Origin of the sequence: Desertimonas flava, from assembly GCF_003426815.1 — a bacterium.
GTDB lineage: Bacteria > Actinomycetota > Acidimicrobiia > Acidimicrobiales > Ilumatobacteraceae > Desertimonas > Desertimonas flava.
In genome coordinates this window covers 1-115,343 of the sequence record NZ_QKYK01000015.1, presented here as the reverse complement: position 1 = coordinate 115,343, position 115,343 = coordinate 1, and the positions used below count along the sequence as shown (strand labels likewise).

General features: G+C 69.8%; 100 protein-coding genes, 3 tRNA genes and 1 pseudogene (1 of these 104 running past the window's edge). 57 read left to right on the top strand and 47 right to left on the bottom strand.

Annotated elements, in window-relative coordinates:
* On the bottom strand, window positions 1-181 hold the 5' portion of the coding sequence (locus DN771_RS17450) for a YifB family Mg chelatase-like AAA ATPase (protein WP_162942070.1). 1,352 nt of this gene lie to the left of the window's left edge; the window shows 181 of its 1,533 coding nt (coding positions 1-181); it begins with the start codon at window positions 179-181; its stop codon lies off the left edge, out of view.
* Window positions 182-367: 186 nt separating this feature from the next.
* Between DN771_RS17450 and DN771_RS17445 the strand changes: the two genes are divergently transcribed.
* A complete protein-coding gene (locus DN771_RS17445; RefSeq protein ID WP_116998824.1) occupies window positions 368-844 on the top strand; it encodes a hypothetical protein in 477 nt (158 codons plus the stop codon).
* Window positions 845-890: 46 nt separating this feature from the next.
* Here the strand turns inward: DN771_RS17445 and DN771_RS17440 are convergent, their stop codons facing one another.
* Window positions 891-1,460, bottom strand: coding sequence for an ATP-dependent Clp protease proteolytic subunit (locus DN771_RS17440; protein ID WP_116998823.1), 570 nt, complete (start codon window positions 1,458-1,460; stop codon window positions 891-893).
* 138 nt (window positions 1,461-1,598) lie between these two features.
* Between DN771_RS17440 and DN771_RS17435 the strand changes: the two genes are divergently transcribed.
* The 6 genes from DN771_RS17435 (at window position 1,599) to DN771_RS17410 (ending at window position 9,193) form a co-directional block, all read left to right on the top strand.
* Window positions 1,599-2,912 (top strand): alpha/beta hydrolase, encoded by a 1,314-nt coding sequence (locus DN771_RS17435; RefSeq protein ID WP_116998846.1) that lies wholly within the window; start codon window positions 1,599-1,601, stop codon window positions 2,910-2,912.
* Between the two features lie 145 nt (window positions 2,913-3,057).
* Window positions 3,058-4,008 carry a hypothetical protein gene (locus DN771_RS17430; protein WP_116998822.1) on the top strand — a complete coding sequence of 317 codons (951 nt, stop codon included), beginning with the start codon at window positions 3,058-3,060 and terminating at the stop codon, window positions 4,006-4,008.
* Window position 4,009: 1 nt separating this feature from the next.
* Complete coding sequence (locus DN771_RS17425) at window positions 4,010-5,326, top strand: glycosyltransferase (RefSeq protein ID WP_116998821.1); 1,317 nt, start codon at window positions 4,010-4,012, stop codon at window positions 5,324-5,326.
* Window positions 5,327-5,386: 60 nt separating this feature from the next.
* The gene (locus DN771_RS17420; protein WP_116998820.1) at window positions 5,387-6,916 is read left to right on the top strand and encodes a pyridoxal-phosphate dependent enzyme; all 1,530 of its coding nucleotides are present in this window, start codon (window positions 5,387-5,389) and stop codon (window positions 6,914-6,916) included.
* A 297-nt stretch (window positions 6,917-7,213) separates the two neighbouring features.
* Window positions 7,214-7,876, top strand: coding sequence for a DUF2510 domain-containing protein (locus DN771_RS17415; protein ID WP_116998819.1), 663 nt, complete (start codon window positions 7,214-7,216; stop codon window positions 7,874-7,876).
* A gap of 30 nt (window positions 7,877-7,906) precedes the next feature.
* Window positions 7,907-9,193, top strand: a complete 1,287-nt coding sequence (locus DN771_RS17410; RefSeq protein WP_116998818.1) for a PLP-dependent lyase/thiolase — start codon at window positions 7,907-7,909, stop codon at window positions 9,191-9,193.
* A gap of 24 nt (window positions 9,194-9,217) precedes the next feature.
* On the opposite strand, the gene DN771_RS17405 is transcribed toward DN771_RS17410, so the two are convergent.
* Both DN771_RS17405 and DN771_RS17400 read right to left on the bottom strand, forming a co-directional pair.
* Window positions 9,218-10,342, bottom strand: a complete 1,125-nt coding sequence (locus tag DN771_RS17405) for an aminotransferase class V-fold PLP-dependent enzyme (RefSeq protein WP_162942069.1) — start codon at window positions 10,340-10,342, stop codon at window positions 9,218-9,220.
* Window positions 10,339-11,307 (bottom strand): helix-turn-helix transcriptional regulator, encoded by a 969-nt coding sequence (locus DN771_RS17400; RefSeq protein ID WP_116998817.1) that lies wholly within the window; start codon window positions 11,305-11,307, stop codon window positions 10,339-10,341. The genes DN771_RS17405 and DN771_RS17400 overlap by 4 nt, the downstream gene beginning before the upstream one ends.
* A 59-nt stretch (window positions 11,308-11,366) precedes the next feature.
* Here DN771_RS17400 and DN771_RS17395 point away from each other — a divergent pair, with 59 nt between their 5' ends.
* Window positions 11,367-12,032: a GNAT family N-acetyltransferase gene (locus DN771_RS17395; protein WP_162942068.1), complete on the top strand. Its 666-nt coding sequence runs from the start codon at window positions 11,367-11,369 to the stop codon at window positions 12,030-12,032.
* Complete coding sequence (locus tag DN771_RS17390) at window positions 12,029-12,454, top strand: VOC family protein (RefSeq protein ID WP_116998815.1); 426 nt, start codon at window positions 12,029-12,031, stop codon at window positions 12,452-12,454. Before DN771_RS17395 ends, DN771_RS17390 begins: the two co-directional genes overlap by 4 nt.
* Window positions 12,455-12,460: 6 nt before the next feature.
* Here the strand turns inward: DN771_RS17390 and DN771_RS17385 are convergent, their stop codons facing one another.
* Window positions 12,461-12,892, bottom strand: coding sequence for a YybH family protein (locus DN771_RS17385; protein WP_116998814.1), 432 nt, complete (start codon window positions 12,890-12,892; stop codon window positions 12,461-12,463).
* Window positions 12,893-12,962: 70 nt separating this feature from the next.
* Between DN771_RS17385 and DN771_RS17380 the strand changes: the two genes are divergently transcribed.
* Window positions 12,963-13,847, top strand: coding sequence for a LysR family transcriptional regulator (locus tag DN771_RS17380; RefSeq protein ID WP_116998813.1), 885 nt, complete (start codon window positions 12,963-12,965; stop codon window positions 13,845-13,847).
* Window positions 13,848-13,878: 31 nt separating this feature from the next.
* Here DN771_RS17380 and DN771_RS17375 read toward each other — a convergent pair whose 3' ends face one another.
* Complete coding sequence (locus DN771_RS17375) at window positions 13,879-14,892, bottom strand: L,D-transpeptidase family protein (RefSeq protein WP_116998812.1); 1,014 nt, start codon at window positions 14,890-14,892, stop codon at window positions 13,879-13,881.
* Window positions 14,893-15,167: 275 nt separating this feature from the next.
* Between DN771_RS17375 and DN771_RS17370 the strand changes: the two genes are divergently transcribed.
* A complete protein-coding gene (locus DN771_RS17370) occupies window positions 15,168-17,549 on the top strand; it encodes a helicase HerA-like domain-containing protein (RefSeq protein WP_116998811.1) in 2,382 nt (793 codons plus the stop codon).
* 403 nt (window positions 17,550-17,952) lie between these two features.
* Here the strand turns inward: DN771_RS17370 and DN771_RS17365 are convergent.
* Together DN771_RS17365 and DN771_RS30100 are read right to left on the bottom strand one after the other, a co-directional pair.
* Window positions 17,953-18,026, bottom strand: a tRNA-Leu gene (locus DN771_RS17365).
* Window positions 18,027-18,053: 27 nt separating this feature from the next.
* Window positions 18,054-19,907, bottom strand: coding sequence for a DUF2207 family protein (locus DN771_RS30100; RefSeq protein ID WP_193615381.1), 1,854 nt, complete (start codon window positions 19,905-19,907; stop codon window positions 18,054-18,056).
* Between the two features lie 93 nt (window positions 19,908-20,000).
* On the opposite strand from DN771_RS30100, the gene DN771_RS17355 reads away from it, so the two are divergent.
* Entirely contained in the window at window positions 20,001-20,969 is a 969-nt protein-coding gene (locus DN771_RS17355; RefSeq protein ID WP_116998810.1) for an endonuclease/exonuclease/phosphatase family protein, read from the top strand.
* Window positions 20,970-20,991: 22 nt separating this feature from the next.
* Here DN771_RS17355 and DN771_RS17350 read toward each other — a convergent pair whose 3' ends face one another.
* From DN771_RS17350 to DN771_RS17330, 5 genes are read right to left on the bottom strand one after another with little or no spacing between them, the layout of a single operon-like run.
* Complete coding sequence (locus DN771_RS17350; protein WP_116998809.1) at window positions 20,992-22,398, bottom strand: mycothione reductase; 1,407 nt, start codon at window positions 22,396-22,398, stop codon at window positions 20,992-20,994.
* Window positions 22,395-23,009 (bottom strand): RdgB/HAM1 family non-canonical purine NTP pyrophosphatase, encoded by a 615-nt coding sequence (gene rdgB, locus DN771_RS17345; protein WP_116998808.1) that lies wholly within the window; start codon window positions 23,007-23,009, stop codon window positions 22,395-22,397. The genes DN771_RS17350 and rdgB overlap by 4 nt, the downstream gene beginning before the upstream one ends.
* On the bottom strand, window positions 23,009-23,782 hold the full coding sequence (gene rph, locus DN771_RS17340) for a ribonuclease PH (RefSeq protein ID WP_116998807.1): 774 nt from the start codon (window positions 23,780-23,782) through the stop codon (window positions 23,009-23,011). The genes rdgB and rph overlap by 1 nt, the downstream gene beginning before the upstream one ends.
* A 30-nt stretch (window positions 23,783-23,812) precedes the next feature.
* A complete protein-coding gene (murI, locus tag DN771_RS17335) occupies window positions 23,813-24,631 on the bottom strand; it encodes a glutamate racemase (RefSeq protein ID WP_116998806.1) in 819 nt (272 codons plus the stop codon).
* Window positions 24,632-24,674: 43 nt separating this feature from the next.
* A complete protein-coding gene (locus tag DN771_RS17330; RefSeq protein ID WP_162942067.1) occupies window positions 24,675-25,409 on the bottom strand; it encodes a CPBP family intramembrane glutamic endopeptidase in 735 nt (244 codons plus the stop codon).
* Here DN771_RS17330 and DN771_RS17325 point away from each other — a divergent pair.
* Window positions 25,399-26,502 (top strand): acyltransferase family protein, encoded by a 1,104-nt coding sequence (locus DN771_RS17325; protein ID WP_205528641.1) that lies wholly within the window; start codon window positions 25,399-25,401, stop codon window positions 26,500-26,502. The genes DN771_RS17330 and DN771_RS17325 overlap by 11 nt on opposite strands.
* 15 nt (window positions 26,503-26,517) lie before the next feature.
* Here DN771_RS17325 and DN771_RS17320 read toward each other — a convergent pair whose 3' ends face one another.
* Window positions 26,518-27,861 carry a DEAD/DEAH box helicase gene (locus DN771_RS17320; protein WP_116998803.1) on the bottom strand — a complete coding sequence of 448 codons (1,344 nt, stop codon included), beginning with the start codon at window positions 27,859-27,861 and terminating at the stop codon, window positions 26,518-26,520.
* A gap of 217 nt (window positions 27,862-28,078) precedes the next feature.
* Between DN771_RS17320 and leuA the strand changes: the two genes are divergently transcribed.
* Window positions 28,079-29,791: a 2-isopropylmalate synthase gene (gene leuA / locus DN771_RS17315; protein WP_227462397.1), complete on the top strand. Its 1,713-nt coding sequence runs from the start codon at window positions 28,079-28,081 to the stop codon at window positions 29,789-29,791.
* 57 nt (window positions 29,792-29,848) lie between these two features.
* On the opposite strand, the gene DN771_RS17310 is transcribed toward leuA, so the two are convergent.
* A complete protein-coding gene (locus DN771_RS17310; protein WP_162942066.1) occupies window positions 29,849-31,768 on the bottom strand; it encodes an ATP-binding protein in 1,920 nt (639 codons plus the stop codon).
* 148 nt (window positions 31,769-31,916) lie between these two features.
* Between DN771_RS17310 and DN771_RS17305 the strand changes: the two genes are divergently transcribed.
* The 8 genes from DN771_RS17305 (at window position 31,917) to DN771_RS17275 (ending at window position 39,529) form a co-directional block, all read left to right on the top strand.
* A complete protein-coding gene (locus DN771_RS17305; RefSeq protein WP_162942065.1) occupies window positions 31,917-32,981 on the top strand; it encodes a response regulator in 1,065 nt (354 codons plus the stop codon).
* Window positions 32,974-33,984 (top strand): ATP-grasp domain-containing protein, encoded by a 1,011-nt coding sequence (locus DN771_RS17300; RefSeq protein ID WP_205528640.1) that lies wholly within the window; start codon window positions 32,974-32,976, stop codon window positions 33,982-33,984. Before DN771_RS17305 ends, DN771_RS17300 begins: the two co-directional genes overlap by 8 nt.
* Window positions 33,981-34,748: a PHP domain-containing protein gene (locus DN771_RS17295; RefSeq protein WP_116998799.1), complete on the top strand. Its 768-nt coding sequence runs from the start codon at window positions 33,981-33,983 to the stop codon at window positions 34,746-34,748. The genes DN771_RS17300 and DN771_RS17295 overlap by 4 nt, the downstream gene beginning before the upstream one ends.
* A complete protein-coding gene (locus DN771_RS17290) occupies window positions 34,745-36,229 on the top strand; it encodes a glycosyltransferase family 2 protein (protein ID WP_116998798.1) in 1,485 nt (494 codons plus the stop codon). Before DN771_RS17295 ends, DN771_RS17290 begins: the two co-directional genes overlap by 4 nt.
* Window positions 36,226-36,399 (top strand): hypothetical protein, encoded by a 174-nt coding sequence (locus DN771_RS29625; RefSeq protein WP_162942064.1) that lies wholly within the window; start codon window positions 36,226-36,228, stop codon window positions 36,397-36,399. Before DN771_RS17290 ends, DN771_RS29625 begins: the two co-directional genes overlap by 4 nt.
* Before the next feature lie 124 nt (window positions 36,400-36,523).
* Window positions 36,524-37,951 (top strand): aldehyde dehydrogenase family protein, encoded by a 1,428-nt coding sequence (locus tag DN771_RS17285; RefSeq protein WP_116998843.1) that lies wholly within the window; start codon window positions 36,524-36,526, stop codon window positions 37,949-37,951.
* Between the two features lie 81 nt (window positions 37,952-38,032).
* Window positions 38,033-39,028: a diadenylate cyclase gene (locus DN771_RS17280; RefSeq protein WP_162942063.1), complete on the top strand. Its 996-nt coding sequence runs from the start codon at window positions 38,033-38,035 to the stop codon at window positions 39,026-39,028.
* 87 nt (window positions 39,029-39,115) lie between these two features.
* Window positions 39,116-39,529 carry a pyridoxamine 5'-phosphate oxidase family protein gene (locus DN771_RS17275; protein ID WP_227462395.1) on the top strand — a complete coding sequence of 138 codons (414 nt, stop codon included), beginning with the start codon at window positions 39,116-39,118 and terminating at the stop codon, window positions 39,527-39,529.
* Window positions 39,530-39,545: 16 nt separating this feature from the next.
* Here DN771_RS17275 and DN771_RS17270 read toward each other — a convergent pair whose 3' ends face one another.
* Window positions 39,546-40,682: a helix-turn-helix domain-containing protein gene (locus tag DN771_RS17270; protein WP_116998796.1), complete on the bottom strand. Its 1,137-nt coding sequence runs from the start codon at window positions 40,680-40,682 to the stop codon at window positions 39,546-39,548.
* 109 nt (window positions 40,683-40,791) lie between these two features.
* Here DN771_RS17270 and DN771_RS17265 point away from each other — a divergent pair, with 109 nt between their 5' ends.
* The 3 genes from DN771_RS17265 to DN771_RS17255 are packed head-to-tail and all read left to right on the top strand — an operon-like array spanning window position 40,792 to window position 43,560.
* Window positions 40,792-41,457, top strand: a complete 666-nt coding sequence (locus DN771_RS17265) for a hemerythrin domain-containing protein (RefSeq protein WP_205528639.1) — start codon at window positions 40,792-40,794, stop codon at window positions 41,455-41,457.
* A 1-nt stretch (window position 41,458) separates the two neighbouring features.
* Window positions 41,459-42,280 carry a class I SAM-dependent methyltransferase gene (locus DN771_RS17260; RefSeq protein ID WP_116998841.1) on the top strand — a complete coding sequence of 274 codons (822 nt, stop codon included), beginning with the start codon at window positions 41,459-41,461 and terminating at the stop codon, window positions 42,278-42,280.
* Between the two features lie 56 nt (window positions 42,281-42,336).
* Window positions 42,337-43,560 carry an acyl-CoA dehydrogenase family protein gene (locus tag DN771_RS17255; RefSeq protein ID WP_116998794.1) on the top strand — a complete coding sequence of 408 codons (1,224 nt, stop codon included), beginning with the start codon at window positions 42,337-42,339 and terminating at the stop codon, window positions 43,558-43,560.
* A 19-nt stretch (window positions 43,561-43,579) separates the two neighbouring features.
* On the opposite strand, the gene DN771_RS17250 is transcribed toward DN771_RS17255, so the two are convergent.
* Window positions 43,580-44,539 carry a helix-turn-helix transcriptional regulator gene (locus DN771_RS17250; protein WP_116998793.1) on the bottom strand — a complete coding sequence of 320 codons (960 nt, stop codon included), beginning with the start codon at window positions 44,537-44,539 and terminating at the stop codon, window positions 43,580-43,582.
* 71 nt (window positions 44,540-44,610) lie between these two features.
* Here DN771_RS17250 and DN771_RS17245 point away from each other — a divergent pair, with 71 nt between their 5' ends.
* Genes DN771_RS17245 through DN771_RS17225 form a run of 5 tightly spaced genes read left to right on the top strand, consistent with a single transcriptional unit; the run spans window position 44,611 to window position 48,326 of the window.
* The gene (locus DN771_RS17245; RefSeq protein ID WP_116998792.1) at window positions 44,611-45,459 is read left to right on the top strand and encodes a DinB family protein; all 849 of its coding nucleotides are present in this window, start codon (window positions 44,611-44,613) and stop codon (window positions 45,457-45,459) included.
* Window position 45,460: 1 nt separating this feature from the next.
* Window positions 45,461-46,144 (top strand): alpha/beta fold hydrolase, encoded by a 684-nt coding sequence (locus DN771_RS17240; protein WP_116998791.1) that lies wholly within the window; start codon window positions 45,461-45,463, stop codon window positions 46,142-46,144.
* A gap of 12 nt (window positions 46,145-46,156) precedes the next feature.
* Entirely contained in the window at window positions 46,157-46,843 is a 687-nt protein-coding gene (locus DN771_RS17235; RefSeq protein WP_116998790.1) for a VOC family protein, read from the top strand.
* Between the two features lies 1 nt (window position 46,844).
* Window positions 46,845-47,498, top strand: coding sequence for a VOC family protein (locus DN771_RS17230; protein ID WP_116998789.1), 654 nt, complete (start codon window positions 46,845-46,847; stop codon window positions 47,496-47,498).
* Between the two features lie 42 nt (window positions 47,499-47,540).
* The gene (locus DN771_RS17225; protein ID WP_116998788.1) at window positions 47,541-48,326 is read left to right on the top strand and encodes an SDR family NAD(P)-dependent oxidoreductase; all 786 of its coding nucleotides are present in this window, start codon (window positions 47,541-47,543) and stop codon (window positions 48,324-48,326) included.
* Window positions 48,327-48,447: 121 nt separating this feature from the next.
* Here DN771_RS17225 and DN771_RS17220 read toward each other — a convergent pair whose 3' ends face one another.
* Window positions 48,448-48,660, bottom strand: coding sequence for a hypothetical protein (locus DN771_RS17220; RefSeq protein ID WP_162942060.1), 213 nt, complete (start codon window positions 48,658-48,660; stop codon window positions 48,448-48,450).
* Between the two features lie 187 nt (window positions 48,661-48,847).
* Here DN771_RS17220 and DN771_RS17215 point away from each other — a divergent pair, with 187 nt between their 5' ends.
* The 5 genes from DN771_RS17215 to DN771_RS17195 all read left to right on the top strand — a co-directional run bounded on the left by DN771_RS17215 (window position 48,848) and on the right by DN771_RS17195 (window position 53,800).
* Window positions 48,848-49,687: a DUF899 family protein gene (locus DN771_RS17215; protein WP_116998786.1), complete on the top strand. Its 840-nt coding sequence runs from the start codon at window positions 48,848-48,850 to the stop codon at window positions 49,685-49,687.
* A 136-nt stretch (window positions 49,688-49,823) separates the two neighbouring features.
* The gene (locus DN771_RS17210) at window positions 49,824-50,849 is read left to right on the top strand and encodes an ABC transporter permease (protein ID WP_116998785.1); all 1,026 of its coding nucleotides are present in this window, start codon (window positions 49,824-49,826) and stop codon (window positions 50,847-50,849) included.
* The gene (locus DN771_RS17205) at window positions 50,833-51,726 is read left to right on the top strand and encodes an ABC transporter permease (RefSeq protein WP_116998784.1); all 894 of its coding nucleotides are present in this window, start codon (window positions 50,833-50,835) and stop codon (window positions 51,724-51,726) included. Before DN771_RS17210 ends, DN771_RS17205 begins: the two co-directional genes overlap by 17 nt.
* Window positions 51,723-52,757, top strand: a complete 1,035-nt coding sequence (locus tag DN771_RS17200) for an ABC transporter ATP-binding protein (RefSeq protein WP_116998783.1) — start codon at window positions 51,723-51,725, stop codon at window positions 52,755-52,757. The genes DN771_RS17205 and DN771_RS17200 overlap by 4 nt, the downstream gene beginning before the upstream one ends.
* Entirely contained in the window at window positions 52,754-53,800 is a 1,047-nt protein-coding gene (locus DN771_RS17195; RefSeq protein WP_227462394.1) for an ABC transporter ATP-binding protein, read from the top strand. Before DN771_RS17200 ends, DN771_RS17195 begins: the two co-directional genes overlap by 4 nt.
* Here DN771_RS17195 and DN771_RS17190 read toward each other — a convergent pair.
* Window positions 53,770-54,411, bottom strand: coding sequence for a TetR family transcriptional regulator (locus DN771_RS17190; RefSeq protein ID WP_162942059.1), 642 nt, complete (start codon window positions 54,409-54,411; stop codon window positions 53,770-53,772). The two genes, DN771_RS17195 and DN771_RS17190, sit on opposite strands and share 31 nt — an antisense overlap.
* Before the next feature lie 95 nt (window positions 54,412-54,506).
* Window positions 54,507-56,129, bottom strand: a complete 1,623-nt coding sequence (locus DN771_RS17185) for an ABC transporter substrate-binding protein (RefSeq protein ID WP_162942058.1) — start codon at window positions 56,127-56,129, stop codon at window positions 54,507-54,509.
* Window positions 56,130-56,200: 71 nt separating this feature from the next.
* On the opposite strand from DN771_RS17185, the gene DN771_RS17180 reads away from it, so the two are divergent.
* Complete coding sequence (locus DN771_RS17180) at window positions 56,201-57,583, top strand: MmgE/PrpD family protein (protein WP_116998779.1); 1,383 nt, start codon at window positions 56,201-56,203, stop codon at window positions 57,581-57,583.
* A gap of 27 nt (window positions 57,584-57,610) precedes the next feature.
* Here the strand turns inward: DN771_RS17180 and DN771_RS17175 are convergent, their stop codons facing one another.
* Both DN771_RS17175 and DN771_RS17170 read right to left on the bottom strand, forming a co-directional pair.
* Window positions 57,611-58,993, bottom strand: a complete 1,383-nt coding sequence (locus DN771_RS17175; RefSeq protein WP_193615380.1) for an acyl-CoA synthetase — start codon at window positions 58,991-58,993, stop codon at window positions 57,611-57,613.
* Window positions 58,994-59,102: 109 nt separating this feature from the next.
* Window positions 59,103-60,425: a chloride channel protein gene (locus DN771_RS17170; protein WP_162942057.1), complete on the bottom strand. Its 1,323-nt coding sequence runs from the start codon at window positions 60,423-60,425 to the stop codon at window positions 59,103-59,105.
* Between the two features lie 306 nt (window positions 60,426-60,731).
* Here DN771_RS17170 and DN771_RS17165 point away from each other — a divergent pair, with 306 nt between their 5' ends.
* The 3 genes from DN771_RS17165 to DN771_RS17155 all read left to right on the top strand — a co-directional run bounded on the left by DN771_RS17165 (window position 60,732) and on the right by DN771_RS17155 (window position 62,571).
* On the top strand, window positions 60,732-61,712 hold the full coding sequence (locus DN771_RS17165) for a hypothetical protein (protein ID WP_205528638.1): 981 nt from the start codon (window positions 60,732-60,734) through the stop codon (window positions 61,710-61,712).
* 296 nt (window positions 61,713-62,008) lie between these two features.
* Window positions 62,009-62,254, top strand: coding sequence for a ribbon-helix-helix protein, CopG family (locus DN771_RS17160; RefSeq protein WP_162942056.1), 246 nt, complete (start codon window positions 62,009-62,011; stop codon window positions 62,252-62,254).
* Window positions 62,248-62,571 carry a type II toxin-antitoxin system PemK/MazF family toxin gene (locus DN771_RS17155; RefSeq protein WP_116998776.1) on the top strand — a complete coding sequence of 108 codons (324 nt, stop codon included), beginning with the start codon at window positions 62,248-62,250 and terminating at the stop codon, window positions 62,569-62,571. Before DN771_RS17160 ends, DN771_RS17155 begins: the two co-directional genes overlap by 7 nt.
* 136 nt (window positions 62,572-62,707) lie before the next feature.
* Here DN771_RS17155 and DN771_RS17150 read toward each other — a convergent pair whose 3' ends face one another.
* Window positions 62,708-63,184: a Clp protease N-terminal domain-containing protein gene (locus DN771_RS17150; protein WP_116998775.1), complete on the bottom strand. Its 477-nt coding sequence runs from the start codon at window positions 63,182-63,184 to the stop codon at window positions 62,708-62,710.
* A 15-nt stretch (window positions 63,185-63,199) separates the two neighbouring features.
* Window positions 63,200-63,409, bottom strand: a complete 210-nt coding sequence (locus DN771_RS30910) for a helix-turn-helix domain-containing protein (RefSeq protein WP_116998774.1) — start codon at window positions 63,407-63,409, stop codon at window positions 63,200-63,202.
* Window positions 63,410-64,046: 637 nt separating this feature from the next.
* On the opposite strand from DN771_RS30910, the pseudogene DN771_RS30905 reads away from it, so the two are divergent.
* Window positions 64,047-64,178: pseudogene (locus tag DN771_RS30905) on the top strand (IS3 family transposase); the annotation flags it as partial.
* Between the two features lie 363 nt (window positions 64,179-64,541).
* On the opposite strand, the gene DN771_RS17135 reads toward DN771_RS30905, so the two are convergent.
* A complete protein-coding gene (locus DN771_RS17135; RefSeq protein WP_162942055.1) occupies window positions 64,542-65,819 on the bottom strand; it encodes an AlbA family DNA-binding domain-containing protein in 1,278 nt (425 codons plus the stop codon).
* A gap of 337 nt (window positions 65,820-66,156) precedes the next feature.
* On the opposite strand from DN771_RS17135, the gene DN771_RS17130 reads away from it, so the two are divergent.
* The gene (locus DN771_RS17130; protein WP_162942054.1) at window positions 66,157-66,534 is read left to right on the top strand and encodes a tetratricopeptide repeat protein; all 378 of its coding nucleotides are present in this window, start codon (window positions 66,157-66,159) and stop codon (window positions 66,532-66,534) included.
* A gap of 4 nt (window positions 66,535-66,538) precedes the next feature.
* Here the strand turns inward: DN771_RS17130 and DN771_RS29620 are convergent, their stop codons facing one another.
* The gene (locus DN771_RS29620) at window positions 66,539-66,853 is read right to left on the bottom strand and encodes a hypothetical protein (RefSeq protein WP_162942053.1); all 315 of its coding nucleotides are present in this window, start codon (window positions 66,851-66,853) and stop codon (window positions 66,539-66,541) included.
* Window positions 66,854-67,702: 849 nt separating this feature from the next.
* Here DN771_RS29620 and DN771_RS17120 point away from each other — a divergent pair.
* From DN771_RS17120 to DN771_RS17095, 6 genes are all read left to right on the top strand, one after another.
* A complete protein-coding gene (locus DN771_RS17120; protein ID WP_321196063.1) occupies window positions 67,703-68,194 on the top strand; it encodes a very short patch repair endonuclease in 492 nt (163 codons plus the stop codon).
* Between the two features lie 37 nt (window positions 68,195-68,231).
* Entirely contained in the window at window positions 68,232-69,542 is a 1,311-nt protein-coding gene (locus DN771_RS17115) for a DNA cytosine methyltransferase (RefSeq protein WP_116998768.1), read from the top strand.
* A gap of 61 nt (window positions 69,543-69,603) precedes the next feature.
* Complete coding sequence (locus DN771_RS17110) at window positions 69,604-71,001, top strand: ATP-binding protein (RefSeq protein WP_116998767.1); 1,398 nt, start codon at window positions 69,604-69,606, stop codon at window positions 70,999-71,001.
* Window positions 71,002-71,004: 3 nt separating this feature from the next.
* On the top strand, window positions 71,005-71,895 hold the full coding sequence (locus DN771_RS17105) for an O-methyltransferase (protein ID WP_116998766.1): 891 nt from the start codon (window positions 71,005-71,007) through the stop codon (window positions 71,893-71,895).
* 695 nt (window positions 71,896-72,590) lie between these two features.
* Entirely contained in the window at window positions 72,591-73,574 is a 984-nt protein-coding gene (locus DN771_RS30900; RefSeq protein ID WP_227462392.1) for a beta-ribofuranosylaminobenzene 5'-phosphate synthase family protein, read from the top strand.
* Window positions 73,571-74,848, top strand: a complete 1,278-nt coding sequence (locus DN771_RS17095; protein WP_162942051.1) for a caspase family protein — start codon at window positions 73,571-73,573, stop codon at window positions 74,846-74,848. Before DN771_RS30900 ends, DN771_RS17095 begins: the two co-directional genes overlap by 4 nt.
* A 483-nt stretch (window positions 74,849-75,331) precedes the next feature.
* On the opposite strand, the gene mobF is transcribed toward DN771_RS17095, so the two are convergent.
* From mobF to DN771_RS30470, 3 genes are all read right to left on the bottom strand, one after another.
* On the bottom strand, window positions 75,332-77,920 hold the full coding sequence (mobF, locus tag DN771_RS17090) for a MobF family relaxase (protein WP_116998763.1): 2,589 nt from the start codon (window positions 77,918-77,920) through the stop codon (window positions 75,332-75,334).
* Window positions 77,921-78,010: 90 nt separating this feature from the next.
* On the bottom strand, window positions 78,011-78,373 hold the full coding sequence (locus DN771_RS17085; RefSeq protein ID WP_116998762.1) for a helix-turn-helix domain-containing protein: 363 nt from the start codon (window positions 78,371-78,373) through the stop codon (window positions 78,011-78,013).
* Between the two features lie 471 nt (window positions 78,374-78,844).
* On the bottom strand, window positions 78,845-79,054 hold the full coding sequence (locus DN771_RS30470; RefSeq protein ID WP_227462391.1) for a PIN domain-containing protein: 210 nt from the start codon (window positions 79,052-79,054) through the stop codon (window positions 78,845-78,847).
* Between the two features lie 217 nt (window positions 79,055-79,271).
* On the opposite strand from DN771_RS30470, the gene DN771_RS30465 reads away from it, so the two are divergent.
* Both DN771_RS30465 and DN771_RS29615 read left to right on the top strand, forming a co-directional pair.
* Window positions 79,272-79,586, top strand: a complete 315-nt coding sequence (locus tag DN771_RS30465) for a hypothetical protein (RefSeq protein WP_227462390.1) — start codon at window positions 79,272-79,274, stop codon at window positions 79,584-79,586.
* A gap of 770 nt (window positions 79,587-80,356) precedes the next feature.
* Window positions 80,357-81,400, top strand: coding sequence for a hypothetical protein (locus DN771_RS29615; protein ID WP_162942050.1), 1,044 nt, complete (start codon window positions 80,357-80,359; stop codon window positions 81,398-81,400).
* Window positions 81,401-81,558: 158 nt separating this feature from the next.
* On the opposite strand, the gene DN771_RS17065 is transcribed toward DN771_RS29615, so the two are convergent.
* From DN771_RS17065 to DN771_RS17055, 3 genes are all read right to left on the bottom strand, one after another.
* Window positions 81,559-82,710, bottom strand: coding sequence for a tyrosine-type recombinase/integrase (locus DN771_RS17065; RefSeq protein WP_162942049.1), 1,152 nt, complete (start codon window positions 82,708-82,710; stop codon window positions 81,559-81,561).
* Between the two features lie 111 nt (window positions 82,711-82,821).
* Window positions 82,822-82,894, bottom strand: a tRNA-Glu gene (locus DN771_RS17060).
* 53 nt (window positions 82,895-82,947) lie between these two features.
* Window positions 82,948-83,019 (bottom strand) — tRNA-Gln (locus tag DN771_RS17055).
* A 135-nt stretch (window positions 83,020-83,154) separates the two neighbouring features.
* Between DN771_RS17055 and pip the strand changes: the two genes are divergently transcribed.
* Together pip and DN771_RS17045 are read left to right on the top strand one after the other, a co-directional pair.
* Window positions 83,155-84,132, top strand: coding sequence for a prolyl aminopeptidase (gene pip / locus DN771_RS17050; RefSeq protein ID WP_116998758.1), 978 nt, complete (start codon window positions 83,155-83,157; stop codon window positions 84,130-84,132).
* Between the two features lie 193 nt (window positions 84,133-84,325).
* Window positions 84,326-84,694 (top strand): hypothetical protein, encoded by a 369-nt coding sequence (locus tag DN771_RS17045; protein WP_116998838.1) that lies wholly within the window; start codon window positions 84,326-84,328, stop codon window positions 84,692-84,694.
* A 24-nt stretch (window positions 84,695-84,718) separates the two neighbouring features.
* On the opposite strand, the gene DN771_RS17040 is transcribed toward DN771_RS17045, so the two are convergent.
* The 7 genes from DN771_RS17040 to DN771_RS17010 form a co-directional block, all read right to left on the bottom strand.
* Window positions 84,719-85,645, bottom strand: coding sequence for a YdcF family protein (locus DN771_RS17040; protein WP_116998757.1), 927 nt, complete (start codon window positions 85,643-85,645; stop codon window positions 84,719-84,721).
* Window positions 85,646-85,652: 7 nt separating this feature from the next.
* On the bottom strand, window positions 85,653-87,098 hold the full coding sequence (gltX, locus tag DN771_RS17035; protein WP_116998756.1) for a glutamate--tRNA ligase: 1,446 nt from the start codon (window positions 87,096-87,098) through the stop codon (window positions 85,653-85,655).
* A 75-nt stretch (window positions 87,099-87,173) separates the two neighbouring features.
* Window positions 87,174-91,946 carry an NAD-glutamate dehydrogenase gene (locus tag DN771_RS17030; protein WP_116998755.1) on the bottom strand — a complete coding sequence of 1,591 codons (4,773 nt, stop codon included), beginning with the start codon at window positions 91,944-91,946 and terminating at the stop codon, window positions 87,174-87,176.
* Window positions 91,947-92,062: 116 nt separating this feature from the next.
* Window positions 92,063-93,292, bottom strand: coding sequence for an alpha-hydroxy acid oxidase (locus DN771_RS17025; RefSeq protein ID WP_116998754.1), 1,230 nt, complete (start codon window positions 93,290-93,292; stop codon window positions 92,063-92,065).
* A 15-nt stretch (window positions 93,293-93,307) separates the two neighbouring features.
* On the bottom strand, window positions 93,308-94,438 hold the full coding sequence (locus DN771_RS17020) for a 5-(carboxyamino)imidazole ribonucleotide synthase (RefSeq protein WP_116998753.1): 1,131 nt from the start codon (window positions 94,436-94,438) through the stop codon (window positions 93,308-93,310).
* Between the two features lie 2 nt (window positions 94,439-94,440).
* Window positions 94,441-94,959, bottom strand: coding sequence for a 5-(carboxyamino)imidazole ribonucleotide mutase (purE, locus tag DN771_RS17015; RefSeq protein ID WP_420810932.1), 519 nt, complete (start codon window positions 94,957-94,959; stop codon window positions 94,441-94,443).
* Window positions 94,956-95,342, bottom strand: a complete 387-nt coding sequence (locus DN771_RS17010) for a pyridoxamine 5'-phosphate oxidase family protein (RefSeq protein ID WP_116998836.1) — start codon at window positions 95,340-95,342, stop codon at window positions 94,956-94,958. The genes purE and DN771_RS17010 overlap by 4 nt, the downstream gene beginning before the upstream one ends.
* A 40-nt stretch (window positions 95,343-95,382) precedes the next feature.
* Between DN771_RS17010 and DN771_RS17005 the strand changes: the two genes are divergently transcribed.
* The gene (locus DN771_RS17005) at window positions 95,383-95,763 is read left to right on the top strand and encodes a DUF2237 family protein (RefSeq protein ID WP_205528636.1); all 381 of its coding nucleotides are present in this window, start codon (window positions 95,383-95,385) and stop codon (window positions 95,761-95,763) included.
* Window positions 95,764-95,827: 64 nt separating this feature from the next.
* Here DN771_RS17005 and DN771_RS17000 read toward each other — a convergent pair whose 3' ends face one another.
* Window positions 95,828-101,266 (bottom strand): choice-of-anchor D domain-containing protein, encoded by a 5,439-nt coding sequence (locus DN771_RS17000; protein ID WP_116998751.1) that lies wholly within the window; start codon window positions 101,264-101,266, stop codon window positions 95,828-95,830.
* Between the two features lie 222 nt (window positions 101,267-101,488).
* A complete protein-coding gene (locus tag DN771_RS16995) occupies window positions 101,489-102,025 on the bottom strand; it encodes a hypothetical protein (protein ID WP_116998750.1) in 537 nt (178 codons plus the stop codon).
* Between the two features lie 132 nt (window positions 102,026-102,157).
* Here DN771_RS16995 and DN771_RS16990 point away from each other — a divergent pair, with 132 nt between their 5' ends.
* The gene (locus DN771_RS16990) at window positions 102,158-103,033 is read left to right on the top strand and encodes an enoyl-CoA hydratase-related protein (protein WP_116998749.1); all 876 of its coding nucleotides are present in this window, start codon (window positions 102,158-102,160) and stop codon (window positions 103,031-103,033) included.
* Window position 103,034: 1 nt separating this feature from the next.
* On the opposite strand, the gene cimA is transcribed toward DN771_RS16990, so the two are convergent.
* Window positions 103,035-104,639: a citramalate synthase gene (gene cimA, locus DN771_RS16985; RefSeq protein ID WP_116998748.1), complete on the bottom strand. Its 1,605-nt coding sequence runs from the start codon at window positions 104,637-104,639 to the stop codon at window positions 103,035-103,037.
* Between the two features lie 1,011 nt (window positions 104,640-105,650).
* Between cimA and DN771_RS16980 the strand changes: the two genes are divergently transcribed.
* Window positions 105,651-106,592 carry an LLM class flavin-dependent oxidoreductase gene (locus tag DN771_RS16980; protein ID WP_116998835.1) on the top strand — a complete coding sequence of 314 codons (942 nt, stop codon included), beginning with the start codon at window positions 105,651-105,653 and terminating at the stop codon, window positions 106,590-106,592.
* Window positions 106,593-106,596: 4 nt separating this feature from the next.
* On the opposite strand, the gene DN771_RS16975 is transcribed toward DN771_RS16980, so the two are convergent.
* The 4 genes from DN771_RS16975 to DN771_RS16960 form a co-directional block, all read right to left on the bottom strand.
* On the bottom strand, window positions 106,597-107,631 hold the full coding sequence (locus DN771_RS16975; RefSeq protein WP_116998747.1) for a zinc-binding dehydrogenase: 1,035 nt from the start codon (window positions 107,629-107,631) through the stop codon (window positions 106,597-106,599).
* Window positions 107,628-108,827, bottom strand: a complete 1,200-nt coding sequence (locus DN771_RS16970) for an LLM class flavin-dependent oxidoreductase (protein ID WP_116998746.1) — start codon at window positions 108,825-108,827, stop codon at window positions 107,628-107,630. The genes DN771_RS16975 and DN771_RS16970 overlap by 4 nt, the downstream gene beginning before the upstream one ends.
* A 124-nt stretch (window positions 108,828-108,951) precedes the next feature.
* Window positions 108,952-109,941 (bottom strand): alpha/beta fold hydrolase, encoded by a 990-nt coding sequence (locus DN771_RS16965; protein ID WP_116998745.1) that lies wholly within the window; start codon window positions 109,939-109,941, stop codon window positions 108,952-108,954.
* Window positions 109,938-111,422, bottom strand: coding sequence for an NAD(P)/FAD-dependent oxidoreductase (locus DN771_RS16960; RefSeq protein WP_116998744.1), 1,485 nt, complete (start codon window positions 111,420-111,422; stop codon window positions 109,938-109,940). The genes DN771_RS16965 and DN771_RS16960 overlap by 4 nt, the downstream gene beginning before the upstream one ends.
* A 113-nt stretch (window positions 111,423-111,535) precedes the next feature.
* Between DN771_RS16960 and DN771_RS16955 the strand changes: the two genes are divergently transcribed.
* The 3 genes from DN771_RS16955 (at window position 111,536) to DN771_RS16945 (ending at window position 114,159) form a co-directional block, all read left to right on the top strand.
* The gene (locus DN771_RS16955; protein ID WP_162942047.1) at window positions 111,536-112,177 is read left to right on the top strand and encodes a TetR/AcrR family transcriptional regulator; all 642 of its coding nucleotides are present in this window, start codon (window positions 111,536-111,538) and stop codon (window positions 112,175-112,177) included.
* 24 nt (window positions 112,178-112,201) lie between these two features.
* Window positions 112,202-113,131 carry an SDR family NAD(P)-dependent oxidoreductase gene (locus DN771_RS16950; protein WP_116998742.1) on the top strand — a complete coding sequence of 310 codons (930 nt, stop codon included), beginning with the start codon at window positions 112,202-112,204 and terminating at the stop codon, window positions 113,129-113,131.
* Between the two features lie 71 nt (window positions 113,132-113,202).
* A complete protein-coding gene (locus DN771_RS16945; RefSeq protein ID WP_116998741.1) occupies window positions 113,203-114,159 on the top strand; it encodes a GNAT family N-acetyltransferase in 957 nt (318 codons plus the stop codon).
* A 51-nt stretch (window positions 114,160-114,210) separates the two neighbouring features.
* Here the strand turns inward: DN771_RS16945 and DN771_RS16940 are convergent, their stop codons facing one another.
* A complete protein-coding gene (locus DN771_RS16940) occupies window positions 114,211-115,128 on the bottom strand; it encodes a branched-chain amino acid transaminase (RefSeq protein ID WP_116998740.1) in 918 nt (305 codons plus the stop codon).
* Window positions 115,129-115,343: the final 215 nt, after the last annotated feature.

Below are 115,343 nucleotides of genomic sequence, written 5' to 3'. Positions count from 1 at the left end.
CCGGCCACGCGAACCCGCTGATCTGCAGCGCGGCCCGGACGCGGTCGCGCGACTCGCGGCAGGTGGCGTCGGGCATCCCGACGATGCGGTACCCGGGGAAACCCTCACCGATGTAGACCTCGACAGCGACCTCGCTGCCGTTGATGCCGACGATGATGGCGGAAGGGATGGATGCGAGCACGGGGCCTCCTCGAACGGCGCCCCGATCCGGCACACGGACGGGGCGGTTGCTGTGAGGAAGGGCGGGCGGCCCGACAACGCTGGGGGTCACTGTAGCCAAGGGGTGTCACGGTCGGTGACGGGTGACCTGCGCCACGACGGCCGGCCGTGCCCCGAATCGCCGCGTCAGGGCTGGCAAACTCGCGCCGTGCCCCGAACGCCCCGGTCGAACCGGCTCGTCCTCGCGGCCGGCGCCGTGGTCCCCGTCGTCGGCAGCCTGCTGCTCGCGGCGTGCGGCGACGACGGCGACGACGGCGGCGGCACGGCGGAGTTCTGCGACGCCGTGGCGGCCAACCAGGACACCCTGTTCGGCTCGGCGATCAGCACCGTCGACGACGGCGACGCATTCGTCGCGCTCTACCGGGAGGTGGGCGATCTGGCCCCGCTGGCCATCGAGGACGAGTGGGACGCGATGACGGCGCTCTTCGAGACCGCCCTCGCCTTCGAGCCCGACACCACCGAGGTGACCGAGCAAGAGGTGCTGACCGAGGCCTACAGCTCCGAGCAGCCGGCCCTCGCGGTGCGCGACTGGCTGGCCGAGAACTGCCAGATCACGATCGTCGTCGGGACCGTCCCCCCGCCCGCGCTCAACGTCAGCGGATCGACGCCCGCGGCGACGGGATGACGCGACGGCCGGGCCGGGCGTCACGCCCGCCGGCCGCTCGGATGTCTCAGCGGATGTCGCCCTTGCCGACGATCACCTTGTCGCACAGGCCGTACTCCTTGGCCTCCTCGGCCGAGAACCACTTGTCACGGTCGGAGTCACGCTGGATCTCCTCGACGGTGCGTCCCGAGTGGTGAGCGATGAGCTCGGCCATGCGCTTCTTGGTGTACGAGAACTCCTGCGCCTGGATGGCGATGTCGGAGGCCTGCCCGCGCAGACCGGCGAGCGGCTGGTGCATGAGGATGCGGGCGTTGGGCAGCGAATAGCGCTTGCCGGCGGCGCCGGCGGTGAGCAGGAACTGGCCCATCGACGCGGCGAGGCCGATGCACACCGTGGCCACGTCACTGCTGACGTACTGCATGGTGTCGTAGATGGCCATGCCTGCCGTGACCGATCCGCCGGGGCTGTTGATGTACAGCCAGATGTCCTTGGAGTCGTCCTCGGCGTCGAGGTAGAGCAGCTGGGCGCAGAGCTGGTTGGCGATCTCGTCGTCGACGGCCGCGCCGAGCATCACGACCCGGCCCTTGAGCAGGCGGTTGAACACGTCGGCCTGCGGGTTGAAGCCACCTTCGAGCATGTGCGGAGTCACGATGGGCACGATATCGGGAGCCCGTGCCTGTGTCCGCCCGAGGGTCACCGCAGACCCCTCCGACGCTGGCGCGACGCGAAAGTCGGTTGACACCTCCCCCTCCGACTCGGAACGGTAGAGGCCGTGGTGTACGAGTTCTCCGGCTACGCGCTCGATTCGCGGCGCTACGAGCTGACGCACGACGGCGACCCGGTGCACGTCGAGCCGCAGGTCTTCGACGTGCTCGTGCACCTCATCGAACACCGCGACTCCGTGGTCAGCAAGCACGACCTGCTCGACTCGGTGTGGGGCGACCGGTTCGTCAGCGAGTCCGCCCTCACGAGCCGCCTCAAGGCGGCCCGTCGCGCCGTCGGCGACGACGGCACGGCGCAACGGGTGATCCGCACGGTGTTCGGTCGCGGCTACCAGTTCGTGGCCCCCGTCGTCGAGAGCGCCTCGCTGGGCGACCACGCTCCGGCGTCCGCCGGGATCGAGATCGAGCCGTCCGGGGACGCGGCGGACGCCACCGTCCCGTCGCCCGAGTTCATCCAGCGCCTCCGGTTCTGCACCGCCGACGACGGCACACGCCTCGCCTACGCGACGAGCGGCTCCGGACCGGTCCTCGTCAAGGCGGCCAACTGGATGACCCACATCGACCTCGACGTGGACAGTGCCGTATGGGGGCATTGGCTCCGCGACCTGTCGGCCGGGCACACGCTGATCCGCTACGACGAGCGCGGCTGCGGCCTGTCGGACTGGGACATCAAGGCGTTCTCGTTCGACGACTGGGTCGACGACCTCAAGATGGTGGTCGACGACGCCGGCCTCGATCGCTTTCCGCTGCTCGGGATCTCCCAGGGCGCCGCGGTCGCCGTGGCGTTCGCCGCCCGCTACCCCGAGCGGGTGAGCCGCCTCGTGCTGGTCAGCTCCTACGGCCGCGGCCGAATGGTGCGCGCCCGCAACGACGCCGAGCGACGCGTGGCCTTCCTCGACCTCGAACTGGCGCGAGTCGGCTGGCAGCGCGACGACCCGTCGTTCCGCCAGGTCTTCACCAGCCAGTTCTTCCCGGACGGTTCGCAGGAACAGTGGGAGTCCTTCAACGAGCTGCAGCGGCGCACGACGTCACCTGAGAACGCCGTCGAGTTCCTCACCACGTTCGGGTTGATCGACGTCACCGACCTGGCCCCGCTGGTGCGCTGCCCCACGCTGTTCGTCCACTCGCGCGGTGACCAGCGCCAGCCCCTCATCGATGCCAAGGCGCTGGCGGCGCTCATCGACGGCAGTGAGATGGTCGCGCTCCCGAGCCGCAACCACCTGCCGCTCGCCGACGAACCAGCATGGCCGCAGGCCCTCGCGGCGATCGAGGCCTTCCTCGCCGCGCCCGACGGCCGAGACGATGCGCCGCAGCTCGTCGGCCACGCCTGCGCGCCCGGCGACACCGCGTCGCGTCCGCTCGGCTGACGCGACGCGTCGCGTCGTCGCATCGGGTCGCCGTCAGCAGATCGCCACCTCGTCTCCAAGCGGCGGTCAGCACCGGTCCGTCACGGTGGGAGGCCCAGGCGGGACCACGTCCGCGCCCGGGCCAACCCAAGACCGGAGACTTCTCATGCGAACCCGACGTTCCTCCCTGCCGCTCACCCCACAGCCGGGAGCTCATCCCGGCGCCGACCACGACGCCCTCCGGCGCCGTCCCCCGACGGGTGACGGCGACACGCCGGGCCCGCGCACCCACCGATCGGGTCGTGCGCTCTTCGCCCTGGCATCGCTCGGCGTCCTCGTTCCCACCGCCGCTGCGGCGGCACCGGCGCATGGCGACCATGCCGATCGTCCGCAGATCACGCTCGAGGCGGGCAACGACGGGCTGACCGGTCCGGCCCAGGTGGCCGGAGGCTTCGTCGACTTCACGGTCACGACGGAGGCCAACGAGATCGGCCACAGCGTCTACATCGCCCGCATCGCAGACGGGTCGACCGCGGCCGACGTGGCCGCAGCAGGTCAAGAAGCACTCGTCACGATGCTGACGTTCGTCGGCGGCGTCGGCACGGTGCACGACGGCGCCACCGTCGGTCTCACGCTGGACCTCGAGCCGGGCAACTACATCGCCTTCGACAACGTCTTCCTGCCGGAGCCCACCGGCGTCCTCCCGTTCGTCGTCGGCGACCCTGCCACGGCTGAGTACGACGAGGCGCCGGAGGCCGAGGGCACCGTGCAGATCGGTCCTGGCATGCTCATCGCCCCGCCGCCGGACTTCGACGGCAGCGGGACGTGGCGCTTCGTCAACGGCGACGACACGCTGACCCACGAGGCGCTGATCGTGCGCCTGCCCGACGGTATCGGCGTGCCCGAGTTGGTGGCCTGGGGCGACGAGGGCCGACCGGAGCCCGCCCCCTTCGAGGCGGAGTTCGCCGGTGCCGGCCCGATCGGGCCCGGCGAGGAGCAGTGGCTCACCCTGCCCGAGCTCGAACCGGGCAACTACGCGCTGCTCTGCTACGTGCCGTTCGAGGACGGACTGCCCCACCTGTCCGACGGCATGATCGCCCCGTTCACGGTGTCGTGACATGGCCCGCTTCCTCTTCACCTCGGTGCCGGTCGAGGGCCACTCCGCCAGCCCGCTGGCGATCATGGCGGCGCTCACCGGCGCCGGCCACGACGTCACCTGGATCGCCGGCGCACGACACGCCGACCGGGCGCGGCGAGTGGGCGTGACCCACGTTCCGGTCCATCTGTCGACGGACTTCTCGCTGTACGACGACGTCTTCGACGTCCGCCCCGAGTTCCGGGCGCTGAGCGGGGTGCCGCTGCTGAAGGCGGTGTTCCGCAGCGTCTTCCTCGGCGACGCGGCCAATCAGGTGCGTGAGCTCGAGCAGGTGCTCGGCTCGTTCCCGGCCGACGTCGTGGTGTCGTCCGGGCCACAGTTCGGCCCGGCGGTCCTGGCCGAGCGGACCGGCATCCCCCACGCCGTCGTCGGCGACGGACCGTTCGCCGCACTCGACGAGCACGCCCCGCCGTTCGGCCCCGGCCTCCGCCCGTGGGCGGGACCGTTGGGGAGGACGAGGAACCAGCTGCTCAACGCAGTCGTGCGGCGCGTCTTCGCCGACGTCCAGCGCACGTGGGTGGACGTGCGGCGCGCCCACGGGCTCGGTGGGCCCGATCCCTGGGTCTTCGACGCCATGGGGCAAGGCGACGTCGTCCTCATGGGCTGCGTCCCGGGTTTCGAATACGACCGCCCGATGCCGCCGAACGTGCGCTTCGTCGGAGCGCTCCGCCCGCTTCCGCCCGAGAACTGGGAACCGCCGGAGTGGTGGTACGAGCTCGACACCGGCCGTCCGGTCGTGCACGTCACCCAGGGCACCATCCGTACCGATCCGGGCGAACTCGTCCGACCGGTGATCGACGCCCTCGCCGACGACGACGTGCTGGTGGTCGTCACCACCGGCCCGATCGATCCGGCATGCCTCGGCCCGCTCCCGGGCAACGTCCGCACGGCGCCGTTCGTCCCGTACGAGCGGCTGCTGGAGAAGGCGAGCCTGTTCGTCACGAACGGCGGCTACATCGGCACCAACCTGGCGCTGCACCACGGCGTGCCCGTGCTGCAGGTGGGCGACACCGAGGAGAAGGCCGAGATCGGGGCCCGGGTGGCCCACCTCGGACTCGGCGAGGCCTTCCGCAAGGCGCCGTCGGCACCCCGACTGCGCAAGGCCGTCCGCCGGCTCCTCGGTGACGCCGAGCTCCGGGCCCGAGTGGAGGCACTGGGACTCGTGTACCGCACCCACGACTCGCCCACGGAGGCCGCCCGGTTGCTCGTCGATCTCGCCCGACGCTCCCGACCGGCTGCGTCTGCGGCTGCGGCCGGCCACGACGCCCCCTGGGGCTGACGCCGAACGCGGTGAGCGGGTCCGAGCGGTAGGGCGGACGGCTTGACAGAATGTCAAGCCGTGAACGCATCGACGACCGCTCTCGAATCGGAACTCGAATCCACCTTCGGGCTTGCCGACCGCGTCGTCGACGACGCAGCCCTGGCCAACAGCGTCGGCCGGTTCGCCGAGCGCGGCATCACGCTGCCGACGTTCGCCGAACTGGCCGATCCGGCCACCATCGATCCGGCCCGCGTCGGCGACGCCGACCCCCAAGGCCGCGACGCCCGCAACCTCTGGCGCAACCACTGGTACAACGATCTGACCGGCGCCCGCGTCGGGGTGCCCGACCACGTGGTGATCCCGCCGTCGCTGTCGGGGGTGGAGAGCCCCATCATCGTCGTGTTCGGCGACCGCTTCCCGATGATCACGGCGCACAAGGTGCTCGCCGCCTACGCCTGTCTCGCGCCTCGCGTCGTCACGGGACAGTTCGACCCCACCCGCCATCGTGCGATCTGGCCGTCCACCGGCAACTACGCCCGCGGCGGCATCGCCATCAGCCGCATCATGGCCAGTCGCGGCGTCGCCATCCTGCCCGAGGGCATGAGCCAGGAGCGCTTCGACTGGCTCAACGCCTGGTGCGAGAATCCGGCCGACGACGTCATCCGCACTCCCGGCAGCGAGTCGAACGTCAAGGAGATCTACGACGCCTGCAACGAGTTGGCCAAGGACCCGACGAACTTCGTGCTCAACCAGTTCTGCGAGTTCGGCAACCACCTCGCCCACTACGAGGTCACCGGGCGATCGCTGGGCCACGTGTTCGAGCACGTCCGCGAGTCGGGTGACCGGCCCGACCTGCGTCTCGCCGCCTTCGTCAGCGCCACCGGCTCCGCCGGCACGATCGCGGCCGGGGACCGCCTCAAGGACACCTACGGGACGAAGATCGTCGCCGTCGAGGCGCTGGAATGCCCGACCCTCCTCGAGAACGGCTTCGGCGAGCACAACATCCAGGGCATCGGCGACAAGCACGTGCCGCTCATCCACAACGTGATGAACACCGACGTCGTGGTGGCGGTCAGCGACCGGGCGACCGATCAGCTTCAGGTGATGTTCAACAACGACGACGGGCTCGGTTACCTCGCCGATCGCCGGCTCGTGCCGCAGTCGGTGCTGGCGACGCTCGCCCACTTCGGCCTCTCGTCGATCTGCAACCTGCTCGCCGCCATCTCCACGTCCAAGCTCCTCGGGCTCGGGCCCGACGACGCGATCGTCACCGTGGCCACCGACGGGGCGGCGATGTACCCGAGCGAGCGCGAGAAGATCCTCGCTCGCGACTTCGGCGGCGGCTTCACGCAACTCGACGCCGCCGCGGTGTGGGGAGAGCACCTCGCCGACGTGCCGACGGCCCACGCGATCGAGTGCACCGAGCAGGTCCGCAACCGCATCTTCAACCTCGGCTACTACACGTGGGTGGAACAGCAGGGCACTCCCCTCGAACTCTTCGAGACTCGCCGGTCGCAGACCTTCTGGATCGGCCTGCGCCGGTACCTCGGCGTGTGGGATGCCATGATTCAAGAGTTCAACGACCGGGTCACCAGCACGAGAGAGTGAGCATGACGGGTTTGAGCGAGCGCAGCGGAGCGACCCGAAGTTCAGCGAGCACAGCAACCGTGCAGCGTGCAGCGAGCGCAGCGAGCGTCCCGAGGTCCGAGCGGGGAGGCCGGCGGAGCGCCAGCGGAGCCGGCCGGCGCGCGCGGCCTGCGTGGCCGGGGAACGCAACAAGCGTGCCCGGTTCAGCGAGCGCAGCGAGCGTCCCGAAGTCCGAGCGGAGAGGCCGGCGGAGCGCCAGCGGAGCCGGCCGGCGCGCGCGGCCTGCGTGGCCGGGGAACGCAATGAGAGGAGTCCACAATGCCTGATCCGGGATGGGTGCGAGATCCATCGGGTCGGTACCAGCAGCGCTACTTCGACGGTACTCGCTGGACCGAGCACGTCGCCGACGAGTACGGACGGCGCAGCACGGACCCCGTCGAGAACGCGCAGCGCCAGGCGTACGCGCCATCGGCCCCGGCGGCGCCTGCCGGCTACACCGGACCCGGTACGGCCGTGGCCCCGTACCAGCAGGCCGCGACGCCGCCGGCGCCGGCGTCGACCACCTCGGCCGAACCGGCACTCGAGCTGTCGCCGCGTTCCATCGTCGGTGCCGTGGGCGGCCTCATCGCCCTCTTCGCCATCGTGCTCTGCCCGTGGTTCGAGGACACCCGGATCGTCCAGCTCCTCGGCGTGTTCGACGGCGGGCTCTTGAAGGTCACCTACTTCGAGACCGGCTGGATCATCACCATCGTCGCCGTGTTCATCGCGGTCGGCGCGGCGATCCGCTCGACGCCGGTCTCCCCGCGCTGGTTGGCGTCGATCCCGGTCGGGGTGTGCACCGTGTGGGCGGTCGTCGGCACCCTCACCCTCAAGTCCGACCTCACCGGCATCTCGTTCGGCTTCGGCTTCTTCGTCGCCGTCGTCGGTCTCCTGGCCGCGACCGTCGCGCCGTTCCTGCCCGGCTCGTCAGCGCGTGGCTGAGGTTCGCGACGCAGCACCGCGAGCTGTTCCATGACGCACCCCACCGGGCCCGTCGTCGCCTGGCGCTGCGCGGTGTGTGCGGCGACCGTCGACATCGCCGTGCCCCACGCCTTCGTCTGCCCCAATGCGACGCCCACCGATCGGCACCACGTGCTCCATCCGGTCATCGCGACGGCCGGGGCCGGGCAACCCGGCGACGACCTCGGCGCTCCGAACCCGTTCGTCCGCTACGCGCCGCGGCTGGCGTGGTGGGCCTTCGCCGCCGCCAACGGGATGACGGAATCGGCCCGGCTCGCCCTCGCCGAGGACGTCGCGGCCGGCTTCGTGACGACGCCGTTCGCGCCCCACTCCCTCGAGCTCTTCCCCGAGGGCGCCACGGGCTGGCCGACGACGGTGTGGGTGAAGGACGAGACCGGCGCCGTCGGTGGGAGCCACAAGGCCCGCCACCTCGCAGGAATCCTCCTCCATCTCCGCGCCGCCGAGCTGCTCGGCCTGGCGCCCGGCGGCACCGGCGCGCGACCACCGCTGGCCATCGCGTCGTGCGGGAACGCGGCGATCGCCGCAGCCACCCTCGCCCAGCGGGTCGAGTGGCCGCTCCACGTGTTCGTCCCGACGTGGGCCTCCCCCGCCGTCCTCACGCTGCTCGCCGACCTCGGCGCGACGATCACCGAGTGTCCGCGGCGTGACGACGACCCACCCGGCGACCCGGCGGTGTTGCGGTTCCGTGAGGCGGTCACCGCCGGCGCCATTCCCTTCAGCGTCCAGGGCCCGGAGAACGGTCAGTGCCTCGACGCCGGCCGGACGCTCGGGTTCGAGCTCGCCGACGCCGTCGGCACCGCCGACGGGCCCGATCGGCTCGATCGCGTGGTGGTGCAGGTCGGCGGCGGGGCGCTGGCGGCGTGCGTGGGCTGGGGGCTCGGGCCGGACGTGCGACTCGACACGCTGCAGGCCCAGGGATGTGCACCGCTGGCCCGGGCGTGGTGGCGGGCCAAGGACGCAGGTGTCACCGGAGCCGGTCTCGCCGGACGTTGGTCGCAGCTGATGACCCCGTGGGTCGATCCGCACTCGTCGGCCGACGGCATCCTCGACGACGAGACCTACGACTGGCTCGCCGACATCTCCGTGATGCAGGCCAGTGGTGGCCGACCGCTCGTGGCCCCGGAGGAGGCGATCGAGCGGGCGACGGCGATCGCCGCGACGACGGGCATCCCGGTGAGTGCCACCGGCGCGGCCGGGCTGGCCGGACTCCTCGTCGCCGACGGTCGTCCGACTCGCGGCGAACGGGTCGCCGTCATCTTCTCCGGCGTCCGGCGCTGACCGCGACTCCCACCCGCCCCCGGTTCACAGCACGGCGAGCGCGGCGGCGAGGCGTTCGATGTCGGCCGGCGTCACGTCGACGTGAGGGCTGACGCGCAGCCACGGCTCGGTCAGCTCGAGCGGCGCCCGGGCGACGTCGCTCGCCGTGGTGACGATGCCGAACTCGTCGAGCAGGCGGCTCCGGGTGACGAACACGTCCTGGCCGGTGGTCGGTGCGATCGCCGAGATCGCGCCAGGCGTGTCGACCCGATCGACGACGCGCCACCCGGGTACGTCGGCCAGCCCTGACCTCACCGTCCGGCCCACCTCGTCGAGACGGTCCGTCAGCGCGGTCACCCCGATCGACAGGGTGTCGGCCACGCCGAGGGCGAGACCGATGCGTCCGGCGATGTTCGCCTCATGGGACTCCAGCCCGTCGAGCGGTCCGCCGATCGGCCGCGGGGCCGGTGCCCGCTCGAGGCGCAGCCGGTCCCGGTACTCGGGCGCGACGACGAGCAGCCCGACGCCGCGGGGTCCCGTCAACCACTTGCGGCTCGTGCCGTAGATGACGTCGGCACCAGAGGCGACGTCGCAGTGGCCGACGGCCTGCGCGGCGTCCACCCACACCGGGACGCCGTACTCGCGGCACACCGCCACCACCTCGGCGACGGGCTGCCGTCGAGCGCGGTGGGCCGCCTGCTGCACGACGTGGACGAAGGCCGGAGGGTCACTGGCGACGGACCGACGCAAGGCGTCGGTGTCGATCACCCCCTCCGCATCCACGTCGAGGAGACGCCGCACCAGGCCCGCCGAGGCGAAGCGCCGGAGGTTCGGTCCCCACTCCCCCGGCGCAACGGCGACCTCGTCGCCGGGGGCGATGGGAGCCACCTGGAGGGCCGCCGCCAAGGCTGCGCCGGCGCTCTCGACCAGCACGACGCCGTCGGGGTCGACGCCGGTGAGGTCGGAGAGCCCATCGCGCAGCGCGGCGATCCGGTCGGCGGCACGTTCCGCTGCCACATACGCGCCGTCGGTCGCCTCGGCCATCGCGTGGGCGGCGACCGCCTCCAGCACCGCCGTCGTCGACCGGCCGGCCGCTCCGGAGTCGAGGTGGCAGAGCCGGGGCGCCGGCCGGGCGGCCGCCCACGCGGCCCAGGGATCGTCGAGAGTCACGGCGTGACAGCCTGCCGCCGACCGACCCGGTTCGCACCGGTGAGGGCGGTCAGACGCCGGCTCAGCTCGGCCATGTGGTCGACGAGCACTGCCGGCCCGATCACCTCGAAGTCGATGCCGACGCGGAGCAGATGCCAGAGGATGACGTCGAGGCTGTCGCCGCCTGTGCTCACGAGCGTGGAGTCGTCGTCGACGGCGGTCAACACGGCGGCCTCGGCGGGGATCCTCTCCGCCATGACGCCGAGTGGAGCGGCGAACAGGACACGCGCCTGGTACCGGTACGGGTTGATGCTGAGCGCGGCCTGGACGAACCGGTGGGGATCCGGTGGGTCGGGTGGTGTCTCTCGATGCCCGGTGGCGACGATCGAGTCGATGCGGTCGAGGCGGAACGTGCGCCACTCGCTCCGGCCACGGTCGTAGGCGACGACGTACCAGCGGCCCACGGCGTGGACCAACCGGAGGGGCACCACGAGGCGCTCGCTCGGCGCACCGTCGCGAGACACGTAGTCGAGACGCAGCCGTTCGCCGTCGCGGCACGCCGTGGTGAGCGTGACGAGCATCGCCGGATCCACGGGCGGTCGCCCGTCGAGGCCGAGGGTCATGTCGCCGACCGCCGACATCTCTCGCCGCGCCGTCGGCGGGAGGAACTGCTCGAGCTTGGCGAGCGCCGATGAGCCGGCGGCGACGCCGGGCACGGCACGCAGGGCGGCGGCGATCGCCACCGCCTCGTCCCGCTCGAGCATGAGCGGGGGGATCGCCGCTCCGCCGGTGCCGAGTTGGTAGCCGCCGGTGGCGCCGGCATGGGTGAGCACCGGGTAGCCGAGCTGACGCAGTCGGTCGACGTCACGCCGGACGGTGCGGGCGGTCACGCCGAAGCGCTCGGCGAGCTCGGGACCCGACCAGATGCGCGGGGACGACTGCAGCGCTGCGAGCAGCCCGAGGAGACGCGCCGTGGTGTCGACCATCTCCCCAGTGTGACCCGAACGGACAGAAGCTGTCCTCATTCTCGCGTAGCGTGCGCGTCGTGACCACGGCCAGCGATGCACGCCCCGCGAGCGACGGGATCGAGATCGTGCCGATCACGCCCGACCGCATCGCGGATCTCGATGCGCTGTTGGCGCGGGGCGACCCCCGCACCTGCCAGTGCGCGTGGATGCGGCTCACCAACGCCGAGTTCGCTCGCCTCTCTCCCGACGAACGCCGGTCGGTGCACCACGGTGCGATCCGAGACGCCACCGCCGACGGGCGAGCCGCCGGGTTGCTCGCCTACCGGGACGACGTCGCCGTCGGCTGGGTGAGCTTCGGACCACGCGACGAGTTCGCTCGGGTGGCGGCGTCGGCGACAGGCCCGACCGACGACGTCCCCGCCTGGTCGGTCGTGTGCTTCGTCGTCGCCGCCCGGGCGCGGCGCCACGGCGTCGCCGGCCGCCTCCTCGACGCCGCCGTCGACTACGGCGAGCGCCACGGCGTGCCGGTCCTCGAGGGGTACCCGACCACCACCGGTAAGCGCTCCAACGACCTCTGGCGAGGGACCGTGGGCATGTTTGCGCGCGCGGGATTCATCCCCGTCGAAGTCCGGGCGCGGCGAGCCTCCCCCGAACGACCCGTCATGCGTCGTCGACTGCACCAACGTCGGCGATCGACACCCGACCAGCCGCCGACCCCCGAGCAACAAGGAGATCCCCGATGACGTCCCCGACCATCCAGATCGCCATCGATGCCGCCGACGCCTACGCCCTCGCCAACTTCTGGGCAGCGGTGACCGGCTACGAGATGGAAGATCATCACGACATGATCAACGAGCTGCTCGCCGCCGGCGTGGCCACAGAGGCCGACACGATCGAGATCGACGGCCGGCGGCACTGGGCCACCGCCAGTGCATGCCGCGATCCAGAGGGCAAGGGACCGAGACTGCTGTTCCAGCACGTCCCGGAACCGAAGACGATCAAGGACCGCATCCACCTCGACCTGCACGTCGGTCCGGAGCGCCGGGACGCCGAGGTGGAGCGGATCCTCGCCCTCGGGGCCACGAAGCTGTGGGACGGCAGCCAGGGGCCGCAGTCGTGGGTGACGCTCGCCGACCCCGAGGGCAACGAGTTCTGCGTGAGCTGACGCCCGTCAGCGGTCGCCGGGTGACACGAACTCGGGCTGATCGAGCACGCGCAACCAGCTCCCGTCGGGCTGCCGGCGCACCACCTGAGCCCTCGCTCCCGCTTCGTCGCGCGGCGGCGTGGAGGTGAGCGCCAGATCGCCCGTTCGCAGCGTGGGCAAGGGTGTCTCGGGTTCGAAGTGAGGTCGGCTCGCCAGAACCTCGGCCCAGAGCGCTTCGATCGCGTCCCGGCCCACCGTGGTACTCCCCGGCGGGTACGCGAGGACCGCGTCGGGCTCGTAGAGCGCGGCCACTCCGGTGGCGTCGCCGGCATTGGAGCGCTCGACGAACAGCCGCGTGATGTCCTCGGGCTCCAGCGCCTTGGGGTAGCCGGCGAACCGGTCGTGCGTCGGGGGGGACGGGCCGTCGGTCGTTTGTGTGCTGTTCGTGTCGTCGTTCATGCCATCCAGGCTGTCGGCACGTGCCCATCACTACAACAAATGACGTTGATCCTTGTGAGAACATCTGGTTATGGACCTTCGCCAGCTGGAGTACTTCGTCGCCGTCGTCGAGGAGGGGACCTTCACCCGGGCGGCCGCCCGGACGGGCGTGAGCCAGCCGGGCATCAGCGCCCAGGTCCGTCAGCTCGAACGGGAGCTCGGCGCCGAGTTGCTCGACCGTTCGGGGCGAACCGTTCGCCCCACCCCGGCCGGGGATGCGGCGCTCGAGCCTGCCCGGGGCGCCTTGGCGGCCGCCTCCGCGGTCCGCCAGGCGGTCGGTGACGTCGTCGGGGTGCTACGGGGCCGGCTCACCGTCGGCATGGTGACGGGCTGCACCGTGCAGCCGCTGTTCGCCGGGCTCGCCGGCTTCCACCGTGCTCACCCGGCGATCGACCTGACCCTGTTCGAGGACACGTCCGAGCGCCTCGTCGACGGGGTCCGGCAAGGCACGGTCGACCTCGCCCTCGTCGGCACCGCCGGCCGGCCGCGGGGTACGGCATGGCGTGCGGTGGCCAGCGAGCGGCTGGTGGTCCTCGCCCCACCCGACCACCCGTTGCACCGAGCGTCGCCGGTCACGCTCGAGCACGTCACCGCGCATCCGGTCGTGTGCATGCCGCGCGGCACCGGCATCCGCACGGTGCTCGACCGGGCGTGTGCGGCACGGGGCCTCGAGCCCGACATCGCCGTGGAGGCCAGTGCCGCCGAAGCGATCGCCGACCTGGCCGCGAGCGGCATCGGTGTGGCGGTCCTCAGCGAGTCGATGGCGCCGTCCGTCGCCGACCGCCTCTCGTCGCATCTGATCGCCGACGTGGCCGATCGCGCCGATCTCGGTCTGGCCTGGTCGTCAACGCCCGGGCCGGCACTCGTCCGGCTGGCCGAGCACGTGAACCGCGCGTTCGGACCGCCGCCGGAGTGACGGCGACGGGCGGGGCGGATCGGTCAGGCGATCAGATCACGACGACGGGGGTGCCGACGTCGGCGAAGGCCCAGAGGAAGGCGGCGTCGGGGTTGGCCTGGCGCTGGCAGCCGCTCGACAGCCGGGTGCCCAGCTCTTCCTCGGTCTGGTAGGCCGAGCCGTCCTCGACGTGGGTGGGGATGCCGTGGAAGCCGATGGCCCCGATCTCGGTCTTCAGCCAGCGGATCATGTAGGGCAGGATCGCCCGACCGTTCCACGCCGTCGACTGCTCCGACCGTGAATACACCTGATGGGTGCCGGGGAGCTCGTTGTTGTACTGGCTGCCCGACACGAGCCACGAGCGGATGACGACCTCGTTCTCGTCGACGGCCCACACGCGCTGGCTGATCCGCTCGTACACGACGCGGTATCCGGATCCGGAGTCCTCGGGCAGTGGCGGGGCGTTGCTGGTGATCGAGGTGACCGAGGAGACCGGGTAGCCCCACGAGTCCATCGTGCCGGCGGGCAGCGGGTCGGTGTGCTCGACGAACAGCTGCTCGTCGGGCCAGATCCCGAGCGTGAGGCCGGTGACGCGACCGACGACGCCGTCGACGAACAGGTCGTGCTCGGTCTGGAACGCCTCCACAGCCTGGGCCGTGGCGTAGTCGAACGTGCCGCTGACCTCGCCGTTGTAGAAGCCTTCGCGAACGAGCGCCTGCTGCAGGCACTGCACGTCGATGCCGGTGGCGTTGTAGCCGATCGACTTCGGCTCCACCTGACAGTCGGGGGTGAGCTCGGTGGACGGCTCGGCGATGGCGAGGTCGGGGACGGCCTCGCCGGCCGCGCCGGGAGCGGCGATGCCCGCCGCCGCGGCGACCGTGGTGGTGGGGGCAGCCGTCGTCGGTGCGGCGACGGTGGCGGGCGCCTCGGCGCCGCCGGCGGCCGCCGGCGAGTTGTCGCCACGGGCGGCGGCCACGAGGGCGATGCCGCCGATGCCGAACACCGTGCAGCCGACCACGATGGTGCGGGTCAGACGTTCGCGCTGGCGATGGCGGGGTTGGAGCACCCGCCGTTCACGGGGATCTGGCCTGTTCACGGTCCTCCGACGATTTGGGCCCGACTGGTCAACGCCCAACGCCCCGGGTGAGCCGGGTGCAGGGGCCGGCATGCTGGGGCTTCGTGACGCACTGAGCGATTGTAGGTCGAACCGAGGCTATCAGCAGCGGATCTTCGCCGACCCGCCCGGAGCACTCGGGCGACCCCGGCCAGCAGGCCGTCCCAGACGCCGGCGCCGCACCACTCGTCCTCCGCCGGCCGTCCGCGCCACTACCGTCGGCGCTCATGGCAGAGCTGTTCCTCGGCGGGATCGTCGACCCCGGTTCCCACGAACGCACGGGCGACGACGTGCGCATCGACACCGCCGACCTGACCACCCACGGGGTGATCGTCGGCATGACCGGTTCGGGGAAGACAGGTCTGGGCGTCGTCCTGATCGAGGAAGTGCTCAGCGCCGGCATCCCGGCCCTGCTCATCGACCCCAAGGGCGACCTGACCAACCTCTGCCTCACGTTCCCCCAGCTCGCCGCGTCGGACTTCCGGCCGTGGATCGACGAAGCGCAGGCCAAGGACGCCGGCCAGACCCCCGACGAGTTCGCCGCTGCGCAGGCCGCCACCTGGAGCAAGGGCCTCGAGGGTTGGGGCTACGGCCCCGACCAGATCGCCGCCCTCCGCGAACGGGTGGACTTCACGATCTACACGCCGGGCTCGCGATCGGGGACGGCGCTCAACATCGTCGGATCGCTCGATGCGCCGAGCACCACCGACGACGAGGCCATCGCCGACCAGATCGAGGGGTTCGTGTCGGGGCTGCTCGGCCTCGTCGGCGTGGATGCCGACCCGCTCTCCAGCCGGGAGCACATCCTGCTGTCGAACCTCATCCACCACGCCTGGACGAACGGCCGGTCGCTCGACCTGCCGGCGCTCGTCGGTCAGGTGCAACAGCCGCCGATCGCCAAGCTCGGGGTGTTCGAGCTCAGCGAGTTCTTCCCGGCCAAGGACCGCACGGCGTTCGCCGTGAAGCTCAACGGCCTGCTGGCATCGCCGTCGTTCGCCTCGTGGGGCGCAGGTGTCTCCCTCGACATCCAGTCGATGCTGTTCGGGTCCGACGGCACGGCCCGGTGCGCGATCGTCACCACGGCGCATCTGTCCGACGACGAGCGCCAGTTCGTCACCTCGCTCGTGCTCGGCAAGCTGATCACCTGGATGCGGGCGCAGTCGGGCACCACCGACCTCCGCGCCCTCCTGTACATGGACGAGGTCGCCGGCTACCTGCCACCGACCGCCATGCCGGCGACCAAGAAGCCGATCATGACGCTGATGAAGCAGGCCCGGGCGTTCGGCGTCGGCGTGGTGCTGTCCACGCAGAACCCGGTCGACATCGACTACAAGGCGATCTCCAACGCCGGCACCTGGATGGTCGGGCGGCTGCAGACCGAGCGGGACCGCGACCGCCTGCTCGACGGGATGAGCGCCGCCGACGGCGGCGTGGACATCAAGGCGGTCGGCGCCACCATCGGCGGCCTCGCCAAGCGCGAGTTCGTGCTGCGCCGCGCCGGCAAGGACGAGCCCGAGGTGCTCACCAGTCGCTGGGCGATGAGCTACCTCCGCGGTCCGATGACGAAGGATCAGATCGCCCAGCTGACCGAGGGCACGACGGCACCGGCTCCAGATCCGGCTCCCGCTGCGGCGCCGGAGACGCCGGCGGTGCCCGCGCAGGCGACACCCGCAGCGGCGGCGGGCGATGCCACCCCGGTGATGCCGACGGTCGCCGACGGGATCACGGTGCGGTGGCTCGACGCCTCGATCCCCGCCGTCACCGAGCTCGGTGGCGATCCCGCCGGCACGACCGCGGCGCCGATCGTCCTCGCCGAGGTGCAAGCGCGTTACGACGACACCAAGCTCGATCTCGTCACCGACGTGACGTACACGTTGGCGATCGCCCCGCTGGGCGAACGCCTCGACGCCGCCGCGGCCCGCGACGTCACCCTCGACCTGGCCGACCTCCTCGATGCGCCGGACAGCACCACCGCGTACCGGATCTCGAAGGCGCCGCTCGGCGACGCCGCCGCGTGGAAGCAATTGGGCCGCGATCTCGTCGACCACGTCGTGCGCACCCGCCCCCTGTCGGTGCAGGTGAACAAGCAGCTCGAGCTGGCCTCCCGTCCCGACGAGCAGGCCGTGGACTTCCAGGCCCGCTGCGCCGCGGCGGCCGAGTCCGCCATCGACGAGGCCAAGGCCAAGGTGACCGCCGCTCACGAAACCAAGGCGGCGCGCCTGCGGGACCAGCGCGACGCGGCCGCCGACCGCGCCGAGATGGTGTCGGAGCAGGCGGCCGAGCGCAAGCGGGGTACGTGGCTGCGCGCGGCCGGCGACGTCCTCGGCGGGCTCTTCGGGTCGAAGCGCAGTGCCGCAGGCAAGATCGGCCGCGCCGCCGAACGCCTCACCAGGAACTCCGACGGCAACCGGGTCGACGAGGCCCGCAACAAGGTCGGGCGCATCGAGGCGCAGCTCGCCGAGCTCGACGCCAAGCTCGCCGCCGACCTCACCGACGTCGAGGCCAAGTGGGCCACCATCGCCGCCGACATCACGACCGCCGACGTCCCCGCCGAGAAGACCGACGTCAAGGTCACCCAACTCATCCTCGCCTGGCTCCCCGTCTCCTGACCGAGCATCTCACGGGATGTGCCAGGGGGGCTTGGCAGATTGGGGTACGTCGTCGCCGTGACCGGAGGTGCCTGGCACATCCGTTCACGCGTCAGACCCGCGTGCCTCGAGGCGTGTGTCGACGATTGCGAAAATCGCAACGATCAGCACACACCTTCCCGACGTCGGGATGACGCCGCTCCCTGGGGACGACGAGCACCTCACCCACACTCCGTCGATCGCTGACCGCGCGGGCACAGCCCGTCAGCTTCCGAGATAGTGCCAGGCACTATCTCGGACATCACCACGACCAACGTCCCGCCGAGAAGGCCGACGTCAAGGTCGCCAATCTCATCCTCGCCTGGCTCCCCGTCTCCTGAGCGGTCTGACGGGATGTGCCAGGCACATCCCGTCAGTCGCGTCGTACCGGCGGTGGGACTCGAACCCACACTTGCGACTACCTAAAAGTCGTGCTTCTGCCAATTGAGCGACGCCGGCGGATGTCTGGTCCAGACTACGCGGCGTTCACCATGAACCGGAGCTGCCGCCGCCTCCGCCTCCCCCGACGCTGCCGCCGGAGAAGCCACCGCCCCCTCCCCCACCGCTGCCGCTGCTCGACGGCGGCACGCGGGTGGAGCCCATCGCCGCAGCGTGGTGATAGAGGAGGATCGGTGCGGCGTTGAACTCGGCCGGCGGCACGGTGGAGCCCCGCATGGCCGCCTCCCAGGCGTCGGCGGTGCCGAGGGCGACAGCCCACGCCGAGTACTCGCGCAGCATGCCGTGCTTCCACGCCCACTCGACGTGGCTGGCCTCGCTGGCGGCGAGAAAGCGGCGGAAGGACTCCGTTCGGATCGCCAACGCCGAGCCGGACACCGTGCGGGCCGGGAGTAGGCGCCGGTAGGCGAGCAACGCGGTGATGCCAGGTACGGCGACGGCGAGCAGCAGGGCGACCACCGGGCTGCCGAGCCCGGGGGCGGCGCGCAGGGCACCTCCCCCGAACAGCATCGCCGCCACGGCGCCGATGACGATCACGGTGGCGATGCCGGTGCTCCCCGCACCGCTCGACCCGCCGATCGGGCGCTTCCAGAACCCCGACGCGGCGACGAACTGCCGCTGGCGCTTGGCGATGTCGGACCATCCGGCGGCGAAGTTCTTCGAGTACTTGCCGAGCACGATCCGGTCGCCGCCGATCATCCGCTGGAGCGCGGCCTGCTCCTCGGGCGGAGCGCTGGCGAAGCGCGGCCCCTTGCCCAACTCCACCTTGTCGCCGTCGAGCTGCGTGACCGTGAGTACGTCACGCGCGGCGTGCGCCGAGACCCAGGCCGCCACGGTGTCGTTGTCGAAGCGTTCGTTGAGGAGGACACGTCCCAGCCACGGGTCGACGCCGGCCGGCGGGGCGAACTCGGTCGTCGCCAGTTCGGCGAGCTCGTCGTCGGTGACGAGCCGGACGCCGCCGGAAGCGGCCATCTGAGCGGCCCGTTCGGAGGCCCCCGACGGGACGGGCGCGTCGAGATCGGTCGCCACCGCGGTCCCGGCCGGAGGCGGGGGCAGGGGCACCGCCGAGAACCCGAACGCCACGTCGGCCGCCCCGCCCGCCACCACTTCGTTGCGGCCGCGGCGACGCGCCCAGGCGTACGTACCGGCGCCAGTGGCCAGGCCGAGGGCGCTCGTGGCGATCCCCAGCGGCACCCGGCGGTCGGCCGGCGCGTCGGGGAGGGCAGGCGGCTCGACGTCCACGACGTCGCGGCGGCCGACGATGCGACCGCCGATGGTGATGCCCTCGTGGGGTTCGAGCGGGGAGAACACGGCACGGTAGGTGGTGCCGTCGTCGACGAGCTCGCAACCGCCGACGTCGCCGAACCCGCCGACGTTGCAGGTGGGGTCTTCCAGCTCGAGCCCGGTGACCACCAACTCGAAGTGCTTCGTCTCGAGCGTCTCTTCGGTGCCGATGACGTCGAGGGCGAGCTGGCCACTCGACAGCCGGGCCGCGGGAAGGGTGTAGGCCAGCGTGTACCGGTGCTGGCCGGTCACGGTCACGTCCGGGTCGCCGATGCGGATGCGCGTCTCCCAGCCCACCGACTGCACGTCGAGGTCGTCGGGCGCGTCGGTCGACGTGGCCACCACGTCGGTCGGCGCGCCGAAGTCGTCGGGGATGATGCGCTGATAGCCGTGCCGCTCCTGTTCGCCGAAGTCCTGGTCGACGATCTCGGTGATCCGGAGGCCGTTCTCACCGTCGGGCGCCACGACGACCTGCTTGGCGTCGAAGCGCTCGGGACGGTGCTCACCGATCAAGCCGGTGAACGCACCGATCCCGATGGCGGCGGCCGATCCCCCGACCACCAGGTGCTGCCACGGCGAGAGTTTGGCGAGAGAGGCCATGCGCCCCATCCTGCCGTAGGCGGTCTCTCCGCGCCGACATGTTCGCCGGGCCGCGGTGGTGGACGGGGCGGTTGCTGCCACACTGCTCGGCCGATGTCCCTGCTCGCCGCCTCATCACGCATCGGCAGGGTTGTCGAGATCGCCGGCTGGGCGGCCGTCGCCGTGATGGTGGCGTTGGTCGTCACCCAGATCGTCGGATGGACCGGGCATCGGTACGTGGCCGCGTTGCAGTCACTCGTGCCGTACGTGCTCGGCCTCGCCTTTCCGCTCGCTGCCGCAGCCCTCGTCACGCAACGGTGGGCCCTCGCCGCTGTCGCCGGTGCGGTGGCCGTCGCCCTCGTCGTGATGGCGTGGCCGCTCTTGCGCCCGCCGGCCGAGCCGGCTGCCGCCCACGGAGCGACGCCACTGACGGTCTTCCACGCCAACCTGCTGTATCTCAACACGCGTCACGAGGAGACCGTGGACGCCGTGACGGCGGCGGATGCGGATGTCCTGGCCTTCACCGAGTACACGCCGGGCGCGGCCGCCGCGCTCCATGCCAGTCCGCTCGCCGACGAGTATCCGTACCGCATCGAGTACTCCCACCCGGTGGCGAGGGGCACCGCGCTGTGGAGTCGTTACCCGCTGAGCGAGTTCCGGCCGCCGGAGACGAAATCGGCCGCCGTCCTCGCTCGTGTCGAGTCCTCCGACCCGGTCGTCGTGCTGGCCGTCCACGTCACCAGCCCGCTGATCTCGACGGACGACTGGTCGAGCGAGCTGCGCAACCTCGACGTCGCTCCCCTGCGCGACGGCGAGCCGGTGGTGATCGTCGGTGACTTCAACGCCACGTTCTGGCACCCGCGCTTCCGTGCCTTGCTGAGCAACGGATGGCGCGACGCGCATCAGGCGCTCGGCCGCGGCTTCTCGACCTCATGGCCCGACGACATCCAGCCGATCCCCAACTTCGTCCGCATCGACCATGCGCTGCTCAACGAGCACGCCGTCGCGACGGCGGTGGAGGACGTCGGCGTTCCGGGCAGCGATCACGTCGCCTTCGTGGTGACGCTGGTCCCCGCCGCCTGAGGCCTGCCCCCGACAGGAATCGTCAGGGCCGCGGGACCTTGAGGAGGGCGTTCTCGACGACCTCGCTGAGCGCCGGGTGGATCCAGTACTGCCCGGTCGCCACGTCGTGGGCGGTCTGGCCGAAGGACATCGCATGGATCAGTGGCTGGATCACGGTGGCCGCTTCCGGACCGATGACATGGGCACCCAGCAGCAGCCCGCTGTTGGGATCGGCGAGCAGTTTGACGAACCCGGACCTGTCCTCGCGCGCCCACCCGGCGGCGATGCCGGCGTAGTCGTGCCGAACGGCGATGTAGTCGATGCCTCCGGACTGCGCCTGCGCCTCGGTCAGCCCGACCGCGGCGATCTGCGGTTCGGTGAAGACGGCCGACGGCACGTAGCGGTGGTCGGTACGGATCAGCGCCTCGGGGTGGGCGAGGTTGTGCTTGACGACACGCATCTCGTGATTGGCGACGTGCTTGAGCTCCCAGGGCGACGACACGTCGCCGAGGGCGAAGATGCCGTCGGCCGTGGTGCGCTGGTACGCGTCGACGACCACGTACCCGCGGGAGTCGACATCGACCCCGGTCAGGTGGGGATCGAGCCGGTCGCTGTTGGGCACTCGCCCCGTGGCGACGAGCACGAGGTCGACCGAGAGCGTGCGATCGCCGAGCACCAGGTCGACGCCGTCGTCGCCGGCGCGCACCTCGCTCGGCACGGTGTCGGTGAGCAGCGTCCATCGGGCGGCGGCCTCGTGGGCGAAGGCGGCGGCGACGTCGGCGTCATGAGAGCGCAGCAGCCGGTCGCCACGCACCAGCTGGGTCACGTCCACGCCGAACGCCGAGAAGACGTGGGCGAACTCGGCGGCGATGTAGCCGCCACCGATGATCGCCAGCGACCGTGGCAGGTCGTCGATGCGCATGATCGTGTCGGAGGTGTGGACGCGTGGGCCGAGGGCGAGACCCGGGATGTCGGGCACGACCGCCCGGCCACCGGCTGCGATCACCCAGCGGTCGGCCGTGATCGTGACGCCGTCGCCGCCGGTGTCAGAATCGCCTCTGTCGCCGGTGGCGACGTGCATCGTCTTGTCGCCGACGAAGCGTCCGTAGCCGGTGTAGACGGTGACGTTCGGATTGTCCGAGCTCTCCCGCCAGGCCTTGCCGCCCGTCGAGATCGGATCGATCCGCCCGAAGATGCGGTCCCGGAGGCTGCGCCAGTCGACAGAGTCGACGTGCATCTTCACGTCGAGGCGGGCGGCCCGGCGGGCACCGTCGGCGAGGTCGGCCGGGTGCACGTACATCTTCGTCGGGATGCACCCGACGTTGAGGCAGGTGCCTCCGTACGTGCCGCCTTCGACGATGGCGATGCTCAGGTGGTCGAACTCGGGGCCGGGGATCGAGTTGCCCGAACCGCTGCCGATGATGACCAGGTCGTGGTGAATGACGCTCATCGCTCTCCTTGGGGGTCGTCATCGTCAACGCCGCCGAGGGCGGCGAGCTTCCCGACGAGGGCGGAGAAGGCGCGGCCGCGGTGGCTCACGGCATCCTTCTCGTCCGCCGACATCTCGGCGAACGATCGGCCGTCGCCGCCGGCGGGGATGAAGACGCTGTCGTAACCGAAGCCGCGGCCGCCACGTGACGCCGGAGCGATCGTTCCCTCGCACGTCCCTTCGGCCCAGACCTCGTGGCCGTCCGGCCAAACGACCATCGCCACGGTCCGGAAGCGCGCCCGGCGATCGTCGGACCCCTCGAGCTCGGCGAGCAGCTTCGTCCAGTTCTGCTCGTCGGTCGCCCCCTCCCCCGCGAACGACGCCGTGTCGACGCCCGGCGCTCCACCGAGGGCGGCCACTTCGAGGCCGGTGTCATCGGCGATTGCCGGCCGACCGCTCGCCACGGCGACCGCCGTCGCCTTCAAGCGGGCGTTCCCCACGAGCGTCCCGGCATCCTCGACGACGGGTGGCACGGAATCGGGGCGCGGCAGCAGTTCGACGATCCCGTCGAGGATCGACTCCAGCTCGGCGACCTTGCCGGGGTTCGCGGTCGCGCAGACGAGCGTGATCATCAGCGTGCGGGACGTGGCGCCGGCGGGACCGACACCATCTCGGCCTGAAGGTCGACGATGCGGGCCAGGCCGCCCTCGGCCAGCTCCAAAAGCGAGTCCAGCTCGCTGCGACTGAACGACTGCCCCTCGGCGGTGCCCTGCACCTCGACGAAACTGGGCTCGCCACCGCCGACGGGACGCAGCATCACCACGTTCATGTCGACCTCGGCGCGGCTGTCCTCGACATACGGCAGGTCGAGGACCAGTCGTCCCCCGACGATGCCGACGCTGATCGCCGCGCAGAACGAGTGCAACGGGTGCCGGGCGATCGTCCCCGCGGCCACGAGCCGGCTGAGGGCGTCGTGCAACGCCAGGAACCCGCCACAGATGCTCGCCGTCCGCGTCCCGCCGTCGGCCTGAAGGACGTCGCAGTCCACCTGGACCTGCCGCTCGCCCAGCGCCCTCATGTCGCAGGCGGCACGGAGGCTGCGCCCGATGAGCCGCTGGATCTCGACGGTGCGGCCGCTCTGCTTTCCCTTGGCCGCCTCGCGGCCGACCCGCTCGGGCGACGAGCCGGGCAGCATCGAGTACTCGGCCGTGACCCATCCCTTGCCGGAGTTGCGCATCCAGCGCGGCACGTCCTCGTCGATGCTGGCCGTGCACAGCACCCGGGTCCGTCCGAAGCTCACCAGACACGATCCCGCCGCCATCTCGGTGAAGTCGCGCTCGAACGTGATCGGGCGCAGCTCGTCGGGCGTTCGGCCGTCGGGACGCGGTGTCGTGTCGGTGCTCATGTGGGGGTCCTTTCGTAGAGGTCGGGCGCGTCAGCGGGCCGGCCAGGGCAGGGCACTGTCGAGCTCGGGGCCGAGGAGGCGCGATCCGAGCTCGCGGAAGATCTCGACGTCGCCGCTCGACAGGAACGTCCGGCGACCGACGCGATCGGCCGACGAACGCAGCAGGCCGAGCTCGCGCAACAGGTCGGCGGCGGCGAACGCCGTCTCGTCGGCCGAGCTGACGAGCGTCACGCCGGTGCCGACGACGTCGGTGACGACACGGGCGAGATAGGGGTAGTGGGTGCAGCCGAACAGGAGGGCGTCGAGGTCGGCGGCGACGATCGGGGCCAGGAGGCGCTCGGCGAGCACCATCACCTCGTCGCCCGACGTCTGCCCGCGCTCGACGAACTCGACGAACCCGGGGCAGGCCGCCGACGTGAGCACGATGTCGTCGCGGCCGGCGGCTGCCGCGGCGGCCTCGACGGCGTGGACGTACGAGCCCGACGAGATCGTGCCCACCGTGCCGATGACGCCGACGCGGCCGCTGACCGTGGTGGTGATGAGAGAACGGGCACCGGGTTCGATCACGTCGATCACCGGCACGGGCAGATCGGCGCGGAGCTTGTCGAGACCGGCCGACGCCGCGGTGTTGCACGCCACGACGACAGCCTTGGCGCCGTAGTCGCTCACGAGGCTGGTGGCGATCTCGGTGGCGTGATCGCGGACCTCGTCGAGCGGCTTGTTGCCGTACGGGTAGCGGCCGGTGTCACCGATGTAGACCACGTCCTCGGCCGGCAGGAGGTCGATGAGGGCTCGGGCGACGGTGAGCCCGCCGAACCCCGAGTCGAACATCCCGATCGGCCGATCCATCGCAAGAAGGATAGGAAGTTTCGTCCTCGGCGACCCGGGCCGATCAGAGCCGGCCGATCGATCCCTGGATGCCGGCGCCGCCGATGAACCAGGCCATCGCGTAGGCGACCGAGTTGCTGGCGGTGTGGACGAGCACCGGCGCCAGCAGGCTCCCCGAGCGATGGCGGAGGAACGAGAGCCACAGACCGACGAGGAACGTGCCGACCACGGCGAAGACGACGCCGCCGATTTTGGCGGCGAGCCCCTCGCCGAGGATGTCGCCGAGCACCGGGTTGACCTCGCTGAGCGACAGCGACGGCAGCACGTGCCAGAAACCGAACAGCAGCGAGCTCACCACCACGGCCCGGACGGTCGACATGTGACGAGCGAGAACGGCAGGGAGCACACCCCGGAACGCAGTCTCCTCCAGGATGACCGTGCCGGACGGGATGCGGATGAAGACTTCGTACAACATCCGGCCGAGGTCGCCGTCGACCCGGGAGTCGTCGAACAGGCCCCGCGTCGGGGGCAGCAAGGAGGCCGTGAGGTACAGGGCCACGCCGGCAGCGACCACCGTTCCACCCCACACTGCACCGCGGCGCCACTGGGTCAGACCGACGTCCCGCGCGCCGACCTCGAACCGCGCGAGCAGAACGACCGTCGCAGTGACCAGGAGATTGGTCGGCACGTAGAACGCGGCCGGCACCACGCGATTGGACAGAATGTTGCCGATGACGAGCGCCCCGACGATGCCGACCGCGAACGCGGCGCGGGGGCGGGATTCGTACGTGGACTTCATCAGGGCGTTCAGTCTGCTGGTCGTCGTGGCCTGGCACTGGGTTTTCACGATCATCATCTGGCGTGACGACGGTCCCCACGCGAGCAACCCGATCGGCTTCACCAAGGGTCTGTGGATCTTCACGTGGACGCTGCAGATCATGCCGATGTTCTTCTACGTCGGCGGCTACGGCCACCTCCGCTCGTGGGAGAAGGCCCAGGCCGAGGGCCGTTCGATCTGGGAGCTGGTGGGTGCCCGGGCCAAGCGCCTCGCCATCCCGGCCGGTGCCCTCCTCGGTGTGTGGATCGTCATCGGCATCGTCCTCAGCCTCACGCTCGGCGGGCCGTGGGTGTGGCGAGCGGTCACGCTGGTGGTCAGCCCGCTCTGGTTCATGGCCGTCTACCTGATGCTCGTGTTGCTCCTGCCGATCGCCCTCTGGCTGCACCGGCGGTTCGACACGGTCGCTCTCGTCGTCATGGCGGGCGTCGCCGGGCTCATCGACGTGGCCCGGTTCCGCTACGACTGGGACTGGCTGGGCATCTTCAACATGGTGATCATCTGGGGCCTGTGCCATCAGTTCGGGTTCTTCTACGAGCGCATCGTCGCGGCCCGCCGCACCCTCGACTGGACGATGCTGTTCGGCGGCGGCTTCGCCCTCGCCGGACTCGTGGGGAGCGGGCTCTATCCCGGCTCGATGGTGGGGGTCCCCGGTGAGCGCTCGAACATGGCGCCGCCCACGATGTGCATCGTCGCCCTGCTCTTCCTCCAGGCCGGCATCGTCGAGATCATCCGCCCCGCGGTGAGCCGTCGCCTGGAGCGGCCCGGCTGGGCGACGGTCAACGACGTCATCAACCGCTTCTCGCTGCCGCTGTTCCTCTTCCACACCACCGGCATGGCCCTCAGCCGGGCGATCGGGTACGCCATCGACGGCGACAACTACGAGTCGACGCGGCCCACGCTCGGCTGGTGGCTGGGCCGCCCGTTCGCGGTGGTCGGCCCCCTGCTGTGCACGCTGCCGGTGATCTACCTCTTCGGCCGCAAGTGGGCCAAGGCCGACAAGCCCGCTGAGCGCGTCAGGGAGCCCGTTACGGTTGGTGCCAGGCACCAACCGTAACGGCCGATCCGCAGGTCAGCCGGCGGTGGGCACCGTGGAGTCGACCACGTCGTCGCCGAACCGGGAGAGGTCGCGGAGACGTTCGTCGTTGCTGAACACCTCGATCGGCGGCTTGAGCGGCAGCTGGAGCGTGCGCTGCAGGATGCGCATCTGCGTGTGCTGGTTGTACTCGACGAACGTGATCGCCCACCCGTCCCGTCCGGCTCGTGCCGTCCGCCCCGAGCGGTGCAGGTAGTCCTTGGAGTCCTTCGCCGGCTCGTAGTGGATCACCGCGCCGATGTCGTCGATGTCGATGCCGCGAGCGGCGACGTCGGTGGCGACGAGGATCGACAGCTTCCCCTCGGCGAAGCGACGCAACGCCCGCTCGCGGACGGGCTGGGCGAGGTCGCCGTGGATCGCCGCGACGTTCAAGCCGAGCTCCTCGAGTGCTGTGGCCACCCTGTCGCACAGGCGCTTCGTCGGGCAGAACACGAGGACCTTCTGGATGCTCTGGCCGATCGCCCCGACCACCCGGGACTTGTCCATGTGGTGGACGGCGAGGAAGAGATGGTGCATCGTGCCGACCGTGTCGGTGGCCGCATCGATCGCCACTTCGACCGGATCGGACAGATAGTGGCGGATGAGATGGCCGACGTCGCCGTCGAGCGTCGCCGAGAACAGCATCGTCTGCGTGCGGGCCCCACAGTGACGAAGGATCCACTCGACCTGGGGCGTGAAGCCGTCGTCGGCCATGCGGTCGGCCTCGTCGAGCACGACGACGTCGACGGCACCGAGATCGACTTCCTTCGACTTCAAGAGGTCGATCAGGCGCAGCGGCGTGGCGACCACGATCTCGACGCCCTGCTGGAGGCGGGTGACCTGGTACGGCCGGCTGGCCCCGCCGTACACCGGCAGGACGCTCATTCCGGCGTGGGAGGCGACCGGCTCGAGCACCTCGGCGACCTGGATGGCGAGCTCGCGCGTCGGAACGAGCACGAGGCCCAGCGGGCGAAGCGGTTCGGCCCGATCGACGATCCGCGAGAGCATCGGCACACCGAACGCGAGCGTCTTGCCCGAGCCGGTGCGGGCCCGGCCGCAGACGTCGTGTCCGGCCATCGCCACCGGGATCGCCTCGGTCTGGATCGCGAACGGTTGGGCGAACCCGGCCGCGGCCAGTCCGTCGTCGATACGCGGCGGCACGCCGAGGTCGGCGAACCCGGTCGGGGGCTCGACCGGAGGAAGGATGTTGGTGGAGGTGAGGGAACGGTTCGAGCCGGACGACTGGCCGTCGAGGCCAGGATCGGTACCGGTCTCCGAAGCCGATCGCCGGCGCGGTCGCCGGCGGCGGGGGGCACCCCGCCGAGGGGAGGCATCAGACATGGTGCAACTCAGCGTAATGGGAAGGTGGCCATTCGGCGTTGATGGCCACCCCTGGGCCGGTGTATGGTTGCTCCGATGACGCGCCGCGGCCTCCTCCTCCTTACGTAGGGCGAGCGCCACATATTCGCGTTCGCCCGCCCCCGCCCTCCCGGCCGGGGGCCTTTCGCTTTTTCGGCCGGGTTTCGTTCCTCCCCTTCTCCACCGAAAGCGACCTGCCATGCCCCCTGCCCCCGTGACCCCCAGGAAGATGCCCTTCGAGAAGTACCGCCCGTGGGTGCCGATCGTCCTCGAGGACCGCACCTGGCCCAACGTCGTGATCGACAAGGCACCACTGTGGTGCTCGGTCGACCTGCGCGACGGCAACCAGGCCCTCATCGAGCCGATGGACCCGGTCCGCAAGCGCAAGATGTTCGACGCCCTGGTGAAGATGGGCTTCAAGGAGATCGAGGTCGGCTTCCCGGCCGCCAGCCAGCCCGACTTCGACTTCATCCGTCAGTTGATCGAAGAGGATCTCATCCCCGACGATGTGACGATCCAGGTGCTGGTGCAGTGCCGCGAGGAGCTGATCCAGCGCACCTACGAGTGCCTCCAGGGTGCGCGCCGGGCCATCGTCCACTTCTACAACTCGACCAACCCGCTGCAGCGCGAGGTCGTGTTCGGCAGTGACAAGGCCGGCATCGTCGACATCGCCGTCAACGCCGCCCGCCTGTGCCGCAAGCTCGAAGACACCGTGCCGGGCACCGAGATCCGCTACGAGTACTCCCCCGAGAGCTTCACGCTCACCGAGCCCGAGTTCGCCGTCGAGATCTGCGAGGCGGTGATGGACGTCGTCGAGCCGACGCCCGATCGCAGGATCATCCTCAACCTGCCGGCCACGGTCGAGTGCTACACGGCCAACGTCTACGGCGACGTGATCGAGTGGTTCGGCCGCACGATCAAGCGGCGCGACTCGGTGATCATCAGCCTGCATCCACACAACGACCGCGGCACGGGCACGGCGGCGGCCGAGTTCGGGATCATGGCCGGCGCCGACCGGGTGGAGGGCACGCTGTTCGGCAACGGCGAGCGCACCGGCAACCTCGACGTCGTCAACGTGGCGATGAACCTGTTCATGAACGGCGTCGACCCCGAGCTGGACATCAGCGACATCGACGCGCTGCGTCGCGTCGCCGAGTACGCCAACCGCCTGCCCGTCGGTCCCCGTCACCCGTGGGCCGGTGATCTCGTGTACACGTCGTTCAGCGGCAGTCACCAGGACGCCATCAAGAAGGGCTTCGACGCGCTGCCCCCCGACTACGACACGTGGGGGGTTCCGTACCTGCCGATCGACCCCAAGCACGTCGGGCGCACGTACGACGCCGTGATCCGCGTGAACAGCCAGTCGGGCAAGGGCGGCGTCTCGTACATCATGCGCGAGGAGCACGGCTTCGACCTGCCCCGGCGCATGCAGATCGAGTTCTCCAAGACGATCCAGCACGTCAGCGAGGACACCGGCACCGAGATCACCCCGGCGGCGATGTGGGAGGCGTTCCGTGACGAGTACCTCCCCGAGTCGCCGCGGTTCACGCTGGTCGGCCACGAGCTGCACACCCGCACCGTCACGAGCGACGGCGGCGACAACGGCGAATCCCGCACCACCGTCACCGCGCAGGTGGTCGTCGACGGCGAGCATCGCACGGTCAGCGGCGAAGCCGGCGGGCCGATCTCGGCGTTCGTGAAGGGCCTGCGCGAGTCGTTCGGAGTCGACCTCGACGTCCGCGACTACGCCGAGCACTCCTTGCTCACCGGCGGCGCCGAGGCCAACGCCGCGGCGTACGTCGAGGTCGTCGGCGCAGACGGCGAGCCACGCTGGGGAATCGGCGTCGATCCCGACATCACCACCGCCGGGCTCAAGGCGGTCCTCGGCGCCGTGGAGCGCCTGCCGCACTGACGCAGCCGGACGCGGCGAGTCTGGCCGGCGCCTCCCGCCGGCCAGGCTCATCGCCCGTCAGATCGTCGCCCCCAGTCCGTCGAGGACGCGCCCGAGGCGCTCGAGGTCGATCGGCTTGGTGAGGTAGTCGGCGGCGCCCGCCTCGAGGAGCCGGCGGCGACCACCGTCGGTGGCGTCGGCCGAGAGCACGATCACCGGGACCTCCGCCGTCCGCGGGTCGTTCTTCAGCATGGCGAGCACCTCGTCGCCGTTGATGTCGGGCAGGTGCAGATCGAGGAGCACGGCCGCCGGCTGCAGTTCGCGAGCGAGCTCGACGGCCATGCCGCCCTGCATCGCCACCTCGAGGTGCTCGTCGCGACCGCGCATGAAGCGCTCGAGGACGCGCACGTTGGCGAGGTTGTCCTCCACGAGGAGCACGGTGGTGGCAGCCGGGTGATCCACGACCGATCGCGACTCCACCTCCGGAACCGCGTGGTCCGCGGCAGCGGGCGCCTCGGCTGCCTGGAACTCGACCCAGAACCGTGACCCGCGCCCCACCACGCTGTCGACACCGATCGATCCGCCCATCGCCTCGACGAGCGACTTCGACAGGGCCAGACCGACGCCGGTGCCCTCGATCGCACTCGTGGCCTCGAGCCGCTCGAACGGCAGGAACAGGCGGGCCTGCCCGTCACGGCTGATGCCCGGGCCACTGTCGGTCACGCTCACCACGACGGTGCCGGACGAGTCCTGGCGCTCGGCGGCGACCACGACGGTGCCGGGCGTCGAGTTGTACTTGATCGCGTTGGACACCAGGTTCAACAGAACCTGCCGGATGCGCTGATGATCGGCCGTCACGGCCAAGGCCGGGTCGACCGTCGACGACACCATCACCGACCGGTCCGCGGCCTGAGGAGCGAGCAGGGCGGCGACGCTCTCGACCACGTCGCCGACGACGACCGGTTCGAGCGACAGCGACAGGTGGCCGGTGGCGATCCGCGAGATGTCGAGCAGGTCGTTGATCAGCGCGAGCAGGTGACGGCCGGCCTTGACGATCTGATCGATCGCCTCCCGATCCTCCTGGTGCAGGCGCTCCTCGAGCTGGAGCAGCTGACCGAACCCCAAGATCGCGGTGAGCGGCGTCCGCAGCTCATGGCTCATCCGCGAGAGGAACTCGTCCTTCTCGCGGGTCGCCGCGAGGGCGGCGTCACGGCTGCGAGCGATGTCGTCGTTCGCCGAGATGAGCAGCTTCCCGGCGTCGACGAGCTCCGACGCGAGCACGCCGAGCTCGTCGCGCGACTCCGGCACGACGTCGCCGAGATCACCGCCGGCGACGACGTGGGCGGCGAGCTCCTTCATCTCCCGGATGCGCTTCACGAAGTTGCGCACGAAGACCATCAGGGCGATCGAGCTGAGGAGCAGCGAGGCGACCATGCCGGTGACCAGAGCGATCAGCACCGACCTGCTGGCGGCGTCGATGTCGGCTCGGGCCTGCTGGAGATCCCCCTCGAGCACGGCGATCAGATCACCCACTTCGCGGGCCACCTCGTCCGCCGCCACCCGTAGCTGCTGCAGGATCCGATCAGGGACCGGTGACGGTCCGCTGGCCGCATCACGGACCTCGGAGCTCGCCTCGATGTAGGTGTCCAGCCGTTCGGCGACCCGCTCGACCGCCGGTTGCAGGTCGTCGCCGAGACCCTCGTCGAGTTCCGCGATCGCGGCATCGTGCCCGGCGATCAGGCGGTCCAGGGATTCGAGGTCGGTGGCGTCCTCGGACAGCACGTACCGCAGGACGCCGATGTCGGACACGACGGTGTCGACCGCAAGATCGAACCCCTGGTCGCGAAGGCGTTGGATCTCGCGAGCATGCTCCCGTGTCGTCTCCTGACGATGGTTCAGCGCGATCGCGTAGGCCGCAGGAATCGCCATGGCCAGTGCCGGCACGATGACCAGTACGGAGACCTTCCGGCGGAGGGGGAGGTTCCACCACCAGCGCATCTTGCGGGCGGTACGCGGACGGGACGACGCTGGCGCGTCTGTTGAGGAGGGCGGCGGACCCATAGGTTCCTAGTCGATCAGATTTCTCGGCCGAATAGCGCGATGCGGCTGGAGAAGTAGTCGCTGTTGGCTATTGTTGACGTCTGTGGTGACCGACGGGGAGCATCCGCCGGTACGGCGGAATCCGCGGCATGTGCTGGTCGTCGAGGACGACGAGGCGACCGCGACGTATTTCGCACGGGCGCTCGAACGCGCCGAGTACCGGGTGACCACAGCAGGCTCGGCTCCCGACGCGATCGACGTCCTCGTCACCACGCCGATCGACGCCCTCCTCGTCGACATCGGCCTGCCGGGGCGGTCCGGTTTCGATCTCGTCACGGAGATCAAGGAACGGTGGCCGGCGATCCCGATCGCCCTGACGACGGCCGACGCGAGCATGGACGTCGCCGTCCGCGCCCTGCGCAGCCAGGTCGACGACTTCCTCGCCAAGCCGGTGGCTCCCGACCAGCTGGCCCGCCAGGTCGAGCGACTGCTGCAGGTGGCCGAGGCGCGGCGCAACGACGCGGCCGAACGGGTGCTGGCCATCGGCGCCCACCCCGACGACGTCGAGATCGGCGTCGGTGGCATCCTGCTCGCCCACCGCGACGCCGGCGACATCACCGCGGTGCTCACCATGAGTCGCGGGAGTCGGGGCGGAGATCAGGGCCGGCGCGCCGAGGAGTCGGCCCAGGCCGCCGCGATCCTCGGCGCCCGCCTCGTCCTCGAGGACCTGGAGGACACGCGCATTCCGGAGTCGGACCCGACGGTGGGCATCATCGAGCGGGTGATCGCCGAGTTCCAGCCGACGATCGTGTACACGCACACCGTCCATGACGTGCACCAGGATCACCGGAACGTCCACCGTGCCACGCTGGTCGCCGCGCGTGGTGTTCCCGGGGTCTACTGCTACGAGAGCCCATCGGCGACGGTCGACTTCCACCCGGCCCGCTTCGCGTCGATCGAGCCCCACATCGACGAGAAGCTCGACGTGATCGCCTCGTACCGCACGCAGACCGAGACGAGGGCCTACCTGGATCCCGAGCTGATCCGATCCACCGGCCGCTACTGGGGCCGCTTCGGCGACGCGAGGTACTGCGAGCCGCTGGAGGTGGTCCGTGACCGCTCGAGCAGCCGGCGCTTCGCCCGCCCGCAGAGGGCCACGGCCAGTGTCTGACGCCCCGTCGCCGACCGACCTCTCCGGCGTCCGGATCGCGGTCACCGGCGCCGGCGGCCCGGCGGCCGTGGCGTTCATGCAGTCGGTGCATCGCGCCGGCGCCGAGGTCTGGGCCGTCGACATCGATCCGTACGCGGCCGGGCTGTACCTCGTCGGCGCCGACCGACGAGCGCTCGTCCCTCGCGGTGACTCCGCCGAGTTCGTCGACGTCGTCGCCGAGCGGTGCGGCGAGTGGGGCATCGACGTGCTCGTGCCCACGGTCGACGTCGAACTGCTCCCCGTCGCCAGGGCGACGACTGAGTTCGAAGCCCGCGGCACCAAGGTGCTCGGATCGTCCGTGGAGACGCTCGAGCGTTGCCTCGACAAGTGGACGGTGCTCAGATCGTGCGCCGGGGTGGTCGAGGTGCCGGCAACCGCCGTGCTCGACGACGGGTTCGACGACACGACGTGGTCGTTTCCGGCGATCGCCAAGCCGCGGCTCGGCAGTGGCGGCCGCGGCGTCACCCTCGTCGAGACTGCGGGGGGGACGCGTTCACTGCCCCGGGACGGCTCGTACATCGTGCAGGAACTGCTGCCGGGACTGGAGCACTCCCTCGACGTCCTGGCCTACCGCGACGGCCACGTCGCCGCCGTCGTCCCCCGGTCGCGGCTGAAGGTCGACTCCGGGATCGCCGTCGCCGGCACGGTCGATCCGGACGAGGACCTCATCACCTACGGGCGGCGGGTGGCCCAGGCACTCGGGCTCACGTCGGTCGCCAACGTGCAGGTGAAACAGGCGGCGAACGGTGCCCCACGGCTGCTCGAGGTCAATCCCCGGTTCCCGGGCAGCATGCCGCTCACCATCGCCGCCGGCGCCGACATGCCGGTGCTCGCGGTCGCCGACGTGCTCGGTCGCGACGTCCCCGCCGACGTACCCATCCGGGCCCTGGCGATGGTGCGGACGTGGACCGAGACCTACTTCGATCCCAGCGAACTTCTCGACCGATCGGTGGTCGCCCGATGACGTTTCCCCGACTGGACCGCCATTCCGATCTCCACGTGCACTCCACGTTCTCCGACGGTGCGAGCACGATCGACGAGAACCTCGCGTCGGCGGCCGGGCACGGTCTGCACACGCTCGGCATGGTGGACCACGTCCGTCGTTCGACCGACTGGGTGCCGTCGTTCGTCGACGCGGTGCGCGCGCTCGACGGCCACTCGGGGCTGCGGGTGCTGTGCGGGGTCGAGGCCAAGATCCTCGACACCAGCGGGCTGATGGACATGCCGGCCGACATGCCGACGCTCGACTACGTGCTCGTCGCCGATCACCAGCTCCCCCGTCCCGACGGCCCGATGCATCCGCGCGACGCGGAGGCGCTGCTCGCCGAGCACGAGCTCTCGACCGACGAGGTGATCGCCGACCTCGTCGAGGCCACCGTCAACGCCCTCGGTTGCTACGACCGGGTCATCGTCGCTCACCTGTTCAGCATCCTGCCCAAGTGCGGCCTCCACGAGGACCAGGTGCCGGATGCGCTGGTGCGACGCATCGGTCAGGCGGTGGTACGCCACGGGGCCGTGGTCGAGGTGAACGAGAAGTGGTCGTGCCCGTCTCGCCGGGTCGTCGACCTGCTCGTGGGCGAGGGCGTGCCGATCACGATGAGCACCGACGCCCACCACGAGCAGCGGGTCGGCCGCTACGACTACGTGACGAGCACGCTCGCCCACCTGACCGCCGACGTGACTGCCGAACAGGCCGTCGACGAGACCGCCGCGGGCGCGCCTCCGTGAGCCGGACGGTCGAGTGGGCCCTGGTCGTCGTGGCCGTGATCGGGGCGCTCCCCTACGTCGTCGCTGTGATCCAGCTGCTCATCGTCGGAGGACACCGGTACCGCAGCCACCTCGACCGCAGCGCTCCGTACTTCCCCCGCACGGCGATCCTCGTCCCTGCGTGGAACGAGGCGCCGGTGCTCCGCGACACGATCGAGCGCCTCGTCGCCCTCGAGTACCCCATCGACCGGCTGCGCATCGTGGTCGTCGACGATGCGAGCACCGACGACACGCCGGCCGTCCTCGCCGCGATGATCGAGCGCTATCCGGACACGGTCGTCCACCTGCGCCGCGAGCACGGTGGCCAAGGCAAGGCCCACACGCTCAACCACGGGCTGGCCCATGTGCTGGCGGACGACTGGGCCGAAGCCGTGCTGATCATGGACGCCGACGTCGTGTTCACCCCGCCGTCGTTGCGTCGGCTGACCCGTCACCTCGCCGACCCCGAGGTCGGGGCCGTCACCGGCTACATCAAGGAAGGCAGCGGCGACAAGAACGGGATCCGTCTCACGATCGCCTTCGAGTACACCGTCGCCCAGGCGATCGCCCGGCGGGCGCAGAACGTCGGCGGGGCCCTCGCCTGCCTGGCCGGCGGAGCCCAGTTGCACAGCCGGGCCAACCTCGAGGCGATCGGCGGGGCGATCGACACCTCGACGCTGGCCGAAGACACGGTGACGACGTTTCTCACCCAGCTCGGGGGCCGCAAGGTCGTGTTCGATCCCAACGCCGTCGTCTGGGCCGAGGAGCCCGACACGGTCGATGGGGTGTGGAAGCAGCGCCTGCGCTGGGCCCGCGGCAACGTGCAAGTCACGCGCCGCTTCCACCGGGTGTTCTTCCGGCCGTCGCCGACGCATCGCCTCGGCGGCCTCCTGTTCGGACTCTGGTGGTACACGCTCATGGCACTGCCGATCCTGATGATCACCTCGTCGGCGGCGCTCGTCGGTCTCTGGGCGATGGAGTCCTCCCTCGAGAAGGATGCCTTCCGGTGGTTGTGGATCGCCAACGGTCTGAGCTTCCTGTTCCTCCTCGTCTTCACGTGGCTCGTGGACCCCGAGATCGGCTGGCGGGCGTGGCTGCGCGGGATCATGTTCCCGGGACTCGTGTCGGCGTTGATCATCGTCGGCAGCGTGTTCCCGCCGGTGAATGACGGCCTCCGCGACACGTTCTCCGATGTCACGGGTGTGTCCATCACCGACGGCATCGAGCGAGCGGTCGCCCTCGCCGCGTACCTCTGGGTGTCGCTCTGCATGGTCGCCGCGTACCTGGTGTGGCGGGTCGACCGGGCCGGCCACCATCGGCTCGCCGGAGCGCTCCTGTGGATCGTCGGCTACGGACCGCTGCAGTGCGCGATCACGTTCACCGGCTTCGTCAAGGAAGCACGCCACGCTGAGCTGGTGTGGGACAAGACCGTGAAGTCGGGCGGGGTCGCGGCGCGCTCATGAGTGATCCAACCGGTCCGTCGCTCCCGCCGAGCCTCCCCGGTGAGGTCTCCGAGTATCCCGACGACCTCGACGACAGCCGACGAGCCGAGCGCCACGTGATGTGGAAGGAGGCGGCCGCGCTCGCGGTCGTCGCCGCCGTGATCGTGGTCCGGCAGCTCTGGCTCTCCTGAGCGCCCCGTCGGCGGGACGGCGGTCCGATCGTGACCGCGATGTCGTGCTGTACTACACCTGCAGAGTGCGGGCACGCCCGAACGACCCGAAGGGAACGAGAACATGACACAGACAGAGAGCGCCGTGAAGGCATTCGACAAGCTGTTCATCGACGGCGCGTGGGTGGCGTCGTCGGGCACCGAGACGCTCGACGTGGTCGACTCGGTCACCGAGCAGGTGATGGCGACGATCCCGGCCGGCACGGCCGAGGACGTCGACCGGGCGGTCGCTGCGGCCCGCGCCGCGTTCGAGTCGTGGTCCTCCACTCCCGTCGAGGAGCGGGCCAAGTACCTGAGCCGCATCGGCGACGCGCTGGCCGCCCGCACCGACGAGATCGCCACGGCGATCTCCAAGGAGACGGGCATGGTCACGTGGCTCTCCAAGCTCGTGCAGGTCGGTCTGCCCATCAACAGCTTCAAGTCGGCCGCCGCGCTGGCCGAGAGCTACCAGTACGAGGAGACGGTCGGCAACTCGCTGGTGGTCCGCGAGCCCATCGGCGTCGTCGGCTGCATCACGCCGTGGAACTACCCGCTCCACCAGATCGCTGCCAAGGCCGCCTACGCCATCGCCGCCGGGTGCACCGTCGTGCTGAAGCCGAGCGAGGTCGCTCCGGTCGACGCGTTCATCCTCGCCGAGATCATCGCCGAGGTCGGGCTCCCCGCCGGCGTGTTCAACCTCGTGTCCGGTGTCGGCCCGGTGGTCGGCGAGGCGATCGCTCGCCACCCTGACGTCGACATGGTGTCGTTCACCGGCTCCACCCGCGCCGGCACCCGCGTAGCCCAGGTGGGCGCCGAAACCGTGAAGCGGGTCGCCCTCGAGCTCGGCGGCAAGTCCGCCAACGTGCTGCTCGACGACCTCGACACCGAGGGCTTCGCCAAGGCGGTGGGCGACGGGGTGCAGAAGGCGTTCCTCAACTCCGGCCAGACGTGCTCGGCCCTCACCCGCATGCTCGTGCCCCGGGACCGGCTCGCCGAGGCCGAGCAGGTCGCTGCGGCGGCCGTCGAGCGTGTCGTCGTGGGCGACCCGTTCGGAGAGGGCGTCCACCTCGGACCGCTCGCCTCGGCCGCCCAGCGCGACCGCGTGCAGGGGTACATCACCAAGGGCATCGACGAGGGCGCCACGCTGGTCGCCGGTGGTCCGGGAGCCCCCGAAGGGCTCGACACCGGCTACTACGTCCGGCCCACCGTGTTCTCCGGCGTCACGCCCGAGATGACGATCGCCCAGGAGGAGATCTTCGGGCCGGTGCTGTCGATCCTCCCCTACGACGACGAGGACGATGCCGTCCGCATCGCCAACGGCGTGGTGTACGGCCTGTCGGGAGGTGTGTGGTCGGCCGACAAGGACCGTGCCGTCGCCGTGGCCCGGCGCCTGCGCACCGGCCAGGTGGAGATCAACGGCGGGGCGTTCAACGCCAATGCGCCGTTCGGCGGCTACAAGCAGTCGGGCAACGGCCGGGAGTACGGCCGCCACGGGTTCGAGGAGTTCCTCGAGACGAAGTCCCTGCAACTCTGAGCAGCGCTCGCGATGAGCCTGGCCCGCACGATGAGCGGGTCAGGCTCATCGCGGCGCCGATTTCGGCGTTCAATGGGTCGCATGACGCACCCAGCTCCCGAGACGGCGGGCGAACGCCGGCGACGTCGACTGCGGCGCCTGCGCGAGGAACTGCTCGATGCCGACGTCCCGATCGACCTCGACGGTGCCTCCGGCGAGGCGCTCATCGAGGAACTCGACTACGCCCGCTTCCCCCACACCCACGAGGGCGTCTCCCCGGTCTTCGGGGCGCTCATCGTCCCCGACGAGGTGATCGATCCGGCGCGGCTGGGCTTCCCCGCCCTGGTCGAGATCACCGACATCGACCACGACGTCGTCCGGAGACTCGCCGACGGCCGCACGTCGTTCATCGCCCGGCACGATCACGGTGTGGTCGCCCTGGTGTCGTTCGACCGGACGATCGAGCACGAAGCGACCGCGGTGCAGGTGGCGACGAGCGCCGGCATCACCGTGGTCCAACGCCAGTACACCGGCTCGATCCGGGTGTTCGCGCCGAACGCCGTCATCACCTGGGACGGCGCCCGCTGGTGGTCCAAGCCCCTGGCGAGCCAGCTCGCCCGCACGATCAGGGCCGCCCGGCCCGAGCTGCTCTCGCCCGTCCTCGACGGGCTCACCGAGTTCTGTGTCCACTGGCTGAGCGCCGGCCGCGTCGGCGCGTTGCTCGTGTGGCAGACCGAAGGCACCGGCTCGCCGAGTCACCTGGGCGTCAGGGCCAGCGTCGCCATCCCGCCACTCGAGATGACCGAGCGGCAGCACTACGCGGCCCTGCGCAACGCCCTGGCCCAGACCGATCGGGCGGCGCTCGTGTCGCCCGGGGGGCGGGTCGACCGGATCGGTGTGGCGTTGCGGTGGAGCGAAGAGGCCGTCGCCGTCGTGCCCGCCTACAGGGGGACCAGGCACACGTCGGCCCGGCGTTTCTCTCGCGACGAACCGAGCGCCGTCGTCTTCGCCGTCTCGTCGGCCGGTCCGGTGTCGGTGCTGCACGGCGGCGAGATCATCAGCGTGGCGACGACGACCCCACCCGGCGACACCGACTGATCGGGCCGGCCCACGTCGGGACGTTCGGCACTACCGACCGGCGTGCCGCTCACCGACGATGGAGGCATGGACACCGATCATCTGGGCATGACCGTCTTGGACACGAGCGACTGCCTCGAACTCCTCCGGGGTGAGGCGGTCGGTCGGTTGGCGGTGTCGATCCGTGACCAGCCGGACATCTTCCCGATCAACCACATCGTCGATCACGGCACGATCGTCTTCCGGACGGCCGAGGGCACGAAGCTCGCCGCCTCGGTCCTCGGCCGGGGCGTCGCGTTCGAGGTGGACGGCTACGACGCCGAGGCCGGTGAGGCCTGGAGCGTCGTCGTGCACGGTCGGGCTGTCGAGATCGAACGCCTCGAGGAGATCCTCCAGGCGCTCGATCTGCCGCTGTTCCCCTGGCAGGCGGCGCCGAAGCACCGCTTCGTGCGCATCGAACCGTTCGAGATCACCGGCCGCCGGTTCCACGTGGTCGACAAGTCGCACTGGACCGACGGCTGACGCGACGCCGACCGCTTCAGGTGGAGTCGACGCGAACCACGTCGGGGGCGTGGGCCGACGCGTAGAAGTCCGTGTACAGCTTGGCGACGAGTTCCCCGCGGCTCGACACGCCAGTCTTGGCGAAGATCGCCTTGACGTGGTCGCGCACCGTGTGGGTGGAGAGGAAGAGCTCGTCGGCGATCTGGCCGGTGCCGACGCCGCGAGCGATCATCCCGATGATCTGCTGCTCTCGCTCGGAGAGATCGAACGCCTCGATCACGATCGGCGCGATCGCCGACGGCAGGGCCGGCTCGATGACGAGCGCCGTCTCCCCGATCGTGCCGTCCGGCCGACGGAGGCACGACGCGTGACAGGTGAGCCAGCGCCCGGCCCGTGTGCGCACTCGCGTGCGGGCCACGCCGTCACAGGCCCCGTGGCGCACGGCGCCGGCGCGGAAGACGGTGATCATCATCCACACCGGGACATCCACCCCGTGATCGGTGTCATGGCCCGGCTCGACAGGGAGCTCGGCGAGCCACATCCGCGCCTCGTCGTTGACGGAGACGACCTCGTGGTCGGCATCGAACAGCAGGAGTCCTGGGCGATCGCTCGTCGGGCGTTGCCCGAGGGCCTCGGACGGGCGGGCGTGCCGGCGGATCGAGTCGGCGAGCGGCTCCGACAGCTCGGCGACGATCGCGGTCTCCTCGGGAGTGAACGGCTCGCTCCCCCCGCGACGCCACAGCGTGAGCGTTCCCCACGGCGAACCGTCGACGCGCAGCACGGCGCGCAGCTCGTCGTCGAGCTCGAGCGATCGCATGAAGCGCCGGTAGCGACGGCTCCGTGCGGGAACGCCGACCGTGGCGCGCAGCGACGCGGCGGGAACGGAGGCCCGGCCGAGCTGCCGGAAGAGGTTGACGTCGTCGAGCAGCAACTCGTCCTGCCAATGTCCGGCGCACACCGATTGCGAGATCGCGTCCAGCCCCTCGATGCGCACCGGCGACGTCGGCAACCCGGTCCCCGGATCGGTACCCAGCCATGCCGCCGCGTCGAACGGGACGAGCCGGGCGAGACGGGCCGAGGCGCGGGCGAACACGTCGCCGGGTGAGGTACCCCGACGAGCCTGGGCGATCAGCTCGTCACGAATGCGACGCGTGTCGGCCTGCGAACGGGCCATGAACCCAGTCCATCATCGGGGCGCCTCCCTGCCAACCCCCGATTGAGGGATCTGCAGAACCCCCAGGTGAGGGATGGTCGCGCGGAACCGGAAGACGGATGGTGAAGGTGTGATTCCCGACGTACCAACCGCCAGTTTCGACCGCGACGTCGCCGGCGTGAGAGAGACCCGCGTCGTCCACGACGTACACCGGGTCGCCACGTCGCTGCTCGCCGACATCGTCACCAGTCGCGCCGACGGCGTGGCCGCCTTCCGCGACTTCGTGGTGGCGATGCTCGAGCATCACCACGCCGCCGAGGACGACGACCTGTGGGCGATGCTCGCCGCCCGATCGCCTGGCTTGACCGCCCAGCTCGACTGGCTGACGCACGAGCACGACGCCCTGCAACACGCTCTCGACGCACTGCGCGGGCTCCCGCTCGGCGACGGCGACGCGCCTGATGCGTCGCTGATCCAGGCCACCGCCATCCGCGATCTCGTCCACGAGCATCTCGCCCACGAAGAGCCCGTCCTGTTCCCCGCCCTCGAACACGTGCTCCCGGAGTACGAGTGGGAGGGGTTCTCGACACGAACGGTCGCCTCCGCACCACAGGAGGGCCTCCCGCTGCTGATCGCCCTCGTTCACGAGGTGGGCTGCCCGTCGGACGTCGACCTCGTCTTCCGGCACGTGCCGCCCGAGGGCAGAGCGACGATCCCCGACCGCCGCGCCGAAGGCGACCGGGCACTGCGCGAGCTGCGCGCCGCGGCACGGCCGGCACGTGGACGGCAACGGTGACATGAGCTCCGTGCCCAGGACCGGCTACGTGTTCCGCACCGCCGAGGACGCCGAGCGCGACCGGCTGGACGCCCACCGGGAGCTCTGGGACGCCTTCACGTTCCGGCGACTCGCCGCCACGGGCATCACCGCCGGCTGGCACTGCCTCGAGATCGGCGCCGGCACCGGCTCGGTGGCCATGTGGCTCGCCGACCGCGTGGGGACGACCGGCCTGGTCGTCGCCACCGATGTCGAGACCCGTTGGCTGGATGCGGGCGACTCGACGAACATCGTCGTCCGCCACCACAACGTGACCGCCGACCCGCTCGACGAGGAGGGCTTCGACCTGGTCCACGCCCGTTTGGTCCTCGAACACCTGCCCGACCGCCCTGCCGTGGTCGCCAAGCTCGTCGCCGCCCTCCGCCCCGGCGGCTTCCTCGTCGTCGAGGACTACGACGTGCGGCCGATGGCGCTGATCGATCGGCCCGACGACGACTGGGTCGACGTCCACGCGGCGGCCGTCGAGGTGCTGCGACGGCGCGGCACCGACCTGAGATGTGGCCAGGCGCTGCCGGCCCTGCTCCGGCACGCCGGGCTCGACGCCGTGACCGCCGAGGGACTCGTCCATCCGATGACGATCCCCGCGCTGGCACCGGTGTTCCGTCCGGCGCTCGAGCAGGTCGCCCCGCTCATCCTGCAGTCGGGCGCCGTCACGCAGGTGCAACTCGACCACGTGCTGTCGATGTTCGACGAGCTCGACCATCCGGCGGTCTCGTACACCCCGGCCCTCGTGTCGGTCACGGGGCGGCGACGAGTCGCATCGCCACTCCCAGCCGGGCCATGATCGCAGCGGCGTTCGACGCGCCGCCGCATTCCGACACCCGCCGAGGGGGGATTTCGATGACCGAGACCGTGAACGACCTTGCCGCTTTCGCTGGCAGCGTCCGATCGTGGCTCGACGACAACTGGGACCCGGGCATCCCTCGCCGGGACTGGATCGACCGCGTCATCGACGCCGGCTATGCCGTGCCGACGTGGCCGACGGAGTGGTTCGGCCTCGGTCTCGACGGTGCCCACGGCCGGGTCGTGGCCGACGAGTTCCGGCGGGTCGGCGCACCCGGCTCGCGCCAGGACGTCCACAACCTCTGGGCGAACACGCTCCTCGCCTACGGCACCGACCAGCTCAAGCACCAGCTGGTCCGGCCGCTTCTCCACGGCGACGTGGCGATGTGCCTGCTCTACTCGGAGCCCGGGGCCGGCTCCGACCTGGCCGGACTGCAGACACGCGCCGACCGCGACGGCGACGAGTTCGTCGTCACCGGTCAGAAGGTGTGGACGTCGGGGGCCAAGGAGGCCGAGTACGGGATGCTCGTGGCCCGCACCGACTGGGACGTGCCGAAGCACCGCGGCATCTCGTTCTTCTTCTTCCCCATGCGCCAGCCCGGCGTCGAGGTCCGGCCGATCCGCCAGATCACCGGCGAGTCGCACTTCAACGAGGTGTTCATCGACCGCGCACGGGTGCCGGCCGCCAACCTGCTCGGCGGCCTGGGCGACGGCTGGCGCGTGCTGCAGACCGCCCTCGCCTACGAACGGTCCGTGATGGGCGACATGGCCAGGGGGCCACGCAAGTCGCTCGACACGAAGTTCGCCAGCCCCGACGAGGGGTCGACGGCATCGTCGAGCGCCGAGGTCGATCTCGGCGCGCTCGCCCGCGAGGTCGGTCGCGCCGACGATCCGGTGCTCCGCCAGGCGATCGTCAGGGTCCACACCCTCCGCACGGTCAACAAGTGGAACGCGCAGCGCGCCAAGGCCCAACTCAAGCAGGGCGAGTCGTCGCCCATCCTGTCGCTCGGCAAGCTCGCCATGTCGCGGATCCTCCACGAGGGGGCCCACGTCCAGCGGCTGATCGTCGGCGCCGATGCCCTCCTCGACGGGCTCGAGAACCCCCGCGGTGACGCCGCCAACTTCCTGTCGCTCAACGCCTACTTCACGTCGATCGGCGGCGGCACCGACCAGATCCAGCGCAACATCATCGGCGAGCGGGTGCTCGGGCTGCCGAAGGAACCGGAAGTCGACCGCGACATCCCCTTCCGCGACGTCCAAAAGGCCACCGTCACCCGCTGAACCTCGCGGCGGCCGATGGTCACGGCCGGCAGGCGTTCGTGAGGCGGGCGGCCACCGCGGCGACCGCAGCGCGCAGCTCAGGGCCCTCCTCCACCCGGAACGAGAACGGCAGCTGGGCCAGCCATTCGCCGGCGTACATCTCGGGGTTCTGGGTACTCCCGACGAGGACGCACCCATCGCCATCCGGCTCGAGTCGTCCCATCGACGGGCCGACCCAGTGGGCCACGTCGTCGCGCGGCGCGTCGAACACCACGCGCGTGGGGAACGCCCAGCCGGTGCCGAGGTTCTCCTCGAGCACGGCGACGGCGTCGAGCCCGGCAGGCGGCGTGAAGCGGTAGGGCAGCACGGCGATCGAGCCGATGCGGTCGACGCGGTACGTGCGGATGGCGTCGGCACGATGTGAGTGACAGAGCAGGTACCACAGTCCGTAGCGCACGACCACCGCCCACGGGTCGACCTCCGTCACCCAGTGGTTGCCGGCCTGGCTGGAGTAGCTGATCTCGACACGCCGGTGATCGGCGACCGCTGCGACGAGCGAGCTGGTCACGCTGGGGTCGGGCCGCACCGAACGGTCATCGGGCGCTCCCGCCGCGTGCTGCCGCAGGGCTGCCGCCTGCCGGCCGACTTTCTCGGGGAGCACGCGGATGACCTTCTCCAGCGCCGCGCCGACCCCGTCGTCGTGATCCCCGGCCGCGGCCGGATGGCTCTCGAGCACCGCCATCACGAGCTCGAGCGCCTCGTCCTCGGTGAAGACCACGGGCGGGAGCCCGCTCCCCCGCTGCAGCCGGTAGCCGCCGTAGCGACCGCGCACGGACTCGACGGCGATGCCGGCTTCGCGCAGGATCTCGACGTAGCGCCGAGCCGCCCGCTCGGTGACGCCGAGACGGTCGGCGAGGTCGTTGGCGGTGGCACCGGGGCGGGCGTGGAGCAGGTCGAGCGCCCGGAGTGCCCGCGCCGTCGGGCTGAGGGCGGTCGTCACGTCGTCGACCCTACGAGAAATTCTCTGATACCGGAAGAGGATCGTCCGGATTGCGTTTTACCGTGCCCGGCATGGCGACATTCACCGACGACGACCTCAGCGGGTCGAGCTTCGAACGAGTCCTGCTCAACGGCGCGACGTTCACCCGGACACGGTTCCTCGACGCCACGTTCCGCACCGTGAACTTCTCCGGCGCCACCATCCGGGGCGCCGCCCTCCAGGGCGTACGGATGTCAGGGGTCGAGCTGTTCGACGTCGTGATCGACGGCGACCTCCACAACACGGTCGTGAACGGCGTCGACATCGCACCGCTCGTGGAGGCCGAGCTCGATCGACGGATGCCCGATCGCACCCTCCTCAAGCCCACCGACGCCCGCGGGTACGTCACGGCGTGGGACATGCTGGAACGACGCTGGGCCGAGACGCTCGAGCACGCCCGCACGCTCCCCGAGAGCGAGCTGCATCGCAGCGTCGCCGGCGAGTGGTCGTTCATCCAGACGCTGCGCCACCTCAACTTCGCCAGCGCAGCATGGATCGGACGCATGGTCCTCGGTATCGAGTCGCCGTTCCACCCGCTCGACCTGCCGTGGGACGAGGCCCCCCTCACGGTGGAGATCCCCGGGGACCGCGACGCCACGCCATCGCTCGACGAGGTGCTCGCCATCCGCGCCGAGCGCCAGGCGATGGTGCGCGGGGTCATCGAGGCGTTGACCGACGAGCAGCTGGACTCCACCGTGAGCCGGACGGGGCCGGGCTGGCCCCAGGAGGAGAACTTCCCCATCAGGGAGTGCCTGCACATCGTGCTGTTCGAGGAGTGGGAGCATCGGCTGTTCGCCGAGCGGGACCTCGCTGCCCTGCAGGCCGAACCGGCGGAGGCGCTCGAGCCGGCAGCGCTCGAACCGGCAGCGGAGGCGAGCTGACATGGACATCGTGCTGGCCGGCGGCCTCTGGCTCGACGGTACCGCGTGGGACCAGGTGGTCCCCGAACTCCGGGCGCTCGGTCACCGCGGCATCCCCGTGCTGCTGCCGGGTCAGGGCGACGGTGCGAACGGCGCCACGCTGGCCGATCAGGCTGCCGCCGTGGTCGAGGCGATCGACACCGCCACCGCCCCCGTGGCCGTGGTGGGGCATTCGGCGGCGTGCACGCTGGCGTGGATCGGCGCCGATCGCCGCCCCGACGCGGTGTCGCGGGTGATCCTCATCGGGGGCTTCCCGAAAGCCGACGGCGACACCTACGCCGACTACTTCGAGATCGTCGACGGCGCGATGCCGTTTCCCGGCTGGGAGCCGTTCGACGGACCCGACACGGCGGACTTCGACGACGCCCTGCGCGATCGCGTCGCCGCCGCAGCCGTGCCGGTTCCCGAAGGGGTGAGCCGGGGAACGGTGGAGCTGTCCGACGACCGCCGGTTCGATGTGCCGGTCACCATCGTCTGCCCCGAGTTCGGTCCCGACGACGCCCGGGGCTGGGTGGCCGGCGGCGACGTGCCCGAGCTGTCGAAGGCGCGCTCGGTGGAGTACGTGGACATCGACACCGGGCACTGGCCGATGTTCACGGCGCCCGCGCTGCTGGCCCGAGTGCTCGCCGACGCTGTGTCGCGCTGACTGCGACGACCGATGACCCCACGGGAACACGACGCCCACGGGCGCCTGCCCGGCGACCCGATCAGCGCCAAGCAGTTCCACGACGCGCCGGGCACAGAGGGCTGGCACGTGCTGTACGAGGGTGCCCAGGCACTGTTCCCGACCCGCTCGCACGCCGAGGCGTCGGAGTTCGTCGTCCGGGTGGTGGCGGCGGCCACCGAGCTCGGTAGCGAGCCCGACATCGACCTGCGACCCGAGAGCGTCACCGTGCGCACGGCCTCGGGTCCCGGCCGGCGACTCTTCGCCGTCGACATCGAGGTCGCCCGGCAGGTGTCGGCGATCGCTCGGCACATGGACCTGTCCCCCGACCCGTCGGCGCTGCGGCCGATCCAGATCGCCGTCGCCGAGGGCCCCGGCGTGGAGACCGCACCGTTCTGGCTCGCCGTCCTCGGCTACGTGCGCCGGGGCGGTCTCGTCGTCGATCCGCTGCGGCGCTCACCCCGGCTGTGGTTCGACGAGATCGGCACGATCGGCCGCGGACGTACGCATGTCGACGTCTCCGTTCCCAACCACCAGGCCGACGCGACGGTCGCCGCGATGTTGGCCGCCGGCGGACGCCTCGCCGACGACTCGCATGCACCCGACTGGTGGACGCTGGCCTCACCCGACAACCACGGCATCGACATCGCCGCGTGGGGCGACGTCCACGAGGAGGCGTGAGGTGGACGATCCCGAGATCCTGACGCCCGCCGCCTTCCATGCGGCCCCCGGCGTCAGCGAATGGCGGGTGCTCTTCACCGGAGCCCATGCCCACTGGCGGACGACGTCGCTGGAGCAGGGCGCCGCCCTCGTCGCGGCCATCGCCGGCACGGTGGCCGAACTGGACCGCGCCCCGGACGTCGACCTGCGGCCACGTGGCGTGGTCGTCCGCACCTCGCGACCGGACCACCGCCTCGACGCCACCGACGTGGCAGTCGCCCAGCGGGTGTCGGCGGCGGCATCGGCACTCGGGCTCGAGCCCGACCCGTCGGTGCTGCAGGTGATCCAGCTCGCCGTCGCACAGGGGCCCGGCGTCGACGTCCGGCCCTTCTGGAACGCTGCCCTCGGCTACGTCGACCACGGCCCCGAGGACTCGGGCGATCCCCACCGGCGCGGCCCATGGCTGTGGTTCCACGACATCGAGCCGGCCGTCAACGGCCGCGGTCGGACCCACATCGACGTGTCGGTCCCCGCCGACGTCGCCGCAGTACGAGTCCAGGCGGCGTTGGCGGCGGGCGGCCGCCTCGTCGACGACTCGCACGCCCCCCGGTGGTGGACGCTCGCCTCCCCCGACAACCACGGCGTCGACATCGCCGCGTGGCCCGACCTCGGCTGAGCCGCTACGTGACGGCGCCCTCCCACCGGCCAAGCTGGCGGCATGGATCTCCAGCTCACCGACCGCGTCGCCATCGTCACCGGCGGGAGCAAGGGCATCGGCAAGGCCTGCGCCCGCACGCTCGCCACCGAGGGATGCCGCGTCGTCGTGGCGTCACGCACCGCCGCCGACCTCGAGGCGACGGCCGCCGAGCTGGGTGACCGGGTCGAGGCGATCACCGTCGACACGAGCGACGGCGACTCGATCAAGCGGCTCGTCGCCACCACGGTCGAACGCCACGGACGCATCGACATCCTCGTCAACTCGGCCGCCAAGCCGATGGGGCAGGCGGCCCCACCGAAGCTGGCCGAGATCACCGAGTCGCTCTTCTGGGACGACATGAACGTCAAGGTGCTCGGCTATCTCCGCTGCGCGCAGGAGGTGTCGCCCCACATGATCGCCGCCGGCTGGGGCCGGATCATCAACATCTCCGGTCTCGGCGCCCGCTCCACCGGGTCGGCGATCGGGTCGATGCGCAACGTCGCCGTGGCCGCGATGACGAAGAACCTCGCCGACGAGCTCGGCCCCCACGGCATCAACGTCACGGTCGTGCACCCGGGTCTCACCCGCACCGAGGCGACGCCCGGGGTGATCGCCCGCGTCGCCGCCGGCCGCGGCATCAGCGCCGAGGAGGCCGAGACAAGCCTGGTGCGCAACTCGACCCGGCACTTCGTCGACGCCACCGAGGTGGCCGACGTCGTCGCCTTCCTGGCGTCGCCCCGCTCGGTGTCGATCACCGGCGACGCCATCGCCTGCGGCGGCGGCCAGCCCGGCGCGATCTACTACTGACCGCAGCCCGCGACGACCATCAGCGCGATGAGCGATGAGGCCGGCAGGCAGCCTCATCGCTCATCGCGCGTGTCGCGTCGACCGCGCGGCGTGTCGTTCCAGCCTCCACGCTCCTCTGCCGTCAGCCCTCGTCGTCGTCGTCCTGCTCCCGCGCCACCCTCGTAGCGAGATCGTCCTCCAGGTCGTACACGGAGCCCTGGTCGTCGACCACGTACGGCCGATCGGGCGGATAGTCCTCCTCCGCGGCCGTGTCCTCGATCCGCTCGCCGTCGGTCGTGCTCTCGGACAACACCTCGTCGTCGAGCTGCTCGGCCCAGTTCTGCTCGTCGGTCATGACCGCGTCGTACCCGCTCGCCCGGCGCGGCCATGCCTCGACGGTCCACCACACCAGCATCTGGTGTTCGGGCCGGTTGGACGCCCGACAGGGGCGCCCGGCACTCGGAGGGCGTCGTGGCTACGTTGCTTGTGTCCCCCGGGCGACATGGGCAGTCCAGTCCACCCGGAGACGAAGGGAGGACCCGATGTCCGACGACGGAAGCACCGCGACACCGGACGTGGTCGATCGCGCGACGTTCGAGGAACAGGTCGAGGCCCTGCGCACCAGGGAGAAGGCCCACACGCGCGAGAGCGACGCCATCGCCGCGGCCCGACGCCGCCTGCCCATGGTCGAGGTCCCGGCCGACAGCCCGCTGCTCGGGCCGCGCGCCGGATTCACCCTCCTCGACGCCTTCGAGGGTCGCAGACAGCTCATCGCCTACTACTTCATGTGGTGGCCGGGCCGGCCGGCATCAGACCAGTGCGAGGGCTGCACGTGGGTGATCAGCCACGTCGGGGAACTGGCCTACCTGCACTCGCGCGACATCACCTTCGCCGTGCTCTGCCAGGGCCGCAACACCGCCTACGGACCCGGCGACGCGGCCACGTCGTACGACGAGAGCCTGCGCTACCGCGACTTCATGGGTTGGCACATGCCCTGGTACTCGGCGCAGCCGTCACTCGACACGCTGCTCGTCGGGCGCGAACACGGCCTGTTCCACCTGGTCTGCTACCTGCGCGACGGCGATCGCGTCTTCGAGACCTACTGGACGAAGCGTCGGGGAGCCGAGGCTGTGGACTACAGCTACGCCCTGATGGACCTCACGGTTTTCGGGCGTCAGGAGGAGTGGGAGGACTCGCCGCGGGACTGGCCGCCCCTCGGACAGGCGACCAGAACGCGCGGCGGCGCGCCCGACTGGCCGACGCTGTGGGACGAGTCGGGGGGACGCCCGACGTCGCAGTGGCCGCGGCTCGACGCCGGCCACTCCGACGACCTCGGTTCCGCAGGGTTCGATTCCGGCTCGCCGCCCGGGCACTGCCACTGACGCACGGCCGCGATGCGGCCGATGGCGGGCCGCGGGACATCCGCGCGCGCCAGGTTGACCGCGCGCCCTCTCACCGATAACGTATCGGCCAAATGGGGGAGACGATGCGGGTCGGAGGGGTGGCGAGGGGACCGGGATGAGCCTCGCCCCGGCCCATGCCCCCGCTCCGTCAGCCGCCACGCCACGGCAGCGTCACGTGCTCAGCCCTGGGGCCCGACGGCTTCTCACACGCCTCCCGCGCCTCGTCGGCACGCTGTTGGCCGTCTCCTTCCTGACGTTCATGCTGACGTCCCTGCTGCCGGGCGATCCCGCGCTCACGATCCTCGGCGAGAACGCCTCCGACGAGCAGATCGCCGCGCTGCGCGACGACCTCGGCCTCGACGACCCGCTCCCCGAGCGTTACGTCGTCTGGCTCGGCGACGCCCTGCAGGGCGACCTCGGAGTCTCCTACCGCACCGGCCAGGATGTGACCGAGGCGATCCGCGAACGGCTGCCCGTGACGATCGAGCTCGGGCTCGTGTCGCTGGCGATGTCGCTCCTCGTCTCGATCCCCCTCGCCATCTGGTCGGCGTACCGGGCGGGAGGAGCACTGGATCGCGTGCTCACGACGACCTCGTTCGGACTGATGTCGATGCCGAGCTTCATGCTGGCGATGTTCCTCATCATCGTGTTCGCCGTCGAGCTGGGCTGGCTGCCGTCGACCGGCTGGGTCCCGCTCTCCGAGGACCCGGCCGGCAACATCCAGTCGGTGATCCTCCCGGCCATCGCCCTCGGCGCCAACGAGATCGCCATCTTCATGCGCATCCTGCGCTCGGACCTGATCACCACGCTGCGGCAGGACTCGATCGCGATGGCGAGATCGAAGGGTCTCTCCACGTCGCGGATCATGCTCTTCCACGCCCTGCGGCCCAGTTCGCTGTCGCTCCTCACCGTGGTCGGGGTGCAGATCGGCGCGATCGTGGGCGGCTCGGTCATCATCGAGACGATGTTCGCCCTGCCCGGGGTGGGCCGGCTGCTCGTCGACTCGATCGCCGAGCGTGACCTCATCACCGTTCAAGGGTTGGCGCTCGTCATCGGAGCCTCCGTCGTGATCGTCAACTTCCTGACCGACGCCATCTACTCGTTGGTCGACCCGAGGATCCGCGATGGCCGCGACCGCTGACGCGCTGCTCGACGGGACGACATCGGGCGCCGCCGACGACGTCGATGCCGCCGGCGCGCCCCGCCAGCGCGGTCGGGTCACGTTCGTCCTCGCCTGCGGATGGATGGCGTTGGTCCTCGTCGCCGCCGTCGGCGCCCGACTCCTCCCGCTGCCCGATCCGAACGAGATCGATCCCCGCAACGCACTCCTGCCGCCGGGCACCGATCACCTGCTGGGCACCGACGGACTCGGCCGCGACCAACTGAGCCGCATCGTGCACGGCGCGCAGGTGTCGATGATCGTCAGCGTCACCGCCGTGCTCGTCGGAGCGGTGATCGGCGGGTTGCTGGGTATGGTCGCCGGCTACCTGCGCGGACGCACCGAAGGCGTCGTGCTCGCGATCAGCGACGTCGTCTTGGCCTTTCCCGGCCTCGTCCTGCTCCTCGTCCTGCTCGCCTACGTCGGCCGCAGCCTGGTCGCCATCTCCCTGATCATCGGCCTGCTCTCGGTTCCGCTCTACGCCCGGGTCGCCCGCGCCAACACCATGTCGGTGACCGAGCGCGATTACGTCCGCGCCGCCGGCGTGCTCGGTGCGACCCGTGTCCGAATCGTGCTCCGGGAGATCCTTCCCAACATCGTGCTGCCGCTGACGGCGTACGCCTTCGTCGCCCTCGGCCGGGTCATCGTCCTCGAGGGCTCTCTCGCCTTCCTCGGCCTCAGTGTCAAGCCGCCCGACGCCACGTGGGGCCAGATGATCGCCGACAGCAAGCGGCACCTCGACGAGACGTTGTGGCCGGTGATCGTGCCCTGCAGCGTGATGTTCCTCACGGTGCTCAGCCTGAGCCTGATCGGCGACCGGCTGCGGGGACGGATCGACGTCCGGGGCGAGGCGCAATGAGTACCGACACGTTGCTCGAGGTCGACGACCTGCGGACGACGTTCGCCACTCCGCTCGGCACCGTCGTCGCCGTCGACGGCGTCAGTCTCCGAGTCGCGCGTGGGCAGACCGTCGGCATCGTCGGCGAGTCCGGCTCGGGAAAGTCCGTCCTCTCCCGCTCGATCCTGCGTCTCGTCGACGCCCGCAACGCCACCGTCACCGGGCGGGTGTTGCTCGACGGCCGCGATCTCCAGTCGTCGACCGAGCGGCAGTTGCGCGCGGTCCGCGGACGCGAGGCGGCGATGATCTTCCAGGATCCGATGACCGCGCTCAACGGCACGATGCGCATCGGCCGACAGCTCACCGAATCGATGCGCGAGCATCTCGACCTCGATCGCCGGCAGCGCCGCCAAGCTGCGGCCGATCTACTCCGGTCGGTCGGGATCCCCGCACCCGAGCGGCACCTGCGCCGGTACCCGCACCAGCTGTCGGGAGGGATGCGACAGCGCGCGATGATCGCCATCGCGTTGGCGTGTGGTCCGCAGCTGCTGATCGCCGACGAGCCGACGACAGCGCTCGACGTGACGATGCAGCGACAGGTGCTCGACCTGCTCGACGCCGAGCGGGCCGAGCGCGGCATGGCGATGATCCTCATCACCCACGACCTCGGCGTCGTCGCCGGCCGCGCCGACGAGATCCTCGTGATGTACGCCGGCCGAGTCGTCGAGCGAGCACCGGCATCGAGGATCTTCACCGCACCGCGCCACCCGTACACCGCCGGACTGCTCGGCTCGATTCCCCGACTGTCCGACGAGCCCGGCCGCGAACTGGCGACGATCCCGGGCAGCCCTCCGGTCGTGATCGGCCGGCGTGTCGGTTGCGCGTTCGCGCCCCGCTGCCCGTATGCCCGGTCCGAGTGCACGTCGACGACTCCCCCACTGGTGGCAGCCGAGGGACGTCACGGCGGACCCGCCGAGGGCGGCGACCACGCCCACGCCTGTCTGTTCCCGCTCGCCGCTCCCACGCTCGCTCGCAATGGCGGGCGACCGTGACCGCAGCGAGTCGACCGTCGATGGACGGGCACGGCGATCAGCCGATCCTGGAGCTCTCCGACGTGGTCGTCGAGTACGGACGTGGCCGAGACCGCTTCCAGGCGGTCGCCGGGGTCAGCCTGACGATCGGCCGGGGCGAGGTCGTCTCGATCGTCGGCGAGTCCGGCTGCGGGAAGTCGACGCTGGCGCGCGCCATCGTCCACGCCCCGCCGCCCACCGCCGGCTCGGTGCGCTTCGAGGGCACGGATCTCGCCACCCTCGCCCCCGCAGAACTGCGGCGCCTGCGCCCTCGCCTGCAGATGATCTTCCAAGACCCGATCTCGTCGTTGAACCCACGCCGGACCGCTCGAGAGATCGTCGCCGAAGGACCGGCGATCTGGGACCGCGCCGCTGACGACGCCGGAGCCGTCGACGACATGTTGCGCAACGTCGGCATCGATCCGCTCCGCCTGGGTGACCGCCGCCCCCACCAGTTCTCCGGAGGCCAGTGCCAGCGGATCTCGATCGCCCGCGCCGTCATACTGCGGCCCGACGTGCTCATCTGCGACGAACCCGTTTCGGCGCTCGACGTCTCCGTCCAGGCGCAGGTGCTCAACCTGCTCCGTCGACTGAAGGCAGAGCTCGGGCTGACGATGATCTTCATCGCCCACGACCTCGCCGTGGTCAAGAACATCAGCGACCGCGTGGCGGTGATGTACCTCGGCAAGGTGTGCGAGGTCGGCGAGGTCCGGACCATCTTCGACTCGCCCGCCCACCACTACACCGCCGCCCTTCTCGCGTCGGTTCCCGAGGCCGTAGAGCTCGGCGGGCCGAAGGCTCCGGCGATCTCCGGCGAGGTGCCGTCGCCGGCGTCACCCCCGTCGGGTTGCCGCTTCCGGACACGATGCCCCCGCGCCGAGGAGCGATGCTCGCTCGAGGAGCCGGCACTCCGCTCGGCCGGCGATGGGACGAACCACTTCGTCGCGTGTCACTTTCCCCTCGACTCGTCGGTCGCCGTCGCGACCACGACCGCTCAACCAGCGGTCGAGGGTCGAGCGCGCTGACGCGCTGAGGCCGCGATCGCTCGGGCGACGTTCTCGTGGAACAGCTGCAGCACGGAGAGGATCTCGTCGAGATCGGGAAAGTCGCCGTCGAGATGGCCGAGAGCGATCGTTTCGTTGACGGCGAGCAGTCCCGCGGCGATCATCCTCAACCGACGGTGATCCTCGTCCGTGACGTTCGGCGCACCGAGGCCGACGAGCCACGCCGTGAGGTTGTCGCGGCTCTTGTCCTGCTGGATGCGGGCGTCCTCTCCGACGATGCTCGTCGGGTCGATCCGGCTGCGCAGGACCAACCGGAACACCGCCGGGTGGGCGATCAGGCCCTTCACGTGGGCGGTGAATCGAACCCGGTAGTACTCGTCGATCGCGTCGAGGCTGGCCGCCTCGCGAACCTGACGGTTGAGCTCTCTGCGAGCTTCCCACACCTCGTCGACGAGGTCTCGCAGCAGGTGGTCGATGGACTGGAAGTGGACGTAGAAGCTCGACTGCGCGAGCCCGGCGCGCTTGGTGACCTCCACCGTCGTCACGTCGTTGACATCGCCCTCGTCGAGGATCGACAGCGCGGCATCGAGCAGCCGCTGACGTGACCTCGCTTTGGCTTCGGCTCGGGCCACCGGCTTCCTCGTCATCATCGGGCGGCAGGTTCCGATGTCGCTCCCGCGTACGCTTCCCGACCCGATGTTAGGACGGGAAGCGCACGGTGGGGGGATCAATCGGAAGCGACCTGACCCCACATGACGGTACCGAGGTACACCGGGTAGGCACCGGCAGCGCCATCCGGCAGCACCCAGGTGTCCATGCCCGAGAGCTCGTCGGCGGCCGCCCACGTGGCCACAGTCGGCGCCCCGTACAGCTGCGGAACGGCCTCGGCGAGGATCACCGAGATCTGTCCGACGAGATCGACTCGGGTCGCCGGATCTGATGTGCTCCGCAGCTCGTCGAGCAACGCCGTCACCTCGGGGCTCGAGTAGCCGGTGAAGTTCTGCGACGACTCCTGTCCGAACGCGGCATCGAGCGCGCGGCCGGCGTCGAACTCCTTGCCCACCCGGTAGCACTGCGCTTGGTACTCCTTGCTCCGTGCTTGGGCCTGGAGCGTCGCCGACTCGACGGGGATGATCTCGACATCGACGCCGATGTCGTTCCACTCGCTCTGGTAGAACTGCGCGACGGCCATCGCGGCGGGCGACGAGTTGCAGTGCAGCGTGATCGAGAGCGAATCGCCGGGCTCGGCCCCGTCGGAGCGTTCCGGGTCGTCGAGATACCCCTGCAGCTCGGCCTGTGCCGCTTCGGGATCGTTGGAGAGCTCTTCAGCGATGGCTGCGGCGTCCTCGGAGTAGTACGGGCTGTCGACGCCGAACATCTGGTTCGCCTTGGCCGTGCCGTCGGCCTCCGACACGATCATCAGCTCCTCGGGATCGATGGCGGTCGACAGCGCCCGCCGCACGCGGACGTCGTCGAACGGCGGGGCCGTGTTGTTGAAGAGCACGGCGGCCGCGACGTTGCCGGGGCGCCGGGTCACGGTGACGCCGTCGAGTTCACCCACGGTCGACGAGCCGGTGAGCGACAGCATGGCGTCCACGTCGCCGGCCGCGAGCGCTTGTTCGCGGGTGTCGGTGTCGGGCATCGGGCGGAACGTGATGGCGGCGAGGCTGGGCTGGCCCTCCTGCCAGTAGTTCTCGTTGCGCACCACCGTGAGCTGGCTGTCGCGGGTCCACTCGTCGAACACGAACGGCCCGGTTCCCACCGGGTTCTCGCCGTTGGGGTCCTGCGCCGCGGCGGTCGGTGAGAAGGGGAAGCCGGCGTCGGTGGTGAGGATGTCGGGGAACACCGCATTCGGCGCCACGAGGCGATACTCGACGGTGAGCTCGTCGATCAGCGCCAGCTCCTCCACCTGCCCGAGCTGATCGTCGCCGGCCACCTCCGAGTCCTCGGCCATCAGATAGTCGGTGAAGTTGGCGACCAGCGCCTCGGCGTCGAGCGGCGTGTCGTCGTGGAACATGACGCCGTCGCGCAGCGTCACGGTCCAGACCGTGAAGTCCTCGTTGGGCTCGACCGACTCGGCGAGATACGGCTGGTACGAGCCGTCCGCGGCGCGGACGACCAGCGGGTCGTAGATCGAGTAGGCGACGTTGTACCCCGCGGCGGCGAAGCTGGCGCTGCCCGGTCGCCACGAGTTCGTCTCGGCGTCGAGCGCGACGACGATCGTCGCGTCGGAGTCCCCTCCTGGCGTGCTGGCGCCGGCGACACCGGCGGGTCCACTCCAGGCAACGACGCCGAGCGCCAGCGCGGTCAGTACGGCTGCGGTCGGTCCCGGCCGTGTTCGACGGATCATCAGCATCTCCCCCTCGTGTGCTCACCGTCGACTGATACCCTAACGGTGAATTGCCGATACTGTATCGGCCGATGACTCCGCAGGCAAGCAGCGACCGCCCGACCGTCACGGCTCAGCTGGCGAGCTACATCGCGGCGGCCGCCCACACGCCGATCCCCGACGACGTTGCTGCACTGACCCGCCTCCACCTGCTCGACACGGTGGCCGCGATCGTCGCCTGCCGCGACCTCCGAGCCGGCCAGGTCGCCCGGGCGTTCGCCTCCACCGCGGGCCGCGGGGATGTGCAGATCCTCGGCACGCCGGACCGTGCGGCGCTCGTCGACGCGACCTTCGCCTCGGCGGTCATCGCCCACGGGGCCGAGATCAACGACTTCTGCCCGTCCTCGTTCGTCCAGCCCGGGCCGGGCGTCGTGAGCACGGCCCTGTGCGTCGGGGTTGCGCGTGGGCGGACAGGAGCCGAGGTGCTTCGCTCGATCGCCGCCGGGTACGAGGTTGCGTGTCGGATGCCGAAGGCGATCGGCATCGAATCCCTCCGGCGCAGCGGCATGGCCTGCCACAGCATCGGGTCGCTCTTCGGTGTCGGCACCACCGCCGGTGCGCTGCTGCACCTCTCCGATCTCCAGGCCGTCGACCTCATCGCCTACTGCGCACAGCAGGCGAGCGGATCGTGGCAGTGGCTGCTCGACATCGAGCACTTCGAGAAGAGCTTCGTGTTCGGCGGGATGGCGGTGCACAACGGTCTCCATGCCGCGCTGCTGGTCGAGGCGGGGTTCAGCGGCGTCCCCGATGCCCTCGACGTCGACGGCGGCTGGCTCGCCGGAGGCCTGCTGGCCGGCGGCGATCGCGACGGGCTGGGCGCACTCGTCGACGGACTCGGTGCGGACTATCAGATCGACCTCGTCGGCTTCAAGCGGTACCCCGTCGGAGGCCCGGTGCAGCCGATCGTGCAGGCGATGCTCGAGCTGATGGCCGACGAGCGCGACGTGGACATCGTCCGCATTCACGTGTCGATGCCGGGTGCCGCCGACACCTTCGCCAACGCCCGGATGCCGGCGCTCAACGCCCGCTACCTCCTGGCCCTGATCGCCATCGAAGGCGGGCTCGACTTCGTATCGGCCCAGTCGCTGGAACGATTCCGCGGCGACGACGAGGTGCGGCAGCTGATGACGCGCATCACCGTCGAACACGACCCCACCCAGGAGACCGTGCCCCGCTCCGAGTCGGCAACCGTCACCATCGATTTCGCCGACGGCCGGACACGGTCGCGCCACGTCGACCATGTCACCGGCTACCCGACCCACCCGATGTCGGCGACCGAAGTCGTCGACAAGGCGCGGACACTGATGGCGCCCCACTTCACCGCCGACCGCGTCAGCCACATCGTCGACACCGTGCTGTCGATCGCCGATCTCGACAGCGTCGACCCGATCGTCGACGCCATCACCCGCCCGTGACCGCAGGGGAGCCTCGGGCAGGGACGTTCAGAGCAGCTTGGACTTCTGGACCTTGCCCATGGCGTTGCGAGGGAGCTCGCTGACCAAGCGGATCTCGCGGGGACGCTTGTGCGTCGTCAACAGTGCGCCGACATGCTCGTCGATCGCCGCCGCGCTGACGCCGTCGCTGACCACGAAGGCGACCACCCGTTGTCCGAACTCGTCGTCGGGAACCCCGACGACCGCGGCCTCGCTGATCCCGGGAACGGCGAGGATCGCCGCCTCGACCTCTCCCGCGCCGACCTTGTAGCCACCCGTCTTGATCACGTCCACCGACGTCCGGCCCACGATGCGGTGGAACCCCTCGCTGTCGACCACGGCCGAGTCGCCGGTGACGAACCAGCCGTCGGCGAAGTCGTCTGCTCGTCCTCCACTCACGTACCCGTCGAACATGGTCTCGCCGCGGATCTGGAGATGGCCGACGGTCTCGCCGTCGTGGACCACCGGATCGCCGTGATCGTCGACCAGACGCGACTGCACGCCCTCGATCGGCAGGCCCACCCAGCCGGGTCGACGCTCGCCGTCGGCGCGGGTGCTCACCGTGATGAGCGTCTCGGTCATCCCGTACCGCTCCACCGGCGCGTGGCCGGTGAGCTCCGACAGCCGGTCGAAGACCGGTACCGGCAACGGGGCGCTGCCCGACACGAGCAGCCGCGCCTGGCGCAACGCCTGCGCCGAGTCGGTGTCGGCACAGACGCGCGTCCACACCGTCGGAACCCCGAAGTACATCGTGCCCGCCGCCCCCGCATAGAGCTCCGGCGTCGGCCGCACCGTGTGGGTCAGGCGGGCGCCGACGCGCAATGGTCCGAGCACCCCGAGTACCAGGCCGTGGACGTGGAACAGCGGAAGGCCGTGCACGAGGTGGTCGTCGGGCGTCCAGCTCCACGCGTCGGCGAGTCCGTCGAGATCGGCGGCCACGGCCCGGCGCGACAGCACCGCTCCCTTGGGCAGCCCCGTGGTGCCCGACGTGTAGACGATCAGCGCCGCCGAGTCGGGCGCCGGCTCAGGCAGGGCCACCTCTCCCCCATCGCCGGGGTCGAGAGCGACGACCGGCAGGGCGGTCTCGAAGCTGGCGGAACCCACGACCGCTGTCGCTCCGCTGTCGCGAAGGATGTGTTCACGCTCGAGCGGCCCGGCGTCACCGGGAACGGTGGCGACCGGAACGCCGGCGGCGAGCGCGCCGGCGATGGCGATGACCGTGTCCAGCGTCGGGGTCGCTTCCACCACCACCGCGTGGTGGCCGGCGATGCGCCCGCCCACGGCCATCGCACGACCGCGCAGCCCCTCCCACGAGATCGAGTCGCCGCCCACGCGCACCGCGTCGGGGTGATCGCCGTAGCGGCCGTTCAGCGCAGGGAGCAAGTCCGACACGACGTCGCATCGTAGGGCGCGGCGGTGTGGCGACCGCGCGTCGAGCTACCGGCGTCGCGGAGTCCCGACGCCGGCGAGGACGCGGGCACGCATCACCAGTCCCGGTGGTTCAGCCGTCTTCCTCGTAGATGACGTCCGGCACGGGCGATGCGAAACGAGCGACCGCGAAGTCCACGCCCACGTCGACCAGCTTGGCCGCGAGCACGACGACGGCGATGAGGGGCAGGATCGTGTAGTCGCCGACGAGTTCGGGAACCAGCATGACGGCCAGCAACGGCGACCGCATGCCGACTGAGACACCGACCGCCATGGTCGAGACCATCACCCCCCATGCGATCGCCGGCTCGACGTCGACACCGAGCGCCTCCGCGCCGAACAGGGACAGCAGTCCGGTGCCGGCGGCAATGCCGATGGTCGGCGTGAGGGCGCCCCCCGGCGCCCCGGAACCAAGCGAGGCAGTCGTACCGACCAACTTGCCCACGCTCAGCGCGACGGCGATCGCAACCGTGGGGCCCGCGGCGGCTCCCCGCAAGGCCTCCATCCCGTTCCCGGCAGCGTACGGAAACGTCGCGACCGCGGCGCCGGCCACGAGCGCGAACACGGCCACGATCGACCACCACGGGACGCCGATCCGATCGGCGAGCGTCACAGCCTTGACACGTACACGAGCGATGCGGAAGAGCCGGGCGCCGAGCGCAGCGGGAACGAGCACCATCAGCGAGAGGGCGAGAATCCTCCACCGCGAGCCCTCCGGCGCCGGGAAGATCCCATGCCCGCCCATCGCCAGGACCGACACGAGATGACCTCCCACGGCGCCCGTCGTGGCGAACAAGAGCGCCCGCCGCGACCTGACGACGCTCAGATGCTCGTCCAGGTACAGCAGCGCAGCGATCGGAGCGTGGTAGGCGGAAGCGAACCCGGCGGCGATGCCTGCTGTCGCGAGCGCGTCACCACGGCCCCCGGCGCGCCGCCCGGCGACCGTGCCGAGAGCCCCACCCACTTCGATGATCGCCGACTCGCGGCCGATCGACGACAAGCCGGTCGAGGCGACCCACGTTGCAGCCGCCCGGGTGCCCGACGCCCGCAGAGAGATCCGGCGCGGCTCCCCGCGGGCCGAGGCAGCAACCGCTTCGATCCCGATCGCTGACCTCCGGCGGGCCTCGACGCGGCGACCGACGCAGGCGGCGACGAAGACCGACACCGACACGATGCCGAACAACAGCACCCACTTCTCCGATGTCGCCGCCGCCACCAGGTCGGGGTCATCGGAATACCACTCGACGAGCAGAGCGGACGTTTCGCGAAACAGGTGGGCAACCGCCGCGGCGCTCACGACCACGACGGTGAACAACACCATGGTCAGTGCGGGCGAGCGCGGCGGTGCCGCCTGGTACCCGCTCGTCTCCGGAGCGTTGTCCAGGTCGGCGGCCACCCAACTTCGCCAACTCACCCTGCGTCGCATCTGTCGGTCATCGGCGGCGCCAGCGGTCCCCTTCTCGGCCCGTGGCCACCTCGACGCTCCCGAGGTCCTCGCCCTCGCGGCGAGCGCGAGCGACGACGAACACTCTCTGCGGATCGTCAGGCGACATCGACGCCAGGCTACGGGGACTCAGTACCTCCGAGCCGACGTCGCGGACCCCCGGACCGCCCACGACTCCGTGGGCGTCCCGCCCGTCGTGGTCATCGCACAGCGCAGCGGCGGCCGCGGCGACTCGCGAGTGGTGCGATGATGCCGGGCATGCGATCGCAACATTCGTTGATGGCCTTCGGCGGGGTGTTCGCCATGGCGGCGAGCGGAACCGTGGCGGTCGGGGCGGGTGAGTCCGGTGGTTCGGTGGCCGGCGCGGAAGTGGCGGGGTGCTCGGTCCTGCCACCCGACGACATCTGGAACACTGCGGTCGACGGTCTGCCGGTCGACTCGTCGTCGGACGCGTACATCGCGACGATCGGCGCCGACGTCGGCCTTCACGCCGATTTCGGGTCAGGCGAGTACGAAGGAGGCCCGATCGGCATCCCCTTCGTCGTCGTCGCCGGAGATCAGCCACCGGTCGACGTGACGTTCCTGTACGCCGACGAGAGCGATCAGGTCCCGTACCCCATACCCGCCGATGCACCGATCGAAGGCGGACCCAACGGCACCGGCGACCGCCACGTCCTCGTTGTCGACAGCGACGCGTGCGTTCTGTACGAGCTGTTCAATGCCTTCCCCCAGGATGGTGGCAGCTGGCAGGCCGACTCCGGTGCGGTGTTCGACCTCGCCTCTTCAGCGCTGCGGCCTGAGACGTGGACCTCTGCCGACGCGGCAGGGCTGCCCATCCTGCCCGGCCTGGTGCGGTACGACGAGGTGGCCGCCGGGGAGATCCGCCACGCGATTCGGTTCACCACCTCCCAAACCCGCCAGGACTACGTCTGGCCGGCCCGACACTACGCGTCGGACGAGCAGGGCGCCGAGTACCCACCGATGGGTCAGCGGTTCCGCCTCCGCGCCGACTTCGACATCACTGGCTTCTCGCCCGATGTTCAAGTCATTCTGCGCGCTCTCCAGACCTACGGAATGATCCTCGCCGACAACGGCTCGCCATGGTTCCTCTCCGGCGCGCCCGACGATCGCTGGGACAACGACGTCCTACGCCAACTCAGCCGGATCGTCGGCGGCGACTTCGAGGCCGTCGACGTCTCCTCGATGATGGTCGACCCCGACTCCGGCCAGGCCGCCTGAGCGCAACACGACGCGCCGTCGGGCGAGCGCATAGAGGTGCGCGCGCAAAGCGAGGAACCGGCGACGCCACCCATCTTCGCACCTCACGTATCCGCTCGCCGGATCTCAGTGAGGCGTCGGAAGGCACCTCGCGAGTCTCGAGGGATGGTCGCCGCCCGCGTCCGCAAACGACGGTGGTCAGCGATCGCGTCGATCAGGCCGTCGAGATGACGCAAGTCGTCGGCGTTGCGGGTGCGGCACATGTGGCACCGGTGCCACATGGCCGGCTCCATGACCATATGGGATACCATATGGTCATGGCTCGACGTGAGGTGCTCGTACAACTCGACGACGACCTCGTCGAACAACTCGACAAACTGGCCGCCAGTCTCGGCACCAGTCGCTCCGAGCTGATGCGTCGCGGCGCGCAAGCGGTGCTCGACGCGGAGCGGCTCACTGGAGCCGACCGGCAGCTCCGAGCCGCGTATCGACGACAGCCCGCCGACCCTGCGCTCGTTCAGGCGGCTCGGCGACTCGCCGCCGAGACCGTTCCGGCGTGGTAGCGCGCAACGACATCTACTGGGCCGACCTCGGACCGCCCGCAGGCCGTCGGCCCGTCTGCGTGCTCACCCGCGACGCAGCGATCGAGGTCCTCACGGCAATCACCTGTGCACCGATCACCCGCACCATTCGGGGCATCCGATCAGAAGTCGAGCTCGGCCTCGAACACGGACTTCCCGAGGCGTGCGTCATCAGCTGCGACAACATCATCACCGTCCCGCTCGACGTTCTCGACGACGAACCGGTGGGCCGCCTCGGCGAGATCACTCGAGCTCGCCTCGATCAAGCCCTGCGCTACGCCCTGGACATCGTGTACTGATACCGGCCCGCGCCACGATGTCGAAGAGTCCCCCGAACCCATTGGTGCCCGACTCGTAGGGGTCGGTCGGGCAGCCGAAGCGATTTGCGTGTCCGAACGGCACCGACGGGGCCAGCTGCCACCATGTCGCTGTCCATCAGGCCGCTCGTGCGATTCGGCGGAGCTCCTCGGCATCGGTGCCGAGTTCAGCCAGCAGATCTGGCGTCGTGCCGACCTCAGCGCATGCAATGGCGATCAAGAGGTGGCGATTCGTGACACGTCGCGCATTCTCCTCGATCGCCACAACCAACGTCCGTTCGAGGGCGAGCTTGGCGGAGGGCGCGAACCGAGTCGCTCGCCCTCGACGCAGCCGGGAGGGCGGTGGGGGCGCCAAGCGCTCGGTCTCGATGCCGACGGAGGCGAGGGCTGCCTGAAACTCACGGTCCCTCGCGGCGCGGATCCTGTCGGCGGTGACGCCCGCCTCTTCGAGCGACCGGCCGACGGGGTCGCGTGCGGGATCGACGAGCGCGAGGAGAAGATGCTCTGACTGCACCATCGCCGCTCCCTCCGCTTCAGCGATCTCTGCAGCGCGGCGAACCGCTACTCGGGCCTCTCGTGCGAAGCGCTCGAACATGGCGTTTTCCTCAGTTCATTCACTCGGATGGATGCGATGACCGTGCTTCTTCTGGACCGCTTGGCGCGTGACATCCAGGGCCTCGGCGATCTGAGCCCAGGACCAACCGGCAGCCAGGGCCTGGACGACGTGCTCTGCCTCGAGGTCGTCAGCGAGGGCTCGAAGGGCCCGAACGGAACGAAAGCCGTCGTTATGGCTGAGGCCATCGACCACAGTTCGGCTCATCGCGCAACTTTAGTTGCTGCGTCTGCCCAGTTGCAACTTAGGTTGCATTGACCGCTCGGTAGCTGACGACACCGCGAACTGTCGGATCGGCCGGCGCACACCGAGAACACCAGCGGTCGACGTTCTGAAGCGATCCAAACGGCGGTGATCGCATCGCCGAATGTCCGATGCCGCGCGTCCGAGAACACGCGCCGCAGTGTGAGTCGGCGCGCCCACTGACCGCCGATCGCCGATGCTCGTTGATCACCGAGTCACGGCCGAGGTACGCGCGCAGCTCCCGCGAGCGGCCCACCGTCGCTCGATACCTTCATGGCGCTTTGCCGTCCGTACATCGACACGCCGTCGGCCACACGTGCGGAAACAGCAGAGGCCCTCCGAAGAGGGCCTTGAACTGATCTTCTTGGCAGCCCGTACGGGATTCGAACCCGTGCCGCCACCTTGAGAGAGTGAGCCGGCCCGTTCGCCCCGTGTTGTCCGATGACGCTCTGTGCTTCCTGAACAGGGCAAACGTTACACGGCGTGCCGACCTGGATCGCGCCATCACGACCCGTTCGCGCTCGATTCATTGGCAAATCCATTGGCAAGATCCGGTCACCACATACCCGAGGTGGCGGCATGCCCTACTCCCCGCCCGCCGGTATCCACGGTCCTCGACGTCGGATCGCGACGCCTCGTCGGCTACTCGACGGCCGACCACATGCGCACCGAGCTTGTTGCCGACGCCCTCACGGTGGCCGTCGGTTCTCCGCGGCGGCCAGGTGGTCCCATCAAGCTGGCGGGCGACAGAGTGGACCCGGCGCGAGCATGGAGCCGACTTCTCGAGGCTGAATCGTCAATTGGCAAGGTCGAGACCGCGAGTGAAGGAAGTCGCTTTCTCGTCATGAGGGCCAGGTACGGGCTCAACCCTGTCCGACTTCGCATCACGGTCCTGACAAGTCACGCGCCCGAGACGTCGCTGCTGGAGATTCAGGCTCGCGGGCAGGACGTCTGGGGTGTCGCGAGTAGGAGGATCAGTGATCGTCTCTGCGCCGCTCTCTGAAACGCCAGTCGCGTAGAACGATGGCGCGGACACCGCACAACTATGTGCTGCCGACCTCGGCGTCAGCAAAGGAGTCGATCGCTTCGCCATCGGCTACGTGTCGTGTGCCCATCGAGGAAGTGTCAACTGTGCGAGGTCGTGCTCGAAGTCGATCATTCCGAACTCGAAGAGGGGGACGTGCAGCCAGTCCTTGATGAGGGAGTCGAGCGCTGGAACGCTTGTGTTGTCGGGTACTCGCCCTGGGAGCGTCCAGTCGGGACGCGGTGCCGAACCGCTGTGGTGGTCAGTCGTACGTCCCGCGAGCGTGAGAGAGCCGCGATCGAAGATGTGCTTCAGTGCGGCGTCAAGCGCTGGCGGCTGCAGCGACGGTGCTGCGCCCATCGCGGTGATGCACGCTCGGCCCATGTTCGCTGCGACCCAGCAGGCCGCCAGGAGCACATCGTGCAGATCGGCGACCTGGGTGATGGCAACGGACGGCGCTCTAGGTTTGGGCATGAGGCGCACGGCGATCGTGGTCTCGAGGACCCGGTGTCGAAGGTAGACCCGCGCGCGGGCGTCGAGGTTGGGCCTCCAGTCGGGACCAGCCGTGCTCGACGTTGCGGCGAGATCGACACGGAGAGACGAAGTGTGCCGCCGTTGCCACCGACTCTGCCGCTGCTCGCGGTGGAAGGTGTGATCGGTCATCAAGCGCTCGGGCACCGGTGACCCACACAGGGCATCTTCGGCGGCTGCGATGGTCGCTGATCCCAGGAAGCCACGACTGGTGAAACGGAGCGGCAGGACGTAGCTTGCACGGGCCCGGAGCTCGGTGGCGGCTTGGACGTCGGCCGCGTCATCCCAGACGCGCACGTCCGAGAGTGTGCTTAACGAGGACACCAGTGACCTCGTCGTCAGACTGGAAGGACGGTTGCAGAGCGCGATGATCTCGTCCCGTCGTGCTCCGATCGAGGTGCCCGGAATCCGCTTATACACCTTGCCGTCGAGGACGACCGGGTGCACAGCCGAGTCGGCATCGATGCGCAGCACCAACAGCATCCGGTCTTCGGCATCAGGCAGCGCGACGGGGATAACTTCTGGCATGGCATCTGGGACACGGGCGCGCAGCGAGTTGACAATGACATCGTGGCGGGCCACGGGAAGACCAACCAGTGGCCTGGGAATCGACTCGTCGATGCCGACGATCACGACGCCGCCGTCCGTGTTGGCCATGGCCGCAACCGCTTTCGCGATATTGCCCTCCTCGTTCTGCTTCTTGAACTCGAGCACGAGACTCTCGGCTTGCAGGCGCTCGGCGATTGCGGTCGTCACCAAGGTCTCGACAGCGCCGAACGTGATCTCCGCCGGCGCGCAGGTGAAGAGGTCAGCAGTCATCAGCACATCATGCCGTGGCACACGCGAGCCTGCGGGCCGTCGAGCACCTCAAGCCGTGTCAGCGCAAGGTCACTCGGGCCGAGTACGGCAATGTCCCGCGTTGAACGCCTTCAGCAGCTTGGCATTTTGATTGAGTCGGCGCGCCTGCTGCCTGTCTACTGCTGACTGCCTGCGCTGCGCTTCTATCGGGTAGGCGCGCCGCGTTGAGTCCGGCGAACCAATGCGTCGGTGTGAGTCCACGCTTGGACACGCGAACCGCTGGAGGAACAAGGTTTCGCCCCGCTCCTGCGATGATCAATGATGTCGGTGTGGATGCGATACCGCCAGGATGGTGGGGATGAACGGCGGGGTCCATCGGTCGTTGGAGCGCCTACTGCTCGACGAGCCCGACAACCACGACCTACGACTGCACCTCGCAAGCCTGCTCCTCGACGACGGGCAGGCGGCCGCGGCGCTCGGGCACTGCGAAACTGTGTTGCGGTCCGAACCGACGTCGGAACCGGCTCGGGAGCTGGCGGCGCGGGCGCGGTCAGAGTTGCGAGTGCCGGCTACCGACGTTGACGGCGGCGAGCAGCGGACGGCATCCGTCTCGGTCGCCGACGTCGGAACCGACCGTGGCGAGATCGCCGCCTCGGACCTGTACGAGCTGGTGCGGCCCGAAGTGACCTTGGACGACGTCGCGGCTGCTTTCGCGGGCCGACGGCCACATGGCTGAGGCACTACGCATCGCTCCGAACAACCCCGGCGTGCTCGACACCGCCAGGGCTGTGCTCGAGCTGCAGGGCCGATGGTTCGTTGCGCTCGATCGTCGCGTCGCTGCCGCACGCCAGGATCTCCACCGGCAGCGACATCGACGCACTCGCCAACAGCGTGCGACGAAGGCTCGTCGTCGGCGAGCTGATCGTGGTCGCACTCGTCGCGTACGGGATGGCGGTCGGGGTCGAGGCGGGTGGGTCACTCGGTGTGCTGATCGCATTCGCCTCGCTGGCCGTCCCAGCGTCTTGGTGGGCCTGGGACCGGCGCCGCAGGTCCACCAGGATTCTCCCGAGGGGACTGCACGGCGAGCTCCACCGTGGTGCGCTCCTGTGGCTCGGTCCAACGGCCGCCGTTTTCGGCTCAGTGCCCTTTGTGGTCTACCTCATCAATTCGCCCTGACTCGGCGGGCCGGACGGGAACCTCGATCGCCGATGCCGTACGCCTCACTGAGGCGTCGAGCGAGCACGACCGCGAACCTTCGACCGCCCCCGCATGGCGCGTCCGAGAATCCGACCGGCGCCGTCGAGAGCATCGTCGTTGTGCCTAGAGCGAAATGCGTCCATCAACCCGCGATTCGTGCGAGACCGATCTCCGACACCAAGCGATCGACCCCATCGGGCGCGTCCGGAACGTGGCGGTAGCGAATGCTCCCGAACGCCATCACCAATCGACCCCGGGCTCTGAAGTCGAACCCGCAGACATCGCAATCTCGTGCGCACGACCGTGACCCCGGATCCGAGGCGACCTCGTACAAGGCGTAGCGGGATCTCCAGACCTCTGTCGCCATCGACCTCCGGGATCTCGATGACGACGCCTTGTCATCCGAGCCCGCTCTCTCCGCGTTGACGCTTGCGGATTGGCCGCGGGTCCTCACGCAAGCGACGATCCTGCCGAGCGGGACCGACGGCAAGATCGCGAGCAACCGGCGTCGACAGGCAGAGGTCGTCTTCGATCCGATGCCGTCCACACGGCGGCCGCTAGCGCCAATGGGCGTGCGTGCATGCCGCCGTCGCGGCCGGTCAAGACTCAGCCGCCGTTGACAAACCATTCACCCGGCAGGCCTCGGCCAGCGTCCTCTACCATGTGTGGATAGTGGCTAGGCGCGTCATCGGCATCGCAATCGGAGGGTGAGGAGGCACCTACACCCTCAACCGGTCGTGGATCCTAGAACGAAGAATTCGGCGGGCTCACCGAGCTCGACTTCGGCCGATGTGTCGGCACGAATGTCGCGCGTGCCCCGCCGGGACACCCTGCCGGAGCTCGCTGTTCGACGACGATTGCATAACCGGGGATTGCGGTATCGCGTCGACACGCGACCAGAGCCGTCGATTCGGCGCCGGGCGGACGTCGTGTTCCGGCGTGAACGCGTTGCTGTCTTCGTCGACGGCTGCTACTGGCACGGATGCCCCGAGCACTGCCGCCTGTCGGGAGCGAATCTTGCGTGGTGGAAGAGCAAGATCGCCGCGAATCAAGCGAGGGATCACGACACCGACGCCCGATTGGAGGCTGCCGGCTGGATCGTAATTCGAGCGTGGGCGCACGAAGCGCCCGAGGCTGTTGCGACGAGGGTTGAAGCGGCCGTGCGTGGTCGCCGCGGATCAATCGCAGTGGACGACTAGCCTGCTCGCAAGGGCTCACCGACGGAGCGGGAGGGACATGGCCAATCGACACGCACGCGGAGCGGTGGCGGCACCCCAACGCCCGGTGGCTGTTGACCTGTTCTCCGGTGCTGGCGGTATGTCGCTCGGTTTCGAGCAGGCTGGTTTTGACGTACTGGCTGCGGTCGACAACGACCCCGTCCATCTCGCCGTGCACGAGCGCAACTTTCCCCACTCCTTCGCGTTGTGTCACGACGTCGGAACCATAACCGCCGAAACGATCCACGCTGCGATTGGCAAAGGTTGGTCCTTGGCGCAGCGGGAGAGCGAGTGGGACGGTGTCGTGGACTGTCTTTTCGGAGGGCCAAGCTGTCAGGGATTCTCGGACATGGGTCGTCAGAATCCCGACGACGACCGAAACAATCTTGTCTTCGCATTCGCTCGCGTCGTCCGCGAACTCAAACCGCGCTCGTTCGTCATCGAGAATGTTCCAGGGCTGCTGTTTCCGAAGGTGCGACACCACCTTGAGCTTCTACAGGCGGAGCTGAAGGTGGCGGGCTACCGGCTGGCAGAAGAGCTGCCGATCGTACTCGACGCGTCGGGACACGGCGTGCCACAGCGCCGACGGCGAGTGTTCATCGTCGGCGTCGCGGACGGGGTCGATCTGCCGCGCCGTCCGGCGGCAACCAGGTCGCCGACTGTTGCAGAGGCACTCGACGACCTTCCCGCGATCGAAGGCCTCGACGCTCTGCTCACATCGGATCGCCTCACCATGACCGCTTCGATGGTGGAGCATATGGTCACGTCGTCGTCGGCGTACGCAAGGTCGCTCCGGACGCGTTCGGGTCTCGAGTACGAACGGCAGTGGCCAGAGGAGATCCTGACTGGAATCCAGCGGACCGTGCATCAGCCGTCCGTCGTCCAGCGGTTCCGGGCCCTAGAGCCAGGTGCAGCCGACACCATCAGCCGCACCCATCGCCTGGATGGCGGCGGATACTCACCGACACTTCGGGCAGGAACCGGACGAGATCACGGAAGCTTCACAGCCCCGCGGCCGATCCACCACCGCCTTCCACGAGTGATCACTGTTCGCGAGGCAGCGCGGCTTCACTCGTTCCCCGACTGGTTTTCGTTCAACACGGCCAAGTGGCACGCGCTTCGCGAGATTGGCAACGCCGTGCCGCCCCGACTCGCGGCAGCGGTAGCGGACACCGTCGTCGAGGCACTTCGAGCCAAGCGCATTCTGCCAACCCGAGTCGTCGAACTCGGTTCGGACGCTCTCTTGGAGCACTCGCTCGGAACCGCGGCCGACCACTTCGGCATCGACCGAGCATCCCTGACGCCGGACATCCGTCGAAGTCGGAGCTAACGTGCGCGGGTTAACCGCCGATATGTAGCACAGCGTCGGCGGGAACCGTAGGAGGGTACGGATGCCACGAAATCCACCAGCGAGCGACGATCTGACCGTCGAGGCCGAGCCCGAACGGGCGCTGTTCGTGGAGATGCTCACACGTGACATCGAGTTGATCCCGGCGATCATGGACCTGCTCGACAACAGCATAGACGGCGCACGAGCGCAGATCGACGACCACACGCCGGCCAGCGCGTTCAAGGTCGACCTCAAGGTCTCGGCTGACCAGTTCGAGATTCGCGACAACTGCGGTGGGATAGACCTCGACGTAGCGCGCCAGTACGCCTTTCGGTTCGGCCGACCACGCGCCTACAAGGGCACCAAGCGTTCCGTCGGGCAGTTTGGCGTGGGTATGAAGCGGGCGCTGTTCAAGCTGGGCAGGGTGTTCTCCATCGAGTCGCGGGCGGCAGACACCAGCTTCGAGATGACTATCGATGTCGACGAATGGATGGATGACACCGATCCTGTGTGGACCTTCAGAATGTCGAAGGCGATTCGCGATTACAACCCGAAGAAGCGGGGGCGCGGAACCACGATCACAGTGACACGGCTGCACGAGGCTGTGAGAGAAGACCTCGCTGACGGCGGATTCCTATCGCTCCTGAGAGAACAGATACGTTTCAGGCATCAGGGAGCACTCGCCGAGGGGATCACCGTCACGCTCAACGGCGAACGGCTCGAGCACTTCAGTAGGGAACTGCTCAGCGGCCCCGACTTCAAGCCGATCAACCGAACCTTCGTCGTGCCGTCGGAACACGGAGACGTGGCGGTCAGGATCATCGCCGGCATCACCAGACTCGAACGCCGGGACATGGGCAAGGACGACGGCGACGCCGAGAGTTTCCGTGCCGGAACCGATGCTGGCTGGTGGATCTTCTGCAACGACCGTTTGCTGTTGATGCGCGAGCGGACACGTCTGACGGGCTGGGGTGACTCGTTGCCGAACTACCACCCCCAATACCGCCAGTTCCGGGGCTACGCCTACCTGACGGCCGCTTCGACAGCAGCACTGCCTTGGAACACCACTAAAACGGGCGTCGACGAGGAGTCGCGCGTCTGGCGCCGGGTCCAAGCGCAACTCAAGGTAGCCGGGGCGCAGGTTGTCGCCGTGCTCAATCGCCTGAAGATCGAGGAACAAACCTCGATCAACGACGATGATCGTCCCACGGTCAACGCAGCGATGGCCGCCACGCTGGTACCCACGGACAAGTTGGAGGAGAACGAGGCTTTCGCGGCACCGCCGCCACGAAAACCCAAGAGCAAATCCACGCCTCGGAAGCCAAAGGTGCAGAAGATGCAGTTCGAAGTGCCAGTGGATCGGTTCGCCTCCGTGTCCGCACAGCTCGGCACCTCCGTCGTCGCCGAAGTTGGACGGAGAACGTTCGACTACTACTACGAGCGCGAGATCGAGGACTGAGTAATGGGAGTTGTCGACTACGCCGATCGGCAGTCGAAGCACATCTCGCGACGGATCTTCGTCGAGGTGCTTCGCCGACTACAGATGATCGACAAGATGTCTAACTACTCGTACATTGGTTTTGGCGCGTACCAGTTTCTCGACTTCGACCTCGTGCATCGCTCGCTCGGGATCGAGCGGATGATCAGCATCGAGAGCGACGACGGCCTGATCGACCGGTGCCGTTTCAACGCCCCCTATCGCGGCATCAACATTCTGGAGGGAACGGCCACTACCATTTTGCCAACGCTCGACTGGTCGAAGAAATGCATAGTTTGGCTCGACTACACACAACGGCTCCGCACGGACGAGATGGCCGACATCCAGAATGTCGCATTGCGCATGAAGCCCGGCAGCGTGCTCGCGATCACGCTCAACTGTTCCCCCGGAGCGGACGGCGCGCGGCGTAGTGAACTGGAGGCGGCCGTTGGGGCGGAGCACGTTCCGATCGGGATCAGCGATGCGAAGCTCGGTGACTGGGGCCTGGCCAAGACACAGCGCGAGTTGACTACGGCGCTGCTGCACCGGGCGTTCGCGGACCGGGGCGACGGAACCGGCTGGCAACAGCTCCTGAACATCCAGTACCGCGACGGAGCGCGCATGCAAATGCTCGCTGGCGTCGTCGACGACCCGCCACTGCACTCGGTGATCCAGGCGTGCCGGTTCGAAGATATGCCGGAGGTTTCTTTCGACGCAGAGGCCGTGGTGATCGAAGTCCCCAGCCTCACCGTTCGAGAACGTCAGGCACTCGGGAAGAAGCTGCCCGGACGGTCGTTCAAGGACTTCGCTGGACTGCCCGCCTCGGCTATCGAGTCATACGCGCGGTACTACCGTTGGCTGGATCCCGTTGGGTAGACCGGGCGGTTCCGGTGTGGCCGTCTCTGTCGGTGTGGTGCATCGGCCACCTACGAGCACGGCGAGGACGTGGGCGGCGAGCGGCGGGGGTACGGCGTTGCTGACCTGCTCGAACCCTTTCGAGCGCGACCCCGCGAGTGGGGTAGTCGGGCGGAAAGCTCCGGAGGATAAGTGCTTCGTGGAGGGTGATGCGCACCGCGTCGAGATGACCGACGCGCTGTCCAGCGGCGCCGTGGTGGTCGTGGAGCCTGGATCATGGTCGAGGTCGACCCGAAGCTCCCATGCGTCGCCCCGCTGTCGCATACACCTCCTTCACTAGCGTCTCTCCAGTCCATGTCAAGACCCGGTATCCGGGCGAAAGGCGACCCCGGTAGGTGGGCGACAGGTCGAACGCCCAGGCGGCGTTGATGTGAAGCGTCCGACCGGCATCTCACATACAAGTCGGCGCTTCAGCCACGTATCGGCCGTCCTGGGTGCGGGGGAGGTTGTTGCACTCGCTGATGCAACGCATCGCCGCAGCGCGAACAGCGCTTGGACCAGCGACGTCTAATGTCAGCGCTCGCACGCCTCGCACCGTCCGATAGCGACGCAGCCGCTCGTCGACTCACCGGCCGGTGAGCTGCCCGGCAGCCCCATGTAGCGGAAGATCTGGCTAAAGTGCTGAACGACGTATCGAGGCGCGGGGTGCATTGGTAGTGATTGAGACGAGGCCACTGGCGACTGTTGTTGCGCCAAGCCGACTCCATTTTGGGCTTTTCGTGGAGTCAGAGGGCTACGGGTTCGTGGATGGCGGGTCCGGCGTTGCACTCTCTACGCCGTCGCTCGAACTCACGGTTGAAGTTGCCGAGGGGGACTCGCTTCGTTGTATGGCCCTGACGCAACCGCGCAAGCCGCCTTGGTTGATCGAGCTCTCGCGAGGACTAGGTCTACCGGGCATCAGCGTGGACGTCCAGAAGCACCTACCGCGCCACGTAGGACTCGGCAGCGAAACCGCTCTGCGGATGGCAGTCGCTCGCGGCGCAGCCGCAGCTGCGGGCATCCCCGTCAACTCGCGCTCGTTGGCAGGATTCGTACAGCGCGGTGGAACGAGCGGAGTTGGGGTGTACGCCGGCGAGTTTGGCGGCTTCATAGTCGATGAGGGGCATTCTGCAGTCGAGAAGGTCAGCTTCGGTCCATCGAGTGCAGCGCTGGCAGCTCCTCCATCGCTGAGGTTGGCCGTCTCGCCTCCAACTCGACCATGGGTCGCGTTGCATATGCGACCAAAGGGCCATCGCGGCTTGTCCGGCGCCAGCGAGCGAGCGTTCTTCCGCGAGCACTGCCCGATCCCGCGCCAGGAGACTGATCAGATATTGCGTCTGGCGGAGACAGTGCTTCTCCCTGGTCTTCAGTGCGCGCATTTGGATGCAGTCAACTTCGCTCTCGAGCGACTTCAAGCCCTCGGGCTGAAAACTCGCGAGTGGGCAATACAGCCCGCGCCGGTGCAACGCCTTCGGCGCTCGTGGCCGCTCCAGCAGCCCTTGTGCCTGAGCAGCCTTGGGCCGACAACATTCGCACTCGTTCCAAAGGAACTGGCATCCTACTCATTACGAAGACTTGAGCATATTATGCGTTTGTTTGCTGTCAGCGTGTCGGAGTTCTGGTCGCCAGACAACACCTCGCCGAAGCTGTCAATTACGTGACTCGCCTACTGATCGCCGCTGGCGTCGACCATTACGATGGGCCATTCAGCGACCTGCTGTACTGCGCGGCCGACGCAAGTGACTTTGTCTCGAGCATTCGCGGCAGAATAGACGACATCGACATCATTGACTCACTTCAGGGTCGGGTCGATAGTCAAGACTTCTCCGCTGCGCTCGATCTCGTGGCAACTTCGCACCTCACGCCGTCCGATACCGTAATCGTGTTCTTTGCTGGGCACGGATTCACAGCAAACGGAGCAGACTTTCTCACCTTCTCCGACACTCGTGGCCTGAATGAAGCGCTCAATGTGCATGAGGTGATCGGGGCTATGCGTCTCTCAGGCGCCGGTCGACTCTTGCTCTTTCTTGATTGCTGTCGCCTGAATGCCGAGAGCGGCGCCCGCAACGTCTTTCAGCCCTTTCGGGGCGCGACTATTCGGGACACTATGCACGACGTCGCAATCTTTGTGGCCTGCGGAATCGGCGAAGCATCGTACGAGAATGAAAGACTCTCGCACGGCTTGTTCTCCTTTGCCTTGATTGAAGCTATTAACTCTCGTATGAGCGACACACTTTCAGAGCTGCACCAGGTTGTAAGGGACAGGGTCGGAACACTCTGCAGTGAGTACGGGCATCAAAGCCAGACGCCTGAGCTGAGGGGTCCGTTCTCACTGGCCTCGTATGACTTTGTGGCTGACAAGACCGTGGTCCTTCGACGCGGACGCCGCCAAGTCCTGGTTCTAACCGGCCCTACGAACGCTGGCAAGACAACTATCGGCCGGGAGGTTGCCGCTCGACTGGGCTGGCCGCTCGTCGAGATGAGCACATACGCCAAGCGTCGGTTCGACAATCAGCTCGCTCGCGTCTATCCGACTATTCAGGATTTCGTCGAATTTGAACTATGGGGAGCCGGAGACTACGACATCATCGCCCGCGATGCGCTGGCGGATATCGCGGGTGCTGAGATTGGGGTCGTTATCGCGGGAGCGCGGAGGCCGGAGGAGGTTGAAGCGATCCTCGGCAGCGACTTCGAGTGCGTGCAGTTGTATCTCTACGCGTCGGCCCGTGAGCGTTACGCGCGATACCTTTCCGATGTCGACGACTATTACTCGATGCCCTTCGCGGATTTCTTGCGACGGAACCTTCGAGAGTACGGGTGGGGACTCGCCAGCACCGCCCTCCTGCACGGAACCACAATCCTTGAGACCGATGGCAATACGGTCACCGATTCGGTCGAGTCTGTGTTGGCTGCGATCAACGAACGCCTCGGTTGAACTACCCATAGGCGCTCCTTCGGGATTGACCAGGCGGCGTTGGCCGCCAACACACAGCCAGACTCGGTCCTCAAGTCATCTACTCCGACAACGACGTCGGAGTGCGTTGCCGAAGCGCGGGGCGACGCCTTAGTCATTTGTTCATGCTGGGGGGTATGTGCGCGCTAGAGATCGCGCGTCGGCTCGCGTCGGTGAACGTCGTAGCACCGATCTCGAAAGCGCGGGCCGGTTCGTCGCGTTGTCCGATATCGAGCACCCGACAACCGTCGATCAACGACTGCGAGTGCGTGATCGAAGCGCCGGTCATGGATGCTTCCGAATGTCATCACCGAAGGACATCGTGCTTCGAAGCCCGGCTCGCGGGTTTCGGCGTCTCCGAGCATCGACAGGGGACCTGATCGCCGGCAATCTCGGACACGGCGCAGCGGAGATAGCCGGGACCGTTCGGTGCCGAGGTCGGCGGGATTCGCCCCTCGCCTAGCGCTACATCCCGACCTGAAGGCCGTCGATTGCGTGACTCGGGGCGGCGGCGCGGAGCGTCCGTTGTTGGCTGATTGCTGGTAGGTCGGCGCGGTCGACAGCGACGACTCGCTCGAGCACGTCGCGGGCGGTCTCGTCGCCGTCAGCGTCCGTGACGACGTGCATGGTGTTCTCGGTTCGTCCCCGTGTTGCGCCGACGTAGAGACCGCGTCGTGTGGTTGCGCTGCTGACGACCTGGAGACCGACGGTGACGGTGTCGCCTTGGTGACCGTGCTCGGTGGCGGCGTAGCAGAGGCGGACGTGCTCCCGGACGTACTCGACTGGCAAGTGGACAGTGGCCCTGCCGCCAAGTCGCTGCGCGGTGAGGGTCCCGTCCGCGTGCGTGCAGGTGACGGTCCACAGTTGCCGGTTGCGGACGTGATCGCTGCTGCTGTCGGTGATCGTCCGGTCGTTGCGGCGTGTCGCGACGACGTCTCCGGAGTGTGCACTCTCGCCGCCCGCGATGGCGATCGCCGAGCTCGGGTCGAGCTGGCCGGCGACGAGTCGTGCGTGCTGGATGGCGGCGTTGACGGCGTCGACGTGGTCGTTGGTCGACGCGGCGATGGCAATCGTGTCGCCGCTTGCAGTCGTGTCGATCCATCGTTGGGCGATCGTCTGGAGGTGTCCGTCGAAGGTGTCGGCGATGATGCGTCCGTTGGTCTCGTAGGCGTCGAGAGCGGAGGGGTCCCCGTGGCGGAGCCGGAGTGAGGCGGCTGCTTCCCACGCCTGGTCGAATCGGTGGATGCGCTGGAGCTCGTGGCGGTACCCGGTGAGGCAGAGTTCCTCGAACAGGCCGCCCCGGCCGACGGCTTGGAGCTGTCGGTGGTCGCCGACGAGCACGAGGCGGCACCCGAAGCGATCGACGAGGTCGACGAGTCGTGCGAGGGCGTTGGTGCCGATCATGCCGGCCTCGTCGACGAGCACGGTGTCGCCGCGACGGAGCAGGAATCGAGGGTCCGGGCGTCGGTCCGTCCGGGCCCATTCGTGGAGGAGCTTGGCGACCGTGTCGGACTCCACCCCGGTCTCGCTGGCGAGGACTCGGGCCGCCTTCGCCGATGGGGCGAGACCGAGCACTCGGCGTCGGCGAAGCGTGAGGTCGGCGACGGCGGAACGTAGCGCGCTGGTCTTGCCGGCGCCGGCAGGGCCGACGACGAGGACGAGACGATCGTGCCCGGCGACGGCCGCGGCGGCGTGGGCCCGGAGGAGGTCGAGCTCGTCGGTGTCGGCGGTCGGGGATGGACGGGTCGTGCCGGCCTGGGCGTCGGCGGCCCAGTCGAGCACGCGTTCTTCCTCGGCGAGGACCGTGTGGCTGGTCAGGTGCGCCGAGATCGGCTCGAGCCAGACGGACCGCCCGTCGGACTGCCGCCGGGTGGCGGCAGCGGTGGGGTCGAGTTCGACGCAGAGGTCGACGGCCTGTCGGCAGGCGTCGTCGAGCGCGGCGGCCCATTCGGTGCCGTCGAGTGCCGTCACGGGTCGTCGTGTGTCGCACAGGACTCGCATGATGTCGGGCTGCGACCACGCCGACCCGTTGACCGACAGCGTGTCGATCACATCACTGAGTCGAACGTCGACATCGTCCGCCGGGCCGTGCGCTCGGGCTGCCGCCTGGATCGACACTTGGAGCCGATCGGCGGTCCAGCCGGTGTCGGCGGCTTCTCGCCGCCATCGATCCCGAAGGTCCGGTGCTCCGTCGCCCGACTTAGCGCTGCGGGTGTTCGTAGCGGCGGCGCGGGTGAGCGCCGCTCGTTCGCGCCGTGTCGGGTCTCGTCCTTGCTCGCGGCGGAAGACTTCGATGCGGGCGCCGAGATCCCGGTCGATCGTCCTGGTCCGTTTCGAGAACGTGGCGAGCAGCTCGGGTGGGGCGCCGGCGAGTTCGGCTTGACCGTTGACGATGTCGCCCCACGTGACGCCGAGCCGGTGGCTGAGCTCGTTGCGCAGCACGGACTGGTAGAGGCCGCCGAGTGTCCGCTGGTGCCGCTTCAGGAACCGGGCGTCGAGCGCCATCCAGCGGCCGTCGCCGGTCTGCACCTTGGCGGAGATCACGGTGTGGGTGTGGATCTGCGGGTCGTCGGCTCGCGAGGTCGTCTGACGGAACGTCGCCATCGTCAGCCCGAGCGTGTCGAGATGGAGCCGTCCGCCGTTCGAGCGGACGCGCGTGGTCGCCCCGTACCGCTCCAGATAGTTGAGCGTCGCGGTGACCGCTGTGTCGTGGGCGGCGAGGAGCCGATCGTCGCCGGTGAGTGCCCACAACACACTGAGCGACTTGGGTGCCGAGAACGTGGCGTCGAATCCGGAGACGGCACGGATGACGTTGTCGTTCGAGGTGGCCCGGTCGACGAGCGAACGTCCGAGCTTCGAGCCGGTGATCGGGTCGTGGCCTTCGAGCAGCGCTTGCAGCGAGGAGGCGTCGACCGCGCCGTCGAGGCCGAGCAGGGTGGCTTGTCGGCCGGTCCACCGGCCGGGGACTTCGCCCGGCGCGGCGGTCAGGTAAGTGGCGTAGTAGGCGGCGGTCGCCGCTGCCGTCGAAGCGTTGAGGGTTGTCACCCGAAGCATCGGCCCGACCCGATCTTCGACCCGAACCCGATCGCGGGCACTTGTCTGCCAGAACCAAACCCGCCGTCACCGACCACGAGGCCCACCTCCTCAACCGGCCGGGAACAGCGGCGGCTGAACGGATTCCGGCCCACCGCGCCGCTGGCGGCCACCTCGACGCGGCGCGACACTCCCACCGCGGTCGTCGACGACGGCGGCCCGGCGGGGCGGCGCGCCGTCGCCTCGACCGCTGACGGTCACCCCGCCGCGGCGGAGCCGATCGGCGAGCTCGGCACGAGGGACGCGAAGCGTCCGCCCGACCCGCACGACCGGGATCCCAACCTCACCACCGCTCGCCTCGAACCGGCCGACGAGCTCGTAGGCGAGCGTCCGACCGATCTGCAGCAGCCGGGCAGCCTGCTCGACCGTCAGCAGCCACGGCTCGCCAACCGGCGAACCGTCCGGAGCCGGCATCTGGCCCGTCGAAACGACCGGGCCGGCCTGCGGCGTCCGAGGCCCAACGGACACGACGACACGGGACGGACCGTCCCGGCCGCCGGCGGCGCCGTCACCGGTGCCAGCCGTCGCTCCAGGAGCGGGGCCGCCGTCGACTCCCGACAGCGCCGAGCGACGCCTCCGACTACTGCGACGAATGTCGGCGTGATGTTGCTGCTCTGGCCTCACACTCGCTTAAAGCGCGGCGGCCCAACCGGAACGCGACAGCGCGTCTGGAGCCCAGCGTCACGGTGAGGTGGCGGGCGCGACCGATCTGCTACATCGTGAGTGCTCGTCCCAGTAAGCACGCGACGTCCAGCCGGTGAACCCATCCGGAAGGTTGGTAGCCGGTCGACATCGCCGTCCCGAGGGGTGTCGCGGGCCGCGTCCGGAGACGCCCCTGGCCGCGGCCACCACGGAGCGTCCTCGATCGCCGGGCGGTGGCGCCGGTCAGATCGCGATCACGTCGATCAGGCCGTCGCGACGAGGGAAGTCATCGGCGTTGCGGGTGAACAATGGCAGATCATGGGCGAGTGCCGTCGCCGCGATCAGCCGGTCGACAGCCCGGGGGCCACGCGCCTCACGACCGGCGACGGCTGCACATACACGTCCATAAGCGCGAGCCGTCGCCGCGCCTATGGACGACAGCGGATCGAACACGACCTTTGCCCAGTGTCGGGCGATCTTGCCGTCGGGCCCGCTCGGCAGGATTGTCGCTGGCGTGAGGACCCGCGCCCAACTCCGCAAATCGTCAACGCGGAGAAAGCGAGTTCCGCGGGCAAGAGGTCGTCATCGAGATACGCGAGGTCGATGACGACAGAGGTGTCGATCAGTCCTCGCCCAAGGTCTCAGCCACGGGATGTCGCATCCTGTCCACGTGGCGATCGAGGTCGGCTCGGAACTGGGCGCGGTCGAGGCGGGCAGCGCCGACGAACTCTGCTCTGACCTGCTCGAGACGGACGAACTGCCGCCGTCGAAAGGGGATCAGCTCGCCGACGGGCACGCCGCGTCGTGTCACGACATAGGTCTCGCCGTTGTCCAAGCGACGCATGATCTCGCCACTGTCGTTGCGCAGCTCAAGTTGTGTGATCGTCTGACTCACAACGACATATGTAGCACCGGTGCTATCTGGTCGGCGTCCGATGCCGGGACCGCCGGCAGTGCAGGACCGATGGGAGTGAGCCAGAATTGAGCACATCGTGCCCTGCGACAACGCCTGGCGTGCGCGTAGCGGCAGCTCTGTGCGTGCGATGCCTCACTCCGCTAGTCCTCGTCGCCCGCGTCTTGTCCGCCACGGTTGTGTCAACGTGTAGTGACTGCCGGTGCGCGGTCAAGGACGGGGGTAGCAGTTGCAGGACGTCGTTAAATCTCTGCTGAATGACTTGCGCCACCACTCGGTCGAACGTTGGGACGGGACTTGGCGATCCGGACCAGATGCCTGGCAGGAGCTGATCAACGCTCACGACGCGGTTGCTCAAGCGTCGGTGGCTTGCGCGGACGCGCTGCCCAGCGGCGAGTGGCTACGGTTCGTCCGTAGCTTGCCCGCCGAGCGCCTGGCGCCTGGCGCTTCGCTTGACTCAACCCCCTTGCTCATTCGTGATCTCGTGACTTGCTTGACTGCGCAGTCACGCACCCCTGTCAGCTCGGGCGGCGCAGTCCAGTTTGGAGGCGCCCGATGGAAGCAACACGACGACAGGATTGTTACTCAACTCGAAGGGCTGCTCGCTGCAGCGCGGGTAGTGAAGTGGATGCAGTCAGCATGTTGGTGGATCGGTAAAGGAGCTGCGGTCCGACTCCCTGGAAAAGGTGGCCGGCACCCGTACGACGTTGACGTTCGGCCGGCCGTGCGCAGGCGTGTCGAGGACTTCGACGCGGGTCCGGGCCACGGCCTGCTCGGCGCTCTGGGCTCAACTGCCGAATGAGCGACGTCAGGACCTAATCGAGGCAGCATCGGACCCGTTAGTGATCGCGATCGTCATTGAGCAGCCCGACTTCTTCCCCAGCTTCCGCATCTTTGGTGGACCGGCCGGCTTTCACGCTGCCCCGTTCGAGGCCCTTTGCACGGTGCGGTTCGGATCATTGGCAGGATACTTCAAGCAAGCTGTCGCGGCAGGGTCCGGGGCAACACCCGACCTCGACCCGGTCGCCTTCGGCTGTCTGGCCATTCTGTCGCTTCTGTTGAGACTACCCGTTCGCACGCGACTCGGAGTTTCTCCTCCCGTCGACAACGTCGTGATTCATTCCCAAACCCAGGGCTTTCACGCAGCACCTCGGGATTGGCTTGAGCAGGAGTTGACCTGGGTTGTCTCGACCCTCCGTGCGTCTCTCAAAGCTGCCGGCATAGAAACGGCCAGTCAGACTACGGGTTCGTTAATCGACTTGCTCGCGGCCGTTCCTCCCGAGTTGTTTCCATCTGTCGGGCCTCCGCTGCGGCCACTTGACGGCGGGTGGATTGCGATCGACTTCGTTTCGACGACAAAGCAACTCAGGAACTATCTCACCCGTCCGACAGCGGGCGGCCGCGAAGCAAACCTTTGGGCGAGGCCGTTTGAGGACCAAGTGCAGGCCATCATCGACGGCACCGTCTGGTCACCACCAGAGGATGTACGGTCGTTGAGGGGCCGCACATTGCGATTGAAAAATGAATCGTTGACCGACGTCGACGCATTGGCCTCTGATGGTGATCACCTCATCCTTGTGGATGCGAAGGCCAGGATGCCGCGAGCGTCGCTATGGCAGGGCGAATACACGGCGATCCAAGCCGATGACAAACACGCTACGGCGAGCCTCGCTAACTGGACTCGGGTTCTCAAGGCCTTGAGGACTTCCCCAATCGGCGACAACTACGACCTCTCTAGATTCAAATCGATCGAAGGGGCCGTGTGCTACCCGTACCCCGTGTTCACTCTCGCTCCGCAGGCGGCCACACAGCTCCGGTGTGCTGCCGTCCGGATGCTTACATTCCCGGAGGAACTGCGCGACGCATTTCGCTCGACCAACCGGTGAGCCTCCGGCCACGTGGCAACGGTGCGCGCGCCAGGTCGGTCCCGCTGGATCGTCGGCTGATGCGAACAGCGCGTTGACTCCCGGACAGGTTGGAAGGTGACCAGGCAGCACCGAATCCCCGATCGAGCGCTCCCTCGATGAGTCGCTGTACGCCCATGTCATCGGTCGTGGCCATCGTGGGTATCCCCGGAGATGAGGCCTCCCATGATGTCGGCGGCGGCGCGGTCGGAGTCCTCGAGGAAGTGGGCGTAGACGTTGAGCGTGGTGGCCGCGTTGCGGTGCCCGAGCCGCCCGGCCACGGTACGCACGTCGACGCCGGCGCTGAGCAGTTGCGTGGCGACGAAGTGCCGGAGGTCGTGGAGGCGCACTCCGGTGAGGCCCTCGGCGGCACACAGCCGCTTGAACCCACGCGAGACCGAGTCGGGGTACCACGGCTCGGAGCCGTCGGCGGCGTTGCTGAAGACGAACGATCCGACATCGAGCGCGGTCCCGCACCGATCGGCGCGCTCGGCCATGAGCTCGCGGTGCGCTCGGACGAGGCCGACCGTGCGGCTGTCGAGGGCGACCCGTCGGGCGGCATGAGTCTTGGTGTCCTTCTCCACCAGACCGTCGGGGCCGTTGACGACGCCGCGCTCGATCCGTACGATGCCGGCCGCGACGTCGACGTCGTGCCAGCGGAGAGCGACGAGCTCGGAGCGCCGGGCTCCGGTCGCCGCCGCGAGCATGAGGAAGCACGCCAGCTCGGGCGACGTCTCCTCGGCCCGTTTCAACACGCCGGCGAGCTCGCTTCCTGATGGCGGCTTGATCTCCTTTTGCGGAACGCGCGGCGGAGTCGTTGCCGCCGCCGGGTTGACTCCGATCCAGCCCCACTTGACGCCCTGGGTCAGCGCGCGGCGCAGGATCCCGTGGATGCGGCGCACGGTGGCCGGCGACAGCGCTCGCCCGCCGGCGCCTCCTGACGTCTGCAGCTGCCGGTAGAAGCGATCGAGATCGCTCGCCTTGAGCTTGGTCAGCGGCACGTCCCCGATCTCGGGCAGCAGGTTGCGGTCGATGAAGCCCCGCGTCTCCTTGACGGTCTTCGGCGAGAAGTCGCGCACGGCCTGGTCGAACCACGCTTCGAGCAGCTCACCCACCGTCGAGTTGGTGCGCACCACCAGGCCGCGCTCGGCTTCGGTGACCATGGTTGCGAGGGCCCGCTGCGCGGCGCGCTTGCCGGCACGCACCGTGCGAGTCGCGTAGCGCTGCTTGTCGGTCACCGGATCACGGCCGAGGTAGACCCGCAGCTCCCACGCGTCGCCCCGCTGTCGCATGAACCCCTTCATTGGCGTGTCTCCAATCGATACATTGGCACGCCATTGGCAACACGGGGTGAAAACCAGCAGAGGCCCTCCGGAGAGGGCCTCTGACCTGGGGTTTCTTCGCAGCCCGTACGGGATTCGAACCCGTGCCGCCACCTTGAGAGGGTGGTGTCCTAGGCCTCTAGACGAACGGGCCGTGCTGCGGTCCGCCACGCTATCGCGTGGCGGCGAGGTTCCCGAGGGAACCAGCTGGGGAGAGAGGAATCGAACCCCTAATAACAGAACCAGAATCTGCTGTGTTGCCTGTTACACCACTCCCCATGGAGTGACCCTGTGGCCAGGGCGACCACCGAGTGTATCCGTGCCGACCCACTCGCCAACCGGCCGTGACCGGCAACCTGGGCACAATCAGGCGAGTGCTTGCACGTTCGACCCCGATGCGGCGAGGGTGTGCGGATGAGCGACGAGCGCGACCTGGACGCCATCTTGTACCCGGCCATCGAACCGTACGAGAGCGGCCTGCTCGACGTCGGCGACGGCCACCACGTGTACTGGGAGCAGTGCGGCAACCCCGACGGCAAGCCAGTCGTGTTCCTCCACGGCGGACCGGGCGCCGGGTGCACGCCCAACCAGCGGCGCCTGTTCGACCCCGAGCGCTACCGCATCGTGCTGTTCGACCAGCGCGGCTGCGGCCGCAGCACCCCGCACGCCAGCGCGCCCGACGCCGACCTGTCGACGATCACCACCTGGCATCTGGTGGCCGACATCGAACGCATTCGTGAGGAGCTCGGCATCGACCGCTGGCAGGTGTTCGGCGGTTCGTGGGGGTCCACGCTCGCCCTCTCCTACGCCGAGACGCACCCGAGCCGGGTGGCCGAGCTGGTGGTCCGCGGGATCTTCACGCTCCGCAGGGGCGAGCTGCGCTGGTTCTACCAAGAAGGGGCCAGCTGGGTGTTCCCGGAGAAGTGGGAGGAGTACCTCGCCCCTGTCGCGCCCGAGGACCGGCACGACCTGATGGCCGCCTACCACCGCCTGCTGTCCGATCCCGACCCGGCCGTGCACGGGCCGGCCGCCGTGGCGTGGAGCTCGTGGGAGGCGACGGGGATCTCGCTACTCCCCGACCCCGAGCTCGTCGCCACGATGAGCGAGCCGTCGTACGCCACGGCGTTCGCCCGCATCGAGAACCACTTCTTCGTCCACGACGGCTGGTTCCGCGAGAACCAGCTGATCGACGACGCCGTACGTCTCGCCGACATCCCCGGCGTGATCGTCCAGGGCCGCTACGACATGTGCACGCCGGCGGCCACGGCCTGGGCGTTGCACAAGGCGTGGCCGCGTGCGGAGCTGACGATCGTGGACGACGCCGGCCACGCCTTCAGCGAGCCGGGCATCGCCCGAGCACTCGTCGCGGCCACCGACCGCTTCGCCGGCTGAGTCGACCGCGCGTGCGACACTGTGTCATGACCGACACCGGATCGACCTGGCGACCATGGTGACCTCGAGCGGCGAGTCGTCGGGGGTCACCGACAGCGTCGGCGTGACCGAGAGCGTGGCGGTCGCCGGAAGTGCGGACGTCGACCACAGCGTCGCCGTGGCTGGCAGCGAGGCGACGACCCGCAGCGTTGCCGTGGCGGGCAGCGCCGGGACAGCGGCGAGCGTCGCCGTGGCGGGGAGCGCCGGGACGGCCGGGAGTGTGGCGGTCGCCGGCAGTGCGGGGACCGCCGGGTCGGTCGCTGTGGCCGGCAGCGCCGGGACGGCCGGGAGTGTGGCGGTCGCCGGCAGTGCCGGCACGGCACTGAGCATCGGTGTGATCGGCAGCCTGTTCACGATCCTCGGGGTCGGCATCCGCCACTGCATCGGCACCGTCGCCTGCATCCGCTGCCGCCGGTGCATCGCGTGCGTCGGCTGCATCGACTGCGTGGACTGCATCGGCTGTGTCGGGTGCGTGGGCCTCCGCGGTGCGGTGGGACGGCACAACGTGCGCGCGGCGGCCTGACCGGACCGACAGTCAGGCGCCGCCTCAGATCCGGTCGAGGCCGATCAGCCGGCCGACGGCGATGCCGACGGCCTCCTGGACCTCGTGACGGAGCTCGGTGCCGCCGGTCACCACGCTCGACGGCGTGGGCGAGACGTACGCCGTCAACCCGACGTCCTGGGCGATGAGGCGGGAACGCAAGGAGTGGAACGGATCGGTCACGATCAGCACCCGGCCGAGCCCGCGGGCCGCCAGCAGGTCGGCCACGCCGGCGAGCGATTCGTACGTCGTGCGTCCGTTGTTCTCCCGCACGATGGCCCCGTCGGGCACCCCGCGCTGGTTGAGGTAGGCGGCCGACGCCTCGGCCTCGGTGAAGCGGTCACCGGCCTGCTTGCCGCCGGTGACGACGACGATCGGGGCGAGACCCTCGGCGTACAGCGACGCGGCATGGTCGAGCCGGGCAGCGAGCTGCGGCGACGGTGTGCCGTCGTACTGCGCGGCGCCCATCACCACGATGGCGTCCACCGGCCGCGCCTGGTCGCTCCGCCCCGTCGACCACACCTGGACGAACGTGACGCCGAGATACACGACGACGGCGACGAACGCCAGCGCCAGCAGGCGAACCGCCAGGCGACCGCGACGGCGCGGGCGCCGCTTCACGGCAGGGCCGCTCTGTCGACGCCCGGCCGGGTTCGGTCGGGGCGAGCGGGCCTGGGGCGGACGGGCCCGGGGCGAACGGACTTGGCGCGAGCGCAGGATGCGCCGCCGCGGGCGGAAGTCGACGAGGTCGTCGACCCCGGCCATCTCGCCGAGCGGGATCGGGCGGATGATGCCGACGGGCGTCTCGTCGCGTCGAGACGCATCAGCGAACGTGTCGTCACGTCGAGAACCATCGGCGTTCGTGCCGTCTCCACCTCCATCACCACCACGGCCGCCAGAGGGCGTGTCACCTGGCGGCGGGGCGATCGCCATCGCCGGCTCAGTGGTCCTGCTGGACGATGTGGGCGATCGCCAGGTCGAGGCGACGGATCGTCTCGTCGCGGCCGAGCACCTCGAGCGACTCGAACAGGGGCGGCCCGACCGAGCGCCCGGTGACCGCGACGCGAATCGGCGCCTGCGCCTTGCCGAGCTTCAGTTCGTGGGCCGTGGCGACATGCTCGAGCGCACCCTTCAGCGTGTCGGCATCCCACTCCGCCGTGCTGTAGGCCGCGGCCGTCTCGGCGAGCACGCCCCGTGACCACGGCTGGTGCATCGCCTTCTGCCACGACGCCTCGTCGTAGGCCACGTGGTCGGTCATCAAGAAGTCGACCATGCCCGGAGCCTCGGCCAGCGTGACGACACGGGTCTGGATGTGCGGGGCCATGGCGACGAAACGTTCGCGGTCGAACGAGTCTGGGATCCACGGCTCGCAGGCGGCGACGAAGTCGTCGACACTCAGCATGCGGATGTAGTCGCCGTTGAACGCGGCGAGCTTCTTGAGGTCGAAGAACGCCGGCGAATGGGTGACGTCCTCGAGACGGAACGCCGCCTGCATCTCGGCCCAGGGGACGATCTCGGTGGCGTGCTCGTCGTTGCCGTCGTGGCCCGCCTGGCGCGGCGCCCAGCCGAGCGTCATCAGGTAGTTGACCATCGCGTCGGCGAGGTAGCCCTCGTCGCGGTACTGCTCGAGCGCCACCTTGTCGCGTCGCTTCGACAGCTTCTTGCGCTGCTCGTTCACCAGCACCGGCACGTGGGCCCAGACCGGCGGCGTGTGGCCGAGGGCGTCCCAGAGCAACTGCTGCTTGGCGGCGTTGGTGAGGTGCTCGTCGCCCCGGATGACGTGGCTGATGCGCATCTCGACGTCGTCGACGACGTTGGCGAGCAGGAACATCGGCGCGCCGTTGCCGCGCAGCAGCACGAAGTCCTCGATCGCGTCGTGTTCGAACGTGACGTCGCCGCGGATCACGTCGCGCACGACGGTGGGCCCGCCGTCGGGCACCCGGAAGCGCAGCACCCGACCCGGACCGGGCTCGAGGCCGCGGTCGCGCGAGTAGCCGTCGTAGCCGGGCTTGCCGTTGGCCTTGGCGCGCTCTTGGATCTGCTCGCCGGTCAGATCGCAGTAGTACGCCTTGCCCTCCTCGTAGAGGCGCTGCGCCGCGGCGACATGTGCCTCGGCGTACTGGCTCTGGAAGTAAGGCCCCTCGAACACCGGATCCTCGTGATGGATGCCGAGCCAGGCCAGGGCGTCGATGATGCCCTGGGTGGCCTCGTCCTGGTTGCGCTCGAGATCGGTGTCCTCGATGCGCAGGACGAACCGGCCGCCCTGCTGCTTGGCGATCGCCCAGTTGTAGAGCGCGGTGCGGGCGCCGCCGACGTGGAAGAAGCCGGTGGGGGACGGGGCGATCCGCACCCGGGGCGCGGGGGTCGAGGAGGCGTCATCGGACATGCCGGAGAAACGCTATCGGCGCCCCACTCCCCCGCCGGGGACGCCCGGGCGTCGGGTGCAGCCGGCCGGCCGGGGTCAGCCGGTGGAGGCGACGGAGAGGTTGCGGAGCTGGCGCAGGGCGACCGACAGCGTGGTGAGGTCGTATGTCTCGGCGCGCCGGATCTCGGTGAGCATGCCGCCGACGCGGGCGACCGCCCGGAGGTTGGCATCCATCCACTCGTCGACGTCGCCGCCTGTGGCCGTCAGACACGCCTCGGTGAGGGCCGCCAGCGTGGACAGCAGGTCGTCCCGGACGGCCGAGCGGGCCTGGGTCTGCCAGCGATCCGAGCGCGGCAGGGCACCGATCGCCTCCCACAGCCACATCAGATCGAGCTCGTCGAACAGCCGCCACTGCACCGCCGCGGCGTCCGACACCGACCGGCCACACACCTCGGCGAGGTCGACGAGATCGAACCCGGTGTGCAACAGCGGCCAGACCCCGGCCCGCTCGGCGAGCGCTTCGGGCACGCCGGCGGCCAGGCGGGACGCCTCGCCCGACAGCACCACCTCGGCCATCCGCCCACGGAGCGCGGCACCGAGCGACCCGGCGAGGGTCTCGATGTCCGGGCGGTAGCGGTCGGCGAGGGCGGCCGGATCGTACGGTGGGCGCCGATGCCGCAGGATCCACAGCGCGGCCCGCTCCACCATCGTTCGGCACTCGAGGAACAGGTCGAGCTGAATGTCCAGCTTGACCGACCCGTCGAGGCCGTCGATCTCGGCCCACAGACGCGGAAAGCCGAACACCTCGCGAGCGACGATCCACGCCCGCGTGACGTCGACCACCGATGCCCCCGTGTCCTCGGTCATGCGGTGGTCGAACGAGATGCCCGACAGGTTCACCATCTGGTTCACCACCACGGTCGACACGATCTGCCGACGCAGCGGGTGGGCCTCGATCGCCGCCCGGAAGCGCCCACGTAGGGGCGTCGGGAAGTAGCGGACGAGATCGTCGACGAGCAGCGGAGCGTCCGGGAGGTCCGTCCCGACCATCTCGGCCACGTTGGCGTTCTTGGTGTAGGCGATCAGCACGGCGAACTCCGGCGCGACGAGCCCGCTGCCGGCCAGCTGGCGCTCGGCGATCTGCTTGTCGGTGGGCAGGAACTCCAGACCGCGGTCGAGCCAGCCCTCGGACTCGAGCACGTCGATGTAGCGGGCGTGGACATTGGCCATCGGCGCCGACTGGCGCCGGGCCATCACCAGCGCCAACGCCTGAGCCCGGTTGTGGGCGAGGACGAGGTTGCCCACCTCGTCGGTCATCGACGCGAGCAGCTCGTTGCGCTGCTTGACGGTCATCTCGCCGGCGCTGACGATGCCGTCGAGGAGGATCTTGATGTTCACCTCGTGGTCGCTGCAGTCGACGCCGGCGGAGTTGTCGATCGCGTCGGTGTAGATCAGTCCGCCCGCCAGCGAGTACTCCACGCGGGCGCGCTGGGTGAACCCGAGGTTGCCCCCTTCGCCCACGATCCGGCAGCGCAGCTCGTTGCCGTTGACGCGGAGTCCGTCGTTGGCGCGGTCGCCGACCTCGGCGTTGGTCTCGTTGGAGCCCTTGACGTACGTGCCGATCCCGCCGTTCCACAGCAGGTCGACCGGCGCCTTGAGGATCGCCGAGATCAACTGGTCAGGGGTCATCGGTCCGGGGTACTGGCCGGCATCGACGCCGAGGACCGCACGGGCTTCGGGACTGGGGTCGATCGACTTCAGCGTGCGGGGGTACACGCCGCCACCCGGCGAGATGAGCGACGGGTCGTAGTCGGCCCACGACGATCTGGGCAGTTCGAAGAGGCGCTTGCGTTCGGCGAACCCGGCGACGGCGTCGGGGTTCGGGTCGATGAAGATGTGCCGGTGGTCGAATGCGGCCACCAGCCGCAACGCCTGGGAGCGCAGCATGCCGTTGCCGAAGACGTCGCCCGACATGTCGCCGATGCCCACGGCGGTGAGCGGCTCGGTGTCGGCGTCGCGCCCGAGGACACGGGCATGGCGGCGCACGCTCTCCCAGGCGCCGCGGGCCGTGATGCCCATCGCCTTGTGGTCGTAGCCGACGCTGCCACCCGAGGCGAACGCGTCGCCGAGCCAGAAGCCGTACTCCACGGCGATGGCGTTGGCGACGTCGCTGAACGTCGCCGTGCCCTTGTCGGCCGCGACGACGAGGTAGGTGTCGTCGCCGTCGTGGATGACGGTGTCGGGCGGGTGGACCACGGTGTTGCCGTCGGGACCGGCGACGAGGTTGTCGGTCAGGTCGAGGAGGCTGCGGATGAACGTCTGGTAGCACTCGACGACCTCGGCGCGCGCGGCGTCGGGATCGGACGGCGGTCGCTTGACGACGAAGCCGCCCTTGGCGCCCGTCGGCACGATGACGGCGTTCTTCACCATCTGGGCCTTCATCAGGCCGAGGACCTCGGTGCGGAAGTCCTCGCGGCGATCACTCCAACGCAGGCCGCCGCGGGCGATCGGCCCGCCGCGCAGGTGGACGCCCTCGACGCGCGGCCCGCAGACCCAGATCTCGTGGGCCGGCCGTGGCTGCGGCAGCTCGGGGATCGCCGCGGGGTCGAACTTGAAGGCGATCGACGGGCGGTCGCGGTAGTAGTTCGTGCGTACCGTCGCGTCGATCAGCGTGAGGAACATCCGGCAGATGCGATCGTGGTCGAGGCTGGGGATCTCGTCGAGCGAGGCATGGATCCGCGCCCGCACCTCGGCCTGGCGCGCCTCGCGCTCGTCGCCCGGAACGTCGGGCCGGAAGCGGGCTTCGAACAGCTCGACGAGCGCCGCCGCCAACGTGTCGTTGGCGTCGAGGGTCTCTTCGATGTAGTGCTGGCTGAACGGGAAGCCGATCTGCCTGAGGTACTTGGCGTAGGCGCGCACCATCGCCACGTGCCGCGCCGTGAGCCCGGCGCTGAGCACGAGGCGGTTGAAACCGTCGCTCTCCACGGCGCCACGGACGAGGCCGACGAACGCCTCGCGGAGATCGGCGACGCGTCTGTCGTCGAGCACCACGCCCTGAGGCACGCGCACGCCGATGTCGTAGAGATGCACCCGGCCGTCGCCGGATGCGCCGGCGACGTGGCGAGGCCTGAACACGAACGGCTGCTCGTCGAGCGCGACGAAGCCGAGATGATCGAGTAGCGGGAGGAGCTCGGACAGCGCCATCGGGGTTCCGTACCGGAACACGCGCATCCGCCAGACGCCTGGATGAGCGTCGACGTCACGGCCGAGCGCGGTGACGAGGTCGCTCGCCCCGCTCATCACCTCCTCGATGTGCCGGAGGTCGGTGACGGCGTGGTCGGGGCTGACGGCGGCGCGATACGCAGCTGACGTGGAGTCGCCGAGCAGGTCGTAGAGGCGGCTCCCGGCGACCTCGCCGAGCTCGGTGATCGCCGCGGCGCGGAGACGGTCGTTCCACGACGTGGACTGCTCGTCGATCGCCGCCTCGAGTCGGTCGATGTCGGCGCCGGCCGCGGCGTCGGGCCGACGGACGCTGACGGTGACGCGGGCGAGCGAGCTGCTGGCCACCAGCGACTCGAAGGACCGCTCGTGGGCGCCGTACGCGTCGGCCACGATGCCGGCGATGCGTTCGGGGAGGTCCGCGGTGAAACGGCTCCGGGGGAAGTACACCAGGACCGTCGTCCAGAGCCCCACGGGTTCGGGCACCTCGAACACGCGGACGCGCCGTCGCTCCTGGAGGCCGACGATGTCGCGCACGAGGTCGGCGACCTCCGCCGACGAGAGCTCGAGCACCAGGTCGCGGGGCAGGTTCTCCAAGACGGTGCGCGCCGATCGGCCTGAATGCGTGTGGGCGCCGGTCCCGACGAGATCGAGGTGGGCGGCGATCTCGTCGCCGAATCCCGGGATGTCCAGCACGCTGGAGCGCTGGGCGGCCGTGGAGAGCAGGCCGACGAACCGGTGCTGGAGCGTCGGGTCGGCCTCGTCGCGCACGATCAGCACCGTCTCGCGCTGGGGACGGAACACGGTGGCGACCAGATCGGCTCGGGTCACCACGGCCGGCCGTTCCTCGGGCCCGGACCGCGTCGGGAACGCGACGGCGGCGATCGCTTCGTCGTCGGCGTCGCGCAGCTGGCCGAGTCCGGATCCGGCGACGGCGGTCACCGATCCGTCGGCGGCGACACGCGTGTCGATGGCGCCGAGGAACACGAACTGCCCGCGGGCGAACCAGGTGAGGGCAGGATGGACATCGACGTGGTCGAGCAGGCGCTTCCGCATCGCGTCGAAGTCGCCGACGACGCGTCCTACCTCACCGATCGCTGCGCGTAGATCGGCTTCGAGCGCTCGCGCCGTGGCCGGGCCCACCCGGTCGATCTCGATCTGTGTCCATGCCTCGACGACGGCGTTGCCCGGGCTCTCGTCGCCGCTCTCCGGATCGAGGGCGGCGACGTCCTGCATGGTGTTGTCGGCGTCGCGCTGCACGAGCAGCATCGGATGAACGAGCAGGTGGATGTCGAGACCGTGGTCCTCGATGCGCATGCGCATCGTGTCGACGAGGAAGGGCATGTCGTCGGAGACGAGGAACACGACCGAATGGGGCGACTGCCAGCCATCACGCTCTCGTTCGGGGGACACCACCCGCACCACCGGCTCGGCGGGCGCACGCGTGCGCCCGAGGTCGAGATGGGCGACGGCGACGGCGTAGATGTCGTCGATCTTGCGGTCGTCGACGTCGTCGTCGGGAAGTTCTCCGTAGTAGAGACCGAGGAAGTCGCCGAGCAGCGCATCCCCTGGGCGGCGTACCGCGCCGAGCTCCCGGAGGCGGTCGAGCGCCTCCGACACGTTCTGGTGGGCCGGCGTCTGAGCCTGCATGCCCGATGAACCTCCCGCCTCGACCACGCTGTCGAAGCATCGAGATGACTGGTTGTTGCCAAGTCAGCGTAGCCATGCCCCTGGCGGGCGACCGGCCGCCCCGCGACCGCGTGCCGTCAGCGGGCGTCGGCCACGAGATCCGGGGTGAGATCGGCGACGGTGGTGGCCCCGATGAGGGCCATCGTGCGGCGAACGTCGGCCGCCAGCAACGACAGGAGGTGGTCGACGCCGCGCTCGCCGCCCGCGCCGAGGGCGTACAGGTAAGCCCTCCCGGCGAGGCAGGCGGTGGCGCCGAGCGACACGGCCTTGACGATGTCGCTGCCCCGCCGCACGCCGCCGTCGCAGTAGATCTCCAGCCGCCCGCCGACGGCGTCGGCGACCGGGGCGACGAGGTCGAGGATCGCCGGCGCGTCGTCGAGCTGCCGGCCGCCGTGGTTGGACAGGGCGATGGCGTCGATCCCTTCGTCGGCGGCGATGCGGGCATCGGCCACCGTCTGGATCCCCTTGAGGACGATCGGGCCGTCCCAGACGCTGCGCATCCACTCGATGTCCGCCCACGACATCGACGGGTCGAACTGCGTGTTGACGTAGTCGGCCAGCGTCACGGCGGTGCTGCCGTCACCGTGCGCCTCGGCGGCGCTGCGGCTCGTGGCCACGTTGGCGAAACGGATCGGTTCGGACCGCACGAACCGCCACGTCCAGCCGGGATGTAGGGCTCCGTCGATGATCGTCTCGAGGCCGATCTTCGGGGGCAGCGAGAACCCGCGGCGCACGTCTCGCTCGCGGCGGCCGAGCACGGCGGTGTCGACGGTGGGCATGAGGGCGTCGTAGCCGGCCGCCTTCGCCCGTTCGATCATCTCGCGAACGAGGCCGCGGTCGCGCCACACGTACACCTGGAACCAGCGCCGACCGTCGCCGCTGGCCGCGGCGACCTCCTCGATCGAGCGGGTGGCGAGCGTGGACAGCGTGTAGGGGATCCCGGCGCGCGCGGCGGCGCGAGCGACGGCGAGTTCACCCTGCGGGTCGGCGATGCGGGTGAACCCGGTGGGCGCGAGGACGAGCGGCAGCGGGACCGGCTTGCCGAGCACGGTGGTGCCGGCATCCACCTTGCCGACGTCGCGCAGCACCCGCGGCTGGAAGTGGCGGCGGGCGAAGGCGTCCTGGTTGGCCCGGGCGGTGCGCTCGTCCTCGGCGGCCCCGTCGACGTAGTCGAACACGCCGCCCGGCAGGCGCCGCTGGGCGAGCCGGCGGAGGTCGCCCACGTTGGCCGCCTTGGCCAGCGACCGCTTCACGGGGTCGATCTCGAACCGGCGGAACTGGAGCACCGAACGCAGCGTGCGAATCATCATCGTGCGTGAACGCTACGCGCTGGCGACGGCGGCGCGAAGAGCGCGGGCCTGGATTCCGGCCGCGGTCGGATCGTCGGCGACGACGGTGACGTGGCCCATCTTGCGCCCCCGCCGGGCCGCCGACTTGCCGTAGAGGTGAAGGCGGGCGGCCGGCTCGCCGAGCACCGGCGACCAGTCGGGATCGCCACCGTCCGGCCAGAGATCACCGAGCAGGTTGACCATCGCCACGGCCGGTGCCGTCAGCGTCGTCCCGCCGAGGGCGCTGCCGGTGATCGCTCGGATCTGCAGGGCGAACTGATCGATGCCCGCGGCATCGAGCGTCCAGTGCCCACTGTTGTGGGGCCGCGGTGCGAGCTCGTTGACGAGCAACTCGCCGTCGCTGACGAAGATCTCCACGGCGAGCACCCCGACGTAGTCGAGCGCCGAGGCGATGGACTCGGCCAGGCCGGTGGCCGCCTCGGCGAGTTCCGGCTCGATGCGCGCCGGGACGATGGTCAGGTCGAGGATCCCGTCCCGGTGTTCGTTCTCCGCCACGGGGTAGGCGACGAACGCACCGTCGGCCGAGCGGGCGCACACCACCGACAGTTCCACGTCGAGCGGCACCCGGCGCTCGACCACACAGGCCGCGCCGCCGAGCTCGCGCCACGCCGCGGCGACGTCGCCGCCGTCGTTCAGGGCGATCTGGCCCTTGCCGTCGTAGCCGAGCCGGGCCGACTTGACGATCACCGGCCCGTCGAGCGCGGCCGCTCGGGCCAGATCGCCATCGACCACGAGCGGCGCCCATGGAGCGACGGGGATGCCGTGTTCGGCGAGGAACGTCTTCTCGGCGATGCGGTCCTGGGCGACGGCGACGGCCGCCGCGGACGGCGCGACGACGGTGTCGGCGGCGAGGCGCTCGAGGGCGGTGGCCGGCGGGTTCTCGAACTCGGTGGTGACCACGGCGCACTCGGCGGCGAGGCGATCCAGCGACTCGGGGTCGTCGTAGGCGGTCACGAGGTGGACGTCGGCGACGCGTCCGGCGGGGGCGGCCGGGTCGGGGTCGCACACGATGGTTCGGTAGCCGGCGATGCGGGCGGCGATCAGGGCGTAGCGACCAAGCTGACCGCCTCCCAACATGCCGATCGTGGCCGGCGGCCCGACCACGCTCACGCGTCCGGCAGCTCGAGCGTGTCGCCCGATGCCGCCGCCTCCTCCCGACGCTCGGCCCGGTAGGCGTCGAGCGCCGCCGCCAGCTCGGCATCGTCGGCAGCGAGGAGGGCGACGGCAAAGAGGGCCGCGTTCGTGGCGCCGGCCTCCCCGATGGCGAACGTGGCCACCGGCACCCCGGCGGGCATCTGCACGATCGACAGCAGCGAGTCCTGACCCTGCAGATGGCGCGAGGCGACGGGGACGCCGAGCACCGGCACGGTGGTCTTGGCCGCGAGCATCCCGGGGAGATGGGCGGCGCCCCCGGCGCCGGCGATGATCGCCCGCAGGCCGCGCGACCTCGCCGACTCGGCGAAGGCGAACATCTCGTCGGGCATGCGGTGGGCGCTGACGACCGTGGCTTCGTGGGCCACCCCGAACCGCTCGAGGATCGCCGCTGCGCGCGACATCGTCGGCCAGTCGCTGGACGAACCCATGACGACGGCCACGAGCGAGTCGGACGCCCCCGCCATCGTCATTGACCGCGCTGACGAACGGGCGCGATGCGCACGACGACGCGCTCGCTCTGGATCTCGCCCTGGTAGGGACCGCCCGTGTAGCGCTGCGAGAGGGCGTCGATGTGGGCCCGGGCCTCGTCGCCGCGCACCTCGCCGACCACCTTGCCGCGCACCTCGGCATAGGAGTACGGGTTCTCGGCGTTCCACACCGTCACGGTGACCTCGGGGTTGGCCGTCATCGCCTTGTACTTGGCCCGGTGGGTCTCGGTGTTGATCAGGAGGTGCTCGTCGTCGGCATCCACCCACATCACGTGGTTGAGGATCTGGCCGTTCGACAGGTGGATCGCGAGAGCGCCGAAGTTGCGGCCCTCGGAGGCGAGCTTCTTGATGGAGGGGTCGAGCATGGATGCCACGTTAGGGCGCCGGCTGTGATTCGCTGTATCGATGGCGATGTCCGGGAGCCCGCAGCGCAACGTCCTCGGCGAGGAACTGATCGCCTGCTCGATGGACCCGGTCACCGGCTACTACCGCACGGGGTGCTGCGAGAACCACGGAGATGACCCGGGGATGCACGTGGTGTGCTGCCGCGTCACCGAGGAGTTCCTCGCCTTCTCGGCCGAGCAGGGCAACGACCTGTCCACGCCGGCGCCGCAGTACGGCTTCCCCGGGCTGCGCCCCGGTGACCAATGGTGCGTGTGTGCCGCCCGGTGGGCCGACGCCCTCGTCGCCGGCAAGGCCTGCCCCGTCGTGTTGGAGTCCACGCACGTGTCGGCCCTGGAGTTCGTCGACCTCGCCGACCTCCGGGCCCACGCGGCGACCCCGTAGCCGGGGCACCTCACGGTGGGTGCCCGAGTGGCGCGCGCTGTGGAGCCGTGCCCGTCTCGGAGATTCAGCCGACCCGCCGGCGCACGCCGACCAGCACCGCCCCGGCGCCGATCAGGGCGAGTGCCACGGCGACGGACGCCAACAGCGGCGCCCCACCCGTGACGGGAAGCGTCCCGTCGTCGGTGCCGCTGTCGTCGCCGGGAGTGACGCCCGGGGCCGTGCTGCCCGGCGAGGTGCCGTCACCCGGGCCAGTGCTTGGGTCGGTACCAGCGTCGGGCTCCGTCGCGGGTGGCGGGGCGGGCGGTGCGGCGACCGACGACCCCGACAGGACGACCTCCGCGCCGGCTCGGCTGCTGACGATCGAGAGCACGGCGTCGGCCGAGCCCACCGTCTCGGGAGCGAACCGCAACGTCAGCGTGCACGACGCACCGGGTTCGAGTACACGATCGGTGCAGTCGCCGGCGTCCAGGCGGAAGGGGCCGTCGACCGCCACGGCCGGGGCGAGCGCCGCACGCAGGCCGGTCGGTCGGGAGAAGCCGGCAGCTCCGGTGCCCGCCGACGGTGCGGCCAGTGTGAGGTCGGTCAGCTCGGTCGACACGTTGAGGCCGTTGGTGATCGTCAGGTCCTGTTCGGCGACGGCGCCGACCGTGACGTCGGCGAACTCGACGGCGGCGGGCCTGATCGTCAGCGATCCCGACACGGCGACGGCCGACACGGCCGACACGGCGACTCCGACGTCGTCGCCGGTGTCGATCGTGACGACGACGTCACCACTCACCACCCCGTCCGCCGACGCCGACACCACGACATCGACGGTGCACGTCGCACCCGTGGCGAGCGTCGTATCGGTGCACGCGTCGCCGACGATGTCGAACCCGGCGGGAACCTCCAGGCTGGTCACGCCGACTTCGGGCCCGTCGTTGGTGAGGGTGAGGACGCGGGGCGGGGACTCCTCCCCGGCGGGGACGTCGCCGAACTCGAGCGGTCCGTCGGCTCGAAGGTTCACCGCGGCGGCGGTGCCGACGAGGGCGACCGTCTCTCCGGAGAACTCGTGCGTCCCGGTTGCCAGCGTCATGGCCGCCGAGATCGACAGCGAGCCGGTGTGGGTCGCCGCGCCGGTCGGCTCGTACGTCAACGTGACCTCGCAGGACATCCCGGCAGCGAGTGGGTCGCCACAGGCGCTGGGATCGAGGGCGAAGTCGGGCTCCCCCGTGAGCGTGGGCGAGACGGTGACGGCCACGTTGCCCTCGTTGGCGATCGTGACCGTGAGCGTCGGGGTGTAGCGGCCGAGGGCGATCGTCCCGAAGTCGTGGGCAGCCGGACTGACCGTCACGTCGGCGGTGGCCGCGAATCCCCGGAGATCGACGGTGCCGGTGGCCTCGAGTCCCGGCGCCGTGCCGGTGAGCGACAGCTCGCCTGTCTGCGGGCCGGACGCGCTGCCGTCGGGTGCGAACCGCACCGTGAGGTCGCACGACGAGCCGGCCGCGAGCGTGCCCGTGCAGCCGTCCACCACCTGGAACGGCCCGGTCGCCGTGGCCGCCTGCAGCGTCATGTCGACGTTGCCGGCGTTGGTGAAGGTGGCCGTGGTGTCGATCGACTCGCCGCCCAGCACGGCTCCCAGGTCGACGGAGGGGTCGGCCTCGAGTGCGGCGACGGTCCCCCGTCCGGCAAGGGCGCCGATGCTCGTGCCGCCCAGGTGATCCACCGACAGCGTGCCCGACGCCGCGCCCCGAGATGTTGGTGTGAACACGACGTCCACGCTGCACTCCGCCCCTGGCGCAAGGGTGGTGACGCACGTTGCCTGATCGACCACGGCGAACGGCCCGTCGGCGGCCAAGGCGGTGATGGTCACGGCAGACGCGCCGTCGTTGCGGACCGTCGCCGGCGCCGATCCGGTCGATCCGACCGGCACGTCGCCGAACGCCACATCGGTCACGCCCACGTCGGCGAGCACTCCCGTACCGCGGAGATCGATGTCGACCGACTGCACCGACCCGTCCGCGGGGGTGGTCACCGTGATCGACGAGGCGAAGGCGCCGTCGTCCTGCGGTGTGAACGAGATGGTGAAGGTACAGGACACACCGGCGGCCAGCTGGTCCGGGCAGGTGGTGAGTCGATCGAACGGCGACGGCGTGGGCGTGCCCTCGATCGACAGTTGCACCGGCGAGCCGGCACCATTCGTCACCGTGATCGTCTGGGTGGCCCTGTGCCCGACCGTCACCGAGCCGAAGTCGAGCGCGGTCGGTGTGACGGTCAGGGGCAGCACTCCGGAACCGGACAGGTCGGCCGTGAGGTCGTCGAACCCCTCGCCGGCGACGGTGAGCGTGCCCGAGGCGGCGCCTTCGGCGGTCGGCGCGAACGTCACGCTGACCTGACACGACGAACCGGCGGCGATCGTCGCGCACGCCGCACTGTCCACGGCGAACGGACCCGAAGCAGACACATCGTCGATCGACGCCGGGGCGTTGCCGTCGTTGGCAATCGACACCGTCCTGACAGCCGAGACCGACCCGACCGCGACGTCACCGAAGGCCAACGACGTCGGCGAGACCGACACGTCGGGCGCTGGAGCCCTGCTGCCCGTCCCCGACAGCGACACCGTGAGGTCGTCGAACCCCTCGCCGGCGACGGTGAGCGTGCCCGAGGCGGCGCCTTCGGCGGTCGGCGCGAACGTCACGTTGACCTGACACGACGAACCGGCGGCGATCGTCGCGCACGCCGAGCTGTCCACGGCGAACGGACCCGAAGCAGACACATCGTCGATCGACGCCGGGGCGTTGCCGTCGTTGGCAATCGACACCGTCCTGACAGCCGAGACCGACCCGACCGCGACGTCACCGAAGGCCAACGACGACGGCGAGACCGACACGTCGGGCGCTGGAGCCCTGCTGCCCGTCCCCGACAGCTGCGCCGTCACGCCGTTGAACCCGTCGCCCGCCACCGAGAGCATGCCGGTGGCCGGCCCGGACTCGCTCGGACTGAAGGTGACCTGCACCATGCACGTTGCACCCGGCGACAGCGTGGTGCAGCCGCTCTGGGGCACGACCGCGAACGGCGCAGAGGTGAAGATCGAGATCCCGCCGCTTCTGGTACCGATGTTGCTGATCGTGATGGTCTGCGGCGGTGACGTCGCTCCCACCCCGACCGTGCCGAAGTCGATGCTGGTCGGGCTGATCGACAGGACCGGCTCGGCCGGGCCCGACACACCAGTACCGGCGACAGTGGCGCGAACCGGGTCGTAGCCGCTGCCGGACACGGACAGCTGTCCCTGCGCCGCGCCGCTCTCGGTCGGCTGGAACCTCAGATCGATCCAGCAGGAGTTGCCGGCGGGCAGGTCGCCCGCGCAGGACGTGCCGTCGAGGTGGAACGGCTGGCCCGTCTCGATGCCGTCGACCCGCTGGTTCGACGTCGTCTCGTTGCTGACCGTGAAGCGGTGCGTCGCCGTCGAGCCGACCTCGACGGCGCCGAAGTCGTGACTCGTCGGACTGAGGGACACGGGTGCGCCGGCGGACGGTTCGTCGCCCCCCGTTCCGGTGAGATCGGCCGAGGCCACGACCATGTCGTCGGCGCGGATCTCGAAGCGCCCGCTGGCACTTCCGTCGGCGACCGGCGCGAAGGCGACGTCGACCCAGCACGTCGCGCCGGTCCCGAACACACCGCGACAGCTCGTGTCGGCGGCCACGAACGGCTCGGTGACATCCATCGCGCCGGTGAGGGTCATGGCGACCCCACCGGTGTTGCGCAGGCTGATGCGCTGCGGGCTCGACACCGTGCCGACGGGCACGTCGCCGAAGTCGAGCGACGCGGGGGTCAGGTCCACATCGTGGCCCGATGCCGCGCCCACGAGCTGGGCGCTGGCCGCCGGCCGGCCGGCGACATTGACGACCACCTGGCCACTCGCCGGGCCCGATGTCTCGGGAGCGAACGTCACCTCGATCGCACAGGTCGCATTGCCGGCGAGCTGGCGGGAGCAGTCGGAGCCGTCGATCGAGAACGGGCCCGTCACCTCGAACTCGCTGGCGTCGAGGGTCACTGCGAAGGTCGCTGTGTTGCGCACGGTCAGTGTGAGGGTGCGCGTGGCCGGCTCGGTGGGCGAGCCGGTGGAGACGTGGCCGAAGTCGAGTTGCTCCGGTTCGATCGCCAGCTCGGCGAGCCGGTCGCCGGTGCCCTCACCGGTGAGCGACGCGGTGGCATACCCGGCGATGTCGAGGGTCCCGGTGGCCGCGCCGGGCTCGGTCGGTGCGAACGTCACGTCGACCCGGCAGGTGTCACCGGGCTCGTACATCCTCACGCAGTCGTTGGGAGCGACAGCGAACGGGGCGCTCGCCGTGATGGCGCCCGACATGAAGACGCGGGAGTCGCTGGTGTTGCGGATCGTGAATCGACGCGCGTCGGACTCGTCACCGACGTCGACGGTGCCGAAGTCCTGCGCGTCCGGGGTGACCGTGATCGACGGCGGCGGGGTCCCATAGCCCTGGAGGTAGACGCGCAGGATCTCGCCGCTGTCGCCGTCGAGGTCGAAGTAGCCGGTCTGCTGGTCGTACTCGTCGGGCTCGAAGACGACCGACACCGTGCACGTCTCGCCCGGGCCCAACGGCTCGGACGAGACGGGGTCGCACCCGGCGTCGGCGGAGGTGTCGAGGACGAACGGCCCAGCCACGTCGGACGAGACGATGTCGATGGAGGACGCACCGGTGTTGCGCACCGTCACCGTCCGCGGCGCACTCGTCGTGTCGATCACCGTGGGTCCGAAGTCCACGGTCGACGGCTGGGCCGACAGGGCCCCGGGTTCGAACCCCACGCCACTGCCGCGCATGGTGCCGATGGTGACCCCGTCCTCGACGATCGTCAGGGTGGGCTCGTGCGCACCGACCCGTTCGGGCACGAAACGGACCCGGTAGCGGCAGGCGTTGGCACCACAGTCGTAGAACTCGCCGCCATACGGCTCGAGACCGTCGCTGCCGTGCACGCTGACCCAGTGGGGGCCGTGCCAGTCGAGGGCGATCCACGACACGGCGATCTCCAACCACGCTCCGTCATGGCCGACCTCGACCCTGCCGAAGTCGGGGGACTCGGGGATGAAGATCAGTCCCGGGTCCTCGGCGAGCGGCGCGACGAGCTCGTCGGACGCGACGGCGACGTCGGGCACCGTGTCGGTCATCGTGTCGGCGACCGTGTCAGGCATCGTGTCGGTGCTCGGCGGCGCGGACCCCTCGGCGGCCTCCGTCGAGTCGCCGGGTGCAGCAGGCACCGTGTCGACGGTGTCGACGGTGTCGACGGTGTCGACGGTGTCGACGGTGTCGACGGGGTCGACGGTGTCGACGGGGTCGACGGTGTCGACAGTGTCGACCGGGTCGGACCCGTCGCTGCCGGCGGGCGGGGCCGGCTCGGCCACGAGGGTCGCCGGCGTCGGGGCGTCGTCCCCGGGGTCGGCCGGCGAGGACGCCAGCGCCGGTTGGGCGAGGAGGACCGTCCCGGCGAGGGTGAGGACAAGGCGCCTCAACCTCCGATGTATCGAGCGATGTAGCGAGCGATCGCGATCAACTAAGCGATCGCTCGCTCGGTATCTGCGCGGGAGGCCGCGCGTCGTCGTCGTTCGAATGTGCTTGCCCACAGGACACCTCCACCAGAGTCGTCGCTCACGAACATAGCACCAAGGCTGTTGGCGAGCGCTAGCTCCTCGTCGGCGTCGGCTTCGGATCGCCGCCGAGCCGGCGGCAGACGGTCAGGCGGGGACCGTCACGTCGAGGCCGAGCAGCGTGCGCCAGCTGGCCGGATAGGCACCGAGCACCTGCTGCGGCGTCGAGCGCAGCGTGGCCTCGGGAACGGTGTCGGCGAGCTCGCGCACGACGTTGTAGTGATGCGGGTCGGCGGCGCCCTCGAACCGTCGGCGGCGCTCGGCCACGAGGTCGGTCGGAGGGGCGGGATCGAGGAATCCCCAGATCGTGAACGCGATGCGCAGATCGTGGATCACCGGGGCCCGGCCGAACATCGAGGCCCGCCGGAGGGCGATCCCGAGGCACCCGGCGACGGCGTCGTCCGCGCGCTCGTTGTCGGCCAACACGAGATCGGGCTCGATGCGCCGGGCCAAGAGCAACGCGTAGCCCTGATCGGGTCCCTGGTAGCCGAGCAGCGGTCCCTCGGGCTGGCGACCCTCGATCTCCCCCGGACGGTCGGCCTCCCAGGCGTCGGGCACGTAGTCGGGCGACTCGTACCACTTCTCGGTGAGCGGAGCGATCGGCGTGAACTTCGGTGCGGCCATCGCCCCATTTCTAGCGCTCCGACCGAGCATCGGCGCGATCTCCGGAGGCGCATCGGGCCACGACGGCTCGACCTCGACGAGGTCTGCGCTCGACCCGTTGTCCGCGGCCGCCGGGCCGTACCGTGCGGGGCCATGAGCGACGCCCCCGCCTACGAGAACATCTCCCTCACGATCTCCGGCACCACCGCCACGATCTCCCTCGACCGGCCCGACCACCTCAACGCCTTCAACGTGGCGATGCTGCACGAGCTGCTCGACGCCTTCGACCGAACCGACGCCGACGACGACGTCCGCGTCGTCGTTCTCACAGGGCGCGGCCGGGCATTCTGCGCGGGTGCCGACCTGAGTGGCGGCGGCGAAACGTTCGCCGGCCACACCCGCGACGACGGCTCGATCGCCCGTGACGGCGGAGGTCTCCTGACGCTGCGGATCTACGACAGCCTGAAGCCGGTGATCGCCGCCATCAACGGCTCGGCGGTCGGCGTCGGGCTGACCATGACGCTCCCGTGCGACGCGCGACTCGTGGCCGACAACGCCAAGCTGGCCTTTCCGTTCGCCGGCCGCGGCATCGTCACCGACGCCGCCTCGGCGTGGTTCCTCCCCCGCGTCGTCGGGATCTCACAGGCCACCGAGTGGTGCCTCACGGCCCGCCGCTTCGGTGCCGAAGACGCCCTCGCGGCGCGGCTGGTGCGCAGCGTGCACAAGCCCGATGACGTGCTCCCGGCCGCCTACGCCCTCGCCGACGAGATGGCCGCCGGTGTCGCGCCGCTCTCGGCCGTGATCACGCGCCAGCTGCTGTGGCGCTCGCTCGGTGCGGATCACCCGATGTTCGCTCACGAGATCGAGTCCCGGGCGATCGGCGAGCTCGGTGCCACCGCCGACGCCCGCGAAGGGGTGATGGCGTTCCTCGAGAAGCGCCAACCGAACTGGGCGTTGCGCCCCTCGATCGACCTGCCGTCGTGGTTCCCGTTCTGGGAGGACCGGCCCTACCGCTCGTTCACGAAGTAGCTCACGACGTGGCGGTCGCGGCGGCCGCTCCGGCGTGGAGCAAGCCGTAGACGAGGCTGTCCTCGAGGGCCTTCCACGAGGCCTCGATGATGTTGGGGCTCACGCCGATGGTCGTCCAGTCGCGATCGCCGTTCGTGGCGTCGAGGAGCACGCGGGTGACGGCTCCGGTGGCTCCGGCACCGTCGAGGATGCGCACCTTGAAGTCGGTGAGGTGCACGCGGCCGAGTGCCGGGTAGGGACCGGTGAGGGCCAGGCGCAGCGCCTTGTCGATGGCGTTCACCGGTCCGTTGCCTTCGGCGGTGTGCACGTGGCGCTGATCCCCCACCCACACCTTCACCGTGGCTTCGGTGACCATCGAGTCGGCGGTCGCCGACGGGGCGGTGAGCTGGTCGGTGATGACGCGGATCGACTCGACGCTGAAGAACGGCTGTTGCCAGCCGGTCGCCCTGCGCATGAGCAGCTCGAGCGAGGCGTCGGCGGCCTCGAAGTGGTAGCCCTCGTGCTCGAGGCGCTTGAGGTCGTCGATGACGGTGTTGACCGCCGGACCGTCCATGTCGAGTCCCAGTTCGGCGGCCTTCATCGTGATGGTCGCCCGCCCGGCCATCTCGCTGACGACGAAGCGCGTGCCGTTGCCGACGGCATTGGGGTCGATGTGCTCGTAGGCGTCCTTGGCCCGGGCGATGGCGCTGGTGTGCAGCCCGGCTTTGTGGGCGAACGCGCTGGAGCCCACGTAGGGCGCTTGCGGGTTGACGGCTCGGTTGAGCAGCTCGGCGACGTGATGGCTGACGGCCGTGAGCCGCTCCATGTGACCCTCGGGCAGACACGTCAGCCCCAGCTTGAGCTGCAGGTTGGGGATGATCGTGGTGAGGTTGGCGTTGCCGGTGCGCTCGCCGAGCCCGTTGAGGGTGCCCTGCACGTGACGGGCACCGCCACGCACGGCGGCCATCGAGTTGGCCACGGCGCAGCCGGTGTCGTCGTGGCAGTGGATGCCGATCGTGACGTCACCGCCGACGTGGGCCTGCACGGCCCCGACGATCTCCTCGATCTCGTGGGGCAGCGAACCGCCGTTGGTGTCGCAGAGCACCACATGGCTGGCGCCGGCCACGACGGCCGCCTCGAGGGCCCGGAGGGAGAACTCCGTGTCGGCTTTGTAGCCGTCGAAGAAGTGCTCCATGTCCACCAGCACCAGGCGGTCCTGGGCGTTGAGATACCGGACGGAGTCGGCGATCATCGCCTCACCCTCGTCGAGCGTGGTCTGGAGGGCTTCGGTCACGTGGTAGGCCGAGCTCTTGGCCACGATGCAGACCGCAGAGGTGCCGGCCTCGACCAGGTTGCGCAGCGTCTCGTCGGAGTCGACCTTGCCGCGCGGGCGGCGCGTCGAGCCGAACGCGACGAGCGTCGACGTGCGGAGATCGAGCTCGGTCTTGGCGCGCGTGAAGAACTCGATGTCCTTGGGGTTGGCGCCCGGCCAGCCACCCTCGATGTAGCGGACCCCGAGGTAATCGAGCTGCTCGGCGATGCGCAGCTTGTCCTCCACGGTCGCCGAGACACCCTCCACCTGGAGGCCGTCGCGAAGCGTGGTGTCGAAGATCTCGATGCTGGTCATGTGATGCGTCCCGAAAAATCGAGAAGCCGCCCCGAGGGCGGCTTCAGCGTGCGTACAGGATGGAGCCCGTACGCACTAGGTAATGATGATGATCGCGACGCGGGTCAGCGCGCAGGCGGCGGTGCCGGTCGTCGGGATCACGTGCGCCATTCAACCGGCTCGGCGGAGTCCTTGTCAACGCCTGGTCGACGCCTGGTCGACGCCTGGTCGACGCCCGAGTCGAGGTCTCGGCACCCCGGTCCAGGCCGTCGCGGCCGCTCCGTACGGCTCCGGAAGGTGTGACGCTGTGCACAACGTTGTGTGTGAACGGTGGATGAACAGGCAAATCATGTGGGTAACGAGAAAGTTTCGTGGACAACCCTGTGAATTGAGAAATACCCCTTGACCTGGGGTGACGCGGGTAACAGGATGTGCTGCGTACCGGAAAGCGCAGCAGCGACCGGGACCGGATCTGGGACTGCCGGACAGTTCGGGCTTGCCCGAGCGGTGCGACGGAGAACGGATGCGGGCCACGAGCTGCCAGCGGGATCGGTGCACGGGATTGTGACTGCTACCACGTCACCCGAGGCCGGATCGGCGGTTCGCCGCCGAGTCGGAGGAAGGTGACATGGCTGGACGCGACGTCTGCCGGTTCGCCGGCGGATCGAGCGGTCAGCCGTGGTTTCCGACGGGGGCCGTACCCAACCGGCGCCCTTCGGACATCTCATGGGGGTCGTCGTCGACCGGGTTCGCCCGGGCGGCGGTGCTGCCGTGAACGTGCGGTGCGGGGAGACTCGTCACCGGGCCAACATGCAGGCATCGCCCGCCATGCCGCTGGCCGGCGCCTCTCGGGGCGACGGCCTTGGCACGACGGGCGATGTTTCGGTCGGAGAGAAGGCTAACGCCCGAAGATCGACCTGTGGTGGATGGTCATGTCCCACTTGGGCCGCCCCGGGCGGTGCGTCGGCTTCGGCCGGGGTGCCACCGGGGCGGTTCGCTTTTTCCGGCAGTATCGCGACCATGCAACTCGGCATGACCTTCCCCCGCGAGCTTCCCGCTCCGCTCGTCGTCGACATCGCCGAACGCCTCGAGGCCGGCGGCGCCGACGAGCTGTGGGTGATCGAGGACTGCTTCTTCACCACCGGCGTCTCGCTGGCGGCCACGGCCCTGGCCGGCACGTCGCGACTCGTCGTCGGCATCGGCATCATGCCGGCGGTCGCCCGCACGGCGCCGATGACGGCGATGGAGATCGCCACGCTCTGCGCCCTCGCCCCGGGGCGGCTGATCGCCGGCATCGGCCACGGCGTCCAGGAGTGGATGGACCAGATGGGTGTGCGGCCGGCCTCACCGGTCACCGCGCTCACCGAGGTGATCACCGCCGTCCGCGCGTTGCTGCGGGGCGAGCGGCTCACCACCGACGGCGACTACGTGCGCCTGACCGACGTGGCGCTCGAGTACCCACCGCACCCGGTGCCGCCGGTCCTGGCCGGGGTCCGGGGCCCGAAGTCGCTGGCGGCAGCGGGGCGTTGCGCCGACGGGTTGGTGCTGGCCGAGCTGTCGGGTCCCACCGCGGTCCGCGCCGCCGTGGCCACGGCGGCGCCGGCGGGTCCGTTCTCCGCGGCCGCGTTCAGCGTGATGTCGATCGCCGACGACCGGGCCGAGGCGCGGCGCAACGTGGCGCCCCTCGTCGTCGACCTCGTCGGCGCCCCGCCGCCCGGCCTGCGGGCAGCACCGTTCTTCGACGACCTGGCCGCTCTGGTCGCACGGGACGGAGCAGACGGGGTCGTGGCCGCGCCCGACGACTGGTGGGTCGAGCTGGGCGCGATCGGCACGCTCGACGACGCCGTGGCCCACATCAGCGCGATGGAAGCAGCCGGCGTCTCGTCGCTGTCGTTCTTCCCCGCCCCCGTCGCCGACGTGGCCCTCGCCCAGGTCGATCAGTTCGTCGGCGACGTCCTGCCTGCGACCCGCTGACGGGTCACGGCGTGACGAGGATCTTGCAGTGCCGATCGGGGTTGCCGAGGTCGTCGAACGCTCCGGCCACCCCGTCGAGCCCGACCTCGCCGGTGATCAGGGGATCGACGTCGATCTCACCCTCGGCGATCGAGCGCAGCGAGGCGGCGAACTCCTCGAGGTCGTAGCCCAGCACGAACTGCAGGTTGAGCTCCTTGGTGATGGCCCACAGCGGGGTGATCGGATCGCGCCCCATGCACACGCCGACGACGACCACGCGGGTCTGCGGCACGACGTCGCGCAGCACGGCATCGATCATCCCGGTCACGCCGACCGCCTCGAACACGACGGGTGGCTTGGTGCCGTGGTCGGTGAGCCAGATGTCGAACGCCGACTCCGAGGCAGGGTCGATCACCTGGCTGGCACCCATCGTCGCGGCCAGCGCCCGCCGGGCCGGGGAGAAGTCGGCGGCGAGGATCGTGTCGACGCCCCGCTGCCGCAGGGCGGCGATCACGGCCAGGCCGACCGGGCCGCACCCGAGCACGATGGTGCCGTCACCCGGCTCGAGACGGGCCTTGTTGACGGCGTGGAGCCCGACGGCCATCGGCTCGGTCAAGGCGGCGCGACGGGCGTCGAGACCGTTGGGCACCTCCTGCAGCAACGGCGCCGAGAGCAGCATCCGTTCGCCGTACCCCGCCGGCGGCGCGTTGCCGAAGCCGATCGCCGACACGCCGAACCCCGACATGAGCATGGGGACCGACGTCACCAGGGTGCCAGGGGCGAACGTTGCCGTGTTCGGTCCCGCCGCGAGCACCTCGGCGGCGAACTCGTGGCCCATGAACACGTCCTGGGTCAGATCGGCCGACGGCAGGCGCATCGGCAGCCCGCCCATCTCCTCGCCGATGGCCTTCATCTCGGCGGCGTGCTTGGCGAAGTGCAGGTCGGAACCGCAGATGCCGCACGCCTTCACGGCGACCAGGACCTGGCCGGTCTCCGGCGTCGGCTCGGCGACGTCGTCGCGGACGTGGAGCTCCTGGTCCCGGAGGGCGACCGCCCTCACGACCCACCCCCGCCCGCCGCGTCGGCCGGCGCAGCGGAGGCCTCTTGGACGTGCTGCTGCACGGCGTTGAGGATCGCTGCGCCGGCTCGCGGGAACAGCTCGTCGCGCTTCTGCGTGGCCCAGTCGTGGGAGTGCCGGGGCGCGTCGAGCTGGCCCTGGAAGTGGGGCATGACGTAACGGGCGAACAGCTCGTACGAGTGCAGCGTGGCCGCCGGGCTCGCCCAGTCGTGGCCGAGCATCAAGAACGTGCCGAAGCCGCCGGATTGCTCGACGAGACCCTCGATGTAGGCGATGGCGTCGTCGGGCGTCCCGATGACGACCGTGCCCGTGTCGGCGTACGCCTGCACGAACTCCGCCGGCGCAAGCTTGTCGGGATCGACGCCGGCGGCCAGCGGCACGAACCCCGCTCCCCCGCCGAAGTACTGCGAGAACTGCCGGAGACCGTAGGTGCAGTCGGCGATCGCCTGCTCGCGTGTCTCGGCGAGGTGCATGTTGCCGAGGATGCGCCAGGTGGAGCGGTCGGGGGTCGCGCGGCCGGCCTTGGCCGCCTGCTCCTCGACGACCGACCACGCCGTGCCGACAGCGGCGAACCCGCCGGTCGCCTGCATCGACAGCGACAAGAGCGAGGCGTCGTACTTGCCGGCGAGGCGCGGCCCCGACGGCGACAGCATGGCGGCGACGGCGACCTCGAAGCTCGGGCGGGAGAACGGGCGCATCTGCAAGCGGGCGTCGCGCATGGTGAACCAGTCGGTCTCGCGGGTCACCGGTTCGTCGCCGGACAGCAGGGCGAGGATCGCCTCCAGGGATTCCTCCATCATCCGCCGCTGGTCGAGTGGATCGATCCCCATCACGTAGGCGTCGGACGGCAGGGCGCCGGGACCGGCGCCGAAGATGGTGCGTCCCTTGGTGAGGTGGTCGAGCAGCACCCAGCGGTCGGCGACGAGCCACGGGTGGTGGTAGGGCAGGGACACGACGCCGGTGCCGAGCTTGATCCGCTTCGTCCGTTCGGCCGCCGCGGCGATGAAGATCTCCGGCGAGCCGATCAGCTCGTAGCCACCGGAGTGGTGCTCGCCGAACCACACCTCGTCGTACCCCAACCGATCGAGGGCGACGGCCCGATCGAGGTCGTACTCCAACGCCAGCGTCGGACTCTGCCCCACCGGATGGAACGGCGCAAAGAACACCCCGAATCTCATTGCGTTCCCCGGCCACGCAGGCCGTGTGAACGGCCGGCTCCGCTAGCGCTCCGCCGGTCTTGGCCGCTCGGGCCTCGGGACGCTCGCTGCGCTCGCTGAAACCGCCAGCAGATGCTCCTATTCATCACGAGAGCCCCTTCAGGAAGGTGAGGAGGGCGGCGTTGACCTCGGCCGGCTTCTCCTGCTGCACCCAGTGGCCGGCGTCGTCGACGAGCACGGTGCCCCGGTGATCCTCCAGCCAGCCGTCCATCGTGGTGACGGGCATCATCACGAGCACCGGGTCCTGGGCGCCGCCGATGAACAGCGACGGCACCGTCACCTTGGCGCCGGCGAGCTGCGGCGTGAGCTCCCAGTTGCGATCGAAGTTGCGGTACCAGTTCAACCCGCCCGTGTAGCCGCTGTGCCGGAACTCCTCCACGTAGTGATCGAGCTCGGCCTGCGTCAACCAGTCGGGGAGGCCCTCGGGCTCGGGCATGCGCTCGACGAACCCGCGGCCGTCGTTGGCGAACGCCTCGGCGAGCGCGTTGGGATCGGCGGCGTTGTCCAGCTTCGTGCCACACAGGAGGCGCCGCATCGCGCGCTCCGGGTCGGCGCTCAGCTCGGCGTCGGCCACGCCGGGCTCCTGGAAGTAGACGATGTAGAAGAAGTTGTCGGCGAACATCTGGCGCATCAGCTGCACCGGCGGCATCGGTCCGCGCGGCGCGAACGGCACGCTCATGCCGCACACCCCGCGCGTCCGGTCCGGGTGCAGCAGGCTCATGTTCCACACGATGAACGCGCCCCAGTCGTGGCCGACGAACACGGCGTCCGACGCTCCGACGTCGTCGAGGAGCCCGAGCAGATCGTCGGTGAGGTGGGTGATGTCGTAGTCGGTGATGGCGTCGGGCCGGCTCGATCGCCCGTAGCCGCGCTGGTCGGGAGCGAGGACGTGATAGCCGGCGTCGGCGAGGGGGACCATCTGATGACGCCACGAGTAGCCGAGCTCGGGAAAGCCGTGCGACAGCACGACCACTGGCGCTCCCTGCTCACCCGCCTCGTGGACATGCAGCTCGACGCCGTTGACGGCGACGGTTCGCTGGGTGATCTCGGACGTGTCGCTCTGTCGGTTGCTCATGCGGCCCCTTCGCTCTCGAGTTCGGTTGGCTGGTGATGGCTGGAGTGATCGGTGGAGTGATCGGTGGGTTGGCCGATGCCGGCGAGGGCGGCCAGCAGCTCGCGCCGGGTCGGGCCGGGGTGCTTGGGCACGGGCCATGCGGCGGGGTTGGCGAAGACCTCCATCGACTTGGCCGTGAACGCGGCGTCGGCGGCCAGTTGGGTCGGCGTGACGAGGAGGTTGAACAGCTTGGCCAGACCGCGACCGAGGATCGGTTCGGACTCGGCGGCGACGAAGAGTGCGGCGATCGGGCTCGGCGGCCCGTCCGAGGGCCGGGCGTCGAGATCGGACGACAGCGGCGCCATCCGGTCCATGTCGACGGATGCGTGGAACCACGGGACGATCTCGCGAGCCGAGGCCGCTTCGAACCCGGCCGAGCGGGCGAGCCGGTCGTCGGGGAAGGCGGCGAAGGCATCGGCGAGGAGTGTCGCCTGGGCGAGGGCGAGCGAGCAGCCCCGGCCGTAGATCGGATTGGTGCACGTGTGGGCGTCGCCCACGGCGTGGGCGCCGAGCACCAGCGGAGCGCCGGCGTCGTCGGTGAACGTGCGCAGGCGGTTGATCAGCCCGCCCATCGGGCGCACCGGGCCGGCCGGCTGGAGGTCGATCTCGGCGAAGAAGCGGTCGGGCCCGGGCAGCCGCCGGCAGGCCTCGTCGAAGCGATCGGGGTCGAGCAGGGCGCGGCGCAGCTCGCTGTCGTCGGGTCGGATGGCGAGCGTGATCGACAGCGTGTCGTTGTCACCCGGAACGGCGAGGTACTTCACGAAGCCGGCGTCCATGCCCCGGGACTCGGGCAGCGGCTGACCGCTCGGGGGGCGGCGATACCACCGCGTCAGGTACATCAGGCGGCTCTCGTGCACCCGCTCGGCGACGTCGACGCCCATCTCGCCGAGCCACTCCGGGAGGTTGCTCCGGCGGCCCGTCGCGACCACGACGGCGTCGGCCCCGAGCGTCGTGCCGTCGTCGAGGCGGACCCCGGTCACCGTCGGCGGCCCGCCGTCCGTGCCGGCGACGAACGTCAACCCGGCGACGCCGGCTCCGGCACGCACCGACGTGCCCGGCTCGGCGAGCACCGCCTGGCGCAGCGTCCATTCGTACGTCGTGCGGCGCACCACGAGGAACACGAGGTCCTCGTCGCCGGGCTGCGGATCGCCGAGGTTGCGGGCCGCGGGCAACGTGGTGGAGCCGGTGGCGAGCACCCGCTCGAGCACGTCCGGGAAGCGCTGGCGCAGGATGACGACCGTGCGGGCCAGGAAGGCGTGGGTGTGATGAGCCTGGGGTGCCCCCGGACGTTCGGTGGCGAAGGCCTCCTCCACCGTCGCCGTTGGCGCCAGGTGGTCGCGCTCGAGCAGCGTGACGCGATGACCGGCGCGCGACAGGGCGAGCGCCGACGCCAACCCGCCGATGCCCCCACCGACGATGACGATGTGCTCCCCTGCCGACATCACGAGACCCCTCAGTTCCGCTCGTCAGTTCCGCTCGAGCACGCTGGTCGAGACGGCCGATGTTGGTCACGGCCGTAACCAACATCATCGACCTTAGCGTAGGATTGGCACCGATGTCATCGTCGGAAGCGCGCACGCGGCCGAGCTGGGCCGGGGTGTCGGCGGAGTCCCGCCGGGCCGCCCGCCGAGCGCAGCTTCTCGACGCCGGCTTCGATCTCGTCGGCACCGAGGGCTCGGGCGCCGCCACCGTCCGCGCCGTCTGCCGGCAGGCCGGGCTCAACTCCCGCTACTTCTACGAGAACTTCGCCGACGTGGACGAGCTCCTCGTGGCCGTGTACGACCGCACCGTCACCGAGCTCTACGCCGAGCTGGCCGCGGCGAGCGAGCTCGCCGGCGACGACCTCGTCGGCCGCTTCCGCGCCGGCATCGAGGCCTCGGTCCGGTTCGTCGACGAGGATCGGCGGCGGGGCCGGGTGCTCTTCGTGGAGGCCCGCGGCAACGCCCGGGTCGACGAGCATCGTCTCGCCGCCTGGCAGGTGCTCCTCGCCGAGGTCCGGCGGGATCCGATGACTCCGGTCCGGGCCGTGATGCTCGCCGGCGGGTTCACCTCGGTGCTGGTGGAATGGCTCGACGGCCGCCTCGACGTGACCCGCGACGAGCTGATCGATCACGCCACGGACACGACGCTCGAGATCGCCGGCATCGATCCCGGCGCCGGCCGGCCGCGGGCCGCCCCTCCGCGTCGCCGGGCCTGAATCCGGGCGGATACGGTCCGTCGCATGAGCGCATTCGGGGGAAAGCTGGCGGTCGTCACGGGTGGCGGATCGGGGATGGGCCGCGAGCTGGTCAAACAGCTGGCCGCTCAGGGCTGCTCGGTCGCCACGTGCGACGTGTTCGTCGAGACTGCCGAGGCGACCGTGGCCGCCGCGCTCGAGGCCGCGCCAGACGGCACGGTGGTCACCGCCCACGCGTGCGACGTGTCCGACGCCGCGGCGATGGACCGGTTCGGCGACGAGGTTCGCGACCGTCACGCCACCGACCACGTCGACTACGTCTTCAACAACGCCGGCATCGGCGGCGGCGGCAGCATGATCACCGACCCGCGCGAGGCGTGGGAGCGCACGTTCAACGTGTGCTGGGGCGGCGTGTACAACGGCACCCGCACGTTCCTCCCGATGCTCATCGCCAGCGAGCGCGGCCACCTCGTCAACACCAGCAGCGTCAACGGCTTCTTCGCCTCGATCGGGCCCGGCGTCCCGCACACCGCGTACAGCGCGGCGAAGTTCGCCGTGCGGGGCTTCTCCGAAGCGCTGATCGAGGACCTGCGGGTGAACGCCCCGCACGTCAGCGTCTCGGTGGTCATGCCCGGCCACATCGGCACCGACATCGTCCACAACTCGCGCAAGCTCCTCGGGCCGGTCGATGTCGCCCAGGCGAGGGCCAACCTCACCCGCCGGGGCATCCCGGCCGAGAACATGGACGACGCCGCCGTGCTGTCGACGCTCGACGCCGTGGGCGACATGTTCCGCGACACCGCCCCGCTCACGGCGGTCGACGCCGCCGACGTCATCCTCGACGGTGTGCGCGACGGGCGCTGGCGCATCCTCGTCGGGGCCGACGCCCATCAGCTCGACGAGGCGGTGCGCGCTGATCCCGAAGGGGTGTACGCGCCCGGCGCATCCCTGTTCGAGCTGATGCGCACCGAGTAGTCCGACGCGTCGCCGGCCGACGGGCGAAAACCCGCCGTGGCCGCCGGGGTCGGCGGCCTACGGTCGGTCAGATGGGCGACGACGTGACGCTGCGCCGATGGAGCCGCGACGACCTGGCGGGGATGGTGGCGTTGATCAACGCCCGCGTCGCCACCAAGGGTGAGGGTGAGTTCGCGACCGTCGCCTCGATGGCCGAGCAGTACGACCACCTGCGCAACTGCGATCCCGACACCGACATCGTCGTGGCCGTCGACGCCAGCGGCGACATCGTCGGCTACAGCCGGGTGTTCTGGCTCGACGTCGACGACGGCCACCGCGGGTACTACGTGGCGTTCGAGGCGCGCGACGACGTCGGGGGACTCACCGAGGCGATGTTCGACTGGGGGCTGGAACGGGCCACCCAGGTGGCAGCGACGCACGACCATCCCGATCGCCGCCTCGACGCCTGGGCCAACGAGGGCACACCGCGCGCCCGGCTCGTGGAGGCGCGGGGCTTCGAGCCCTACGCCTGGTCGGCGTTCATGGTGCGCCCCCACTTCGACGATATTCCACCGGCGCCACTGCCCGACGGGCTGGAGGTGCGGCCCGTCGAACCCGACCACTGGCGGCGCATCTGGGAGGCCGACATCACGGCGTTCCGCGATCACCGGTTCTACGTCGAGCAGACCGAGACCGACTGGGAGCGCTTCATCGACGAGGCCAAGCAGGGCACCGAGTTGTGGCAGGTGGCCTGGGACGGCGATGACGTCGCCGGGCAGGTGCGGACGCGCTTCAACGACGAGGAGATCGCCCGGCTCGGACGGCGCCGGGCGTGGACGGAGGACATCTCGACGCGGCGCGACTGGCGCGGCCGGGGTGTGGCGTCAGCGCTGATCGCCGGCAGCCTCCGCCAGCTGGCCGAGATGGGCTTCGACGAGGCGGCGCTCGGCGTCGACCTCGACAACCCGACCGGCGCCCTCGGCGTGTACGAACGCCTCGGCTACCGGTCGGTCCTCCGTCAGGCCCAGTACCACCGCCGCATCACCTGATCCGCAGTAACAGATGGTGCCAGGCACCATCTGTTACCGCCGCACGCGAGCTCACACCGCGAGCTCGCACCAGTCCTTGTACTGCGGGATCTCGCCGCGGACCGCCTTGGCGTAGACGTCGGCGATCAGCGTGGTGGCCTCGCCGGGGCAGGGCACGGAACGGTCGTCGACGGAGTTGACCGAGGAGATCTCCGCCGCGGTGCCGCAGACGAAGATCTCGTCGGCGATGTAGAGATCGCTGCGCGCGATGTTGTCGACGCGCACATCGATGCCGTTGTCACGGGCGATCGTCATCACCGAGCTCTGCGTGATGCCTTCGAGCGCGCCGGCCGACAGCGGCGGCGTGAGGATGATGCCGTTGCGCGAGACGAAGATGTTCTCGCCCGTGCACTCCGCGACGAGACCGTTGGGGGCGAGCATGATCGCCTCGTCGTAGCCGGCCTTGAGCGCCTCGACCTTGGCCAGCGACGAGTTGACGTAGTTGCCGATCGTCTTGGCCGCCGGCGGCATCGTGTTGTGGTCGTGGCGGGTCCACGACGAGATCTTCATCCGCACGCCCTTGGTGACGGCGTCGTCGCCGAGGTAGGCGCCCCACGGCCAGCAGGCGATGGCGACGTCGACGCGGCACGGCAGCGTGTTGAGGCCCATCTCGCCGTAGCCCAGGTAGGCGATCGGGCGGACGTAGCACGAGCCGAGCCCGGTGGACGCGACCGTCTCCTTGGTGGCGGCGACCAGTTCGTCCACCGTGTATGGCAGCTCCATGCCGAGGATCTTGGCCGAGTTGGCGAGACGGACGATGTGGTCGGTCAGCCGGAACACCGCCGGGCCGTCCGGCGTCTCGTACGCCCGGATGCCCTCGAACACGCCGGTTCCGTAGTGCAGCGTGTGCGTCAGGACGTGCACCTGCGCCTGGTCCCAATCGACCAGCGAGCCGTTCATCCAGATCTTCGGAGTCGGGGTAATGGGCATGCCGTGAGTCTCGCACCCGGCAGGGGACCGCCGGAACCCGGCGCGGGTACTCCGACTACCTGGCACCTACCCGCCGATCTGGGCGCGGATCGTGACGGCGGATTCAAGCGGCGGTCGCGACAAAGTGGTTGAACCGTTCTGCTGGAGTATCCCACGCGAGGGTCTTGCGTGGGCGGCCGTTGAGCAGCGCTGCGATCTCGTCGAGGTCGGCTTGG

Coding starts and splice junctions, on each gene's coding strand:
- rph (WP_116998807.1), bottom strand. CDS start 23,782: ATGAGCACCGACACGACACCGCGTCCCGACGGCCGAACGCCCGACGAG.
- leuA (WP_227462397.1), top strand. CDS start 28,079: ATGCCCCCTGCCCCCGTGACCCCCAGGAAGATGCCCTTCGAGAAGTAC.
- DN771_RS17165 (WP_205528638.1), top strand. CDS start 60,732: ATGCGATCGCAACATTCGTTGATGGCCTTCGGCGGGGTGTTCGCCATG.
- DN771_RS17065 (WP_162942049.1), bottom strand. CDS start 82,710: ATGCGACAGCGGGGCGACGCGTGGGAGCTGCGGGTCTACCTCGGCCGT.
- DN771_RS16965 (WP_116998745.1), bottom strand. CDS start 109,941: ATGAGCAACCGACAGAGCGACACGTCCGAGATCACCCAGCGAACCGTC.
- DN771_RS17270 (WP_116998796.1), bottom strand. CDS start 40,682: ATGGCCCGTTCGCAGGCCGACACGCGTCGCATTCGTGACGAGCTGATC.
- DN771_RS17410 (WP_116998818.1), top strand. CDS start 7,907: ATGACGCACCCCACCGGGCCCGTCGTCGCCTGGCGCTGCGCGGTGTGT.
- DN771_RS17135 (WP_162942055.1), bottom strand. CDS start 65,819: ATGACTGCTGACCTCTTCACCTGCGCGCCGGCGGAGATCACGTTCGGC.
- rdgB (WP_116998808.1), bottom strand. CDS start 23,009: ATGATCACGCTCGTCTGCGCGACCGCGAACCCCGGCAAGGTCGCCGAG.
- murI (WP_116998806.1), bottom strand. CDS start 24,631: ATGGATCGGCCGATCGGGATGTTCGACTCGGGGTTCGGCGGGCTCACC.
- DN771_RS17245 (WP_116998792.1), top strand. CDS start 44,611: ATGGCGACATTCACCGACGACGACCTCAGCGGGTCGAGCTTCGAACGA.
- DN771_RS16970 (WP_116998746.1), bottom strand. CDS start 108,827: ATGAGATTCGGGGTGTTCTTTGCGCCGTTCCATCCGGTGGGGCAGAGT.
- DN771_RS17295 (WP_116998799.1), top strand. CDS start 33,981: ATGACGTTTCCCCGACTGGACCGCCATTCCGATCTCCACGTGCACTCC.
- DN771_RS30100 (WP_193615381.1), bottom strand. CDS start 19,907: ATGGCCTCTCTCGCCAAACTCTCGCCGTGGCAGCACCTGGTGGTCGGG.
- DN771_RS17240 (WP_116998791.1), top strand. CDS start 45,461: ATGGACATCGTGCTGGCCGGCGGCCTCTGGCTCGACGGTACCGCGTGG.
- DN771_RS17275 (WP_227462395.1), top strand. CDS start 39,116: ATGACCGTCTTGGACACGAGCGACTGCCTCGAACTCCTCCGGGGTGAG.
- DN771_RS16940 (WP_116998740.1), bottom strand. CDS start 115,128: ATGCCCATTACCCCGACTCCGAAGATCTGGATGAACGGCTCGCTGGTC.
- DN771_RS17330 (WP_162942067.1), bottom strand. CDS start 25,409: ATGAAGTCCACGTACGAATCCCGCCCCCGCGCCGCGTTCGCGGTCGGC.
- DN771_RS17185 (WP_162942058.1), bottom strand. CDS start 56,129: ATGATCCGTCGAACACGGCCGGGACCGACCGCAGCCGTACTGACCGCG.
- cimA (WP_116998748.1), bottom strand. CDS start 104,639: ATGACCAGCATCGAGATCTTCGACACCACGCTTCGCGACGGCCTCCAG.
- DN771_RS17115 (WP_116998768.1), top strand. CDS start 68,232: ATGGCCAATCGACACGCACGCGGAGCGGTGGCGGCACCCCAACGCCCG.
- DN771_RS16945 (WP_116998741.1), top strand. CDS start 113,203: ATGGGCGACGACGTGACGCTGCGCCGATGGAGCCGCGACGACCTGGCG.
- DN771_RS17215 (WP_116998786.1), top strand. CDS start 48,848: ATGTCCGACGACGGAAGCACCGCGACACCGGACGTGGTCGATCGCGCG.
- DN771_RS16980 (WP_116998835.1), top strand. CDS start 105,651: ATGACCTTCCCCCGCGAGCTTCCCGCTCCGCTCGTCGTCGACATCGCC.
- DN771_RS17370 (WP_116998811.1), top strand. CDS start 15,168: ATGGCAGAGCTGTTCCTCGGCGGGATCGTCGACCCCGGTTCCCACGAA.
- DN771_RS16955 (WP_162942047.1), top strand. CDS start 111,536: ATGTCATCGTCGGAAGCGCGCACGCGGCCGAGCTGGGCCGGGGTGTCG.
- pip (WP_116998758.1), top strand. CDS start 83,155: ATGAGCGACGAGCGCGACCTGGACGCCATCTTGTACCCGGCCATCGAA.
- DN771_RS17440 (WP_116998823.1), bottom strand. CDS start 1,460: ATGCTCGAAGGTGGCTTCAACCCGCAGGCCGACGTGTTCAACCGCCTG.
- DN771_RS17040 (WP_116998757.1), bottom strand. CDS start 85,645: ATGGCGATCGCCCCGCCGCCAGGTGACACGCCCTCTGGCGGCCGTGGT.
- DN771_RS17235 (WP_116998790.1), top strand. CDS start 46,157: ATGACCCCACGGGAACACGACGCCCACGGGCGCCTGCCCGGCGACCCG.
- DN771_RS17260 (WP_116998841.1), top strand. CDS start 41,459: ATGAGCTCCGTGCCCAGGACCGGCTACGTGTTCCGCACCGCCGAGGAC.
- DN771_RS17130 (WP_162942054.1), top strand. CDS start 66,157: ATGAACGGCGGGGTCCATCGGTCGTTGGAGCGCCTACTGCTCGACGAG.
- DN771_RS17430 (WP_116998822.1), top strand. CDS start 3,058: ATGCGAACCCGACGTTCCTCCCTGCCGCTCACCCCACAGCCGGGAGCT.
- DN771_RS17310 (WP_162942066.1), bottom strand. CDS start 31,768: ATGCGCTGGTGGTGGAACCTCCCCCTCCGCCGGAAGGTCTCCGTACTG.
- DN771_RS17415 (WP_116998819.1), top strand. CDS start 7,214: ATGCCTGATCCGGGATGGGTGCGAGATCCATCGGGTCGGTACCAGCAG.
- DN771_RS16950 (WP_116998742.1), top strand. CDS start 112,202: ATGAGCGCATTCGGGGGAAAGCTGGCGGTCGTCACGGGTGGCGGATCG.
- DN771_RS17255 (WP_116998794.1), top strand. CDS start 42,337: ATGACCGAGACCGTGAACGACCTTGCCGCTTTCGCTGGCAGCGTCCGA.
- DN771_RS17390 (WP_116998815.1), top strand. CDS start 12,029: ATGACGTCCCCGACCATCCAGATCGCCATCGATGCCGCCGACGCCTAC.
- DN771_RS17160 (WP_162942056.1), top strand. CDS start 62,009: ATGGCTCGACGTGAGGTGCTCGTACAACTCGACGACGACCTCGTCGAA.
- DN771_RS17220 (WP_162942060.1), bottom strand. CDS start 48,660: ATGACCGACGAGCAGAACTGGGCCGAGCAGCTCGACGACGAGGTGTTG.
- DN771_RS17225 (WP_116998788.1), top strand. CDS start 47,541: ATGGATCTCCAGCTCACCGACCGCGTCGCCATCGTCACCGGCGGGAGC.
- DN771_RS17320 (WP_116998803.1), bottom strand. CDS start 27,861: ATGTCTGATGCCTCCCCTCGGCGGGGTGCCCCCCGCCGCCGGCGACCG.
- DN771_RS29625 (WP_162942064.1), top strand. CDS start 36,226: ATGAGTGATCCAACCGGTCCGTCGCTCCCGCCGAGCCTCCCCGGTGAG.
- DN771_RS17010 (WP_116998836.1), bottom strand. CDS start 95,342: ATGCTCGACCCCTCCATCAAGAAGCTCGCCTCCGAGGGCCGCAACTTC.
- DN771_RS17025 (WP_116998754.1), bottom strand. CDS start 93,292: ATGATTCGCACGCTGCGTTCGGTGCTCCAGTTCCGCCGGTTCGAGATC.
- DN771_RS17180 (WP_116998779.1), top strand. CDS start 56,201: ATGACTCCGCAGGCAAGCAGCGACCGCCCGACCGTCACGGCTCAGCTG.
- DN771_RS16990 (WP_116998749.1), top strand. CDS start 102,158: ATGAGCGACGCCCCCGCCTACGAGAACATCTCCCTCACGATCTCCGGC.
- DN771_RS16995 (WP_116998750.1), bottom strand. CDS start 102,025: ATGGCCGCACCGAAGTTCACGCCGATCGCTCCGCTCACCGAGAAGTGG.
- DN771_RS17380 (WP_116998813.1), top strand. CDS start 12,963: ATGGACCTTCGCCAGCTGGAGTACTTCGTCGCCGTCGTCGAGGAGGGG.
- DN771_RS17425 (WP_116998821.1), top strand. CDS start 4,010: ATGGCCCGCTTCCTCTTCACCTCGGTGCCGGTCGAGGGCCACTCCGCC.
- DN771_RS17210 (WP_116998785.1), top strand. CDS start 49,824: ATGAGCCTCGCCCCGGCCCATGCCCCCGCTCCGTCAGCCGCCACGCCA.
- DN771_RS17385 (WP_116998814.1), bottom strand. CDS start 12,892: ATGAACGACGACACGAACAGCACACAAACGACCGACGGCCCGTCCCCC.
- DN771_RS16960 (WP_116998744.1), bottom strand. CDS start 111,422: ATGTCGGCAGGGGAGCACATCGTCATCGTCGGTGGGGGCATCGGCGGG.
- DN771_RS17280 (WP_162942063.1), top strand. CDS start 38,033: ATGACGCACCCAGCTCCCGAGACGGCGGGCGAACGCCGGCGACGTCGA.
- DN771_RS17085 (WP_116998762.1), bottom strand. CDS start 78,373: ATGCCGGCTCCGGACGGTTCGCCGGTTGGCGAGCCGTGGCTGCTGACG.
- DN771_RS17200 (WP_116998783.1), top strand. CDS start 51,723: ATGAGTACCGACACGTTGCTCGAGGTCGACGACCTGCGGACGACGTTC.
- mobF (WP_116998763.1), bottom strand. CDS start 77,920: ATGCTTCGGGTGACAACCCTCAACGCTTCGACGGCAGCGGCGACCGCC.
- DN771_RS17105 (WP_116998766.1), top strand. CDS start 71,005: ATGGGAGTTGTCGACTACGCCGATCGGCAGTCGAAGCACATCTCGCGA.
- DN771_RS30910 (WP_116998774.1), bottom strand. CDS start 63,409: ATGAGCCGAACTGTGGTCGATGGCCTCAGCCATAACGACGGCTTTCGT.
- DN771_RS17030 (WP_116998755.1), bottom strand. CDS start 91,946: ATGCAGGCTCAGACGCCGGCCCACCAGAACGTGTCGGAGGCGCTCGAC.
- DN771_RS17355 (WP_116998810.1), top strand. CDS start 20,001: ATGTCCCTGCTCGCCGCCTCATCACGCATCGGCAGGGTTGTCGAGATC.
- purE (WP_420810932.1), bottom strand. CDS start 94,959: ATGACGATGGCGGGGGCGTCCGACTCGCTCGTGGCCGTCGTCATGGGT.
- DN771_RS17400 (WP_116998817.1), bottom strand. CDS start 11,307: ATGGTCGACACCACGGCGCGTCTCCTCGGGCTGCTCGCAGCGCTGCAG.
- DN771_RS17110 (WP_116998767.1), top strand. CDS start 69,604: ATGCCACGAAATCCACCAGCGAGCGACGATCTGACCGTCGAGGCCGAG.
- DN771_RS17005 (WP_205528636.1), top strand. CDS start 95,383: ATGGCGATGTCCGGGAGCCCGCAGCGCAACGTCCTCGGCGAGGAACTG.
- DN771_RS17205 (WP_116998784.1), top strand. CDS start 50,833: ATGGCCGCGACCGCTGACGCGCTGCTCGACGGGACGACATCGGGCGCC.
- DN771_RS17150 (WP_116998775.1), bottom strand. CDS start 63,184: ATGTTCGAGCGCTTCGCACGAGAGGCCCGAGTAGCGGTTCGCCGCGCT.
- gltX (WP_116998756.1), bottom strand. CDS start 87,098: ATGTCCGATGACGCCTCCTCGACCCCCGCGCCCCGGGTGCGGATCGCC.
- DN771_RS17350 (WP_116998809.1), bottom strand. CDS start 22,398: ATGAGCGTCATTCACCACGACCTGGTCATCATCGGCAGCGGTTCGGGC.